Origin of the sequence: Phascolarctobacterium faecium DSM 14760, assembly GCF_003269275.1 — a bacterium.
Classification (GTDB): Bacteria; Bacillota; Negativicutes; order Acidaminococcales; family Acidaminococcaceae; genus Phascolarctobacterium; species Phascolarctobacterium faecium.
On sequence record NZ_QLTS01000008.1, the window covers coordinates 1 to 110,597 of the forward strand.

94 protein-coding genes, 3 tRNA genes, 1 pseudogene and 2 riboswitches are annotated in these 110,597 nt (G+C 44.2%); of the genes and pseudogenes, 74 read left to right on the plus strand and 24 right to left on the minus strand.

What is annotated here, in order from left to right:
* Positions 1-163: 163 nt before the first annotated feature.
* On the minus strand, positions 164-733 hold the full coding sequence (locus C8D73_RS08525) for a peptidoglycan recognition protein family protein (protein ID WP_170123196.1): 570 nt from the start codon (positions 731-733) through the stop codon (positions 164-166).
* A 457-nt stretch (positions 734-1,190) separates the two neighbouring features.
* On the opposite strand from C8D73_RS08525, the gene C8D73_RS08530 reads away from it, so the two are divergent.
* The 5 genes from C8D73_RS08530 (at position 1,191) to C8D73_RS08550 (ending at position 6,550) form a co-directional block, all read left to right on the plus strand.
* A complete protein-coding gene (locus tag C8D73_RS08530) occupies positions 1,191-1,517 on the plus strand; it encodes a hypothetical protein (protein WP_113077922.1) in 327 nt (108 codons plus the stop codon).
* A complete protein-coding gene (locus C8D73_RS08535; protein WP_113077923.1) occupies positions 1,517-1,735 on the plus strand; it encodes a hypothetical protein in 219 nt (72 codons plus the stop codon). The genes C8D73_RS08530 and C8D73_RS08535 overlap by 1 nt, the downstream gene beginning before the upstream one ends.
* Before the next feature lie 17 nt (positions 1,736-1,752).
* A complete protein-coding gene (locus C8D73_RS08540) occupies positions 1,753-2,406 on the plus strand; it encodes an RNA polymerase sigma factor (protein ID WP_113077924.1) in 654 nt (217 codons plus the stop codon).
* A gap of 174 nt (positions 2,407-2,580) precedes the next feature.
* Positions 2,581-2,991: a hypothetical protein gene (locus C8D73_RS08545; protein ID WP_113077925.1), complete on the plus strand. Its 411-nt coding sequence runs from the start codon at positions 2,581-2,583 to the stop codon at positions 2,989-2,991.
* A gap of 499 nt (positions 2,992-3,490) precedes the next feature.
* Entirely contained in the window at positions 3,491-6,550 is a 3,060-nt protein-coding gene (locus C8D73_RS08550) for a reverse transcriptase domain-containing protein (RefSeq protein ID WP_113077926.1), read from the plus strand.
* Between the two features lie 484 nt (positions 6,551-7,034).
* On the opposite strand, the gene C8D73_RS08555 is transcribed toward C8D73_RS08550, so the two are convergent.
* Together C8D73_RS08555 and C8D73_RS08560 are read right to left on the minus strand one after the other, a co-directional pair.
* Positions 7,035-8,477, minus strand: a complete 1,443-nt coding sequence (locus C8D73_RS08555) for a hypothetical protein (RefSeq protein WP_113077927.1) — start codon at positions 8,475-8,477, stop codon at positions 7,035-7,037.
* 108 nt (positions 8,478-8,585) lie between these two features.
* Positions 8,586-8,661, minus strand: a tRNA-Ala gene (locus C8D73_RS08560).
* 440 nt (positions 8,662-9,101) lie between these two features.
* Here C8D73_RS08560 and C8D73_RS08565 point away from each other — a divergent pair.
* From C8D73_RS08565 to C8D73_RS08585, 5 genes are all read left to right on the plus strand, one after another.
* Positions 9,102-9,683, plus strand: coding sequence for a tryptophan transporter (locus C8D73_RS08565; protein ID WP_046431081.1), 582 nt, complete (start codon positions 9,102-9,104; stop codon positions 9,681-9,683).
* Positions 9,680-10,543, plus strand: a complete 864-nt coding sequence (locus tag C8D73_RS08570; protein WP_231997936.1) for an energy-coupling factor ABC transporter ATP-binding protein — start codon at positions 9,680-9,682, stop codon at positions 10,541-10,543. The genes C8D73_RS08565 and C8D73_RS08570 overlap by 4 nt, the downstream gene beginning before the upstream one ends.
* Positions 10,543-11,349, plus strand: coding sequence for an energy-coupling factor ABC transporter ATP-binding protein (locus C8D73_RS08575; protein ID WP_113077928.1), 807 nt, complete (start codon positions 10,543-10,545; stop codon positions 11,347-11,349). The genes C8D73_RS08570 and C8D73_RS08575 overlap by 1 nt, the downstream gene beginning before the upstream one ends.
* On the plus strand, positions 11,349-12,008 hold the full coding sequence (locus C8D73_RS08580) for an energy-coupling factor transporter transmembrane component T (protein ID WP_021718623.1): 660 nt from the start codon (positions 11,349-11,351) through the stop codon (positions 12,006-12,008). Before C8D73_RS08575 ends, C8D73_RS08580 begins: the two co-directional genes overlap by 1 nt.
* A gap of 205 nt (positions 12,009-12,213) precedes the next feature.
* Positions 12,214-13,602 carry a GGDEF domain-containing protein gene (locus C8D73_RS08585; protein ID WP_021718622.1) on the plus strand — a complete coding sequence of 463 codons (1,389 nt, stop codon included), beginning with the start codon at positions 12,214-12,216 and terminating at the stop codon, positions 13,600-13,602.
* Between the two features lie 64 nt (positions 13,603-13,666).
* Here C8D73_RS08585 and C8D73_RS08590 read toward each other — a convergent pair whose 3' ends face one another.
* Positions 13,667-14,563, minus strand: a complete 897-nt coding sequence (locus C8D73_RS08590; protein WP_113077929.1) for a LysR family transcriptional regulator — start codon at positions 14,561-14,563, stop codon at positions 13,667-13,669.
* A gap of 118 nt (positions 14,564-14,681) precedes the next feature.
* Here C8D73_RS08590 and C8D73_RS08595 point away from each other — a divergent pair, with 118 nt between their 5' ends.
* Both C8D73_RS08595 and C8D73_RS08600 read left to right on the plus strand, forming a co-directional pair.
* A complete protein-coding gene (locus tag C8D73_RS08595) occupies positions 14,682-16,112 on the plus strand; it encodes an SLC13 family permease (RefSeq protein WP_046431090.1) in 1,431 nt (476 codons plus the stop codon).
* 236 nt (positions 16,113-16,348) lie between these two features.
* Positions 16,349-18,262 (plus strand): sensor domain-containing diguanylate cyclase, encoded by a 1,914-nt coding sequence (locus C8D73_RS08600; protein ID WP_113077930.1) that lies wholly within the window; start codon positions 16,349-16,351, stop codon positions 18,260-18,262.
* An 87-nt stretch (positions 18,263-18,349) separates the two neighbouring features.
* On the opposite strand, the gene C8D73_RS08605 is transcribed toward C8D73_RS08600, so the two are convergent.
* Complete coding sequence (locus C8D73_RS08605; RefSeq protein ID WP_113077931.1) at positions 18,350-19,000, minus strand: hypothetical protein; 651 nt, start codon at positions 18,998-19,000, stop codon at positions 18,350-18,352.
* Between the two features lie 396 nt (positions 19,001-19,396).
* Here C8D73_RS08605 and C8D73_RS08610 point away from each other — a divergent pair, with 396 nt between their 5' ends.
* The 5 genes from C8D73_RS08610 to C8D73_RS08630 all read left to right on the plus strand — a co-directional run bounded on the left by C8D73_RS08610 (position 19,397) and on the right by C8D73_RS08630 (position 23,730).
* Entirely contained in the window at positions 19,397-20,017 is a 621-nt protein-coding gene (locus C8D73_RS08610) for a superoxide dismutase (RefSeq protein WP_113077932.1), read from the plus strand.
* 56 nt (positions 20,018-20,073) lie between these two features.
* Complete coding sequence (locus C8D73_RS08615; protein WP_113077933.1) at positions 20,074-20,514, plus strand: Dps family protein; 441 nt, start codon at positions 20,074-20,076, stop codon at positions 20,512-20,514.
* A gap of 234 nt (positions 20,515-20,748) precedes the next feature.
* Positions 20,749-21,450 carry a response regulator transcription factor gene (locus C8D73_RS08620; protein ID WP_021717462.1) on the plus strand — a complete coding sequence of 234 codons (702 nt, stop codon included), beginning with the start codon at positions 20,749-20,751 and terminating at the stop codon, positions 21,448-21,450.
* On the plus strand, positions 21,440-22,975 hold the full coding sequence (locus C8D73_RS08625; protein WP_113077934.1) for a sensor histidine kinase: 1,536 nt from the start codon (positions 21,440-21,442) through the stop codon (positions 22,973-22,975). The genes C8D73_RS08620 and C8D73_RS08625 overlap by 11 nt, the downstream gene beginning before the upstream one ends.
* The gene (locus tag C8D73_RS08630; protein ID WP_046431098.1) at positions 22,975-23,730 is read left to right on the plus strand and encodes an SDR family NAD(P)-dependent oxidoreductase; all 756 of its coding nucleotides are present in this window, start codon (positions 22,975-22,977) and stop codon (positions 23,728-23,730) included. Before C8D73_RS08625 ends, C8D73_RS08630 begins: the two co-directional genes overlap by 1 nt.
* A gap of 44 nt (positions 23,731-23,774) precedes the next feature.
* Here the strand turns inward: C8D73_RS08630 and C8D73_RS08635 are convergent, their stop codons facing one another.
* Positions 23,775-24,299 (minus strand): RDD family protein, encoded by a 525-nt coding sequence (locus C8D73_RS08635; protein WP_146739225.1) that lies wholly within the window; start codon positions 24,297-24,299, stop codon positions 23,775-23,777.
* A gap of 165 nt (positions 24,300-24,464) precedes the next feature.
* Here C8D73_RS08635 and murI point away from each other — a divergent pair, with 165 nt between their 5' ends.
* The 19 genes from murI (at position 24,465) to C8D73_RS08730 (ending at position 40,543) form a co-directional block, all read left to right on the plus strand.
* The gene (murI, locus tag C8D73_RS08640; protein WP_021717466.1) at positions 24,465-25,259 is read left to right on the plus strand and encodes a glutamate racemase; all 795 of its coding nucleotides are present in this window, start codon (positions 24,465-24,467) and stop codon (positions 25,257-25,259) included.
* A gap of 384 nt (positions 25,260-25,643) precedes the next feature.
* Positions 25,644-26,216, plus strand: a complete 573-nt coding sequence (locus C8D73_RS08645) for a Na+/H+ antiporter subunit E (protein ID WP_113077936.1) — start codon at positions 25,644-25,646, stop codon at positions 26,214-26,216.
* A 3-nt stretch (positions 26,217-26,219) separates the two neighbouring features.
* Positions 26,220-26,483, plus strand: coding sequence for an MrpF/PhaF family protein (locus tag C8D73_RS08650; protein WP_021717468.1), 264 nt, complete (start codon positions 26,220-26,222; stop codon positions 26,481-26,483).
* Positions 26,480-26,836 carry a monovalent cation/H(+) antiporter subunit G gene (gene mnhG / locus C8D73_RS08655; RefSeq protein WP_021717469.1) on the plus strand — a complete coding sequence of 119 codons (357 nt, stop codon included), beginning with the start codon at positions 26,480-26,482 and terminating at the stop codon, positions 26,834-26,836. The genes C8D73_RS08650 and mnhG overlap by 4 nt, the downstream gene beginning before the upstream one ends.
* Positions 26,817-27,059 (plus strand): Na(+)/H(+) antiporter subunit B, encoded by a 243-nt coding sequence (locus C8D73_RS08660; RefSeq protein WP_021717470.1) that lies wholly within the window; start codon positions 26,817-26,819, stop codon positions 27,057-27,059. The genes mnhG and C8D73_RS08660 overlap by 20 nt, the downstream gene beginning before the upstream one ends.
* Complete coding sequence (gene mbhE, locus C8D73_RS08665; protein WP_021717471.1) at positions 27,059-27,364, plus strand: hydrogen gas-evolving membrane-bound hydrogenase subunit E; 306 nt, start codon at positions 27,059-27,061, stop codon at positions 27,362-27,364. The genes C8D73_RS08660 and mbhE overlap by 1 nt, the downstream gene beginning before the upstream one ends.
* Positions 27,361-27,810, plus strand: a complete 450-nt coding sequence (locus C8D73_RS08670) for an MnhB domain-containing protein (RefSeq protein WP_021717472.1) — start codon at positions 27,361-27,363, stop codon at positions 27,808-27,810. Before mbhE ends, C8D73_RS08670 begins: the two co-directional genes overlap by 4 nt.
* Positions 27,794-28,168 (plus strand): sodium:proton antiporter, encoded by a 375-nt coding sequence (locus C8D73_RS08675; RefSeq protein ID WP_021717473.1) that lies wholly within the window; start codon positions 27,794-27,796, stop codon positions 28,166-28,168. Before C8D73_RS08670 ends, C8D73_RS08675 begins: the two co-directional genes overlap by 17 nt.
* On the plus strand, positions 28,165-29,655 hold the full coding sequence (locus tag C8D73_RS08680; RefSeq protein WP_021717474.1) for a complex I subunit 5 family protein: 1,491 nt from the start codon (positions 28,165-28,167) through the stop codon (positions 29,653-29,655). Before C8D73_RS08675 ends, C8D73_RS08680 begins: the two co-directional genes overlap by 4 nt.
* The gene (locus C8D73_RS08685) at positions 29,652-31,157 is read left to right on the plus strand and encodes a monovalent cation/H+ antiporter subunit D family protein (protein ID WP_113077937.1); all 1,506 of its coding nucleotides are present in this window, start codon (positions 29,652-29,654) and stop codon (positions 31,155-31,157) included. The genes C8D73_RS08680 and C8D73_RS08685 overlap by 4 nt, the downstream gene beginning before the upstream one ends.
* Positions 31,157-31,402, plus strand: a complete 246-nt coding sequence (locus tag C8D73_RS08690; RefSeq protein ID WP_021717476.1) for a hypothetical protein — start codon at positions 31,157-31,159, stop codon at positions 31,400-31,402. Before C8D73_RS08685 ends, C8D73_RS08690 begins: the two co-directional genes overlap by 1 nt.
* On the plus strand, positions 31,371-33,125 hold the full coding sequence (locus tag C8D73_RS08695; protein ID WP_113077938.1) for a Na(+)/H(+) antiporter subunit D: 1,755 nt from the start codon (positions 31,371-31,373) through the stop codon (positions 33,123-33,125). The genes C8D73_RS08690 and C8D73_RS08695 overlap by 32 nt, the downstream gene beginning before the upstream one ends.
* A 109-nt stretch (positions 33,126-33,234) precedes the next feature.
* Positions 33,235-34,122 carry a DMT family transporter gene (locus tag C8D73_RS08700; RefSeq protein WP_021717478.1) on the plus strand — a complete coding sequence of 296 codons (888 nt, stop codon included), beginning with the start codon at positions 33,235-33,237 and terminating at the stop codon, positions 34,120-34,122.
* A 93-nt stretch (positions 34,123-34,215) separates the two neighbouring features.
* Complete coding sequence (locus tag C8D73_RS08705) at positions 34,216-35,493, plus strand: nickel-dependent lactate racemase family protein (protein WP_021717479.1); 1,278 nt, start codon at positions 34,216-34,218, stop codon at positions 35,491-35,493.
* A 217-nt stretch (positions 35,494-35,710) separates the two neighbouring features.
* Positions 35,711-36,085 carry a helix-turn-helix domain-containing protein gene (locus C8D73_RS08710; protein WP_021717480.1) on the plus strand — a complete coding sequence of 125 codons (375 nt, stop codon included), beginning with the start codon at positions 35,711-35,713 and terminating at the stop codon, positions 36,083-36,085.
* Positions 36,086-36,173: 88 nt separating this feature from the next.
* Positions 36,174-36,527 (plus strand): Hpt domain-containing protein, encoded by a 354-nt coding sequence (locus C8D73_RS08715; RefSeq protein WP_046431111.1) that lies wholly within the window; start codon positions 36,174-36,176, stop codon positions 36,525-36,527.
* Between the two features lie 176 nt (positions 36,528-36,703).
* Positions 36,704-37,111, plus strand: coding sequence for an RrF2 family transcriptional regulator (locus tag C8D73_RS08720; RefSeq protein WP_021717482.1), 408 nt, complete (start codon positions 36,704-36,706; stop codon positions 37,109-37,111).
* Positions 37,112-37,541: 430 nt separating this feature from the next.
* Positions 37,542-40,253: an autotransporter family protein gene (locus tag C8D73_RS08725; protein ID WP_113077939.1), complete on the plus strand. Its 2,712-nt coding sequence runs from the start codon at positions 37,542-37,544 to the stop codon at positions 40,251-40,253.
* A 214-nt stretch (positions 40,254-40,467) separates the two neighbouring features.
* Positions 40,468-40,543: transfer RNA gene (locus tag C8D73_RS08730), tRNA-Thr, on the plus strand.
* 77 nt (positions 40,544-40,620) lie between these two features.
* On the opposite strand, the gene C8D73_RS08735 is transcribed toward C8D73_RS08730, so the two are convergent.
* Entirely contained in the window at positions 40,621-41,169 is a 549-nt protein-coding gene (locus tag C8D73_RS08735) for a hypothetical protein (protein ID WP_113077940.1), read from the minus strand.
* Between the two features lie 274 nt (positions 41,170-41,443).
* On the opposite strand from C8D73_RS08735, the gene C8D73_RS08740 reads away from it, so the two are divergent.
* The 4 genes from C8D73_RS08740 (at position 41,444) to C8D73_RS08755 (ending at position 45,240) form a co-directional block, all read left to right on the plus strand.
* Positions 41,444-42,904: a DNA-3-methyladenine glycosylase 2 family protein gene (locus C8D73_RS08740; RefSeq protein ID WP_113077941.1), complete on the plus strand. Its 1,461-nt coding sequence runs from the start codon at positions 41,444-41,446 to the stop codon at positions 42,902-42,904.
* Positions 42,905-42,916: 12 nt separating this feature from the next.
* Entirely contained in the window at positions 42,917-43,462 is a 546-nt protein-coding gene (locus C8D73_RS08745; RefSeq protein WP_113077942.1) for a methylated-DNA--[protein]-cysteine S-methyltransferase, read from the plus strand.
* 26 nt (positions 43,463-43,488) lie between these two features.
* Positions 43,489-43,857, plus strand: coding sequence for an MGMT family protein (locus tag C8D73_RS08750; protein WP_113077943.1), 369 nt, complete (start codon positions 43,489-43,491; stop codon positions 43,855-43,857).
* Between the two features lie 165 nt (positions 43,858-44,022).
* Complete coding sequence (locus C8D73_RS08755; protein ID WP_113077944.1) at positions 44,023-45,240, plus strand: Bcr/CflA family efflux MFS transporter; 1,218 nt, start codon at positions 44,023-44,025, stop codon at positions 45,238-45,240.
* Between the two features lie 107 nt (positions 45,241-45,347).
* On the opposite strand, the gene C8D73_RS08760 is transcribed toward C8D73_RS08755, so the two are convergent.
* Positions 45,348-45,785, minus strand: coding sequence for a universal stress protein (locus C8D73_RS08760; protein ID WP_021717488.1), 438 nt, complete (start codon positions 45,783-45,785; stop codon positions 45,348-45,350).
* 160 nt (positions 45,786-45,945) lie between these two features.
* Between C8D73_RS08760 and C8D73_RS08765 the strand changes: the two genes are divergently transcribed.
* Positions 45,946-46,842, plus strand: coding sequence for a LysR family transcriptional regulator (locus C8D73_RS08765; RefSeq protein ID WP_170123197.1), 897 nt, complete (start codon positions 45,946-45,948; stop codon positions 46,840-46,842).
* 79 nt (positions 46,843-46,921) lie between these two features.
* On the opposite strand, the gene C8D73_RS08770 is transcribed toward C8D73_RS08765, so the two are convergent.
* Genes C8D73_RS08770 through C8D73_RS08780 form a run of 3 tightly spaced genes read right to left on the minus strand, consistent with a single transcriptional unit; the run spans position 46,922 to position 49,468 of the window.
* Complete coding sequence (locus C8D73_RS08770) at positions 46,922-47,755, minus strand: MetQ/NlpA family ABC transporter substrate-binding protein (protein WP_113077946.1); 834 nt, start codon at positions 47,753-47,755, stop codon at positions 46,922-46,924.
* Positions 47,756-47,781: 26 nt separating this feature from the next.
* Complete coding sequence (locus C8D73_RS08775) at positions 47,782-48,441, minus strand: methionine ABC transporter permease (protein WP_021717491.1); 660 nt, start codon at positions 48,439-48,441, stop codon at positions 47,782-47,784.
* Positions 48,431-49,468: a methionine ABC transporter ATP-binding protein gene (locus C8D73_RS08780; protein WP_113077982.1), complete on the minus strand. Its 1,038-nt coding sequence runs from the start codon at positions 49,466-49,468 to the stop codon at positions 48,431-48,433. Before C8D73_RS08780 ends, C8D73_RS08775 begins: the two co-directional genes overlap by 11 nt.
* A 77-nt stretch (positions 49,469-49,545) precedes the next feature.
* A riboswitch (SAM riboswitch) is annotated at positions 49,546-49,647 on the minus strand.
* A 157-nt stretch (positions 49,648-49,804) separates the two neighbouring features.
* Here C8D73_RS08780 and C8D73_RS08785 point away from each other — a divergent pair.
* From C8D73_RS08785 to C8D73_RS08835, 11 genes are all read left to right on the plus strand, one after another.
* A complete protein-coding gene (locus C8D73_RS08785; RefSeq protein ID WP_021717493.1) occupies positions 49,805-50,113 on the plus strand; it encodes a YerC/YecD family TrpR-related protein in 309 nt (102 codons plus the stop codon).
* Positions 50,103-51,281, plus strand: a complete 1,179-nt coding sequence (hisZ, locus tag C8D73_RS08790) for an ATP phosphoribosyltransferase regulatory subunit (protein WP_021717494.1) — start codon at positions 50,103-50,105, stop codon at positions 51,279-51,281. Before C8D73_RS08785 ends, hisZ begins: the two co-directional genes overlap by 11 nt.
* 16 nt (positions 51,282-51,297) lie before the next feature.
* Positions 51,298-51,954 carry an ATP phosphoribosyltransferase gene (gene hisG, locus C8D73_RS08795; RefSeq protein ID WP_113077947.1) on the plus strand — a complete coding sequence of 219 codons (657 nt, stop codon included), beginning with the start codon at positions 51,298-51,300 and terminating at the stop codon, positions 51,952-51,954.
* Entirely contained in the window at positions 51,945-53,291 is a 1,347-nt protein-coding gene (gene hisD / locus C8D73_RS08800) for a histidinol dehydrogenase (protein WP_113077948.1), read from the plus strand. The genes hisG and hisD overlap by 10 nt, the downstream gene beginning before the upstream one ends.
* A gap of 4 nt (positions 53,292-53,295) precedes the next feature.
* Positions 53,296-54,498: a pyridoxal phosphate-dependent aminotransferase gene (locus tag C8D73_RS08805; RefSeq protein WP_113077949.1), complete on the plus strand. Its 1,203-nt coding sequence runs from the start codon at positions 53,296-53,298 to the stop codon at positions 54,496-54,498.
* Positions 54,495-55,082 (plus strand): imidazoleglycerol-phosphate dehydratase HisB, encoded by a 588-nt coding sequence (gene hisB, locus C8D73_RS08810; protein ID WP_113077950.1) that lies wholly within the window; start codon positions 54,495-54,497, stop codon positions 55,080-55,082. Before C8D73_RS08805 ends, hisB begins: the two co-directional genes overlap by 4 nt.
* Positions 55,079-55,690 (plus strand): imidazole glycerol phosphate synthase subunit HisH, encoded by a 612-nt coding sequence (hisH, locus tag C8D73_RS08815; protein WP_113077951.1) that lies wholly within the window; start codon positions 55,079-55,081, stop codon positions 55,688-55,690. The genes hisB and hisH overlap by 4 nt, the downstream gene beginning before the upstream one ends.
* Entirely contained in the window at positions 55,687-56,415 is a 729-nt protein-coding gene (hisA, locus tag C8D73_RS08820) for a 1-(5-phosphoribosyl)-5-[(5-phosphoribosylamino)methylideneamino]imidazole-4-carboxamide isomerase (protein WP_113077952.1), read from the plus strand. Before hisH ends, hisA begins: the two co-directional genes overlap by 4 nt.
* 1 nt (position 56,416) lies before the next feature.
* Complete coding sequence (gene hisF, locus C8D73_RS08825; RefSeq protein ID WP_113077953.1) at positions 56,417-57,175, plus strand: imidazole glycerol phosphate synthase subunit HisF; 759 nt, start codon at positions 56,417-56,419, stop codon at positions 57,173-57,175.
* Positions 57,175-57,843, plus strand: a complete 669-nt coding sequence (gene hisIE, locus C8D73_RS08830) for a bifunctional phosphoribosyl-AMP cyclohydrolase/phosphoribosyl-ATP diphosphatase HisIE (protein WP_021717502.1) — start codon at positions 57,175-57,177, stop codon at positions 57,841-57,843. The genes hisF and hisIE overlap by 1 nt, the downstream gene beginning before the upstream one ends.
* 114 nt (positions 57,844-57,957) lie before the next feature.
* Positions 57,958-59,595 (plus strand): putative manganese-dependent inorganic diphosphatase, encoded by a 1,638-nt coding sequence (locus C8D73_RS08835; protein ID WP_113077954.1) that lies wholly within the window; start codon positions 57,958-57,960, stop codon positions 59,593-59,595.
* A 47-nt stretch (positions 59,596-59,642) separates the two neighbouring features.
* Here the strand turns inward: C8D73_RS08835 and C8D73_RS08840 are convergent, their stop codons facing one another.
* Both C8D73_RS08840 and C8D73_RS08845 read right to left on the minus strand, forming a co-directional pair.
* Positions 59,643-60,917, minus strand: a complete 1,275-nt coding sequence (locus C8D73_RS08840; RefSeq protein ID WP_046430703.1) for an SLC13 family permease — start codon at positions 60,915-60,917, stop codon at positions 59,643-59,645.
* 348 nt (positions 60,918-61,265) lie between these two features.
* Positions 61,266-62,609: an MATE family efflux transporter gene (locus C8D73_RS08845; RefSeq protein WP_113077955.1), complete on the minus strand. Its 1,344-nt coding sequence runs from the start codon at positions 62,607-62,609 to the stop codon at positions 61,266-61,268.
* 183 nt (positions 62,610-62,792) lie between these two features.
* Here C8D73_RS08845 and C8D73_RS08850 point away from each other — a divergent pair.
* Positions 62,793-62,868, plus strand: a tRNA-Ala gene (locus tag C8D73_RS08850).
* A gap of 101 nt (positions 62,869-62,969) precedes the next feature.
* Here C8D73_RS08850 and C8D73_RS08855 read toward each other — a convergent pair.
* From C8D73_RS08855 to C8D73_RS08865, 3 genes are all read right to left on the minus strand, one after another.
* Positions 62,970-63,392: a DUF2000 domain-containing protein gene (locus C8D73_RS08855; RefSeq protein WP_113077956.1), complete on the minus strand. Its 423-nt coding sequence runs from the start codon at positions 63,390-63,392 to the stop codon at positions 62,970-62,972.
* A 184-nt stretch (positions 63,393-63,576) separates the two neighbouring features.
* Positions 63,577-64,134 carry a beta-class carbonic anhydrase gene (locus C8D73_RS08860; RefSeq protein WP_113077957.1) on the minus strand — a complete coding sequence of 186 codons (558 nt, stop codon included), beginning with the start codon at positions 64,132-64,134 and terminating at the stop codon, positions 63,577-63,579.
* Positions 64,135-64,401: 267 nt separating this feature from the next.
* Complete coding sequence (locus tag C8D73_RS08865; protein ID WP_113077958.1) at positions 64,402-67,362, minus strand: EAL domain-containing protein; 2,961 nt, start codon at positions 67,360-67,362, stop codon at positions 64,402-64,404.
* 459 nt (positions 67,363-67,821) lie between these two features.
* Here C8D73_RS08865 and C8D73_RS08870 point away from each other — a divergent pair, with 459 nt between their 5' ends.
* From C8D73_RS08870 to C8D73_RS08890, 5 genes are all read left to right on the plus strand, one after another.
* Positions 67,822-68,094, plus strand: coding sequence for a hypothetical protein (locus C8D73_RS08870; RefSeq protein WP_113077959.1), 273 nt, complete (start codon positions 67,822-67,824; stop codon positions 68,092-68,094).
* Positions 68,045-69,460, plus strand: coding sequence for a ShlB/FhaC/HecB family hemolysin secretion/activation protein (locus C8D73_RS08875; RefSeq protein ID WP_113077960.1), 1,416 nt, complete (start codon positions 68,045-68,047; stop codon positions 69,458-69,460). The genes C8D73_RS08870 and C8D73_RS08875 overlap by 50 nt, the downstream gene beginning before the upstream one ends.
* 31 nt (positions 69,461-69,491) lie before the next feature.
* Positions 69,492-72,368: a filamentous hemagglutinin N-terminal domain-containing protein gene (locus C8D73_RS08880; protein WP_113077961.1), complete on the plus strand. Its 2,877-nt coding sequence runs from the start codon at positions 69,492-69,494 to the stop codon at positions 72,366-72,368.
* A 402-nt stretch (positions 72,369-72,770) separates the two neighbouring features.
* On the plus strand, positions 72,771-73,013 hold the full coding sequence (locus C8D73_RS08885; RefSeq protein WP_021717512.1) for a helix-turn-helix domain-containing protein: 243 nt from the start codon (positions 72,771-72,773) through the stop codon (positions 73,011-73,013).
* A 36-nt stretch (positions 73,014-73,049) separates the two neighbouring features.
* A complete protein-coding gene (locus C8D73_RS08890) occupies positions 73,050-73,364 on the plus strand; it encodes a helix-turn-helix domain-containing protein (RefSeq protein ID WP_021717513.1) in 315 nt (104 codons plus the stop codon).
* A gap of 55 nt (positions 73,365-73,419) precedes the next feature.
* On the opposite strand, the gene C8D73_RS08895 is transcribed toward C8D73_RS08890, so the two are convergent.
* The 3 genes from C8D73_RS08895 to C8D73_RS08905 all read right to left on the minus strand — a co-directional run bounded on the left by C8D73_RS08895 (position 73,420) and on the right by C8D73_RS08905 (position 79,110).
* On the minus strand, positions 73,420-76,953 hold the full coding sequence (locus C8D73_RS08895; protein WP_113077962.1) for a hybrid sensor histidine kinase/response regulator: 3,534 nt from the start codon (positions 76,951-76,953) through the stop codon (positions 73,420-73,422).
* 147 nt (positions 76,954-77,100) lie between these two features.
* Complete coding sequence (locus C8D73_RS08900) at positions 77,101-78,198, minus strand: Coenzyme F420 hydrogenase/dehydrogenase, beta subunit C-terminal domain (RefSeq protein ID WP_113077963.1); 1,098 nt, start codon at positions 78,196-78,198, stop codon at positions 77,101-77,103.
* A gap of 30 nt (positions 78,199-78,228) precedes the next feature.
* The gene (locus tag C8D73_RS08905) at positions 78,229-79,110 is read right to left on the minus strand and encodes a LysR family transcriptional regulator (RefSeq protein WP_021717516.1); all 882 of its coding nucleotides are present in this window, start codon (positions 79,108-79,110) and stop codon (positions 78,229-78,231) included.
* A gap of 440 nt (positions 79,111-79,550) precedes the next feature.
* On the opposite strand from C8D73_RS08905, the gene scpC reads away from it, so the two are divergent.
* From scpC to C8D73_RS08940, 7 genes are all read left to right on the plus strand, one after another.
* Positions 79,551-81,050, plus strand: coding sequence for a succinyl-CoA:acetate CoA-transferase ScpC (gene scpC, locus C8D73_RS08910; RefSeq protein ID WP_113077964.1), 1,500 nt, complete (start codon positions 79,551-79,553; stop codon positions 81,048-81,050).
* Between the two features lie 33 nt (positions 81,051-81,083).
* Positions 81,084-82,736 carry an acyl-CoA mutase large subunit family protein gene (locus C8D73_RS08915; RefSeq protein ID WP_021717518.1) on the plus strand — a complete coding sequence of 551 codons (1,653 nt, stop codon included), beginning with the start codon at positions 81,084-81,086 and terminating at the stop codon, positions 82,734-82,736.
* A 42-nt stretch (positions 82,737-82,778) separates the two neighbouring features.
* On the plus strand, positions 82,779-84,143 hold the full coding sequence (locus tag C8D73_RS08920) for an MmgE/PrpD family protein (RefSeq protein ID WP_021717519.1): 1,365 nt from the start codon (positions 82,779-82,781) through the stop codon (positions 84,141-84,143).
* Positions 84,144-84,167: 24 nt separating this feature from the next.
* Complete coding sequence (locus C8D73_RS08925) at positions 84,168-84,608, plus strand: PaaI family thioesterase (protein WP_113077965.1); 441 nt, start codon at positions 84,168-84,170, stop codon at positions 84,606-84,608.
* Between the two features lie 365 nt (positions 84,609-84,973).
* The gene (gene nrdD, locus C8D73_RS08930) at positions 84,974-87,100 is read left to right on the plus strand and encodes an anaerobic ribonucleoside-triphosphate reductase (RefSeq protein WP_021717521.1); all 2,127 of its coding nucleotides are present in this window, start codon (positions 84,974-84,976) and stop codon (positions 87,098-87,100) included.
* 16 nt (positions 87,101-87,116) lie between these two features.
* Entirely contained in the window at positions 87,117-87,644 is a 528-nt protein-coding gene (nrdG, locus tag C8D73_RS08935; RefSeq protein WP_113077966.1) for an anaerobic ribonucleoside-triphosphate reductase activating protein, read from the plus strand.
* A 163-nt stretch (positions 87,645-87,807) separates the two neighbouring features.
* Positions 87,808-89,070, plus strand: a complete 1,263-nt coding sequence (locus C8D73_RS08940) for an Nramp family divalent metal transporter (RefSeq protein WP_113077967.1) — start codon at positions 87,808-87,810, stop codon at positions 89,068-89,070.
* Positions 89,071-89,133: 63 nt separating this feature from the next.
* Here C8D73_RS08940 and C8D73_RS08945 read toward each other — a convergent pair whose 3' ends face one another.
* The 4 genes from C8D73_RS08945 to C8D73_RS08960 form a co-directional block, all read right to left on the minus strand.
* Positions 89,134-90,693 (minus strand): hypothetical protein, encoded by a 1,560-nt coding sequence (locus C8D73_RS08945; RefSeq protein ID WP_113077968.1) that lies wholly within the window; start codon positions 90,691-90,693, stop codon positions 89,134-89,136.
* A 102-nt stretch (positions 90,694-90,795) separates the two neighbouring features.
* Positions 90,796-91,965: an iron-containing alcohol dehydrogenase gene (locus tag C8D73_RS08950; RefSeq protein ID WP_113077969.1), complete on the minus strand. Its 1,170-nt coding sequence runs from the start codon at positions 91,963-91,965 to the stop codon at positions 90,796-90,798.
* A gap of 145 nt (positions 91,966-92,110) precedes the next feature.
* Positions 92,111-92,851, minus strand: coding sequence for a LytR/AlgR family response regulator transcription factor (locus C8D73_RS08955; protein ID WP_170123198.1), 741 nt, complete (start codon positions 92,849-92,851; stop codon positions 92,111-92,113).
* A gap of 1 nt (position 92,852) precedes the next feature.
* Complete coding sequence (locus C8D73_RS08960) at positions 92,853-94,481, minus strand: histidine kinase (protein WP_113077971.1); 1,629 nt, start codon at positions 94,479-94,481, stop codon at positions 92,853-92,855.
* A gap of 263 nt (positions 94,482-94,744) precedes the next feature.
* On the opposite strand from C8D73_RS08960, the gene C8D73_RS08965 reads away from it, so the two are divergent.
* The 6 genes from C8D73_RS08965 to hutW all read left to right on the plus strand — a co-directional run bounded on the left by C8D73_RS08965 (position 94,745) and on the right by hutW (position 103,185).
* A complete protein-coding gene (locus C8D73_RS08965) occupies positions 94,745-96,205 on the plus strand; it encodes a sodium:solute symporter family transporter (RefSeq protein ID WP_113077972.1) in 1,461 nt (486 codons plus the stop codon).
* A gap of 129 nt (positions 96,206-96,334) precedes the next feature.
* Positions 96,335-97,327, plus strand: a complete 993-nt coding sequence (locus C8D73_RS08970) for a type II asparaginase (protein WP_113077973.1) — start codon at positions 96,335-96,337, stop codon at positions 97,325-97,327.
* A gap of 218 nt (positions 97,328-97,545) precedes the next feature.
* Positions 97,546-97,716, plus strand: a riboswitch (cobalamin riboswitch).
* A gap of 138 nt (positions 97,717-97,854) precedes the next feature.
* Positions 97,855-99,966: a TonB-dependent receptor plug domain-containing protein gene (locus C8D73_RS08975; protein ID WP_167457020.1), complete on the plus strand. Its 2,112-nt coding sequence runs from the start codon at positions 97,855-97,857 to the stop codon at positions 99,964-99,966.
* Between the two features lie 61 nt (positions 99,967-100,027).
* Complete coding sequence (locus C8D73_RS08980) at positions 100,028-100,969, plus strand: ABC transporter substrate-binding protein (RefSeq protein WP_167457021.1); 942 nt, start codon at positions 100,028-100,030, stop codon at positions 100,967-100,969.
* Positions 100,970-101,092: 123 nt separating this feature from the next.
* Positions 101,093-101,617 (plus strand): flavodoxin family protein, encoded by a 525-nt coding sequence (locus tag C8D73_RS08985; protein ID WP_113077976.1) that lies wholly within the window; start codon positions 101,093-101,095, stop codon positions 101,615-101,617.
* A gap of 41 nt (positions 101,618-101,658) precedes the next feature.
* On the plus strand, positions 101,659-103,185 hold the full coding sequence (gene hutW, locus C8D73_RS08990; protein ID WP_113077977.1) for a heme anaerobic degradation radical SAM methyltransferase ChuW/HutW: 1,527 nt from the start codon (positions 101,659-101,661) through the stop codon (positions 103,183-103,185).
* Positions 103,186-103,242: 57 nt separating this feature from the next.
* On the opposite strand, the gene C8D73_RS08995 is transcribed toward hutW, so the two are convergent.
* Positions 103,243-106,683: a pyruvate carboxylase gene (locus C8D73_RS08995; protein ID WP_113077978.1), complete on the minus strand. Its 3,441-nt coding sequence runs from the start codon at positions 106,681-106,683 to the stop codon at positions 103,243-103,245.
* A gap of 379 nt (positions 106,684-107,062) precedes the next feature.
* Between C8D73_RS08995 and ftsH the strand changes: the two genes are divergently transcribed.
* From ftsH to C8D73_RS11495, 3 genes and pseudogenes are all read left to right on the plus strand, one after another.
* The gene (ftsH, locus tag C8D73_RS09005) at positions 107,063-108,955 is read left to right on the plus strand and encodes an ATP-dependent zinc metalloprotease FtsH (protein ID WP_021717544.1); all 1,893 of its coding nucleotides are present in this window, start codon (positions 107,063-107,065) and stop codon (positions 108,953-108,955) included.
* Positions 108,930-110,069, plus strand: a complete 1,140-nt coding sequence (locus C8D73_RS09010) for an FAD-dependent oxidoreductase (protein WP_113077980.1) — start codon at positions 108,930-108,932, stop codon at positions 110,067-110,069. The genes ftsH and C8D73_RS09010 overlap by 26 nt, the downstream gene beginning before the upstream one ends.
* 385 nt (positions 110,070-110,454) lie before the next feature.
* A pseudogene (locus C8D73_RS11495) lies at positions 110,455-110,597 on the plus strand (SLC13 family permease); the annotation flags it as partial.

Consider the following 110,597-nt stretch of genomic DNA (forward strand, 5'->3'; position numbering starts at 1 on the left):
ATACAGAGGGTTTTAAAGCGCAATCCAAATCTTAACAGCGCTGAAAGTTCTTTGCTGACTTTCTTTCAAGAAAGTCTAAAAAAGCTAAAAAAGCTAAAGAAAAATAAAAAAGATTGAAGAAAACATTAAAAGAAAACATCGTGTTCTTTAAAAAGCAGCCCTTTTAAACAAGGGGGCTGCTTTTTGCATACCACAGGGCCTTGCCCCTGATGACCTGCCCGCCGGGCTTCATTGCTCCGTCGCCGGGTGAATCGCGCAGATACCATAAATCCCAGCGGGTTTCGGCGTCGCCGCTGTACGGTCCGTAGCCGTCGATAAGCGCAGCTTCGCAGTGAGTAAGCACGTTCCCGCGGTCGATAGGGATATTGAGCCCCTGCGCCAGCTTGGCAACTAATTTACCTGCGGCATCGATCTGGCGGGGAGTGGGCGGAAACTTGCCGAACTCAGTATCTCTGCCGTTATGGGGCAGCGCGCCGCAGGCGCAGCAGAGAGCGATACCGATAGCGCCGGTATTGCGCTGCCACGTATGGCTTTTAAGCTCGGTGAGCTGCGTGCAGGTATGGTAAATACTGCCGTCGGCGTCGATGTTGAAATGGTAGTCGTCGTAAAGCTGGCCGTAATGTCCTGCGGTCCAGTGCAGATAGATCTGCGAGATGCGGTTGTGTCCCAGGGCGACAAGTTCGGCGAGTTTGGCTGCTGTCAGCAGCGGTGCTGATGATATTTGCATTTGCATAGTAGAGATGCTCCTTTCCTGTGAGTTTGGAGAGCAGGCCATTATTTTAACGTACTCCGTTCAGCATTTTGATGTGCTGTGGCACCCTCTCACTCTTATATGGCTTTTTAGGCCCTGTTTTTTAACCTGCCGGCAAGAAAAATTTAAAAAGTGTAAAATTTGCTCTTCCAAGCAGCGGATAAAAAATATTTATGTAAAGGGGGTTAAAAATGACCTTGTAAAAAGCCATATAAGAGTAGGGGATATTATTACTGACGCAGTAAGCATACCGAATCTTTTAAATCTTAAAGACCTTTAGCATCTCTTAAAGCTTTTAAATCATTAAAATCTGTAAATCCTTCATACATACTTATGATTTTGACTTGGAAGTTTTAAGTGTTAATAATGGTTTTGTATTACTGATCTGCGTTAGTATTGATACTTACACCCTAAATTCAGCGAAAGCAGGTAAAAAAACATGAATGATTCTTTAGCTTCACAACAAAAATCTAAAAAGACGGGCGGCGATGTGCTGAGTGCCCGTCTTTTGTATTTGGCGCTGAAATGCCCCTTACTGCAGGGAAAACACTGCCAGACAGAGACTGTACGGCCAGTTGAGCCGCAGTCTGCCAGAACGGTGAAACCGCCGAGAAAGGACGATGCTTTAGTAGAGCTGCGTATCGTTTTGCCTTATGGTCTGCGCAAGCAGGCACAGGACGAGCATATCAACTGCAGCGCTTTGTTCCGCAGGGCGCTTAAGCGCAGTTTAACGTCACGCCGCAGTTCAGGCGCAAGGTGTGACTAGTGGATCATTTTACAGCGATCGAAAATGCGTGGCTGGAACCTCCGCAGAGCCTGGCGGAAGCCGTGTACAGCTGTGAATTGTGTAATGAGGCTGTTGGCGCCGGTGATTTGTATATCGAGCTGGATGGGCTCATTATTTGTATAGACTGTCTGGACAGCCTGACGGCGCGGGAGCTGGCAGTAGAGGTGTTGAATAATAAGATCACCGCAGCAGGGTGAAATAAGGGGATGTATTGATGACAGTTACTTGCACAGAAACAGCGGAGTGTGATAAATGGGCCGAAATAGTGGCTTTAGCGCAGCAGGGCAATAAAAAGATGCTGGGGGTGATTTTGCAGGCTTTTGATATCAAACTGCGTAAAATAGCACATACCAGCGCATACAAAGGTTTTGCCGAGGATGGCGAACAGATCGAAAGGATTGCCGTAGTAAAGGCGCTGGAAAAGTGGGGACAGCGGCAGGATTTCGAGAAGCTGCCGGCTTTTATCGTCAGTAAGTCGTATACGGCGATCAGTAGTGAATGGAAACGCCGGCATAAGGATGAAGAAATGACCTGCCCTTATGAAATAGAAAGCGGCTGTGAATTTGCAGAGGAAGTGCTGACGGCAGATGCGGCGCAGACGACGCGTACTTATTTTGAACAGCAGCAACTGCAGCAGGATTTTGCGGAAGTGCGGGAACTGCTGGTACAGCTTTCGCCCAAACAGGAAGAATTGATCGAACTGCATTTTTTAGAAGGCTGGAGCAACGGCGAACTGGCACAGAGATTTGGCGTCAGTCCTGCGGCGATCAGCAAAACGATCAAAAAAGGGCTTACTAAGCTGCGGCAGCTGCTGCTTGCAGCGCATCAGGCCGAAAAACAGCGGGAAGCGGAAGAACTGATGATGTAGATAAGCTGGAATATGGATCATCAGGCGCAGGCCGGCAGGCTGTTATGGCACTGCCAGCCAGGGTGATCTGCCTGGGAAATGCGTTTGCTGCTGTCTGGACAGAGAAACCCGTAAGTGCGCCTGACCATATAAGCCAATCAAAGGCTGAAAATATTGCGAAGGATGTGCTGAAAAATGGAGAGACCTTATGAACAGATACGGCGGATGATAAAACTGTTTGAATATAACAGACTAAAGCTGCGGTTTAGAAACGAAGATGAACGGGCCAGATTTATTGATGGCTGGGCAGAATGCTTCTGCGAGACGGACGATGCCGAATGGAATATTGCGGTGACTATTATGACTGCCCGCCGCCGCGAACCGAACTTCTATAATATGGAAAAAGCCCTGCGCGAAGCGCAGGGCATAAGGAGGGAGAGGATATTAGATAAAGAACGAAGAGAAAACGATCAAGCGAATACCACAAATGCACAAAAAAGAGCCTTGCAAAAGCAAGGCTCTTATAATTTGAAAGCTACACCGAAAACACCCGAAGAAATAGCGCAGGAAGCACTGCTGCGGTATGAGAGGAAGGGGAGAGGTTAAAATTGGATATAGTTAATTAATTATTAAGGTACTTTTTATTAAATGTTCAATTACAAATCCTAACATGATAACTTGATTTAAAGTAGTCTATCATAGTATCGATATTTGAAGTGATAATATCTTCATATGTAAAGTTATTTCTTAATTTAATCAAAGAATTTAAATTCTCTGGTGGGGCGTTTTTGAGGTTAGTATAAAAAACATCCGTTAAAGTATTATCTAATGTTTTTAACATACAATAGCTCAGTTTTTGTTTCCCTTAAAATTCGTATATGATCATTATTTATAGTCAATTCCATAGAAGATTTTTGTGGGTGTATTTATATTTCTTTTAATATTTTATGTAATAGTGATGAATATTTAAGAGCTTTTATTTGTTTTGATACTATAAAACAAAATTAAATAATTCTATATAGAGAAAGAAATCAATCATTAAATTGTAAAATATAAAATATAAATGATATAATATAATTATATCATTATGGAAGGAAGAATGTTCATGTGTAATAAGCTAGAGAGGGATATAAAAATAGCATATAAAAAATTGAAAGCTAATATATATTTTGATAAAACGCAGCTTCCTTTGAGAAATAAAATTGTCGATTTCGAATTGAATGATTTTGAAAAAAATATAAAAGAAATGAATGATGCCTTATTGGGAAATGATAAAGTATGGAATAAGTACCAAGAAAAAATTTTAAAATCTATAGATGTATTATTATTGCCAAAGAAACTATCTAAAGAAGATTTGCCAGAAGTAATTTTTAATACTAATGAAAATGATATAGTTATTGATAAGCCGCAATTTTTTATAGATCTTGATGTTACCGGACATATATTGGGGGTATTGTGGATTTTATTCATTGGTCGCTTCTTAGATGATGATATGTATGAATATTCATATGGTAATAGATTAAGAAGAACTTTAGTAAATAATGAACTAATGAATGAAGAAAATAATATAACTTTTTCTCCCTCTTTATTTCAACCGTATTTTTCACAATATGAAGATTGGCGAGATAAAGGTCTGAAATTAGCTAAAAATTGTTTAATTGAAAAGCAAGATGCATTAATATTGACTTTGGATTTTAAAAGTTTTTTTTATAATATAGAAATTACAAGTGAAGAATTTGATGCTTTTTATGATGGTAATGAAGAATGGAAAAGAAGGGTAAATTTATTCGTATTTAAAGTTATAAAACAATATTCGAAGTTAGTGAACAAAATTACAGATATGTATGTAGTAGATGGAGCAGAGGCATCTATATTACCAATAGGATTTTTACCATCAAATATATTGTCTAACTGGAGATTAAATCAATTCGATAGGCAGATAATAGATCGGTGGAATCCTGTTTATTATGGACGATATGTTGATGATATTATTATTGTTGATAAAGTAGAAAAAAATAGCTCCTTATTGAAAGAACAACTATCTAAAACAGATATAATAAAATATTATTTTTGCGGATGTAATGCGACGAAAAGTAGAGATAAAATTTGTCCAAATGATAATGAACTTTTTATCTGTAAAGATGAAAAAAATGTGTATTCTGTCAATAGGAAGTTTTTAAACAATACAAAGTCACATATTTCTGTTCAAAATGATAAGGTAAAAGTATTTTATTTTAAGCAAGGTGCAACAGAAGCTTTATTGACATGCTTTCAAACACAAATTGCACATAATGTTAGTGAATTTAGATTTTTACCTGATATAGAGTCAGGTTTAATTGGTAATGACTATAGTGAAATTTTTGATTTAAATAATAGTGGAAGTATAAATAAATTAAGGGACGTAAATGAAATAACTTTAAACAAATTTGAACTGTCAAAATTTTTAGGTAAATATCTACGTGTTGGTGCAGTAATAGAAGACAAAAAAGAAAGCAAATTTGACAAAGATTTGTTAAATATTTTTGATAAAAGAATGTTAATAGAAAATTATGCATCTTGGGAAAAACTGTTCGAGATATTGGTTGTGAATAATAGAGTCAAAGATATTAAAAATTTAGTGAAGAAAATTTCAGAAGCCATTGGCAATGTAAAATTAAAAGATGAAAATATAAAATTAAATGAATATAGAAAGGGATTATATACAATTCTATATTCTTCTTTAAGTAGAGCCCTGGCTCTTTGTTGGGGAACTCATATTAAAGAGTTATTGACTGATCTTGAGCTTAATAAAATAATAAATTATAAAGCGAAAGAAATTACATGTTTAAGAAAATCTTATTGCTTAACTAGAATGGTAAATAAATATACTACGCCGTTACCAGTCGATTGTATCAAAGAAGAAGCATTTTGTGATTCTAGGAATGATAATTTTTATTTATATAAGCTTGATAGTATGATGAAAAATATTAAAGAGTCAAATTTTTGGGGAATTTTATCAGAAACTAATATTTTGAATAATTATATTTATTACCCATATATAGTGGCTCCACAAGAAATATCTTTTTCTTTAATTTGCAAAAAAATTGCTAAAAATAATAATATAGACAAACATGATGAATTATTGAAAAAAACAAATGATTTATATTTTTATTTAAATTATTTGCACCCAAAAGATTTAGATAGACCTATTATGACTAATGAAATTGAAGTTAAGAAAATAGAGAAGATAAAAAATGAAAGAGAAGACATTTTTGGAATTTTTGTAAATAGTACCAAAAGAAGTAAATTAAGAGCAGCTATTGGAAATGCCATTTTGAAAGAATCAGATGTAATATCGGCACTTTGTAATAAACCTAATCGTACATATGATAGATATAAAGAAGTCTCAAAATTGTTGAGTGACGCTATAAAAGAGGGGGCAGAATTACTAGTATTACCAGAGAATTATTTGCCATTTGAGTGGCTCCCGATACTTACAAGATTTTGTGCTCGAAATCAAATGTCGATAATTACTGGAATTGAGCATGTAGTTTCTTTAAATAATAACAATATTAATAGAGGTGTTGTTTATAATCTTACTGCAGTGATACTTCCTTATAGGCAAGAAGAATATAAGTATGCTCATGTTACATATCATCAAAAAGTTCATTTTTCTCCAAATGAATTAAGATTAATTAAGGGTTATAATTATAGGCCAATGGAAGGAAATGTTTATTGCTTATTTAAATGGGGGGATATATGGTTTTCATTATATTGTTGTTTTGAATTATCATCAATTAAAGCCAGGTCATTATTCCAATCTTATGCTGATTTATGTATCGTAGTTGAATGGAATCGGGATATAAATTATTATAGTAGTATAATGGAATCTTTTTGTAGAGACTTACATTGTTATTGCATTCAAGTTAATTCATCTGATTATGGTGATAGTAGAATTGTGCAACCTTCGAAAACTGAGATATTGAATATAATCAGAACAAAAGGAGGGAAAAATCGTTCAATATTAGTAGAAGATATAGATATAGATGTTATGAGAAATTTTCAAATTAAGGAATATGAATTGCAAAAAGACGATAGCATATTTAAGCCAACTCCACCTCAATTTGATAAAGAAATTTTGAAAATGAAAATGGAAAGAACTTTAAAGGATTATTTATGGAAATAATCCTTTAAAGTTCTAACACAAAAGCCGCTGAATATTGAACCGCCCCAGAGTTAATAGACACAAAATATAAAAGCCAATCATAGAATATCATTGATTTACTCCGTCTGACTCCGTTTTTACCTTTTGTTTAAAAGTATCAATGTAATGTATTGAAAGAATCTTGTTTTGACAGACATACAAAAGCTTTCAGTCGCAATTTATATTCTAAGATTGAAGACTTTTTATTTCAATGTCTATTTTTCAGACTTCTGCTCAATATTCAGAGCGGCTTTTCTAATTTTTAATATACGCTGGAGACAAAGAGGGCAGAACTATTAATATTATTTGTGTAAGTCTTATATTATAAATGAGGCCAGTCAGACAAAACGTATTGAATATATAATAGTTTAAATTATGTAATTGGAAGTGGAGTATTAATTTATAAAATAAACCTAGTATAATGGCGCTGGTATGGTATTATATGATATATATTGATGTTGACTAGTTATTTTGGAAAAACTATTTGTTGATATTTTTCGTTAAGAATATTTTCTATAGCGGATGTTCCTTTAAGTGGAAATTCAGAAAGAGCCCTATTTAAATCAATATCAGTGATAGGGATAATTAATCCTCTACCATCATTTAAAGTATCTGAGCAACGTTTCATAAAAGAATTACTTTCATCTAATGCTCTACATGTGAGAATACCAACGCGACCACGCCTTGGACTAAAACGTCCAGATAGTTGATCTAGTTCTGGGTTTTTTACTTCTCCCACATAGTTTTTACATTCAATAAAAATAAAAGGACAGTTTAAAGAAGAATCTTTTGTTGGTAAGTTAAAGAAGAATCCATTTGAAGAAGAGTTATTAAAAGTAATATCAATTCTTTTTCTGCCTTCATGAATAGGCGTTTCTTTTTTTGGTGTTGATAAATTTGGATAGAACAATAACTCTAGAATTCCTATTATTAAATTATGATAATTAGATGCTTCTGATGAGCCAGGGGAAAGAGTGGATAATTTATCTGAAAGATATTTGCAAATAGAAGTAATATCTAATGGGTTAGTTACATATCCGTCAATAGGCTGTAATTTGGTTGATGTTTGTTCTTTAAAATTTTTGAATATCTCTGGGTGCTGTTTGGTGAATTTAGCAAGATAATCTTTATCCATTGTTTCTTCGCTGTCTATGACACTTTTCTTTGTAACATATTTGGATTTATCTTTGCGTGTTCGCATTAATGCGGTTTGAAGGCGAAGATGTTCATTTTGAAGATAGTTTAAGACGAAGTGTTGTCGATATTCAGTAGGAGTATATTTATCAGAATATGAGACTATACGTTTAGGTACTAGTAATATTGGTTTATTATTTAGGATGAGTCGTTCTGTGTAATTGTTGTCCCAGCTTTTTGTCTTTTGATTCCAATACATTCCTGAAGGAATATTTGGGGTTAGTGGAATATTATGTAAAAAACATTGTTCTTTTGTATATTCAAGTAAATGAATTTTAATAATATTAGCAGTCATGTCAGACACTTTATCTTTATCAACATTCGGAACGAATATACGAAAGTCTTCAATATCTTCCATTACTCCAGTTTTTATTGCATTACTTTGCAAAAGCTGTTGGAATATCAAACTTGTATCTTTCGGCCCCATACCATGACCATTTGGTTTACCACGAGACATACCAAAACAAATATCATTATTTTCTCCTAAATATGAGAATAATTCTTCTGCTTCTTTCACGTCATTATTTCTTAAAAGTGCCAAAAGGAATTCAAAATATGATCTAATAGAGCTATCTGCTGTTATTGCAAAATCAAAATCGCATTTTGAAATATAGTATGGGTCTAAAAAGAGAGGTGTGTCTATTTCTGGATCTATATCAACAAAATCTAGCTCGTATTGAGTTTTATTCAATTTATAAATTTGGCTTATTTTCATGACCAAGACACCTCTCTAATATAATTATTTATTAAACATTATACCATGAAATATTTAAACAAACAAAAAGCCGCTGAATATTCAGCGGCTTCTTTACTTTCAATATAATGGTGGAGACGAAGAGGATCGAACTCTCGACCTTACGGATGCGAACCGTACGCTCTCCCAGCTGAGCTACGTCCCCACTACATAAAATATCTTACTCCTGCCGGCGCAAAATTACAAGTATATTTTTAGCTGCAGTGCTTGCCGCTATGTATACACGCGCGCTTATTGACAACTTTTGCCGCTGGTGCTACACTTTAAAGTAATTTCATAAGTATTTGATCGATGATGAGGATTAGTAGCTTTGCCAAGCGGACCTCAGCGAGCCGGTGACAGTGCAAGTCCGGCGTTTGGCGGCAGGGTGAATGGACCTTTAAGATACGGCTTGAGCCCGCAAGGGGGTAGACGCCGTCGGGATGCTTCGCCCGTTACCAGGGAAGGGGATATCGGCCATGGCCCGTATCTTAGCGAGCGGACCTTAATCGGTCAAGCAGGGTGGTACCGCGAAAGTTGCGTCTTTCGTCCCTACATAGGGATGAAGGGCTTTTTTTATTGCCCGATTTGAAGGAGGCTTATATTATGGATAAAGAAAAAAATACCAGGCTGCCGTTGGTGGACCTGATCGAAGTTAAACCAATGCAGGACGGCTACCGCTGGGTAGCGATCACGGCGATGCTGTTTGCTATCGGTATCATCCTGCATACGGTCAGCCCTAATGTGGGCGGCGTGACGCCGAACTGGACGATCGCCATGTATTCTATCGTTATCAATCTGACGAATCCGACGCTGTCGCAGGCTGTGGGCATTGGTTTTATTGCGGGCATCACGCTGGTGCCGTCGTCGAAGTCGGCTTTTCCGCTGGGCAATATCGCCAGCGAGCTTTCGGGGGCGATCACCTGCTGCATCCTGGTCAAGGCGATGCTGCGCTGCGGTTTGGGCAAGTGGAAGCTGCGCCCCCTGGTGACGGGATTTTTGGCAACTATGGCCAGCGGCGGTGTGTTTACTTTCATTTTAAAGATCGTTCTGGGCTTGCCGCTGCATGTCTGGCTGTATGCCATGCTGCCGGTGGTGGCGATTGTGGGCGCGCTGAACGGCATGATCACCTTTTTGCTGTTCGGGCCGGTGCGGAAGCTGTTTTTTGTGCAGGAGGACGATGAATGATGGAGAGCGTTATCAGGCTGGAAAATTTTTATTTTGCTTATAATAAATCGGAGCTGGTGCTGCAGGATATCGACCTGGAGATCAAAAAGGGTTCGTTCACTGTGGTGGCCGGCCCCAGCGGCGCGGGCAAAACTACTTTGTGCAAGGCGATGACGGGCATCGTGCCTTTTTATATGGGCGGGCGTTACAGCGGCGATGTGCAGGTGTTGGGCGAATCGACTAAAGGCCGCCGGGTGTCGGATATCGCGATGCGCGTGGGGCTGATGCTGGAGGATTACGAAAGCCAGCTGGTTTCGCTGACCGCGGGCGAGGAAGTTGCTTTCAGTTTGCTGAATCACGGTTTTGCGCCGGAGGAGGTGGCGGAGCGTACCCGTAAGGCTTTGGAGGACGTGGGGCTGCCGGGGCGCGAAAGCTATCAGCTGGACGAGTTGTCGGGCGGGCAGCGCCAGCGTTTGCTGCTGGCGGCTACTTTGGCGGTGCATCCCGAGATCATTGTGCTGGATGAGCCGGTATCGGCGATGGACCCGGACGGGGCCCATTCGCTGTATGAGCTGTTATATGCGATCCATCAGCGTTACGGCACGACGATCATCGTAGTTGAGCATCGAGTGGACTATCTGCTGCCTTATGTGACGGACATGGTAGTGCTGAAGGAGGGGCAGCTGGTAACGGCTGATACCTTTGCTGCTGCGGCGCGGACGATGTATGAGGACGAGGAGCTGCGTCCGCTGGTGCCTGCGCTATGGCAGGTGAAGCTGGGCGTCGAGCGCCGTTTCGGCATCACTTTGGGCGAGTGGCGGACTGAGGCAGAGGCGGCTGCGGAATTACAGCTGCTTGGTTTTGAAGGGGGGAACGCCTGATGCTGGAGGCTAAAGAGGTCAATTTTGCTTACCGCAGGGGTCTGCCGGTACTGAACGATATCGCCTGCACGATCGGTGACGGCGAGTTTGTGGCGCTTTTGGGCCATAACGGCAGCGGCAAGACGACGCTGAGCCGTTTGTTCATGGCGCTTCTGCATCCCCGCAGCGGGCAGGTGCTGGTAGACGGCGAGGATATCGTCAATTATGAGCCGGCCGACCTGGCTGACAAGATCGGTTATGTATTCCAGAACCCGGATCTGCAGATTTTGGAAGATACGGTTTTTGATGAGGTGGCGTATGGGCCGAGGGCTAAAAAGCTGACGGCAGAGACGATCAAAAAGCAGGTGGAGGCAGCTTTGGCGGCTACGGGGCTGGCCGAGCTGGCGGGCGCGTATCCGCGTCTGCTGTCCTTTGGGCAGAAGCGGCGTTTGGGTGTGGCGTCGGCGCTGGCGCTCAATCCGCGTACTTTGATCTTAGACGAGATCACCAACGGTCAGGATGCGATCGAGAAAGAGCGGATGATGCAGTATTTGCAGACGCTGAACGAAGAAAAGGGGATCACGATTGTATTGATCTCGCATGATATGGACGTGGTGCGCCGTTATGCGAAGCGGGCCATTGTCCTGAAGGACGGCGACCTGGTGTATGACGGTACGCCGACGGAGCTGTTCGGCGGTGCGTATGCTGTGGAGGAATGGGGCCTGCGCCGGCCGCCGGCGGCTGCTTTGGCGGGCAGTCTGGGTTTTACGGCGGCGACACCCGAGGAGTTCTGCCGCCTGTTGGTGCGGAAAGGAGCTGAGGACTGATGCGGATCAGTGCGTTTACTCAAATCATTGTCACTGTCGCTGTGACGGCGTGGGTCTTTATCCTGCCGGTCAAGGCGGTGGCGACGATCCTGGTTTTTGAGCTGGCTTTACTGCTGTCGATCAAGCGCGACCGCATGACGATGGCGGCGATCGGCGGTTTGGCGGTGTTCACCGGGCTGATGATCCTGTTCCAGCTGCTGTTCGGTTCGCCGCTGGAGGTGGCGCTGACGGGCGGTCTGCGGATGCTGGTCATGACGATGGCGTTTTTGTGTATGCTGGCGGCGACGCGTATCCAGGATATTGCCCAGACACTGGTGGACCGTTTCCACCTGCCCTGTGAATATGCTTTTATGCTGACGACGGCGTTGCGTTTCGTGCCTAATTTTCTGGCTGACAGCGAGATCACGCTGGATGCTCAGTCCTGCCGCGGTTATTCCAACCGGGGCAACTGCGTGAAACGCCTGCTTTCGTATGTCGTGGTCATCAGACCGCTGGTCATGCGGGCGGTGGCCAAGTCCGAAACGCTGGCGCTGAGTATGGAGCTGAAGGGCTTCGGCAGCAATACTTATAAAAATATGCCGCGCGAGCCGCTGGGAGCCGCCGATTTTATCGTGCTGGGGCTGGTCGTGGTTCTGAGCACCTATCCGTTCTGGAAATGATGCCCGGCTGAAAATTTAAAATCATCCTGCAAGCAGCTGCTGCCTTAGAAAGGGAGCGGCTGCTTTTTTTGAGTAATATAATAATTTTATTGCCTAAAAGAATATAAATTACAGTTGATAAAAATAATAAATATGATAGAATAAAATCAGCAAAGTATATAATAATATCGAACTATTTTAAATGTATGGATAGAAGGTGGCTGTAATGGTACAATCGGGTGATACTCTCGTTTTATCTCTAGCTGAATTACTGGGCGGCAAGCAGGTGGATACCGGAGTCATCGACAGGGCTCTGGCGGAGCTCTGTTCTGCTTTTGATTTTGACGGCGGGCTGATCTATGAATTGGACCAGTACAACCATCTGCATCTGAAAGAACGCTGTCTGCGTAAGGAACTGCCTTTGCGGGGCAGCTTTCCGATCGACGCGGTCGACGCTGCTTACCGCAGCTATCTGGCTCAGGAAACCTTTGTCTGGCTGGAGGGTGGACAAAAGAACAGTGCGGCTGAGAATGCTTTGCTGGAGCTGTTTGCGGCGCAGTCGCTGGTAGTGGCTTCAGTAGTCGATGAAACGCTGCAGATCTACGGGCTGCTGGTATTTGTACAGCAGTCGGCCCGGCCGGTGCCGCCGGCAGGCACGCAGCAGCTGCTGAAGACAGTGCTGTCGATGTTTGGCCGGTATATAGGGGTGCGGGTCTATCAGAACAAGCTGACTTTTGCCAAAAATTCGCTGGAAAGCATTTTGGATAATACGGGTATAGATATTTATGTCAACGATTTCCATACCCATGATATTTTATATGCCAATCGTTCTATGGCGGCCCCGTACGGCGGTATTTCGCAGTTTTTGGGGCGCAAGTGCTGGGAGGTGCTGTTCCCTGGTCAAAACGGGCCTTGTGCTTTCTGCCCGCAGCAAAAGCTGATCGATGAGAACGGTGAACCGACTAAGATCTATTCCTGGGATTATCAGCGGCCTTTCGACGGTTCCTGGTTCAGGGTGTTCAGCGCGGCGTTCCGCTGGGTGGACGGCAGACTGGCCCATGTGGTGAGCAGTGCCGATATCACTGACAATAAGCGCAACGAAGCTTTGGTCGAGTATCTGGCCAATTATGATTCGCTGACGAACCTGCCGAACCGCCGGATGCTGGTGAAGGAGTGCGAGCGCCGGATCGACAAAACGCAGGAGGGCGGCGAAGGTTATCTGCTGTTTTTTGACATCGACGGTTTTAAAAAGATCAACGATACCTTTGGTCACGAAGCGGGGGACGAGTTCTTAGTGCAGCTGGGACAGTTCTTTTCCGGTATCCCGCTGCTGCATGACGCTATTTACCGCAACGGCGGCGATGAGTTCATCGCGATCATCGACGGGGATAAAACGGAAGCCAATATCCGGAATCTGGCCAGCTTTATCCATCGGCGGTTTGCCCAGCCCTGGCGGCTGAAAAGGGGCGAGGTGTTCTGCAATGTCAGTATCGGCGTGGCGCGTTATCCCGAGGACGGGAGGACGGCGGAGGAGCTGCTTCTCAAAGCTGATCAGGCCATGTACAAGGTGAAAAAAGCCGGCGGTAAGGGTGTCCTGTTTGGGTACGAGCTGTAAATCGTAATAATAAAAGCCTTTATGACTTTGTCATAAAGGCTTTTTTATGCGCAGATCCTGATGATCAGTGGCGGTCAGTCTTGGCTGCCGCCAGGTAAAAGTCCAAAAACAGCTGGGCGGTGGCGCTTAACCGGTCTTTTTTGGACCAGAACAGCGTCTGCTCAAAATACAGTTCATCATCAGCCAGCAGCTGCTGCTGTAACCCTTGGGGGAAGTCGTCCCTGCCGCCGGCGGAAACGATGGCGATGCCGCTGCCGTCCTGCACGAAAGCGAGTGCGGCAGTATTGGTGGTGGCGATAAAGCGGATCTTGGGCATGAAGCCTTGCTTGAGGCAGGCTTTGCGCAGCAGGCTGTAGCAGCCGAAGTTACAGCAGACAGGGATATTCTGTAATTGTTTCGGCGTCAGCGGCTGCTGTGGATCAAGGCCGCAGTTTGCCTGCGGACTGTAAACGGCGAAAAAATATTCTTTCTGCGTTTTGTGGGCGGCAAACAGCTGCGGTGACGGCAGCGGCGCGTTGGCAAAGGCAAAATCACTGCTGTTTTCCGCAATATGTCTGGTCTGGGCGCTGACGGCTTCTTCCCGGAACTGGAAGCAGATTTCGGGATAGGCGGCCGCAAAGGGACGCAGATAGGTGTTGATGAAAAAGGTGCTTTTGGCAGGCGAAACGCTGAAGCGCAGTGTGCCGGAAGCTTTTTTATTGAAGCTCTGCATATCTAAAAGGATGGTTTCTTCGGTGCGGCAGATCTGGCGGGCCTTGCCCAGAAAGGCTTCCCCGGCTTCGGTCAGGGTCAGCTGGCGTTTGCCGCGCGCAGTCTGGATCAGCTTGGCGCCGTAATAGTGCTCCAGTGTTTTGATCTGGGCGCTGAGGGCCGGCTGGGCCAGGGCCAGTTTTTTGGAAGCTGTGGTCAGGTTGCCTGTTTCGGCGACGGTGATAAAATTACGGTAAAATTCAAAATCCATAGCTCACCTCTAAAAAATATAAGAAATTCTTATTATAATAACAAAGAAATAGTATTTTACTTTTTTATACCACCATTCTACAATAAAAATAGTTTGAGAGCAAGAAGGGGATGGGGTTATGTACGGAAGTAAACGCAAGCGCCGCCTGCACAGCGTAGCGGTATTGCTGGGGCCGCTCAGCTTCGGCTTGACGATACTGCTGCTGGAATGGTTCTTTGGCTTCAAAGCGGCTGCGGCGCTGGGGACGACGGTCTGGATGGCGCTGTGGTGGATATTGCGGCCGGTCAATATTTCGGTGACGGCGTTCGTGCCGATCGGTGTCAACGCATTGTTTGACCTGATCCCGATGCAGCACGTTATCAGTCAGTATTTTTCTGAGATCATCGTGCTGCTGTTCGGCGCTGATCTGGTCTGCCTGACCTGGGCGACGACGGGGCTCGACAAGCGGCTGGCGATCAAGACCCTGTGCTGTATCGGCACGTCGCTGCGGCAGCAGATAGCAGTCTGGCTGCTGGTAGCGACGGTACTGTCCATCTTTCTGCCGAATGTGGTCGTCTGTACGATCCTGGTACCGGTAGCGGTATCCATGCTGCAGTTTATTGGCGAGGAAAACATCAAAAACAGTAAGCTGGCAGTGCCGATCCTGCTGGCGATCGTCTGGGGCGCGGGCATCGGCGGCTTCGGCTCGCCTTTGGGCGGGGCGGCGAACCTGGTGGCGATCAGCTATCTGGAAAAGCTGACAGGACAGGAATTTATGTATATCGACTGGGTGGTGCGTTTTCTGCCGCTTTTGGTACTGGTCCTGCTGCTGAATCTGTTTTTCCTGTTCCATTTGCCGGTGCCGGTAAAGCGCTTGGCTGGTACCAGCGAATATTTTAAGGAAATGTACGCGCAGCTGGGCACGATACGGCTGGGCGAAAAAATCAGCCTGGTGCTGTTTGTCGCGGCGACACTGCTGGCTTTTATCCGGCCGCTGTACGCCGGGTGGCTGCCGGCGCTGAAGCCTGCGTATGTCTTTCTGATCATGGGGCTGCTGGCCTTCACCTTCGAGGATGAGGACGGCAAGGCCCTGCTGACCTGGGAATTTGCGGAAAAGGGCGTTATGTGGGGCATGCTGTTTTTATTTGCCGGCGGCCTGGCTTTGGGCAGTCTGGTGACGGAAACCGGCGCGGCCCTGAAAATGGCTGAGGCGATCACGCTGCTGCCGCTGACTGGCGGTCTGGAAACGGTGTTTGCTTTTACGCTGTTTTCGACGGTGCTGACCGAGATTTCCAGCAATACGGCGGCCGCCGCCATTGCCGTGCCTGTAGTGCAGAGTATTGCGCAGGCGCTGGGGCTGAACCCGATCCCGTATTTGTTCGTGGCGATCGTCGCCTTCAACAGCGCCTATGTGCTGCCGGTATCGATCAGGGCTATCCCGGTCAGCTATGGGCTGGACCCGGCCGAGCTGTTTAAAAACGGGCTGCTGCTGTCGCTGTGCAGCGTACTGCTGATCACAGTCGTTGGTTATTTGTTCATCAGGTACTGGCCGTTGTTCTCTACGGTCTGAAAAGGGTCTGTCGCTCCCACTGCTGCATGGCGGTGGGATTTTTTTGTGCGGGCGCTGGCGGCACAAGGTTTGGGAAAGTATGAGCCGTAAAAAGCGTTCACCAAAAACAAGTATTTATTTAATATTACAATTTAAAGATTGCCAGTAAAAATCTTTTAGAATATAATAAAAATAGTAACTTAATATAATGATTGTATTTATTATAGATAATAACGGAAAATAGAAGGCAGCTGGCAATGAAAAATAATATCTTATTAAAAACTAATTTACTCGTCAGTGTGATTTTGCTGGTTGGTTTCGCCCTGATCGCGACTTTGAGCTACCACGCTAATTATAATGCTTCACTGGTGAAGATCAAACAGGTCTCCTCGCTGGCCTCGGAAGGTATTTATTACCGTTTGTCGACGATGCTGACCAAGCCGGTGAATATCTCGCAGACGATGGCGCATGACAGCCTGCTGATCAAGCTGCTGGAGGAAGAGGGCAGCCGTTATCAGGAGGCCGGTTACCAGGAAACGATCAGGAAGTATCTGGATACCTATAAAAATAAGTATGCCTATGATTCGGTGTTCCTGGTTTCGGCGTCCACCAATAATTATTATAATTTCAACGGTCTGGACCGCAATCTTGCCCGGGGCGAGGATGAAAACGTCTGGTATTATAATTTTCTGCAAAGCGGCGAAGAATACAGCCTTAATATCGATAATGATGAAGTTGCTGGTGCGGCCAATAAGATCACTCTGTTTGTAAACTGCAGGATCAGGGATGCGTTCGGCCGGGTGATCGGTGTAGTGGGCGTCGGCGTGAATGTCGATTATATCAAAGGCCTGCTGCAGGAATATGAAAAGGAATACGACGTTGCGACATATCTGATCAATGAAAAAGGCGAGATCGAAGTTTCCAGCCTTTATAACGGTCATCAGACGGCGGACTGGTTCAAGGTCAATGACAGCGAAGATATCCGCAGCGAGATCCTGGAATGGAAAAACGGCAGGACCAACTGGGATATCTGGATGCCGGGCGATGTGCAGAATAACGAAAAAAGCTATCTGGTCGTCCGCTATATCCCCGATCTGTCGTGGTATCTGCTGGTAAAGCAGGATACCGGCGCCTTACTGGCCGAGCTGAATGAAAAGATGCTGGAAACGGTAGTTTTGATTTCTGTGGTGATCCTGCTGATCATTCTGACTATCACTTCGGTGATCAGAAAGTTCAACGTGCGGATGACGAAGCTGCTGGAAGAACGGCAGGAGCTGTTCAAGGAAGCGACCGAGCAGATCTACGATAATATTTATGAATTGAACATCACTAAAAACAGGGCAGCCAGCAAAAAGACCGAGCTGTATTTTGAGGCGATGGGAGCTAAAGACCTGCCCTATGAGGAATTTCTGCAGGCTGTGGCCGACAGGCAGCTGCTGGAAGAATACCGGGCCGGCTATGTGGCGACGTTCAGTATCGAAAACGTGATGCGGCACTTTAAGGCCGGCAATAATTATCTGCAGTATGAATTTATGATCACAGAAAACGGCAGCGATTATTTCTGGATGCGGATCGACGCTTATATTTTTTATTCGGAAGCTGATAAGTCAGTGCATATGTTTACTTACCGTAAAAATATCGACGAGGAGAAACGCAAGGAGCTGGAAACACAAAGAAAGGCTTCCACAGATGAGATGACCGGCGTTTATACGAAAAAGGCGACGGAAAGGATCATCGACGGGGTTTTGTGCGGCAAGCTGCAGGGCAGCTACAGCTTTTTTATCATCGATATTGATAATTTTAAGCAGGCCAATGATCTGCACGGCCATATTTTCGGCGATTATTGTATCCGGGAGTTCGTGGAACGGCTGAAAAAATTCTGCCGTGAGGACGATATCATCGGCCGTATCGGCGGTGACGAGTTCGTGGTTTTCGGGACGATATCGGATGAGGAAGGCGCCCGCCGCAAAGCGGCCCGCCTGTGCCAGAAGCTTGACACTATCTGTGAGGACAGCGGCAGCTGCTGGAAAATGTCTGTCAGCGTAGGGATAGCTTTAGCGCCGCAGCATGGCAGAAGCTTTGCCAAGCTGTATGCAAAAGCAGATAAGGCTTTGTATCAGACAAAGGACAAAGGCAAGAACGGCTATACGATCTATGAGGAAAAGGAATAAAGCGGAATATAGATAAAAAGCCTGCGTTTCATTAGAAACGCAGGCTTTTTGATGTGAGGAAAGAATTTTTACGTAAGTTTTTGATATTTACCAGGGGCAGTTGGAATTAGGGCATTCAGTGCGGCCGTCGCCATAATAGCCGCCTCTGTGCTCGCCGCGGTATTCACCTTTATGGTGGCGGTATTTGCGGTGGCCTTCATAGTAATGGCCGCCTGCATGGTAATAGCTGCGGAAATGCTCGCGGGCAGCGTCTTTTTCGGCATCACTCATGCTGTCCCATTTGGCGCGTGCTTCTTCACGGGCTTTCTGGCGTTCTTCAGGAGTCATTTTACGCCATTCTTCACGCTGTTTTTCACGTTGTTCAAAGCGTTCTTTTTCTTCGGGCGTCATATTTTTCATGCGTTCTTCACGCCATTTGGAATATTTTTCTTCGTGTGCCTTCTGACGTTCTTCCGGGGTCATTTTTTCCCATTCAGCGCGTCTGGCTTCACGTTCCTTGACCTGCTCGTCAGTCAGCTGCGGGCCGGGGTGCATGGGGCCGCCCCAGTGACGGCCGCGTTCCATATGGTAGGGACGGCCGGGATAATTGTCGCCTTCGTCGTGGTGCAGGATCGTGCCGACACGCTCGCGCATGCTGGGTTTGGTATCGGCCTGCTCGGCCGCAAAAGCAGCGGAAGCACACAGGGCGGTGAGGACACCGGCGATAACAAGGGATTTTTTCCAGGAAGTTTTTATCATAACAACATCTCCTTTAAGATTGTGATTTGAGGTTCGTTTGACCTTGTATGCTTATTGTAGAGTAAACTTATGTCAAAATTATGACGATTTACAGACTTTTTTCTGACATTTTTATTTTAGCATGTTTGGCAGGAAGAAAGCAATTTAGCTCTTTTCAAGGAATGCTTAAAGATTTTTCCATGCATTTTTCCAGAAGCAGCTGCGCCTGGCAGCAGGCTTTACGGGTCAATGGAAAATATTTTTGAATTATGTAAATAAAGTAATTGATAATTAAAATCAATTTAGACTTGTTTTTATAAAGAGAGTAGTGTATAATCAAATTAAAGGTTAGCCAGAGCTAACTAAAACGAAAATAAACTGCGATGAGCCAAAGCTTTTGGCCAAAGGAGGATCTATATGTATAAACAATATCAGCTGCCTTATGATTATGAGGCATTAGAACCGCATATCGATGCATTGACGATGGAAACACATTATTCCAAGCATCATGCGGCGTATACTAAAAACCTGAATGACGCAGCCGAAAAAGCCGGCGTGGCAGGACGGGACATCACCGAGCTGCTGGCAAACCTGGACAGTATCGCTGACAGCGGTCTGCGTAAAGCTATCAGAAACAACGGCGGCGGTTATTATAACCACAACCTGTATTTTTCGACTATCAGCCCTGACGGCGGCGGTGAACCGGAAGGCGCGCTGGCGCAGGCACTGACCAGAGAATTCGGCGGCTTTGCCGCTTTTAAGGAACAGCTCAGCGCGCTGGCGTTAGGGCAGTTCGGTTCAGGCTGGGCCTGGCTGTCTGCGGCTGCCGGCGGCAAACTGCTGCTGTCTGCCAGCCCGAACCAGGACAACCCGATCATCGAAGGCAGCAGTTTCATGCCGATCCTGGGCATCGATGTCTGGGAACACGCTTACTACCTGAAATATAAAAATCTGCGCGCCGATTATGTGCAGGCTTTCTACAATGTTATCGACTGGAAAGCGGTAGCGGCTAATTACGAGCAGGTCCAAAACGGCTGATTATCCGGCCGATACTGAAAATAACAGAATTTATAAATCTTGAGGAGGAATCTATCATGTCTAAAAAATTATATGAAAAAATGAATCTTTATCTTGCCAATCAGGAAGTCGCTTATATCAAGCTCCATAATCTGCACTGGTATGTGAAGGGGCGCAGCTTCTTCACTCTGCATGCAAAGCTGGAGGAGCTGTATGACCGGACTGCCGAGATCATCGACGCGGTAGCTGAACGGCTGCTGGCAGTTGGTCAGGCGCCGGTCGCCAATATGAAAGAGGCTTTGGCGCTGGCGACGATCAAGGAACTGGCAGATAAGCCGATTTCTTCGGAAGAAACTGTGCAGGGGCTGATCGCCGATGTGGAATACTGGATCAGGGATACCAAAGAGATCGTGGAGCTGGCAGATGCTGCCGGCGATGGTGTGACTGCGGACCAGTTCAATGATTATTTAGGGGAATATCAAAAACTGCTGTGGATGCTCAAATCCTACATTGTCTGAAACTGAACGGATAAACTGCAACCCTCGCTGCCATAAGGCGGCGAGGGTTTTTCTATGCCCGCAGATAAATTTTGCGGATAAACATTTTTTTGACACATCTTTGTGTTATATTGATTGCAGACAAGTGCGGACCTTATAATATACTTACAGGGAGCTGAGCTGTGCGGAGAATAATTTATCCCCGTACGCCAAAATAAGTATATAATGGTAATAATACATTTACGAGGTGCAGCGATGAATAAAATTTTGATTGCTGACGATAATCAGCAGATAACTTCTATTTTAGCAAATTATGCCCGCAAAGAGGGTTTCGAGCCGTTGGTGGCTCTGGATGGACAGCAGGCGCTGGAGCTGTTTGAGCAGCATGAAAAAAATATCGACGTGGTACTGCTGGACGTGATGATGCCGAAGCTGGACGGTTTCGAAGTCTGCCGTGAGCTGCGCCGCCGGTCGATGGTGCCGATCATTATGGTCACGGCCCGCGGTGAAGATTTTGAACGGATTATGGGGCTGGATATCGGCGCTGATGATTATATCCTGAAACCTTTTTCAGCAGGCGAGGTCATGGCGCGTGTCCGCGCTATCCTGCGCCGGGTCCAGCCGCGCGAAGCCGAGCAGCAGAATCTGTACAGCGTCGGCAATCTTGTGATCGATCTGGACAAATATCTGGTCACGATCGGCGGCGCGGACGTGACGCTGACGAAAAAGGAAGTAGAGCTGCTGTGGACTTTGGCTAAAAACAGCAGTAAGGTGTTTTCGCGTGAGAACCTGCTGGACAGTATCTGGGGTTACGATTATTTCGGCGACAGCCGGACTGTGGATTCACATATCAAGCGCCTGCGGGCCAAAGTGGATAAGTTTGAACACGAGGAGTGGGAGATCAAGACCATTTGGGGCGTAGGCTACCGTTTCGAGGAGAAAGAGCATGCGCAATAAAATCGCCTGGAAGCTGACGCTGTATTTTGCAGCGGTACTGCTGATTTTTGCTTTGGTCGTGGGCGGCACCTTTATGCATTTTTTCGGCAAGCATACGCTGGATCTGAAAAAGAAAGAGATGCAGGTGCGGGCAACGAAGATCGCCGAGGTACTGCAGGATAATATGTCGCGGCTGCAGAACCGTTACGGCGGCATCGGCAGCAGCCGTTTCATCCGTTATATCGACAATATCACGATGGAAAACGTGTGGGTAGTCGATGAGAATAAAAATGTCAAAATGCACCGTGAGGACGTCGGCGCGCTGCCCGAACAGCACGGTATGATGCACGGACATAAGCGGATGCTGATGCGTCAGCAGGAGGATATAGCCGAACCTGCCAGTGATTTTGACTATAACGCTCTGTCGCCGGAAATCAAAAGAGCGGTGGAACAGGGCTTTACCGGACAGAACTTTGTCATGGAGGAGATCAATCCCGTACTGGGCGAGCTGGTGGTCACGGTAGGCGTGCCTGTCAGCGATGCCGGCGGCAAAGTCAGAGCTGTGGTGCTGCTGCATTCGCCGGTACAGGGCATGCGCGAAGCTGCCTGGGAGGGGATCAGGATCCTGATTTTATCGTGCGTCGTGGCGATGGTCCTGGTGTTTGTCCTGAGTATGCTTTTTTCGTGGAAGTTTACCAAACCGCTCAATAAGATGCGGCTGGTCGCTGAAAAGATGTCGGAGCATGATTATACGGAGCGCTGCAATATCGACCAGAAGGATGAGATCGGGCAGCTGGCCCAAACGCTGGACGGACTGGGCGAAAGACTGCTGGAAGCAGATCAGGCCAGTAAAAAGCTGGAGCAGCTGCGCCGTGATTTTATCGCGAATATTTCCCATGAACTGCGGACGCCGGTGACGGTCATCCGCGGTTCGCTGGAAGCGCTGTGTGACAGGATAGTCACCGAGCCGCAGGAGGTCGAGGATTACCACCGGCAGATGCTGGCGGAAACTTTGTTCCTGCAGCGGCTGATCAACGATCTGCTGGATCTGTCACGGCTGCAGAATACGGATTTTCCGATCGAAAAAGAACCTGTGAATTTATGCGATGTGGTGCAGGACGTAGTGCGCAGCAGTCAGCGGCTGGGACAGCAGAAAAATATTACTATCCAACTGTCCTTGGACACGCCTGTATATATCATTGAAGGCGATTATGGACGGCTGCGGCAGATGCTGCTGATCTTTTTGGACAACAGCATCAAATTTTCACCGGAACAGAGTAAAATCGAAGTTACTCTGCTCGGCAGCAGGCTGACGGTAACTGACCACGGCTGCGGCGTGAAGCAGGAAGAGCTGTCCCATGTGTTCGACCGTTTTTATAAAACGCGGGGTGAAACGAATAAGAGCGGCAGCGGTCTGGGGCTGGCGATCTCGAAGCAGATCAGCGAACGTCACGGTATCGGACTGACAATGACAAGTATACCCGGCGAGGCGACCAGCGTAGTGCTGCAGCTGCCGCCGGCTCTGAAGAAAGGAAGTACAGATTAATGAACTATGGTTGTGAAGGCAAGGTCGCCTTTATCAGCGGCGGTACGTCGGGCATCGGCAAGGCTGTGGCCGAGCTGCTGCTGAAAGACGGCGCCGAGGTGTGGCTGCTGGGACGTGATGCCGAAAAGGGTACGGAAGCGGCGGTCACACTGAGCGCTTATGGCAAAGTGCATTATGTGCAGGGCGATGTTAAAGATCTGGAAGCCTGCCGCAGTGCGGCGCAGAACGTGCGCGAGCAGCGTGAAAATATTGATCTGATCGTCAATGCGGCGGGGATCTATCAGGAACGCCGTTTGGAGAAGGTGACCGAATATGATTTTTTTTCGATCATGGACACTAATGTCAAAGGAACGATTTTTTTGACGCAGACCTTGCTGCCTCTGCTGGCGTCAGAGGGGGCGAGCATCGTGAACATTGCTTCCGACGCTGGGATCAATGGCAATTATGGCTGTCCGCTGTACTGCGCGTCCAAGGGCGCTGTCGTAGCGTTTACGAAAGCACTGGCCTTGGATCTGGCGCCGCGGGTACGGGTCAACTGTATCTGCCCGGGCGATGTGGCGACGCCGATGCTGGGCAAACAGCTGCAGCAGGCGGACGGCAGTTATACGCTGGAGGATGTGGAGCAGGCCTATCCGCTGGAACGGGTCGGGGAGCCGCTGGAGATCGCGCATGTGATCTGCTCGGTGCTGTCGCCGTTCAACAGTTTTATGACGGGCAGTATCATTCCCGTGGACGGCGGCCTGACAGCGAAGTAATTAATTGCAAATGCAGATGAAAAACAGGGACAATAACCTTTTGGTTATTGTCCCTGTGCTATTTGCTGCAGGAAGACTTCATAATTGCCGATCGCGGCAAAGAGCATAAAAAAGACGATGGCGAACAGTATGTAGCGCAGCCGTCCGACCGGTGCTGCTTCGATATGGGTGCCGCAGGCCTGATCCCAGATCGTCGAGCCGCTGTCACGCAGCACCTGCCGCGCAAACCAGGCGGGGACGAACATCATGATCGGGATGCCCAGCCACAGCCCTTTGACATAGGCCCAGAAGGTACGTTTCCAGGCTAAATTGAAATCCAGCGGCGCAGACGGTGAAACTACACGCAGTCCCAGGAAGCTTTTGCCGGCGGTAGTGCCTGAGCGGGCCAGCATAAAGGCTTCAGCGCTGATGACGACGATCAGCTGCAGCGCCGAGTAAAGAAAGATATTGTTGAGTGCGAAGATAGAATTACGGCTCAGAAGCAAAAATAAAAAACCGATCAGGAAATAATCGAACATCCGCGCCCAAAAGCGGCGCCAGCTATGATAATTGACAGGAGAGACGGTCAAATGCAGCACATCCTTTTCAGTGTGATTTGATTAGCTTGTTGCCCTCTTATTGTAACACAGAATTATTTGCAGATATAGTGTGCTATTTTATGAAAAAAAGCATATAATATAAATAAAGCTCAGTGAAATTTTATGCGTGGAAACAACGGGGTTGGAGGGATAATTATGCAGAAAAATGCACCTATCGGAGTTTTGGATTCAGGCGTCGGCGGTTTGTCGGTCTTAAAATGTCTGCAGGCGGCGCTGCCGCAGGAGGATTTTATTTATGTGGGCGATACGGCGCGTACGCCGTACGGACCCCGCAGTGAAGCCGAAGTACGCCGGTTTGTAGGTGAGATCATTGATTATCTTGACGGCCGCGGGGTGAAGCTGGTAGTTATTGCCTGCAACACGCTGACTGTTCTGGGTGTGGACACACTTAAAGGCAGCCATGCTTTTGAGATCGTGGGGATGTCGAAAGGCGCGCAGCTGGTGCTTGCCGCCAGCAGCAGGAAAAAGATCGGTGTGTTTGCCACTGAATTTACGATCAACAGCGGTGCGCATAAGGCCGCGATCCTGGCAGCTGATGACGGTGCGGATGTCTATCCTCAGGCCTGCCCGAAGTTTGTGCCGCTGATCGAAGGCGAGCAGTTTGACAGCGCCGAGGTCAGGGCTGCTGTTGCCGAATATGCGGCGCCGCTGAAGGCGGCCGGCATCGATACGCTGATTTTGTCCTGTACGCATTATCCTTTTATTCAAAAAGAGATCGAAAGCGAGTTTGGCAGTGAGGTGACTGTGATCGACCCGGCGGACGCTACCGCGCAGGATACGAAGACGGTTCTGGCTGCAGAGGGGCTTCTGCGCTCTGAAGGAGCAGGTACTTTGGAGGTCTGCTTTACCGCCGATGTGGAACGCGGCGCGCGGATCGCCGGCAGAGTGCTGCCGCAGGGGAAATGCCTTTTTAAAGAAATAAAATTATAAGCGATTCGTCGCAATTAGAAAAAATTCCTGCTATTTGAGCAAATTTGCTGAAAAATAGCAGGAATTCTGCGATTTTTGTCTAATATAAAATAAAAATAAAAACATAGAATAAGGGCAAGATTTTGCTTTTGCCAGGGATGCTGTAAAACTAATTAGCAGACCAGTGTCTCAGGAGGTTCTGTTTCCGATGCTTTGCAACCTAATCAGCCGTACGAAGGGCTGAGGACGAAGCAAAAAACGACATCGGGACATTTCGACCCGTCTTGAAACTGTCGCTATCTATGCAGAATTGTATAGAGACTTTGCCTACCGGTTTCACAAAGACGTGGAAGCGGTATTTGTATTGCTTGAAATAAGTTTGCTGTGAAAAGAAGGGTGGTTGCTGTGGAGAAAGAGAGTATTTTAAAAGATCGGACGATAGTGGGGTCTCCGCTGACGCATTTATTTTCCCTGGGGATACTGATGTTTGTTTTCTGGCTGGCGCTGTCAGGAGATTTTGCAGTTAAATTTGTCGTGTACGGACTTATCACCAGCGCGGTGGTTGCCTGGATCTGTTATCCGCTGCTGCTTTTGCCCAATGCCGACGGCACCAAAAAATATTTTGCACTTGGTGTTTCGCCGATTGCATTTTTATGCTACAGTATGTGGCTTTTGAAAGAGCTGGTGCTGGCGAATATCGATGTTGTCAAAGCGACGGTACGGCCGGAGCTCAGGATCGACCCGAAGGTGATCCGTTTCGTGTTCAGGTCGGATAACCCGATGGCGAAGGTGCTGCTGGCAAATTCCATTACGCTGACGCCAGGAACAGTAACGATGAATGTCACATCTGAGGGGATCTATGAAGTACATGCTTTGACGGAAGGCGCGGCGGAAGGACTGTTGGCCGGAGCTATGCCGCGGAAAGTAGCAGAGCTTTTCGGAGAAGAATTTGATTTTACGGTACTGAAGGGAGAGTAACGCATGCATATAATTATTGTTGCAATCATGGTTGCAGTCGTTTGTGTCATTGGTATGATGCTGCAGCGTATTTATCAGGGCCCGACAGTATATGACCGTATGAATGGCCTGGGCGTTACCGGTGCCGATACAATCCTGTTGATCATTCTGTTCGGTTATCTGGACGGACGTCCGGAAATGTATGTGGATATTGCAATGTCTTACGCACTGATCGGTTTTGTCGGTTCAGTGATCATAGCGAAATATCTGGGAGGTAAGGACGTATGATAGCGGATATCACTTTGCGTGAATTTATTGCCGGACTTTTTTTAGCCGGCGGAGCATTTTTTCTGCTGGCTTCTGCTATTGGTATGCTGCGCCTGCCCGATTTTTACTGCCGGCTGCATGCTTCCGGCAACAGCGAGACGCTGGGGGTCATGCTGTCGTTCATGGGTCTGGTCATTTATGAGGGGCTCACGCTCACTTCATTGAAAATGATCATGATTTTCCTGTTGATTTTTCTGGGCAATCCGATCGGTACCCACATCCTCAGTAAAGCAGCTTATAAATCGGGGCATCATGTCTGGACCCTGGAAGAGGATGCAAAGGAGGAGAAGAATCATGCAGATCTACCTCATTGAAGCGATATTATTGGTGTTTCTTATTGTAACGACGATCAGCGTCATTTTCTGTAAAGATATTTTGTGTGCGGCAGTTATTTACAGCGCTTTCAGTTTCTGTGCCGTACTGCTGTATCTGATGATGGGCGCGCCTGACGTAGCCTTTACAGAGGCCGTTATCGGCACGATCTCAACGATCTATTTCGTAGCCTCGCTGAAGAAAATAGACAGGTGGTGTAAATAATGCGCGGTTTAGTAACGGTTTTACTGGCAGTAATTACGGGGATGTTCTGTTCCTTTGTGACATATCTGCCGTTTATCGGTGATGTCAATTCAGCGCCGAACCAGCATGTTACGCCTGTTTACATCGAGCGCAGCGTGCAGGATACCGGGTCGCCCAATATCGTTACCGGGCTTCTGGCCGACTATAGAGGCTTTGATACGATGTGGGAAACTACGGTGATGTTTCTGGCCGGCCTGACAGTAGTAATGCTGCTGAGCAGCAGCACGATGGGCCGCAGACCGGAAAAGGAGGATGAAGACGCATGAAAAAACCTTTCGGCGGCATAGTCCTTGATACGGCGTTCCGGATTATCGTACCTTTTACTTTGATCTACGGCGTCTATGTTTTAATTTTCGGCGAGGCCGGACCCGGCGGCGGCTTCCAGGCGGGAGCATTGCTGTCGATCGGCGTGGTTTTATCCAGGCTGATCATGGGCGATCACGCTTCGTTCAATATCTCGGTAAAAAATTCGCTGGTCCTGGCCGGCGTCGGGACCTTCATCTATGCGGCTACCGGCTGGCTGGCAATGCTTAACGGCGGCAATTTCCTGGATTACAGTTATCTGCCGTTTAAAGCAGAACATACCAACGAATTACATGCTTTGGGGATTTTGTTTATTGAGATCGGGGTAACGATCTGCGTTATGATGACGATCATCAATATTCTGGATGCTGTTGTGGAAAGGGGGGACGAAAATGGGAGCGCTAAATGAGTTTTTGCAGACCAAGGGGATCTATACACTGGTCATGATCTTATTCTTTCTGGGTGTATATGGTATGGTTCTGAGTAAAAATTATATGAAAAAGCTGATGGCAATGAATGTCATGCAGGTGGCTGTAATTTTCTTTTATCTGTGCCTGGCGCAGAAAGAAGGCGGTATGATTCCTATTTTTGACCCAAATGTACCGGATGCCGCTTCCTATATCAATCCGCTGCCCCACTGTCTGATGCTGACGGCGATCGTCGTCAGTCTGGGTACAACGGGTGTGGCCATTGCTTTGCTGATGCGGATCAAAGAAGTTTACGGCTCCGTTGAAGAAGTAGAGGTTATAAGGAGGGCCAGCAAATGATCCAGCATTGTCCTGTACTGATCGTGCTGCTGCCTCTGACGGCGGCTCTGCTCTGCCTCTTATTCAGCAAGTTCAATAAGAATCTCGGTTCCTGGCTGGTCATCGGCTCGATCGCCGGTTCGCTGGCCTGCTCGCTGCAGGTACTGCATCAAACTCTGACCAGCGGCGAAGCGATCCACTACTGGATGGGCAACTGGGAACCGCCTTTGGGCATTGAGTTTGTGATCGATCCGCTGAGCGCGGTGATGGCGGTTTTGATAACCTTCATTTCGCTGATGGTTGCTGTGTACAGCAAGCCCTTTATGCGCAAGGAAGACTGGCTGCATATCGGCGGTTATTATACTTTGTACGGACTTTTGACGGTGGGCCTGTGCGGTATGGTCATCACCGGTGATATGTTCAATCTGTACGTTTATTTAGAGGTCATGTCCCTGTCCGGTTACGGGCTCATCGCCATGGGCGGTAAAAAATCCATGCTGGCAGCTTTTCGTTATATGCTGATCGGTACGATCGGCGCTTCCCTGTATCTGATTTCTGTTGCTTATCTGTATGCGATGACCGGTACTTTGAATATGGCAGATCTGGGCGAAAGGATCATGCCTTATCTCAGTTCGCCGCCGTTCGCTTTAGCGGTTGCATGTCTGTTTATCGGTTTCGGTATTAAAATGGCACTGTTCCCGCTGCACGGCTGGCAGCCGGACGCTTACAACTTTGCCCATCCCGGTTCGGCGGCCTTTATTGCCGGCGTGATGAGCAAGGTTCCTGCCTACGCAATCATTCGTTTCTTCTTTTATATTTTCGGTGTCAATAATCCGATCATCAGCACTGCCTTAACAGTTTTAGGCATTCTTGGCATCGGCGGCGTGCTGATCGGTTCGATCATGGCGCTGGCCCAGTACGACTTCCGCCGGATGCTGGCTTATTCCAGTGTGGCGCAGATCGGTTACATTGCTATCGGTCTGGCGATCGGCAATATGTATGGTTTTATCGGCGCCGTACTGCATATCATCAACCACGCTTTTATGAAAAGCGCGTTGTTTCTTGTTATCGGCGGTATCCAGTACCGTTTCGGCGAAATCAATCTGTACCGTTTAGGCGGTCTGAATAAAAAAATGACTTTAAGCACGATCACCGTTACGTTAGCGGCTTTGTCGATGGTCGGTATCCCGCCGACGGCAGGCTTTTTCAGTAAATGGTATCTGATGCTGGGAGCTTATCAGGGCGGGCAGTATTTCTATATCGTTATTCTTGTTATCAGCAGCTTGCTGAACGCCGTTTATTTCTTCCGTATTCTTGAGCAGATGTTTGTTCAGCACGAGGCATCGCTGACAGAAATCAACAGGCATGAAGGCAAGCTGGGCCTGCCGCCTGAGATGGCGATCCCGATTTTGTGTGCCGGTATCGGGATTTTAGTCCTGGGCTTCTACAGCGTGGATATTGTTGACGATATTCTCAAATCTGGACTGCCGGAGGTGTTTCTGAGATGACGATAATGGATTGCAGACCCTTCCTGGCAGTAGGCGTTTCCTTCCTCGCGGCGGTGCTGATCTCTTTCAGCCGCAGATATCCTAATGTCCGCGAAAGCTGGAGCGTTATTGCTTCATTTATTAAATTCGGCTTGATCATATCTATGGTACCGGGCGTTCTGGCGGGTGTGACCTATGAATGGACCCTGTTCCAGATCACTGATACGATCGGCTTTACCCTGCGTGCCGACAGCGCCGGTATTCTCTTTGCCTGTCTGGCTGCGCTTTTATGGATACCGATCAACTTCTATTCCATTGGTTATATGCGCTGTAACAATGAACATGAGCAAACAGGCTATTTTGCCGCTTTTGCTATCTGTATGAGCTCGGTTATGGGCATTGCTATGGCTTCTAATCTGCTGACCTTCTTCTTCTTTTACGAGCTGCTGACGATCGCCAGTTATCCGCTGGTCTTGCATAAGCGCAACGAAGAAGCTCTGCTGGCCAGCCGTAAATATCTGATCTACACTTTGATTTCCGGGCAGCTGTTTTTGGCCGGACTGGTGGCAGTTTACTGCATTTCCGGTACGATGGATTTCAAGGCAGGCGGCTTTTTGACAACGGATATGGCGCCTACCTGGCAGCTGCAGCTCATCTTCCTGATCATGATCCTGGCTGGGTCGGTAAAAGCAGCTGTCATGCCGCTGCATGGCTGGCTGCCGGCAGCGATGATCGCCCCGACGCCTGTCAGCGCTCTGCTGCATGCGGTGGCAGTTGTTAAGACCGGTGTTTTCGCTGTCCTGCGTATCATCGGCTTCGTTTTCGGGCCTAAGCTTTTGGCGGATATTGGGACTGCTGATATCCTGGCCTGGTTTGCGGCCGGCAGTATCATCATTTCCTCGCTGATCGCTATTCAGCAGGATAATCTGAAACGGCGGCTGGCCTTTTCGACGATCGGGCAGCTTTCTTATATCGTTTTAGGCGCGGCGCTGCTGTCGCCGCTCAGTATCAAAGGCGCGTATCTGCATCTGGTGGCCCATGCGGTCATGAAGATCACGCTCTTTATGTGTGCCGGTGTTATTATTGTCAGGACGCACCGCAGTAATATCAGTGAGATGTACGGTATCGGCAAAAAGATGCCGATCACGATGTGCTGCTTTACGATCGCCTCGCTGGGTATTGCCGGTATGCCGTTTCTGGTCGGCTTTATCAGTAAGTGGAACCTGGCGCTGGGCGCTTTGCAGTCCGGCAAGCCCTTATATGTTGCAGTACTGATCGCAAGCGCGATGCTGGCGCTTACTTATTTGATGCCGGTCTGTCAAATGGCGTATTTTAAAAGGGACCCGCAGGAACAATTCCGTACTTATGGTGAGATCAGCTACAGAATGCTGCTGCCGATCTGTTTCACAACGATTCTGGCGCTTGTTTTAGGCGTGATGCCGGAAATATCCCCGAATTTCTACGCAATGGCTTCGCAGGCAGCAGATAGTATCTGCCAGGGCTGGACTGGAGGTGGCTGGTGATGAAGCTGACAAAAACTGCTTTGTATAAGCTGGTTCTTATAGTAGCGGTGCTTGCCGCTGTCCTGGAGTTTTTCTTCGCTCATCCTCATTATCACGAATGGTGGAACACTACCCCGGGTTTTAATCTGCTGTTTGGTTTTGCAGGCTGCTGGCTGTTGATTTTTGTAGCTAAAATAGTTATGACGCCGCTGCTGCAGCGTCCGGAAGATTATTATGATGACGGAGGTGACGATGACGATGAGTAATCTGCACCCCGGTTTTATCCTGATCGCTGTCGGATTGATAGCATTGTTTGTTCCTAAAAGTCTGCGCCGGCCGGTGCTTGCGGCAGGTCCGCTTTTGGGATTAGGCGCGGTGCTGACGCTGGCGCCGGGCACGAATGCGACGCTGCCCTTTATCAACGGGATCACGCTGCATTATCTCCATGTAGACGCGCTCAGCTGGATCTTCGCCCTGATTTTCTGTATGATGGCGGCTATCGGCGGTATCTATGCCTGCCATAACAGTAACAGGATGGAAGCCTTCTGTTCGATGACTTATGCCGGCAGCGCGCTGGGCGTAACTTTAGCCCAGGACTGGCTGACTCTGATCTTCTTTTCGGAGCTGATGGCGGCTACTTCGCTGTTTCTTATCTGGTGTAAAAAAACTCCTGCTTCGCGGCAGGCTGGTTATCGGTATTTATTAGTGCATATGTTCGGCGGCAATCTGCTGCTGGCCGGTATTTTCTTAAAGGTCAGCGCCGGAGATTATTTAGTTATGCCGCTGGCACAGGGACCATGGGATACTGCCTTCTGGCTGATCTGTCTCGGAATTTCCATCAATGCGGCCGTAGTGCCGCTGCACGCCTGGCTGGTTGACGCTTACCCCGAAGGTACGGTCACCGGCAGCGTTTTTCTGAGTTCGTTCACTACTAAAGTCGCTGTTTATTGTCTGATCCGTATTTTTGCAGGCACTGACTTCCTGATCTGGTTCGGTGTGCTGATGGCTTTATACGGAGCCTGCTATGCGATCATGGAAAATGATATGCGGCGTCTGCTTTCTTACCACATCGTCAGCCAGGTCGGCTTTATGGTCGCCGGCGTAGGATTGGGAACGGCTATGGCGCTGAACGGCGCAACAGCGCATGCTTTCAGCCATATCCTTTATAAATCACTGCTCTTTATGTGTGCCGGCGCGATCATTTATGCGACTGGTATCCGCAAAATCAACCAGCTGGGCGGTCTTGCTAAAAAGATGCCGTTTACGTTCTGGTGCTTTGTGATCGCTGCCCTTTCGATTTCCGGTGTGCCGCTGTTCAACGGCTTCATCAGTAAATCCATCACGATCAGCGCCGCCGCTGCTGCCCATTACGGTTCTGTTGAGCTGCTGCTGCAGCTGGCTGGTGTCGGTACGTTTTTATCCATCGCCCTCAAGATGATCTACTTCATCTTCCTGGCGCCTGACAACGGCGTGGTCATCAAACGTGAAGTTCCGAAGAATATGTATGTAGCCATGGGTATCGGCGCGACTCTGTGCGTGTTATACGGCGTTTATCCCGAACTTTTGTACAGGTATCTGCCCTTTACGATGGAACCATACCATCCCTTTACGGTCGACCATATTACCCAGTCTATAGAAATGCTGGGAATGGCGATGCTGCCGTTTATGATGTATCTGCCAAAAATGGCGCCGCATACAGCTTTATCACTGGATACGGACTGGTTTTACCGGAAGCCTTTTGCGGGCATCGTGACCGGGCTGTCTTATCTGTGCTGTGCAGTAAGCCGGGCGCTTGGCAATACCTGGGAGGTATTATATGAAAAATCCATGGAGCTGAGTCATAACCCAATGGAATTTTTGGATGCCAAGCCTTTGCGCAACAGTCCCAAATATAATCCGGAAAATTACCGCACTTCGATCGCCGATCCGATCATGATAACATTAACAATATTATTCTGTTCTCTGTGTTATTTTATGGCGATCATTTAATAAAAAATAACGAACCGTACCAGTATTTAAAGCCGGTACGGTTTTTTATTGACTAAATCCCGCTGCTGGCGTACAATGAAAGCTATTGATATTTAAAGGAGTGCAGTTTATGCAGCTTTCATTTCGCCTGGGCGTGATATTCATTCTGCTGGCAGCAGCAGCCTGGGGGCTGGGCGGCGTTGCCGGCCAGTTTTTATTTCAATTTTATGATGTAGGCGCTCCCTGGCTCATCGCGGTAAGACAGATCATTGCCGGCGTGGTCTTTTTAGGCTATCTGCTGTGCCGCGGCGAGAATATCTGGGCAGTGCTGCAGGATAAAGAAGATCGTAAAGATCTGCTGGCATTTTCTTTTCTGGGATTGTTAGGGGCACAGTTTGGTTTTTATTACACGATCTCACTGTGCAATGCGGCTACTGCTACAGTACTGCAATATACGGCGCCGATCTTTGTCATGCTGTGGATGTCCTGGAAAAACCGCTGCCTGCCGGAAGGGCGTGAGTTCGTCGGTATTTTTTTTGCTCTGGCCGGAGTTTTTCTGATCGCTACTCACGGCAGCCTGGATTCGGTGGTATTGTCGCCGGCGGCGCTGACCATTGGGATAATTTCTGCTATTTCCCTGGCGTTTTATACAGTTATGCCGTTTCGGCTGCTGCAAAAATATTCGACGACTTTGATCATTGGCTGGGGACAATTTTTATCAGGCGGATTTCTCTGTATCTTCATCAATCCTTTTGAGCCCAGCGGCCATTGGGATGGTGCGGCAGTCGCTGCTATGGTCTATCTGATCCTGGGGGCTACGGTACTGAGCTACAGTGTTTTTTTAGTGGGCTTAAAAGTAGTAGGCGCTACTAAAGCCAGTCTTATTTCCTGTGCCGAACCTTTAGCTTCGATCATTGCCGTAGTACTGTGGCTGAAAACGCCTCTGACGCTGGAGGATCTGGTCGGGATGACCTGCATTATTTTAACCGTGGTTTTATTGTCACTGCCTAAAAAATAAATTAAAAAAATACATGGACGGAGCTTTCCGTCCTTTTTTATTTGTCATAGTCTATGGTACAATAGAGTTAACAAAAATAAAGGAGTTGATTGTATGAGCATAAGTCATTATTCCTATAAATATGGTCATGGCAGTAAAGAGTTTTCTCTGGAGTCCGACCGTGTTATCAAAGAGGTCACAGTGGCCAAAATGCCATTGCTGGAGGATGTCAAAGCGGCGATTTTAGATGCCGTCTATCATCCTATCGGCAGTGCGCCAATCAACGAACTGGTCAAACCGGGACAGAAGATTGCCTTTATCTGCAATGATCCGACACGTGTGGCCAACAGTTTTGTCTTTATGCCCATTCTGGTCAACGAAATGAATAAGCTGGGTATCAAGGACGAGGATATGCATATCGTTTTTGCCTTAGGCACGCATCGTAATATGACTCATGAAGAAATGGTCGAAGCCGTCGGTGCAGAGGTGGCAGGGCGTTTAAAAATGTATAACAGTGATGCCAAGGTCAGTGAGGATTTTGAGTATTTCGGTGATACCTCCCGCGGTACGCCGGTCTGGCTCAATAAGCATATCTGTCATGTAGATCACGTTATTATGACTGGAACGATCGTACATCATTATTTCAGTGGTTACGGCGGCGGACGGAAAGCCATTCTGCCGGGTGTTGCAGCTATGGAAACCGTACGTGTCAACCACAGCTTTATGCTGGATCCTAATGCAGGTCTGGGTAAAACTGTCGGCAATCCTGTTTATGAAGACCAAATGGAAGGTGTGGCCATGTTTGCCAAAAACCATTCCGTATTTCTTTTTAATGCGATCCTGAATGCTCAGCATGAATTTTTAAAGATTTTTGCCGGTGATTATGTAAAAGCACATCAGGAAGCCTGCAAATTCGTCGATCAGGTCTACGGTGTCGAGATCCCGCAGGCGGCAGATCTGGTTATCGCCAGCTGCGGCGGTTATCCCAAGGATATCAATGTATATCAGCTGCAGAAAACAATGGATAATGCCTGGTGTGCTGTGCGCGAAGGCGGGGTAGTGATCATTATCGGCGAATGTGAAGAAGGCAGCGGTTCGAAGGTGCTGGAAGAAACCTGCAAACGTTTGGGAACGGCAGACGCTATCAAAGCCGACTTGGAAAAACATTTTGAGATCGGTGCCAATAAAGCTTTCGCGGTAACACGTCTTACCAAAAAAGCAAAGTTTATTTTAGTTTCGTCACTGGACAAAGAGCTGGCGCATGATATGCTGTTCGAAGCAGTGCCTACCGTGGAAGAAGCTCTGGCTGAAGCCGAAAAAGTAATTGGCAATGACTATAATATTATTCTGATGCCTGAAGGCAGCTTAACGGTACCACTTCTTCCAGCTTAAAGACAATAGTTTAAATATCAATTTAATTTGTGTTTTTATAACTTATGCCTATATTTAAAAACGATTACAAATATTTTTATGCAAGAAAGTATTGCTTTAGCCTGAGGTTTAAGTTATAATAAATTCTGCGAATGTATTCTTAGATATTAAAAAAACTATTGCCTGCTGTATCTGCAATTTCGTAAATGCAGATTAAATTAAAAGGAGTTGTGAAGAAATGAACATTGATTACAAAGCTATTGGGGTCAGAATCAAAGCTGCCCGTGCGCGTAAAGGCGTTACCCAAGGCTATATCGCAGAAGTGACCGGTCTGTCTACACCGCATATCAGTAATATTGAAACAGGAAATACTAAATTAGGCCTGCCTACGATTATTCATCTGGCTAATGTTCTGGATGTTTCCGTAGACGAGCTCCTCTGTGATAATATTCACCGCAGCGAGAAGATTTTCCAAAATGAGCTGGCAGAATTATTGCAGGGCTGCGACGCCCATGAGCTGCATCTGATTACTGAACTGGCCAAGGTTGTTAAGAAAAACAGTTTGGACGGAGTGAAAAAAACCAGAGGCCGCAAACCGAAAAATAAAATCTGAGCAAAGCTTTTTAAACCTGCATTTCCAAAACCTTTATGTTATAATATAAATATCAGTAAAAGCTGTAGTGAAAAGGTGGACGGAAGTTATGGATAAATTTGTTCAAACAGAATTAGAAGGTGCCGGCGTTAATGTCGAAGAAACTTTAAGACGTTTTATGAATAATGAAATGCTGATGATAAAGTTTCTGAGAAAATTTGTTGACGACGAAAATATGAATAAACTGCGTACACTCATCGCTGATAAACATTATAATGAGGTACTGCCTGTAGCGCATACGCTGAAAGGCGTCAGTGGAAATCTTGGTCTTATTAAACTATATGAGATTTTTTCCAGAATGTGTCAGGACTGCCGTAATGATCAGTATGAAGATTTGGACGGGCTGTTCGCTCAGGCTGAAGCAAATTATTCTAAAGTCGTAGAGGCGATTAAAAAAATTTAAATGCCAGACCCGGAATTTATTCCGGGTCTTTTTTTATGTTTTAAGGATTTTTAATTAAAGCTATTGCCAAGTAACATTTGATAAAGTATAATAAAGCAACAAGAGTATTGAAAAATAGGAAACCGCTAAAAATAATTGTTATTGATAATTTAAAGGGGCATTTGCGGAGGGAAAGTATGCAGCTGAACGTTACTACTGACTATGCCATAAGAATAGTTTTGTATTTGGCAATCAAAAAAGAGATCACTACATCAAAAGAAATCGGAGCCGCGATGGGGATTCCGAAAAATTATGTACTGAAAATAACTCATAAGCTGGTAGAGGCTGGAATCATTGAAAGACTGGTAGGAGCGCAGGGCGGCTTTTCGCTGGCACAGAAAATAGATGATATCACTTTATTGGATATCCTCAATATCATGGAACCGACAATGAGGGTTAACCGTTGTCTGGAAGAGGATAAATTCTGCAGCCGTTATGCTACTGAAAATTGTCCGGTCCGCGGGTTTTACTGCAAGCTGCAGGAAGAACTGGAAAAAAGTTTAAAGAAAATGACGATTAAAAGGTTGCTGGCAGACGCAAATTGAAATTTGTTGTTAAAGAAACTTATAACTGAATATGGATATTTAGGCGGAGTATAAAATATTCCGTTTGAATAACTCCCCGGTTACCCGTTTTGTTTTTTTAAGCAAAACGGGTAGCTTTTTTTATGCGCCGTTGAAAAACGGCGCTTTATTTTTGAGCTTGGTTAAAGTCAGATTGGTACCAGTTGCAAGACTTTCAGACAAGCGTATGCAATTACAACAAAAATGTCTTGCGGGGGGGACAAATATGATAGTATAATGTAAATTAAAGAATAAGAATAAAAATAGCAATACAATATATTAATAAAATATTAAGGAAAAATATTAACAAACAGATAAACAATATAGCGGATAAGTGAAAGGAAGCGATAAACTGGCCAAAACATAAACTTATCACTATAAGTTTATATAAAAAATCAAAGGGGAGATAAAAATGGATAACAAGAAAGCTTTAAGAATGGCGGTCACACTGGCGATAATAAATATGCCGCTTTTAGCGCAGGCCGCAGATGTAAGTCCCGTAAGGATTACAGACGGCAGTACCTACACGATGACAGCTGATTCTGTAATAAATACCGGTTCTAATACAACAGGTATTTTTGTCGGGTATAAAGATGGCGGTACGATTGTTGGCGATAATGTCACCGTTACCAGCGACGGCTATGGTATCCAAATCCAGACTTATGCTACAGGGGGCGTTGCAGGCAGCGGCGATTGTAGTATTAAGCTTGGTAAAACGATCGTTGAGGCTAAATCTTCTGCGGTACGTGTAGACTCAAGCAGCTATGGTCAAAAGGCGACAGTTATTTTAGGTGCCGGCAGTATTTTAAATTCATCAGCTAATTCTGCTGTGTACGTTACGGGTAAAGATTCTCTGCTCCAAATAGGCGATGGCAGTACAGTTACCGGCAACAGTTATGGTGCTACAGGGGCAGCGCTTGCTTCCTCCAGCGGCGGTAAGATTGAAATCGGCAACGGTGTTACGATAGGGCACGATAATATCAGAGGCTATGATGTCAACAGCATTGCGGTATTATCGATGGATGGCAATGCGAGCCAAGGCCAAAGTAATATTACAATCGGCGACGACAGTACGATTTATGCCAAAGGGAAAGGTTATGGCGCAAATGCCGTTCAGGCGGGCTATTTATCATATACTGGTTTTAACGGTGTTGGTACTAAACAGGGGAGCTCCGGACAGATAAGTGTAGGCGATAAGGCAACTATCTGGACGGAAGGGGACGAGTCCTTTGCTGTCTATGGTATCCATGCCGATTCCACGCTTTATGTTGGCAAAGATGCCGAGATCAGTACTCAGGGCGATAAGGCTTCGGCTGTCCGCGGCGGCAATATTACTAAAGTATATGATTTTACTGCTGCCGGCGGCAAAATCACTATTGATGAAGGGGCAGAAATCAAAACTCTGGGGGATCAGTCACATGGTGTAGACGCCCGTTATGACGGCACTCTGATCGAATTAAAAAAAGACGCGGTCATAACGACAGTTGGCAGTGAGTCTCATGGCGTAACGGCGCTTGCCGGCGGCACGGTAATTTTACAGGACGCTGCTGTTACTGTGGATTCAACAAAAGATGCTTATGCTTTCAGTGCGGAAGGTAAAGATAGTGATACAGCTGCCGTCAGTACTATTACCGGCAGTGGTGTTTATAATATTGTCGGCGATATCAGGGCTGCGGACGGCGGCATTCTTACATTAGATCTGGCAGAAGGTTCGCGGTTTGAGGGAAAGGCTGTGCTCGACAGCGGCAATGATTCACAGAGCACCTTAACTATGGCTAAAAACTCGCTGTGGACTTTGACTGGCAATTCACAGCTCAACAGTTTGCAGAATGAACAGTCTGTGATCGATATGACTGGCGATAATAAGGCTTTCAGTACGCTGTCTGTGGAAACGCTGACAGGTAACGGTGGGACGATCATTATGGATATTGATGGTTCCCAGGTTGATGCCAGTGATAAAATTTATGTCACAGGTGATTTCAGCGGAAGCCAGACACTGTCACTGAAGGAGATAAATGGACTCGACAGTGATCCGGGAATAGGCCAGGCGGCAGAAAATACTGTTTTAGCCAGTGTCAACGGCAGCGGTACTTTTACGGCTGATGATCAGGAAGGCACTTTGTACTGGCAGCGTTATGAGCTGGGACAAAAAGACAGTGCTGCTTCCGGTTATACGACAGACTGGTATTTGAAAGGCATTACAAATCTTAACCTGCCGACAACCAGTGTAGAGGCTATCGCTGCTTCGGGAGCACTGGCTTATCATACCTGGCGCGACCATGATCAGCTGCTGCAGCGGCTGGGAGATCTGCGCCAGCATGGTAGAGAGGAAGAGGGCGTCTGGGTAAGGGTCAAAGGCGGTAAGCTGAGCCGCAGTGACCAGTTTGAATTTGAGAATAAATACACACAGTATGAGCTTGGCTATGACCAAAAATTGAAGTCAACGCCGGCGTATACGCGTTATGCTGGTATTTCCTTCAGCTATTTGGATGGCGACAGCAGTTACAGCAGCGGTAGCGGCGAGAATAAAGTTAAAGCTTTAAATATTTACGGCACGCAGATCGGTGCTAAGGGCCATTACCTTGATTTAGTGTTGAAATACAGTCAGCTCGATAATGATTTTAAGGTTTTTGATACCTCCGGCAATAAGATCACCGGCGACTATGACCAAAATGGATTATCGATAAGCGCGGAATATGGGCGCAAAAACAATCTGAAAAATAATTGGTATATCGAACCGCAGGCCCAGCTCACTTTTGGCAGGCTGCGCGGAACTGACTACACCACAAGCAATGGCATCAGGGTAGATCAGGATGGAATCGACAGTTTTGTGGGACGTATTGGTTTCAATATTGGTAAAGATATCAATGAAAAAACTAATATATACTTGAAAGCTAATCTGATGCATGAATTTGGCAGCGGCTATAATGCCTCAATGGTTGATGCCAGCGGTACAAAAGCAAGACTGGATCGTAATTTTGATGATACCTGGTTTGAATATGGCTTAGGCGCAGCAGTGCAGACTGGTAAAAACAATTACTTCTATGTTGATGTCGAGCGCAGTGCCGGCAGTGATTATAAAAAAGACTGGCAGTGGAATGTCGGCGCCAGATGGAGTTTCTAAATAGTTGCTTTGATTTTCGGCAAGGTGTTGCAACCCTCCAGCTTGCTTGAGAATATCCCCAGCCTCCGTTCCATTTTTATGGAACGGAGGTTTGTTTATCGACGGGCAGTAATTAAAATCCTGCTGAGAAAATGAGCTGTTGCAAACAGGGTATATTGACAGCACTTGCCGGGTTGCGTTATACTATATGGCAGAGCTTATTATGCTCTGAACCGCTACTGTAGCTCAGCTGGTAGAGCATCTCATTCGTAATGAGAGGGTCGCAGGTTCAAATCCTGTCAGTAGCTCCAAAAAAAGATAGCTCAAGATTTTTCAAAACTATGAAAAATCTTGAGCTTATTTTTTTATAATATATTTTCTGGTGCAATCATAGAGGCTGCAGCGATTTGATTATTGTTGTGAGTTGCTGCAGATGTGTTTCTTCCGTATCCCAGGAATCCATCATAAATAAATATATTTTTTTCTTAAAAACAATGAAGGCATTTGATTTTACAAAAGGAAGCTGCTTATCTTTTTTGTATATTTCCATAGGCAAAGAGGCGTTCACAAGAAGTACATAATGAGGGCCTATATTTTTACAGTCGGCGAAAGTGATATTATATTTACTTGATGCCTGTTTGGTCATCCCGATAAATGCGTCAAAATATTCATTTAATAATTCTTTAGGCATATTTCTCAAAGTTGCGTTTTCCTTTTCGTCTATAACCGGAGAAACGCCTACCCTTACAGTGCTTTTTTTATCGTCTGAAGCCGTAAATATCAGCACCATACCGCCTTCCTGGGTGCTCTTGTCTGAAAGGTTCCAGTTATCGCCGATATCGATCAGAAAATCATTTTCGATATTTTTATAGATCGCGGCATTACAAATATTGTTCGTCAGTAAAAGTATCATAAGAACAAGGAACATTTTTGGCATAAATTACCTCCCTTTTGTAGTAATGTTTTAGGTTCTTTCAAGTGAATGGAGTACGTTCAGTAATCTGTTCAAAAATCAATACCGCTATTATTATATACTTACGCAATGAAATAAACAATATAAAAGAAAATGCTTGACAGGAATATTTGCTCGTGCGTGTTGCGATCGAGGTGGTTCTGATAATTATTTTAATAAAAGCATGTCCGAAAATGGCGGGAATTATAGAAATGTTATGATATAATTAAAGCGATTTCAAGTAAGGAGGCAAACGGTGATGCAGGAAAATATCAAGGGATTGTACGCGGCTTTTAAAGCCAAAGATGCCCGTTTTGACGGACGTTTTTTCGTTGGCATATCGTCTACGGGAATCTATTGCCGTCCGGTTTGCAAAGCCAGACAGCCCAAAGCGGAAAACTGCACTTTTTTCAGGACGGCCGCCGCTGCGGAACAGGCCGGCTACAGGCCCTGCCTTTTGTGCAGGCCGGAACTTGCTCCCGGGACCTCTGTTACTGATGCTACGGCTGATTTAGTTTACCGGGCTGCGCGAATGTTGGAAAGGAATTGCGGCAGCGGCCAGAGCCTGCGGGAAATAGCAGAACGGCTTGGTTGTACGGACAGACATTTGCGGCGCGTATTTACTGCGGAATACCACGTTTCCCCTGTCCAATATTTACAGACCTGCCGCTTGCTGCTTGCCAAAAATCTGCTTACCGACACCGATCTTTCAGTGCTGGAAGTTGCAATGGCGGCAGGATTTGGCAGTCTGCGCCGTTTTAACGATTTATTTAAAAAACATTATCAGCTTGTGCCCACAGCTTTGCGGAAAAGACAGGCAGAAGCAAAAAGCCATAACGGTGAGATCACCTTGGCTCTTGGTTACCGCCCTCCTTATGCCTGGGATAAAATATTAAAGTTTTTGGCAGGACGGGCAATAACAGGAATAGAAGTTGTAAATAATGATGAATATCTGCGTACGGTAAAGCTGCAAAATGCGGAAGGCCAGCAGTTCTGCGGCTGGGTGCGGGTCGGGCACAGACCGGCTGAAAATACTTTGAGCGTTACGGTCAGCGAAAGTCTTCTGCCGGTGCTTCCTGAGGTATTGGCCCGCATCAAGAATTTATTTGATTTATATTGTGAGCCTAAGGCAGTATATGAAACGCTGCAGGTGATGAATACTCTGCAGCCCGGTTTGTGTGTTTTAGGAACCAGACTGCCCGGCTGCTTCAATGTTTTTGAAATGTCGGTGCGGGCTGTACTGGGTCAGCAGATCACTGTAAAAGCTGCAAGTACTTTAGCGGCAAGGCTCGTCGCTGTGTATGGAACTCAGGTCCAGACAGGTATTGAAGGTCTTACGCACAGCTTTCCTGCGCCTGCGGCGATACTTGCACTGGGAGAAAATATTAGTGAGCATTTGGGAAAATTAGGTATTATCTCTGCGCGTGCGAATACGATTTATCAACTGGCACGGGTATTGGCAGACGAAAAAAATGATTTTGGATTTTGCGGCAATCCGGAGGAAGAAATGCAAAAGCTGCAGGCTATTCGCGGTATCGGCAGTTGGACGGCGCAGTATATAGCCATGCGGGCAATGGGCTGGCCCGATGCTTTTCTGCCAACGGATGCAGGAATAAAAAAGGCGCTGCCGGATCATACGCCTAAAGAACTGCAGGTACTGTCGGAAGCCTGGCGTCCCTGGCGCAGTTATGCTACGGTTAATTTATGGAATACATTATAGAGGAGGCCCTATATGTACTACTCTACGACTTATTTATCGCCCCTGGGAAAAATTACGCTTGCGTGTGACGCTTGCGGTAAAAATCTTGTCGGCTTATGGCTGGAAGGGCAAAAGTATTATCAGGGTACGCTGAAGGAAGCTTTGATTGAAAAGGATGCTGTGCCGCTTTTCGATATTGCAAAAAAGTGGCTGGACAGATATTTTTCCGGGCAGAAGCCTGATGTGGCAGAGCTGCCGCTGGCACCACAAGGCAATGCGTTTCGTCAGGGCGTTTGGGAAATTTTATGTACGATCCCTTATGGAGAGGTAATAACTTACGGCAGTATTGCTAAAAAAATGGCAGTGAAGCTGCAGAAGGAACGGATGTCAAGCCAGGCTGTCGGCGGTGCTGTTGGACATAATCCCATTTCTATTATTATTCCCTGCCACCGGGTCGTTGGTGCAAACGGCAGTCTTACTGGGTATGCTGGCGGTATTGAAAAAAAAATAAAACTGCTGGAGCTGGAAGGCGTAGATATGTCTGGATTTTTTATCCCCCAAAAAGGTACGGCATTGTAATATACTAATAAAATCGGAGGGAAATTATGATTACGTATAACGGCGAAAGGATAGTGGATGCGGCATTTGCTGAGCAGGTGTATGAGGCAGTCGCCCGGATACCTCGCGGTAAAGTGGCTACCTACGGACAGATAGCGGCGCAGGTCGGTGATACGCTGGCTGGGCGTGAGGTAGGGCACATCATGAGCTGCGCTCCTTCTGGACGGAATTTGCCCTGTCACAGGGTCGTGAACCGTACCGGGGCTCTGGCACCTGACTATGCTTTCGGCGGGCAGGAAAAACAACGTGCTTTGCTGGAAGCGGAGGGCGTAACCTTCCTTGCCGACGGGCGAATAGATATGACGCTGCATTTATGGGGCAAATATGAACAATTTAATATTTTTGATATGAGCTGACAGGCCGGTCGATATTTCAAAATGCTCTGCAGTGAAAATGTTGACAAATATTTAAACAGATGCTAAAATAACCTTGTTTTTACGGAAACACCTCGGAGGGCAGTACTGCCGGATAAGAGATATTCTCTTATCCGGTTTTTTTATTAGATTAAAGGAGGAAAAATAATGCTTACGGAAAACGCTTCAAAAATCCAGCAGAAATATTTAGGCGCAAAGGGTTTGATCGTACTGATCGCTGTGATGAATATGTTTGTACCGTTGTCGATAGATTTATATCTGCCGGCACTGCCGACGATAGGTACAGAATTTGCTGCGACACCTTTGATGGTCAATTTGACGCTGGTCAGTTTTTTCTTCTTTTTCGCAGTGGGGATTCTGCTGTTTGGGCCGGTAAGTGATAAATACGGACGCCGGAAGATTTTACTGCTGGGAATAGTTCTGTATACGCTGGCAAGTGGTCTGTGCGCCTTTGCCGGCAGTATTTACAGTCTGATAGCGTACAGAATCGTGCAGGCTTTGGGTGCAGGCGGCATGGTTGCTGTGTCGATGGCGGTTGTTAAAGATGCTTTTTATGGCACCACTAAAAATCGTGTTTTGGCGCTGGTGCAGGCTATGGCCGTTATTGCGCCGATGGTCGCCCCTGTTATCGGCGCATTTCTGCTGCAGTTTGTCAGCTGGCGCGGTACCTTCGGGGTCCTGATCGCCACCGGTGCTGTTAATCTGGCCGCCAGCTTCTTTTTTGAAGAAACGCTGTCGGAAAGCGAACGTTATAAGGGCAGCTTTTGGAGTACCTTCGGCAGATTGGCAGTTGTCGGTAAAAATGTTGGTTTTACTGGTGTACTGACTGTATTTTCACTGCTGGCAGCACCTTATATGGCTTACGTGGCAGTATCTTCCTATGTTTATGTACAGTATTTTGGGCTTAGTGAGCAGGTCTACAGTTATTTTTTTGCTGCTAACTCATTTTTTGCCGTTGTCGGTCCGTTTTTATATATGAAGTTGATCGGGATCGTATCGCCGCGTCAATTTACCTATGGCTGTTTTATTTTTACTGTAGTAGCAGCGGCAGCGCTGCTGACAGTAGGGAGTATTTCACCGTGGTGGTTTTTAATAGCCTTTTTACCGGTCACGATCATGGAAAGCGCTGCCAGGCCTTTCAGTACGGCCATATTATTGGATCAGCAGAAGACGGATATCGGCTCTGCCTCGTCGCTGATCAATGCGGTGAATACTGTTTTTGGCAGCTTGGGTATGATGCTGGGTGCATTGAACTGGAGCAATTTTATTGAAGGGCTGGGGATCATTACCGCTGTTTGCGTCACCTTGGCAATTGCGGGCTGGCTGGCTCTGCTGCATTTTAAAATCAGGGTAGAAGGTTTATAAAAATCAGTCAAAATAAAAAATACCTGCCGTTAATCAACGGCAGGTATTTTGCTTTGCAGCGAAAATTTCAGTCGCTGCCTATAGGGGAAAGATGCCCAAGCAATCCACTATTTAACGATCAAGACCGGTATTTCCGCATACATGGCAACTTTGGAGCTGACGCTGCCGAGGATAAATTCTGCAACAGCGTTCATGCCGCGGCTGCCGATGAGGATCATGCTAGCTTCGGATTTTTTGGCGGCGGTCAGGATTTGCTGCGCGGCGTTGCCAACTAAAGTTTCATAATGAACGGGAACTTTGGCGGCAGCTGTCTGTTTTTTTGCTGCTTCCATTAATTCCTGACCGGCCAGTTCATATAATTCATTGGTTTGTTTGACCATAGCGGGGTTTAACTGGTTCAAAATGGTCGATCGTTTGCTGTAAGGTTCGATTACGTGGACTACTTTTACTTCTGCGTCAAGCTTACCGGCCAGATTGATACCATAAGCAAGCACTTTACTGGACGAATCAGAACTGTCGATAGCGATTAAAATTTTCTCTTTCATATAAATCCCTCCCTGAATTTTGCATCCTGCTCTTTACTTGACTGTTCTTTACTTGACTGTTCTTCTTTTCTTTAATATTATTATAACAACAATAAAATCATACTTAAAATACTTATTTTTGAAATTATAATACCTAAAAAGTATGAATGGAGGAATACTTATGAATTTGCAGCAAATGCGGTATTTCGTAATGGTAGCGAGGCTGGGCAATGTTACAGAGGCTGCCAAAGCGCTGCATATCGCGCAGCCGCCTTTAAGCAGACAAATCAAACAGCTTGAGCAGGAACTGGGCGTGGTGCTGTTCGACAGATCAGGCCGGCGTCTGCATCTGACAGAAACCGGTCATATGCTGCTGCATCGGGCAGAAGAAATCTTAAATCTAACGGATCGGACTGTATGTGAATTATCCAGCAGTGAGCTGGGACAGGAGGGTATTTTATCACTGGGAGTTGTCCCTTCGATGAGCCTGATGGTATTACCGCAGATGATTGCCGCTTTTAAAGAGTTGTATCCCAAAATAACCTATCGGTTGTTGATCGGCGAAAGTTTACGGGTGATCGAACTGCTGGAAAAGGGGGTCATTGAAACTGCTATCGTTCATTTGCCTGTGGACGAGGATTATTTTGCAAGCTATAAGCTGCCAACTGAACGCTTGGCATTAGTCTATGATGCGGCGTTTTTTCCGCAGCTGGAGGGGACTTTTGAACTGCCTGTAAGCAGGCTGCAGGGGCTGCCGCTTTTATGCCACCGCCGTTATAAGGAACTGTTGGAACAGTCTGCTGCTAAAAATGGCATCCAGGCATATTTTTTCTGTCTCAGCGATGACAGTAATTATCTGATTGCCTGGGCGAAAGCCGGGTTAGGACTGGCCGTTATCCCAGAATCAGCAGAAGCAATCGCCAGGCATGAAGGGCTGGCCTGTGTCCGTATGGACGACCCGGAACTGACGACTACGGCGGCAGTGGTATGGGGGCGCAAGTATTATCACTCGCCGACAACACGTAATTTTATCAGCTTTATACCGCAGTATTTTGAACAGTGCAAAAAGTTCTGCTGAGTGCTGTTGACTGTAGATCAGAGAAAATATAAATAAAAAGCCCCCGGAATTTTTAAGATTCCGGGGGCTTAGTTTTTAATTATTTCCAGGCCGGTAAAATGGTGCCCTGGAAGTGTTCCATAATGAATTTTTCATTATCAGCTGATTGGTAAATTTCTTTCAGTTTAGCGATCCGGGGATCGTTTTCATTGGTTTTCTTGGTTACGAAGATGTTGACAAACGGATTGTCAGCAGATTCCAGAATGATGGAATCTTTGGTAGGGTTCAGGCCTGCTGGAATAGCGTAGTTGGCATTGATTACAGCAAAGGTAACGTCGGGCAGGCTGCGGGGAATGGTAGCTGCATCCAGTTCCAGGAATTTGAAGTTATGTGGATTTTCGGTGATATCGGCAACGGTGGTAGTAACGTTTTTGATATCTTTGACTTTGATCAGCCCGGCATTGGCAAGAACTAAAATCGCACGGCCGCCGTTGGATGGATCGTTAGGAATACCGATTGTGGCGCCGTCAGGAATGGCGTCGCCTTTTTTCAAAGTTTTGGAGTAAGCGGCCATCGGGAAGTTAACGGTTTTGAAAACTTCTACCAGGTCAAATTTAGGCTCTTTTTGCAGAGTGGCATCTAAATAAGGGCGGTGCTGCATGCTGTTGGCAAAAACCTCGCCTTGGAACAGTGCTACATTAGGAGTTACATAGTCGTTGAATTCAACTACTTCGATTTTCAGACCTTGTTTTTCAGCAAGTTTTTTGACATTGTCCATAATTTCAGCATGAGGGCCTGCAGTAACTGCGATTTTGATAGGCGCATCGCCGGCAGGAGCTTTTGCTGCTTCTTTTTTATCGTCGCCGCAGCCGAAGGTGGTCAGGGCAGCTACGCATAAAGCTGCCGCGGTCAGTATTTTAGCTAATTTTTTCATGATAATTTCCCCTTTATAAGATGATTTTATAGTTTGTTTTTATTAAGCTTTTTGGAAAAGTAGTCGCCGAGTGACTGGATAGATTGGACCATAACGATAAGTACGACGACAGTGATCAGCATAACGTCCATTTGGAAACGCTGATAGCCGTAACGGATCGCCAGATCGCCTAAGCCGCCGCCGCCTAATGTACCAGCCATGGCGGAATAACCGATCAAAGCGATAACAGCGAGGGTGATACCTAAAACGATGGAATGCAGTGCTTCCGGCAAAAGGACCTTGCGGATAATCTGCATGGGGCTGGCGCCCATGGCCTGAGCCGCTTCGATAACGCCGTGGTCGATTTCCAGCAGCGAAGATTCGATGATGCGGGCAATAAAGGGTGCGGCTGAAATAGTCAAAGGTACGATGGAAGCGGTAGTACCTATCGAAGAGCCTACTAAAAGGCGGGTCAGAGGAATGATCGCTACCATTAATATAATGAAGGGAGTTGAGCGGGTAGCGTTGACAATAGCGCCTAAAACGCTGTTTACAGGAGCGTTGGGCAGGATATGGTTTTTACGGGTGACGGTTAAGATCACGCCGAGCGGTACGCCGATAAGTGTGGCGAGTATTGTGGAAGCCAGCACCATATAGCAGGTTTCCCAAAAGGATTTAAGTAAAAGAGCTAACATTTCAGGAGACATAACCGATCACCTCAACTTTCAGCTGCTGTTCATGCAGATATTGCAGAGCATTTTTGATACCTGCGGCGCTTCCTGAAATCTCAATGACCAGGGTGCCGAAGGGTATATCCTTAAGCGAATCGATATTACCGTAGATGATATTGATATCGACATCGAATTTTTTGACCATACCGGAAACGATCGGATCGCCGGCTGAGTTACCGATGAAGGATAATCGCACGATCAGTTTGCTGCCTTCGGTGTAGACTGCGCTGATTGAAGAAGATTGCAGCAGTGCAGGCAGTTCGATATTGTTGATGCTTTTGACGAAATCTTTGGTAGTGGGCTTCTGCGGATCGGTGAAAACATCGATCATGGAACCTTCTTCAATGATCTCGCCGTTTTCGATAACAGCTACTCTGTCACAGACTTCTTTGACTACTTCCATCTGATGTGTGATCATGACAATAGTCAGATTCAGGCGTTTATTGATATCTTTGAGCAGGTCGAGAATAGATTTTGTTGTCTGCGGGTCCAATGCCGAGGTTGCTTCATCACACAGCAGTACTTTAGGATCGCTGGCCAGAGCACGGGCAATACCGACACGTTGTTTCTGACCGCCTGACAGCTGGCTGGGATAATAATCGCCGCGGTCCTGTAATTGTACCAGCTCCAGCAGCGGCTGCACCCGCTTTTTGATTTCAGACTGCGAAATACCCTGTATTTCCAGCGGAAAAGCGATATTATCGTAAACTGTGCGGGAGGCCAGCAGATTAAAGTGCTGGAAGATCATCCCGATATTTTGGCGTGCTTTGCGCAGTTCCTGATTGTTCATTGCAGTCAGTTCCTGTCCATCCACAAAGACCTGACCGCCGGTAGGTACTTCCAGCATATTGATGCAGCGGATCAGGGTTGATTTACCGGCACCGCTGAGGCCGATGATACCGAATATTTCTCCGGCGTTGATATGCAGATTTGTTTTCTTTAAAGCGTGGATATCACCTGCATTGCTGTAATAGGTTTTTTCCACATTGCGTAAATCGATCATACAGCGTTCCTCTTTCTTTTCTAAAATCGTAAAAAAACCCTTCACACAGGTGAAGGGTAACGAAAGCGTTTCGTACTGCTTCATCTGTCGGATTTACATCCGTTGGATTTGGCACCGTTCACGTCGTGATGGTTGCCGTAGCTTCATAGGGCCAGTCCCTCGGCTACTCTTGATGAAATACCGTTTGAAGTTGTTAAACAAAATAATACACTTACAATCGGCACTTGTCAATAAAAATTTTAAAATTTTTGTAAAAAACCTTGCCTTTCACAAGATAAAGTGATAAAGTATAAAAGAAAAAAGGTGCTAGCACCAGCTAAATTTAAGGAGGCAATCATGGCTGCAAAAACCAGAGACCATTTGACCGATCAATTATTTAAAGCGATTCTTAGCTTAAAAAGTGAAGAGCAGTGTTCCAACTTTTTTGAGGATATTTGCACGATCAGCGAACTGAAATCCATGGCGCAGCGTTTGGAGGTTGCCAGAATGCTTGATGCAGGCTGTATTTATGAAGAGATAGTAGAAAAAACAGGCGCCAGTACGGCGACGATCTCACGGGTTAAACGCTGTTTGGTTTATGGCGCTGACGGCTATAATTCGATAATGCCATTATTAAAAAAGGAAGACAAGCACAATGCTGAATAATAAAGCTTTGCAGGTGCCGTATGGAACTAGGGACGTACTTCCGGGTGAAGCCGGCGCCAGAAGGATAATTGAAAATAAGCTTGCCTCTACCTTTAAAGCCTGGGGCTATGACGAAGTGGTCACGCCGACTTTTGAATATCTGGATACTTTTGCCGCAGCAGGTCAGCTGTCAGACAGCAGTTTTAAATTTTTTGACCGTCGTAATAATATTTTATTGCTGCGGTCGGACATGACGACTCCTTTGGCGCGTTTGGTAGCTACTCGGCTCAATGAGGGACCGGCGGTAAAACGGCTTTTTTATCTGGCGAATCTATTTCGCTATGAGGAAACACAGGCCGGACGCCAGTGTGAGTTTAATCAGGCCGGTGTTGAAATGATGGGTGCGGCCGGACCTTCGGCAGATGCCGAGATGCTGGCTTTAGCAGTAGCTTCGCTGCAGGCAGCAGGGTTAAATGATTTTGTGATCAGTGTTGGCCAGATCGATTTTATAAATGGCCTGATTGAAGCGGCTGAGGTCACTGAACTGCAGGCGCAGGAGCTGAAACGCTGCCTGATCGAGCATGATGTGGTACGGTTGGAAGCGTTGGCAGATGGCAGCAGGATGTCACCGGAACAAAAAGATTTGTTTAAAGAGCTGCCGTTTCTGCATGGCGGGCTTGAACTTTTAGATAAGGTTGAAGCCTGTGGTTTGAACAATAAAAGCTCCAAGGCTGTGCAGGATCTGCGCGAAATCTATGCTTTGGCCGAGGTCTATGGTGCGGCTGGTTATCTGCGTTTTGATCTGGGGCTTTTGCGCGACCTTGATTATTATACTGGAATGTTATTTGAAGGCTACGCTGAGGATATGGGTTTCCCGATCATCGGCGGCGGCCGTTATGATACAATGATGGAAAATTTTGGCAGATCCTGCCCGGCAACAGGATTTGCTATAGGGATAGACAGGATCATGTTGATTCTGAGTCGGCGCCGGCAGCTGGACAATATCAGTAGCTGGGATGTTCTGGTGGCCTGGCAGGCAGGCTGTCTGCCACAGGCGATCGCGCAGTGTATGCGTCTGCGCAGGAGCGGCAAAACAGTGAAGCTGGCTGCCGAGCCTTTTAACCAGAGCGAAGCAGTGGACGCGCAGCGTGCTAACGCCTGCGATACGCTGCTGTATATCGAAGATTGATAAAGGAAGTGCCGTAATGGATTATATTACCGTAGCGTTGCCGAAGGGCAAGCTGTTTCAAAGATCAGTAGAGCTGCTGTATAAAGTAGGCTATAGTGCTGATAACGTAACTGAAGATTCGCGCAAACTTGTTATCAGTAACGAGGATAGCAAGGTGCGCTTTATAATTACTAAAACTGTCGATTTGCCGACCTATGTAGAATACGGTGCTGCCGATATCGGGATCATTGGTAAAGATGTGCTGCTGGAAGAACGCAAGGACGTATATGAGCTGCTGGATCTGAAATATGGACGCTGTCGTTTGATGCTGGCAGTTCCTGAGCAGATGCAGCGGCCCAGACTGACTGATTATGCGCATCTGCGGGTAGCAACTAAATATCCGAACTGTGCCCAGGAGTATTTTCGCAGTCTTGGGATTCAGACCGAGATCATCAAGCTTAACGGCTCGATTGAACTGGGGCCGATGGTTGGATTGTCGGAGCTGATCGTTGATATTGTGGAAACAGGCCGTACCCTGAAAGAGAATAAATTGGTGGAGGTAGATTCCATCTATACGGCGACAGCAAGACTGATTGCCAACAGGGTGAGCTTTAAATTGAAATTTGACCGTCTGGATAAACTGGTCCGAGATTTGCGTAAGGTACTGGATGAGGAGGAAGAGCAATGCAAGTAACAGATGCCAGAGGAATGAGTGCTGTTGAAATAGCAGCTTTGATGCAGAAAAAAGCTTTTGATGAATGTGAGCTGTCCCCCGGAGTACAGGCAGGTGTTACCGCTATGTTTGGTGCGCCGCTGACAGCAGCCCAGGTCGTCGAAAGAATTGTGACTGACGTAAGGGCCGGCGGTGATGGAAAGCTGCTTTATTATACTAATCTGATAGATAAAGCAGGCTTGAGTGTCCAAAATATCCGGGTCAGCAAGGCTGAATTTGCAGAAGCCCGACAATCAGCTGATGCCGAAGTGGTAGAAGCCATAGAACGTGCTATTGCAAATGTGCGTCGCTTTCACGAAGAACAGCTGCCAAAAACCTGGCTGACTAACCGTGAATGCGGTGCTATGCTGGGACAGAAGGTAACTCCTGTTGACTCTGTGGGTATCTACGTCCCCGGTGGAACTGCGGCTTATCCTTCTTCGGTGATTATGAATGCTGTACCGGCTACAGTAGCAGGAGTACCACGGATCGTGATGGCAGTACCGCCCGGACGTGATGGCAAAGTCAATCCTTATGTGCTGGTTACGGCTGAATTAATAGGTATCAGGGAAATTTATAAAATGGGCGGTGCACAGGCCATTGCTGCGTTAGCTTTTGGTACGGAAACTGTACCAAAGGTTGAAAAAATTACCGGCCCGGGCAATATTTTTGTGACGCTGGCTAAAAAAGCTGTTTACGGACACTGCGACATTGATATGCTGGCAGGTCCCAGCGAAATATTGATTATAGCCGATGATGGCGCTGATCCTAAATATCTGGCAGCTGACCTTTTGAGCCAGGCGGAACATGATCCTCTGGCCAGCGCTATTTTAGTTACGGACAGTGAGCTGTTGGGCAATGCTGTTGCAGCAGAGCTTGAGATGCAGCTTGCTGCTTTGCCGCGGCAGGAGATCGCTGCATTGTCTTTAGCAAATCATGGCAAGATCATTATTGCGTCTGATATGGAAACAGTAATTGAGATGGCGAATATATCAGCACCGGAGCATTTGGAGGTTATGACGAAAGAGCCTTTTGCTCTGCTGCCTTATCTGCGTAATGCCGGTGCGATCTTTTTGGGCGCTTATTCACCGGAGCCTTTGGGCGATTATTACGCAGGACCGAACCACATTCTGCCTACCGGCGGCACTGCCCGTTTCTACTCAGTTCTGAATGTGGAGACGTTTATGAAGAAAACAAGTATCATTGCTTATACGCAGGGCGCCTTGACTGCTGTGGGCAGTGACGTTATTAAAATGGCTGAAGCTGAAGGGCTTCAGGCGCATGCTAACGCTATCCGCGTGCGTATGGAAAAGAGGTGAGGAGATGGCTGGATTTAATGCCAGGACCGGCTTGGAAGAATTGGAAGAATATGCTGTAGAACATGTGGCTGCCGATATTATCGTCAATGCCAACGAAAGTAATTATAATCTGCCGCGGCCGATTGAGCAGGCTGTAGCGGCGAAGCTGGCCGGGTTTCCTTTTAACCGTTATCCGCCGATGCAGGCTGAAACGCTGCGCGGGCTGATTGCTGAAGATCTGGCGCTGGATGCAGACAATATCAGAATCGGCAACGGTTCCAGTGAACTTTTGCAAATGGCCTGTTATGCTTTTGGCGGCAATGGACGTAAAATCGCTTTTCCGTATCCGTCCTTTTCTATGTATGGCGTTTATACCAAGCTGGCCGACAGTATAGCCGCACCGTATCCGCTGACGCTGACGGGATATGTCGATCCAGATAAGGTCATCGAATTTTGCAGGGCAGAGCAGCCGGCGCTGTTGATTGTCTGCAATCCAAACAATCCGACGGGAAATTATAATCCGCTTGAAGTAATGGAGAAGATTTTAGCAAATGTCAGCTGCCCGGTAGTAATGGATGAAGCCTATATGGAGTTTGCTAAAGGCAGCGGCGTTGATCCGCAGGATCTGCGCCCGCTGAATAAATTAAAGCTGGTAGCAGGTTCGACTTTGGCTCTGACAGGTAAATACAGTAATTTTATGTGCTTACGTACTTTTTCTAAAGCTTACGGACTGGCTGGACTGCGTGTAGGTTATGCTGTCGGCAGTGCCGGTATCATGCGTGTTTTGGGAAAAACACTGCTGCCTTATCATGTTAATGCCTGGTCTTTAGCTGTAGCGGAAGAGGTTTACCGCCAAAAAGACTTATATAAAGAACAACTGGAAACTATTATCGAGCAGCGTGATCTGATGCGGGAACAACTGGAGCAAATGGGCTTGAAAATCTGGCCGTCCGCAACGAATTTTCTGACCTGTTGCCCGCAGGGCGAACTGACTGCCCGTTTAGCGGCTGCCTGCGAGCAGCAATATGGCAGCCAGGGTGAAAAAACACAGCAGATGCTGGCAGGAATGTACTTATACCGCAAACTGCTGGAGAAGAAAATTTTGGTGCGCGATTATACCAGTCATCCTGTATTGCAGGGATGCCTGCGGATCACGGTAGGCCTGCCGCTGGAAAATGCTGAAATCATCAGCCGGCTGCAGCGCTTATGCGGAGAGGAGGCAATATGATGCGGCAGGCAGTTAAAGAACGAAAAACTTTAGAAACTGCGGTCAGTGTCAGTATTGGGCTTGATGGCAGCGGGAAAGCGGATATCGCTACAGGCGTCGGTTTTTTTGATCATATGCTGACACTGCTGGCCAAGCATGGTTTTCTTGATTTGCAGGTGAAAGCACAGGGAGATCTGCAGGTTGACTGTCACCATACGGTTGAGGACTGCGGCATCGTTTTAGGAGAAGCTCTTAAAGCGGCTGTTGGCGATAAAAGCGGTATTCACCGCTATGGCAGTTGTTTTATTCCAATGGATGAGGCTTTGGCACAGGTAGTACTGGATTTTTCCGGGCGGCCGTACCTGGTTTTTGAAGCCGAAATTCCTAAAATAACTTTGGGTAACTACGATACAGAAATGACTGAGGAATTTTTCCGCGCCGTAGCCGTGGCCAGCGGCATGACTCTGCATATTCGCGTCTTGTATGGTAAAAATGTACATCATATTATTGAGGCGGTTTTTAAAGCTTTTGCCCGTGCGCTGGCAGAGGCAGTAGCTGCAGATCCGCGCGTTCAGGGCGTGATGAGCAGCAAGGGGGCTTTATGAGTTCGAAGATAGTCATTGTTGATTATGGGATGGGAAACCTGCACAGTGTTAATAAAGCGATCGCTGTTGTTGGCGGCGACCCGGTTATTTCCAGTGATGCCGCAGTTATTGCACAGGCTGATAAACTGATTTTACCGGGAGTAGGGGCTTTTGGCGATTGCATGGCTAATCTGCAGCGCAGCGGTCTGGTACCGATACTGCAGAAATATTTGCACAGCGGCAGACCGTTTTTAGGTATCTGCCTGGGAATGCAGGTTTTGTTTGAAGGCAGTGATGAAGCTCCCGGAGTGAAAGGTCTGGGCTATTTTCAAGGGCAGGTGCGCAGACTGGATACCGCTTTGAAAATACCGCATATGGGCTGGAACAAGCTGAGTTTACGCAGCAGTTCGCCGCTGCTGCAGGAAGCAGGAGATGAATATGTGTACTTTGTGCACAGCTTTCATGTTGAGCCGCAGCAGCAAGAGCTCATTACTGCCGTATGTGATTATGGTATGGAAGTAACGGCTGCCGTCGGCAGCGGCAGTGTACAGGCTTTTCAGTTCCATCCAGAAAAATCAAGCCGGGCAGGCCTTGGCCTGCTGCGCGCTTTTAAGGAGTGGCAGCCATGATAATTTTTCCTGCTATAGATATCCGCGGCGGCCGCTGCGTCAGATTGACGGAAGGTCGTTTTGACCAGGAAACTGTTTTTGCTGATGATCCTTCGGAAATGGCTGCCCGCTGGTCGGCAGTCGGAGCCGAATATTTACATGTCGTCGATTTAGACGGTGCTTTGGCCGGTGCAGGACGTAATCTGCCGGTAATCCAAAAAATCCTGGAGCACGCTTCTATGCCAGTGCAGGTAGGAGGCGGAATCAGAAATATGGCAGCTGTAGCAGAATTACTGGAACTGGGGGTCAGCCGTGTGATTCTTGGATCAGCAGCAGTGCGGGAACCGCAGCTGGTTGCTGAAGCCTGTCGGGAATTTCCTGGTCAGGTTGTTGTAGGTATCGATGCTAAAGACGGGAAAGCCGCTATCGAAGGCTGGGGTGTCAGCGGTGGTATTGATGCTGTAGAGTTGGCTCTAAAAATGGCTGCTATCGGGGTCGAGCATATTATTTTTACTGATATCAGCCGTGACGGTAAGCTGAGTGGGGTGAATGTAGAAGCCACTGCCGCTTTGGCAAAAGCCTGCGGTGTTAAAGTCATTGCCAGCGGCGGTGTGGCATCGTTGGAAGATATACGCCGGCTGCAGCAGCGGTCCTCCTCTGGGATCGAGGGCTGCATCATAGGGAAGGCCATTTATACCGGAGCTGTTGACCTGCTGGAGGCTCTGCGGGTCGCAAAGGAGGTATGAGATGCATACCAAAAGAATTATTCCCTGTCTGGATGTAAAAGAAGGGCATGTAGTCAAAGGCACTAATTTTGTGGAACTGCGTGATGCCGGTGATCCTGTTGAACTGGCGGCCTTATATGACACTGAAGCTGCCGATGAGCTGGTTTTTCTTGATATCACTGCGTCTGTCGAGCAGCGTAAGTCTATGCTGGATGTCATAAACCGTACGGCGGGACAGGTTTTTATGCCGCTGACAGTTGGCGGTGGGATCAGCACGGTGCAGGATATTCGTAATGCTCTGAATGCAGGTGCTGATAAAATTTCTGTAAATACGGCGGCAGTAAAAAATCCGCAGCTGATTGCTGATGGTGCAAAGCTGTTTGGCAGCCAGTGCATCGTTTTAGCTGTAGATGCAAAACGCTGCGGTACAGATAAATGGGAAGTTTATGTACATGGCGGACGTACCCCTACGGGAATTGATGTACTGGACTGGGTCAGAACGGCGGCAGAATTGGGCGCCGGCGAGATTTTACTGACCAGTATGGATGCTGACGGTACAAAAAACGGCTATGATATACCACTGACCCGGACGGTTGCCGAAGCGGTGAAGGTACCTGTGATAGCCAGCGGCGGCGCAGGTAAGCTGGAACACTTCTATGATGTTTTGACGGAAGGTAAAGCCGATGCCGTTTTGGCGGCATCAGTCTTTCATTATAAAGAGTTTACTATCAGGCAGGTCAAAGAATACCTGCGGTCTAAAGGTTTAGAGGTGAGATTATAATGCAAGTAGATTTTTCTAAAATAAAATTTGATGAAAAAGGCTTGATTCCGGCCATTATTCAGGATGCAGCAACCAATGCCGTGCTGATGCTGGCCTATATGAACGGCGAATCACTGGCGAAGACTGTGGAAACCGGTTATACCTGGTTTTGGAGTCGCAGCCGTCAGGAGCTGTGGAACAAAGGCGCTAGCAGCGGCCATGTGCAGAAGGTCGTCAGTATTGATTATGATTGTGATGGTGACAGTCTGCTGGTAAAGGTTGAACAAAAAGGTGCAGCCTGCCATACAGGAAATTATTCCTGTTTCAGTTATCCATTATGGAACAGCGGTGCGGGCAGAAATCTGCCGGTACCTGAACCGGATGGTATTCACGGTATTTTGGCTGAATTGTACCGCGTCATTCAGGACAAACGCGTTCATGGCGGCGAAAAATCTTATACCCGTTACCTGTTTATGTCAGGCCAGGATAAGATTTTGAAAAAGGTCGGCGAAGAAGCTGCAGAAACTATCATTGCTTCCAAGAATAATAACGGCAAAGAGGTTTTGTATGAGATGTCCGACTTGTGGTATCATTGTTTAGTGCTTCTGGCATATCATAATATCAATCCGGCAGAACTGCTGAACGAATTGGGTGGTCGCCGCAGTAAAGAAAATAACAGTAAATATTAAAAAAAGAAACCTTCTGCAGTCTGCGGGAGGTTTCTTTGCTTAAAATTTACTGCTGACAGTTTTATTTTGTGCTACAATGACAAGTAAGAAATACGGGGATAAGAAGGTGGAAGCATGGAAAAAACGGTTTTAGTTATCGGTCACCGTAATCCAGACACGGATTCGGTCTGTTCTGCCATCGCCTATGCTTATTTAAAGCAGCAGCTGGGTTTGAACGCAGTTCCGGCACGTGCAGGCAAGATCAATCCGGAAACACAGTTTGTGCTGGAACATTTTGGCGTACCGGTACCGAAATTAGTAGATGATCTGTATCCGCGGTTAAGTGATATACGCCTGGCGCAGCCGCCGACAGTGGGGCCAGATGCGTCACTGCGTGATGTGGGCAGGCTTTTTGTAGAGCACGAAGGTTTAAAATCCGTACCGGTATTGGATCAGGAAAATAATATCGTCGGCATCATTACTGTCGGCGACCTGGCGAAACGTTATTATAATGAGCTGTCAATTCAAGATCTGGACGACGGCGAAACAGATTACAGAAGTATTGTCCATACTTTAGATGGTCAGCTGATCTGCGGTGATCTGACACATACCTTTAATGGTAAGATCAAAATTGGGGCTTCGGAGCCTGAAACACTTAGCACGGCAATTAAAAATGGAGATTTGGTTATCATCGGTGACAGAGTTGAGGCGCAGCTGGCAGTACTGGAGGCCGGCGCCGCAGGTTTGATTCTGACGCGGGATACGGAAATAACGCCAATCGTACTGCAGACGGCCCTGCGTTATAAGGCTGTTGTCATCAGCACGCCTTATGACACTTATACTACGGCCCGGCTGATCAATCAGAGCATTCAGGTCAGGCTGGTGATGACGAAAAACCTTGTGACTCTGAAAACGACAGACTTACTTTCTGATGTCAGAGAAAAGATGCTGGCGGCAAAATTTGTCAGTTACCCGGTGTTGGAGCGTGGTAAATATGTAGGGATGATGGATCGTGGTATGATGCTGGTTCCCGATCGTCAGGAGGTTATTTTAGTCGACCATAATGAACGCAGTCAGGCGGTGGAAGGCATTGAAGAAGCGCATTTGCTGGAAATCATTGACCACCATCGGCTGGGCGGGCTGACGACAGGCGCGCCGATCTTTATCAGACAGGAGCCTGTAGGTTCAACTGCTACTATCGTTGCCAACCTTACCTGGCACAGAGGTATCGAACTGCCGCCGGCTTTGGCAGGTATTTTATTTGCGGCTATAGTTTCTGATACTTTGTATTTCCGTTCTCCTACTGCGACTCTTTTTGACCAGGATACTGCTAAACGTTTGGCAGAGCAGGCCGGCATCGAGGATGCGGAAGCTTTTGCGATGGAAGTACTGCGTCATGGTTCTGCTATTGGTACGATGCCGGTGCAGGATATTGTGCGTAATGATATTAAGGAATTCGATTTTGGCGAACACCGGATTACGGTCAGTCAGATCAATATTATGGATCGGCAGCAGGCTTTAGAACGGTTAGGAGAACTGCAGAAAGCTCTTAATGAATTTCGTAAGCAGGAAGGTTATGACCTGTCGCTGCTGATGGTTACTGATATTTTGGGTGAAGCGACAGATCTTTTAGCTGCAGGAAGTCCTCAGACACAGCTTGTTCACGCTTTTGGCGAAGCTGCTGCGGAAGGATGCTATCACCTGCCAGGCGTTTTGAGCCGTAAAAAACAAATCATTCCGCCCTTGACAGAAGCCTTTAGAAAACAGGACTGAATTATAGAAAAAAGACTGCTTCTTAAAGAAGCAGTCTTTTTTTACTGTTAATTAGCAGGGAAGAAAGGCCAAACAACTGGGATTACAACCAGGGATACGATAAAGGCTACGATAACGAGGCCGGTACCGCATTTTACGTAGTCCATGAATTTGTAGCCGCCGGGGCCAAGTACCAAAGTATTCGGAGGAGTGCCTACCGGAGTTGCAAAAGCACAAGAAGCAGCAACTGCGATCGCCATCAATACTGCTTTCGGATCAGCGCCAAGCTGTTTAGCAATAGCAATACCGATCGGACACAGCAAAGCTGCTGAAGCAGTGTTGGACATAAATTGGGTCAGACCGCAGGACAGAATGAACAGAATAGCGGTCACTACTAAAGGAGACGGACTTCCGCCCATCAGGCCGACGGTCCAGTCAGCTATCAAAGCGCCGGCGCCGGTAGTATCCATAGCTGCTGAAACAGGCATCATACCTGCGAACAGGAAGATGGTTACCCAGTCGATAGAAGCATAAGCTTGTTTTTCGGTCAGGCAGCCGGTCAGTACGCAAACAAGCGCGCCGGTGATAGCAGCGATTTCCAAAGATACGCCAGGGATACCAACAGCCATGGTGATGATAACCAAAGCAAGGATGACTCCGGAGATGATTTGTTTGGTAGAAGAAGTGGAAGCGGCTTCGATTTCCTGTTCAATTTCCTGGTCAGCAGAAAGATCTACTTTCGGAAGCAGGTATTTGCCTACGAACATCATGTACAGCATACCAGCAATAGAAACCGGAATACCGATCCAGGCAAATTCAAAGAAGCCAAAAGGTTCAAGACCGGCAGAGGTCATAGCGCCGACTGCAATAATATTAGGCGGCGTGCCTACCATAGTAATGATACCGCCCCAACCGCAGGCAAATGCCAGAGGCATCAGTTGACGGGAAGCTGGGATCTTAGCTGCGGCACAAATACCGAGCGCAACTGGCAGCAGGCAGGCTGCAGTACCAGTATTGGACAGGCAGGAAGATAAAACCGTACCGACCATCATTAAGCCAAACATCAAGCTGTTCTCGCCTGTACCACACATTTTTACTACTACACCGCCGATTTTTTGAGCAAGACCGGTGTAGAACATGGAAGCACCTACGACGAACATACCTGCAAACAAGACTACCGTAGAGTCGGATAAACCCGAGAATACCTGTTTTGCAGGAATAAAACCTAACAGGCCGCAGGAAATCGCGCCTGCCGTTGCAGTAATTGCCAAGGGAATAAGTTCAGTTACGAATAAGAGAGCAACTACTGCCAACAAAATTAAACATTTTACTGCTTGGGACATATTATTCCTCCTTTTAAAATTTTAAAATGCGTTAACAGAATAGCAAATTTTGAAAATCTCCTCTGTTGCGACGGCAACATTTTTAAGTAAAATTTATTATAATTATTCATTTTTACAAAAAGTTTTACCTGAATTTTACTTATTTCTTAGATGAATGATACGAAATATCAACATTGTATAACTTATTTAAAAGAAATAAATAATTGGTGATTTGAAAATAAATAAATAATTTTTAATAATTAACCGATTTATATTTTTATTATTAAAAATAATTGATAAGATTAAAACTATATAGATTAATTTAAAAGTAAAAAGAACGCAGATAAAATATCTGCGTTCTTTTTGCTTTTAAATAAGATTTTTGTGACGCCAGACTCCACTGTGCCAGCGATAAATAAATATCAGTGCCCTTAAACATTCATCCATCATCATAGCGATCCAGATACCTATCAAGCCAAAATCGAGGACGATACCAAAAAAGTAGGCACCTGATACGGAAACCAGCCACATGGAAAGCAAGCCTATTGTTACAGGACCTTTGATGTCACCGGCAGCCTGCAGTGACATGACCATAACCATGTTGACGGCACGGCCGATTTCCAGAAAAATTTCAATGAGAAAGATGTGGCGTCCCAACTCCAGCACTTCGGGGTTATCAGTAAAGATACCATAGATATGGTCGCTGTTGAAATATAAGAGCGTTGTCAGGGTACCGCTGATCAGCACCGCTAACCGCACAGTTTGCCAGACTCTTTGGCTGACTGCTTTCTGGTCGCCGCGGCCTAGAAGAAAACCAACGATGATTTGTGTCGCCATTGCCAGAGCCTGCGAATAAATGTATGAGAACATAGCAATGATATAGGCATATATTTTGGTCGTTATGACTACTAAACCCATCAGATTGACAAATTTCATAATCACCATCTGCGACAGCTGATACGAAAGCGACTCACCGCCTGAAGGCAGACCCAGATAGAGGATATTGTGCAAAGTTTTTTTGGGAAAAGGACGAAGATATTTAAAAGACAAGGGCAGATTGATAAAACGACGGAAAAAATATAGAATCAGCAGCAGACCCAGTACTTTACTGCTGTTGGTTGAAATAGTCACTCCCAATACTCCCAAGGGGGGGATGGGCCCGAAGCCATGAATAAGGAAAACATTACAGATAATATTGATAACATTCATGATGATAGAAGTCATCATCGTTACTTTTAGCAGTGAATAACCGCGGAAAAAAGAAATAAAAGAGATGTATACTGCCTGGACCACTATAAACAAGCCGATATAGCGTAGAAATAAGCCGGCTTCAGACCGGATGTCATCAGGTACGGCCAGCAGATCAAGAAAGAAGTTGTCGAAACAAAACAGAATTGAACTGATGATAAGTCCGAAAATGAAGTTTGTTAAAAGAGCTACGGTACAAACTTCCGTGACTTTTTCCTTATTACCGGCACCACGGTATTGGGCAATCAGGATTGTTGCGGCCATACTTATTACGCTGAGGGCAATAATAACGATGTTGATGATTTGATTGGCGTTACCAACGGCAGCAACGGATTTTTGAGAATAATGACTGAGCATGAATTGATCTACATTGCCGACCATCATCTGCAGCAAAATTTCAATGAAAATCGGCCAGGTCATTTTGAAAACAGAAAGCTTGGCCGCGGTAGTTTCGATAGAACGCATTGTCAAACACTCCTGAAAAAATAAATCTGCCTTCCTGAAGGCAGATTTGACCCAGGAAGGCAGGCGTCTTTGCTTGCGTCATACATTATAGCACGGTGCTTAACCTACTGCAATATTTTTGAGTTATATTTTACAATTATATTGACAAGTAAGGCTGTTTTCTATTATAATCTTAATTGTCTTGGGGGCATAGCTCAGCTGGGAGAGCGCTTGAATGGCATTCAAGAGGTCAGCGGTTCGATCCCGCTTGTCTCCACCAATTGAAAATGTAGAATCCATGCAGACTTTACGGTTTGCATGGATTTTTTGTTTTGAAAATAAATGGGTTGGCATTGAAAGTTGAATGGCAAAAATATAAAATTATCGTAATAAAGGCAGGCTTCCAGTAAGTTTAGCAACCTTCTTTTTTGAGCCGCAGATTGCAAGACCAAAATATTTTAAAGCGCTTTCCGGTACTTGAGTCATTTTTTGAGTAAAATCATCATAAGTTTTACAGCTCTGCGCTAAATCAGAAAAATCAACAACGAGCAGGTCATGAAAATCGTCTTGATAGAGTTGTTCCCTGATATATTTAAGTTTTTCTGCAGAGCTTTTCAAGACAGGAACAGGGAATTTGATAATGCCGAGATGACTCTTTTCTGTCTGATCGATTACATCAGGACCGACTGCTTCAGGCATGGTTTTGCCTAGGGTTATCCCTAAGATCACAGCAGTATTGGCAATAATTCCTAACGGCAGCTCTTCGTCAACGACGATGACACATTTTTCATTTTGCAGATTCATAATAAGCCTCTTTTCTATACAATGTTTTATAAGCTCCAAGCATTACAAAACTATTGTAACGATAAAGTAAAGAGGTGTCTTGTAGAATATTGGCAATGACCAAAATATTACGTTGATATATTAGAATAGTGATTATAAAAACTAAAAATTTGACGACGCTAAAAAACAGGGAGCACGATTTGTCTTAAATCTCTTTATAGCCATCTGCCAAAAGATCAAGTTTACCCGTATGGGGGTCAATGATAAGTCCGTGGATAGGTATATCATTGGGAATAAAAGGATTTGCCTTAAGTTTTTTAATGACTGTAAGTACATTTTTGGTGGGGTCGGTGTAAGGATCAAGCCAAACTTGAAAATCTTTTTCAATCAGTTTTAATTGCTGTTCTGAGACGCCTCTGCTTCTCATATTATGTAATATGTCTTTTGATGATGTCAGAGCGACACCGCAATCATAATGTCCGACTATGAAAATTTCTTTGATATCAAAAACATAGATGGTTAGCAAAAGACTTTTTACGGTTTCTCCCATTTCTCCGATTAAAGAGGTTCCGGCATTTTGAATTATTTTTGCATCGCCTCGGTGGATGCCCAGTGCTTTGTTGATCAGTTCAACAAGTCTGGTGTCCATACAAGTGAGCAGGGCAAACTTTTTCTGCGGATATTTGGATATTTCTTTTGTATACTTGTTATTTGCCAAAAATTCATGGTTGTTTGTCAATATCTCTTGTAGCAGCGTTGCCATTTTATCGCATCCCCTCGGTTTTTGCACTTTTTTAAATGAAGTGTATTTTATTTAAGATTATCAGTGAAATTGTCATATGTTTATTTTATCATTTATCAACTGTTTTTGAAATGAAAGATATTTAGTAAGGTTTTGTTTACATTTGTCTATACAGAAGTGGAATTATTAAAATACGTGCATTATTGTACTTAGCATAGAAATATAAAACACCGCAGATTTCTGCGGTGTTTTATATTTTAATTATCAATAGATTATTTTGCAGTATTTTTAGTTATCTGCAACAAGTAATTTTTCATAGTTTTCCAGCTGCATAGGACGGTAAAAATAAAATCCCTGCGAATATTTACAGCCAATTTCCTGTAGTGTTATGGATTGTGCCTGTGTTTCAACACCTTCACAGATTACCTGCATACCAAGCTCTCCGGCCATATGGATTACGTTGCCGACAACTATTTTTTCACGCATACCTGCAACTCCGTGGCTTACAAAGCTGCGGTCTAGTTTTAAAACATCTGCAGTCAGTTGCTGTAATTGACCTAAAGATGAATAACCGGAGCCGAAATCGTCAATGGCTATTTTGAATTGCATTTCTTTAAGTATCTGAAAAACCTCTGCAATAGTCGTTGATTCTTCCAATAGGACACTTTCGGTTATTTCCAATTCTAAAAGATGGTGCGGAACATTCCAACGGTCAGCGATTTCACAGATTCGTGCAGGGAAATCACTTTGTTGAAAATGTAGTCTTGAAAAATTGCAGGAAACAGGGAAAAGCGGATAGCCTTTTTCTGACCAAGTGCGCATTGTTTTACAAACTTCTTCAAACAGCCACAAGTCAACTTTTTTAACCATACCGTTTTTCTCAAAGATAGGGATAAATACGCCTGGCATCAGAAAACCTTTGTCAGGATGGTTCCAGCGAATTAAAGCTTCGCTTCCTATAATGGAGCCATCTTTCATAGAAACCTTGGGCTGATAATAGACTACAAATTCATTTTCCTGCAGAGCCTGATCTAAGCGGCTTTCCAACTGTTGTGCTAAAAGTGCCTGAGCACGCATTTTTTCATCATATAAAACAATAAAACTGCCTGGAGTATCTTTTGCGTAGCGTCTTGAATAATTGGCTAAATCAAGTTTTTGATGAAGGTCAATAGTAGCATTTTTTTCAATCAGACAAACACCAAATACGAAATCAATTTTATAAGGAATATCGGTTTTCGCTTTACGCCAGCAATTCAGCTTTTTAACAAAGTTTTGCATGCGTTTGTCTAAGTGTTCCCAGCAATTATACTTTAGCAGGAGAGCAAAATGGTCGGAGGATATCCTTCCGCAGAATTCATCATCTTCCAGGATTTCCTGTAATATTTTACCGCTGGCTTGCAGTACCTGATCACCCGTAGCAAAACCAAAGTTATCGTTGATAAATTTAAACTGACAAATATCACTGTAGAGTAAAACAAATGACTGCTGTTTTTTGGGGGGATTATTTTCTTCCTTCTTTTTCCAGAAACCATTATAAAGTACAACAAAAGACTGTTGTTTGGAGGGAGTGTTATTTTCTTCCCATTTCTGATAGAATCCGTTCATATTATAAAGACCGGTCAGTTCATCCTTATACAGCAGATCCTGAATACGGCGGTTACTGCGTAAAGCGTTTCTTAAATTACTGCCTATCAGCAGAATTATTATGCTCAGGACCAGTATCACAATACAGCCTACCTGCCAAAGATGCTGCTCAATAAATTCCAGCATACTGACTTCTTTGGTATTGGCAGAATGCGTTACAAGATAGGCGTCTACCTGCTCTGTAGGAAGATATTGGATACACTTATTAATGATCGAAAACAACTTCGGATCGCCCGACGCAGATAATCCTACACACATTTCATTGATTGGCTGAGCTAAGGTTATAGTGCGCATACCCTGGTAAGCTGATCTGCTTAGATAAGCGCCGGCAACATGAGTGTTTGTACAGGCAGCATCAGCTTTATTGTGCAAAACTGCGTTAAGACAGTCTTCGATAGAAGGATAGTATTTGAAGGTATAATATGGATTTGCTGCCTTGATAGCTTCAGAAAGCTGATACCCTTGAGGCAAAGCAATTACTTCCAATTTATCTGAATCGTATCTGGTGATCATTGAGGTAGGTGCACGTAGATAATAAAGTGTGGAATTGATATTGTTTCTACCGTCCCAAAGGTAATCACCGTCAGATAAAGCCAAAGCAGATATTTTCCCCTGCTGTAAAAGTTGCAGAGCTTCAGTTTGATTATGTGCTTCAAATTCAAAACGCAGACCGCTGTTTTTGGCAATAAATTCAAAAATATCTGCAGTTACGCCAGTAATTTGCCCGCTTTTTTTACTCTGGTATGTTAAAGGCGCAAAAGAAGGGTCATAAGATACTAATATCGGTGCAGCCTGTTTTATATATTGGAGTTCTTCTTTAGTAAAAACAGGCTTTTGGTTAACGCTTGGGGCAAGATACTTATCATACAAATCCCGGCTGTAACCAGGATTAGCCAATAGAATATTATTCATGGCCTTGTTGATTTCAGACAGTAACTCGGGATTTGTCTTGGTTACGGCAAAATATAAAGGACTGGGAGAAAACTGGGCTACACTGCGGAAAGTACTGTTTTTTCCAAGGTGGGTAATGGCAACACCGTCCAGTGTACCATTATCAAGTGCCTCTAAAAGTACACTTGTTTCGTCATAATCAATAATATTTAAAACAAGATTATGCTCACGGCAAAAACTTTTAAACCTTTCGCCGTCTACTCCGCCGCGGATAATGCCGACATTCATGCCCTGGAAAGCTTTAAAATCTTCATAATCATAGCGTGGATCATTCATACGAACGTTTAGGGTAGTATAAATACTGCACATTGGTTGGCCGGAAAAGAAAATTTCCTCTGCCCGCTGTTCTGAATGATAAACTGCCGGCAGCAGATCGATTTCACCTTTAACCAGCATATCATATGCAGCATTCCAGCTTGCAATATCAACCATTTCGAAAGGAAGTCCTGATTGTTTGGAAATTTTTTGTAGATATTCAATATTATATCCGCTATATTCTCCGCTTTGACTTTTGGACATATAGTCGCCGTCCTCATAATAGCCTACTTTAATAGGACTTGCATCTGCGGCTGCGGATAGTGGTGGCAGCACCAGAACAAACAATAACATGACTGTAAAAAATAAAGCTATTGTTTGTTTGATCTTGGTATTCATATATATACCTCGTCCATAATTACCTAATTTTTACTGCAATAAGATTAAAATAATTTGTTATAATATAAATATTGTATCATTAATAATAGAAATTTTCTATATTTTGTTATGGTTTTATAGTATAAAAATATATTAGTTTTTTTATAGTGGTTTGTTAGCTTTTAGTAAGTTATTATAGAAATTGACAAACGATTTGGAACGGGTAATAGAAGCTTGCAGCATAAATCAGAAAAGTCTGCAGTTAAAATAAATAGAATCAGCACATAATCTCTGATAGTCTTTTGATTAAAATATAAATTCTAATAAATGTATAATAAAATACATATAATTTAATTATTTTTAATATTATTATTCGAAATAATTGCTTTTTTGAATCATTAGTAGGATAATAGATTAAAATAGAAACTAAAATTTATAATAGGTATTATTATGACTGGAAGAGTGGGGAGATGGACAGGGGTGAAAAAAGAAGTTGTAATTATGCTTTATGTCTTGTCTCAGACTATCGGATGTTATGCTGCTAACCAGCTTCCAAGCAGTGACGTCCAGCAGAATGGGATGTCTGATAATATGCTTAATAATCAGCGTGTCGTTGTACATAAAGATGATATTTCGGAACATGCGGAAAAATCGCAGTCGATGGTGTATGTTAAAAGATTCCAACTTGATGTTAGTGGAATAGATGAGTGTTTGCCCCCCCAAGGCACTTTTGGGAAAATACAGTGGACGTAATTTGGCTGTTAACGATTTGCAGCAGTTGACGAAAGCTTTATCTGTCTATTACAGAAAACAGGGATATCCTGTGGCAACTGCATTTTTACCTCGGCAGGATATTGTGGCTGGTATTGTAACAATTAAGGTTTTTTCTGGGGTATTGGATAAGTTAAGAGTGAAAAATTCTACAAGTCTTGAAGATCGTTTTGTGGAAGGGTTTTTAAAAAATTTATATGCTGGTATGCAGTTACGCAGTGATATTTTAGAAATGACGCTGAATAATCTGAATGCATTGCCCGGTGTGCAGGCCAAAGGTATTTTAGAGCCTGGTGATAAGATTGGCAGCAGCAGTTTAACAATTGTTTTAGGGGCATCGCCAATTGTGGAAGGCGCTGTTTATACTGACAATTATGGCGGTAAATATTCGGGACGTTACCGTTACGGAATGCAGGTCATTGTTAATGAGCCGCTGCGCAGCGGGGACAGGCTTGTTATTGGCGGGATGCTTAGTAATGAGAAGATGAAAAATTATAATTTAGGCTATGAAACAGCGGTTAATAGAACGGGAGGTCGTTTAGGTATCAGCTGCGCGGAGTCGGATTATACTTTAGGGGATTATTTTACGCAGGCAGGTGCTGTAGGAACGGCTAAAACGGTGAGCCTATATGGTTCGCAGCCTTTAAGCGGCAGGAAATCCGGAAATTTACGGTTGATTTACGGCTATGAGCATAACCGTTTGAATGATGAACTGCGTGTTTTTGATTATACGGCACGTAAAAGCAGTGATGTGTTTCATCTTGGACTGACTGGAAGTCTGCAAAGTGCTGTTAGTTATAGTGGTTACAGTGCTGTCTTACGTGCCGGTAATTTAAAGCTGCGCAGCGGGGAAGCTCAGGCTGCTGATGAATTCAGCAGGACGGAAGGCGGCTTTAGCCGCTTTAATTTTGATGTTAATCATGTCAGTAAATTAAGCAAAGTGACACAGTTCTATATTTTTGCACATGGACAGCTAGCAAACCGCAATCTAGACAGCAGTGAACAGTTTTATCTGGGGGGTGCTGATGCGGTGCGAGCCTATCCGCAGGGTGAAGCAGGCGGTGACAGCGGTTATCAGGCAACGGCAGAATTAAGGTATCAAACTCCGGTCAAAGGTATGAGTATGACGTTGTTTGCTGATGTAGGTGAGGTTTTGGCACGAAAGGACGGAGATACCTCCGATCCGCATCGCAGGCTGGCAGGTTGGGGTATTGGCGCAGTTTATAGCTTGGATCGCAGCTTGTACGCAAGACTGGATTATGCACGCAAGATAAAGGGTGAATCTTATCGCAGTGAGGCGGAAGATAAAAACGGCAGGTTATGGTTCAGGTTATACAAATTGTTTTAAGAATATCGTGAGCGGAAAAGAGCGGATTAAGATGAAAAACAGGCAGAGACTAGGGAAAACAACGGTCGCTATAGTAGTTAGCACTTTGGCTTTTTCTAATTGCGCATGGGGATTGCCACAGGGTGGGACGGTAGTTACTGGTAACGGCAGTTATACGTCCAGCGGTAATCAGATGGATATTACCGGTACAGGCAACGTGTCGGTAAAGTGGGATAGTTTTAATGTTGCTGCTGGAGAAACGGTAAATTTTAAGAATATGAACGCTATTTTGAATTATGTTACCGGCAGACAGGGCAGTGAGATTTTTGGCGCTTTGAATGGACAAGGGGTACATGTTTTTTTGATCAATCCCAATGGGATTTTGTTTGGTAAAACGGCACAGGTAAATGTTGGTTCGCTGACGGCTTCTACTAAGAGCTTATCTGATGTCGATACAGCTTTACAAAATTTTAAAAACAGCGCTGGTATCAGTGATTTTGGGATAGCGGGAACTGCTGAGCTTGTCAATATGGGTAAACTGGAAGCAGACACACTGCGTTTTGAGGGCAGCCGTATCGTTTTAGATACTGATAATATAAAATTGGGCGGAGATGATTTTGACGGCAGCAATGCTGTTATTAACGGAGATTTTGCCAATGGTAACGTTGTGTTGGGGTATACCGCTCATGATGCTAACGGTTATGCAGGTAAGGATAAAAATTTTGATATCAATGGCGGAGCTCAGAGTGTAAAAGGTTATATGTGGGTGACAAATGCTGAGCAGCTGCAGGACATTAATACTAATCTAAGCGGCAATTATGCTTTAAAAAATGATATTGATGCTAGCAGCATTAATAGTTTTATACCCATCAGCGCTGACAGTACGTTTAAAGGAACCTTTGACGGTCTGGAGAATGAGATAAAAAATGTAATTGTAAATGGTGGAAATGGAAGCTACAAAGGGTTGTTCGGACAAACTGCAAGTGGCAGTGTAATCAGAAATCTTACTTTATCCAATTGTAATATTAGTGGATACCAGGCTGTTGGAGCAGTTGTAGGTCAGAATAACGGGTTAATTGAAAATGTTGCAGTAAGTGGTATTGTTTCAGGAACAAGTAAATATACCGGAGGTATTGTTGGCATTAATGCAGGAATAATAAAGAATGCTGAAGTTGATATAACAGTAAATAATACTAGCGGCGGTTATTCCGGCGGCATTACAGGGTATAATTATAAGGGTCTTGGGGAGATTGATGGTATAGTTGGCAAGATAAAAGTTATTAATAGTACGGGTGGTTATACAGGGGGCATAGTTGGCTATAATGCTGGAAGTGTTAAAAATGTAGATGCAGAAATTGATTTGACTGGCGGCGGTGTTGGGATAGGTGGTATTGCTGGACAAAATACTTCTACAGGTACTATTGATGGAATTTTACTAAAAGGAAAAATTGATGCTGGAAATAATAGTGCTGTAGGTGGTATTGCCGGAGCTAATACAGGTATTATAAATAGTGTCCATAACTATGCTTCTGTTAGTGGCAATAGTACTGTTGGAGGAATTGTTGGACAGAATAATGGGAATATCTCTGACGGTATCAATGATGGAAGTATTAAGGGAAATGAACTTGTCGGCGGGATTTGTGGACAAAATAAAGTAAATGGTTATGTATATAATATTGAAAATAGAGGTTTTGTAGGCGGAGCTCGTGAAGTAGGCGGAGCTATTGGTGAAAATAACGGAACTGTGAGCAAAGCGCTTAATAAAGGAAGTGTTTTTGTAACCGATGGTGTGAGTGTTGGTTCAAGCTATTATATTGGTGGTGTACTAGGTTATAATGATGCTGAAGGTTCCAACTATGTCAGTGAATTAAAAAATGAAGGTACAGTAAAAGGTTATAGTTATGTCGGCGGTGTTATTGGCTGTAATGCTTCTGGACAAATAATTGTCGATGCCATCAACAATGGTAACATTAGCGGATTAGATAGTGTTGGGGGAATTTTAGGATATTATTATTGTGATGATGATATGCTTTTAGAGAATACCAATAATTCAGGGACAATAACAGGAAGAACAGCAGTAGGCGGTATTGTTGGTATGGGGGGCGGCGTGTCTATGTCAGGACCTCCCAGTGCCGGTATTGGATGTGTATCTGTCAGTAGGGCTGAAAACAGTGGTGCTGTTAGCGGTAGCGGTAATAGTGTTGGTGGGATTATAGGAGTAGGTACATCTTCTAAAAGCATTGATAATGTGTTAAATACAGGTACAGTCCAAGGCAGGGACCAGGTAGGCGGAATTATTGGTAATTCTGTTGAAGGGATAGTAGAGAATGCACTGAATTTAGGGCAGGTCATTGCTACAGACGGTAATGCACAGTATTGTGGTGGGATAGTAGGATGGGGACCAGGTGCAATTGTTTCTGATAAGGCTGTTTATGCGACGACCGATAAAGATGGCAATACTTACGATATTTCTAAGTATAACGACAAAGGTGTTGGCAAGGCTTATGCAGATATCTTTCCGGCACCGCCACTACCGCCTGATCCACCAGAACTGTCTGAAGATGAGCATGATATTACTAAACTGCCTGAATTTGAGGATAATTATCATAGTAGCAGCTCTGCTGTAACTTCTGAGCTGCATACCCCTGTAATAATAAATCCAAGTGGTGAAAACACGAATATTGGTGTCGGAACAATTGAAATACATAACAGTGATGACAGCCTGAATGCAAGTGGTTCTGGCAGCAGTTTTAGTGCTGGTTTCGAGAATATTTTAGATGGTGCCGGTCAGGAAGAACAAGCTGACAGCAATTCTCGCAGTTCCGATACAGGCGATGTGCAAGGTAGTCAGATGGATAATCTGGCTGGTGGTAACGATACTGATTTGAGTATGTCTTCTGATAGTGATACCGAAGATCAGGACGAATAGAATAACGAAGAAAAGTAATTAAAAACTCACATCTTCCGGGGTGTGAGTTTTTAATTACTCGTAATTCGCATATTGCTTTTCTGAAAACCACTTATTTGTACGGTGAGTACTAATAAGTAGAACTATAGCTATAACAAGCCGTAATTTTATATAAAATATATAATTATTTCATATAAATAGCAAAATATTTGAAATATAAAAAATAATAAAATTCATTAATTTTAAGTGCATTTACATATTTAAAGACATATAATTTCTTTGCATGTATAATTTTATTTTGTATAAATGAGTAATATAGTGCACGTATGTGCTGTATTTTATACAGCAAATGCATTTTTTTTGTAAGATAATAAGTATAAAACCAATATCTATAAAAGTTTAATTGTTAAGGTGAAAAAAGTCATGTTTGCTGAGAAATATAGAAGTATAGGCTTAAATATTTTATATTACAGAAGACTGAAAGGTTTAAGTCAGGAAGCATTGTCTATTAAAGCCGGTTTGACCCGTTCCTATATATCAAAAATAGAACGTGGTGCTGCCAGATGCGGTTTGGAAGTATTTTTTCTTATTGCACAGGCACTTGAGGTAGATCCGGCTGAACTTATCAGCGATCTGCCGCCAGGAACAGAATCGGCGCAAAAATAAATTTATTTAGTAACAGGTGATGAAGGAGGTATCTTTATGAATCCCGATTATAAGGAAATTGGTAAGAATATCAGGTTAATGCGTATCAGACACGGTATCAGTCAAAGTGAACTTGCTCAGCGTTTAGATGTTTCGCAGACGCATATGAGCAACCTTGAGCACGGCCGCGTCAGTGTCAGTCTGAGGGTATTGCTACGTTTGGCGCATTTCTTTAAGTGCAGTGTAGATACGCTGCTTGGCAGTGTTTTACAGGGACATGTTGTACCGGAAGTAAATAATGACGGTTACGATATTGAGGATCTGGCTTTGTTGTTGAAGGTTTTGAAACAAAAAAGAGTAGAAGTGATGTAAACAAAATACGAAAGGCTGCCGCAGTTTTTAATTGCGGCAGCCTTTTTTATGATAATTATTTGCATTGCAGCCATTCGCTGATGACGGCAAATAATTCTTCTAGATGAAACGGTTTGGTAATATGAGCATTCATTCCTGCTTCACGTTCTTTTTTGATGTCATCCAGGAAGGCATTGGCAGTCATAGCAACGATCGGTAGGCTCTTTACATCCTTGCGTGATAGTTTGCGGATTGCTTTGGTTGCATCGTACCCATTGAGTTTAGGCATTTGTACATCCATGAAAACAAGATCGTAATGGTTTTCAGGTGCCTGAGCAATTTTTGTCAGTGCTGCAGCACCGTCAGTGGCCTCTTCTATCATGGCACCGGTCATACCAATCAACTCACAGGCGATTTCCATATTGAGCGGATTGTCTTCAACAAGAAGTATCCGCTTGCCGCTGCAGTTAGGTTCATTAGCAGCAGATGGCAGCAGATGCTGTGTTCTGGTTGTGTTTGTCTGATGCATTTTGTTGAGTACCTGTGCAAGGTTAGTAGCAAACAGAGGCAGAATCAGGAGTGCGTCAAAAGAATAGTCTTTAATGGTCTGGCTGAGATCGGAAAAGGTGATTGCCAAAGCTATCTTTAATGTTGATGACAGTTGGCGTAATCCGTTTAACATTGTTTCCAGATCCAGCTGTGGGTTATAGACTATGATTGCTGTCGTATAGTCACTGCTTGTTTTTATGGCAGCTGCTAGTTTGTTATTTGCTTCTTTAAGACTGTGTACTGCTTGACCGGTAATTTGCAGTTGCTGTAGCTGCTGCAGGATATTAGAGGCATAAGTTTGATCATGGTCGATGACCAGGGCCTGCAGTTCGGAATGAATGGCAGAAACCGGGACGGGCTGCTTGTCAGCCAGCTTCAGTGGCAGGGTGACTGTAAAGGTGGTTCCAGAGCCTGCAGCACTGGTGACTTCAATAGTACCACCCATCAAATCAACAATATTTTTAGTGATAGCCATACCCAGGCCTGTGCCTTCAATACTATCAGTATTTGAGGTTTGGGAACGTTCGAAGGGAGTGAACAGGTGCGGCAGAAATTCCTGGTCCATGCCAATGCCGTTATCGCTGAAAACAAAACGAAAGTGTCCATACCCTGTTGGCGCCAGCGTTAATTGCTTGATCTCGAGTTTGAGCTTTCCTCCTCGAGGCGTAAATTTGATAGAATTGCTGAGGATATTAGTGAAGATTTGATTAAGGCGTACAGTGTCACCCAGCAGATATTCGTCACTGATATTATATGTCTCTACATGCAGTTCGTGCTGGTGTTCTTTTAACTGTGGATTGATGAGTGAGATCAGATTGTGAATAAGCTCAGCCAGATTGAGCGGCGATTCCTTAAGTGATAATTTGCCGCTTTCGATCTTAGACATATCGAGAATATCATTTATGAGCTCTAAAAGATGATTGGAAGCCAGCTCGATTTTGCTGAGGCAGCTGTTAATACGAACAGGATCGTGCAGGTATTGCTGCGCGATTGTAGTCATACCGATGATGGCGTTCATTGGAGTACGGATATCGTGGCTCATATTTGACAAAAAAGCGCTTTTGGCGGTATTGGCCTTTTCGGCAGAAAGCAGGGCAGCTTTTAATGCCTGCTGTTGTCTTTCGTAGGCCAGTTTTTGTGTATGGATATTCCGGAAAGCGATAACGCAGCCTGTGATAGTTCCTTCGGTATTTTTAATGGCCTGAGCTTCCAGACGTACCCATTCGTATTTGTCGTTGGCAAAACGCCGCAGCAACTCTATTTCGACAGAGTTTTTATTGTTTTGAGTCAATGTTGTATAAATATTTTCTAAAGCAAAAGCCTCTGATAACTGTTTGCGGAATTTCACATGAACAAAATTATTGACGAAGGTAGTCCAGGCTTCGGTATGATCTTCTAATCCTTTCAGCATATTGGCAGTGATGATTTCGGTAAGCCGCAGAATATAAAATCTATGTTCCTGCAGGTCGACATAATAGACTGCATAGTACATTTCAGCCAGCGCATTGGCGATATTATGATGGCGCATTCTGTCGGCGCTGAGTAATGCAAGTTCATGTTCCTGCTGTTTTTTATCGTCGATGTTACGCAGCAGCAGCATGATTTTTTCGCCTTCGATTGTAGATATCCTGGTACTGTAATAGGTATAATAGTGAAGTTTTTTGTTTTTATCCCAAATACGCAGTTCACCTTCGGCATAGGTTTGTCTGCTGTAAAGTTTGGCATCAAAGATGCCTGACAGAAGCGCTTTATCACTGTCCAGCAGCTGTTGGTGGAATTGGGCATAGAAATCACGGTAACGGCCACGTTTTTGCAGCGAGAGTATCTCTTCCGAATAATGGATACAGTTATAACCCTGATGCTCCATATCGACGCTGATTGCCAGTGCATACATATGCGCAACTGCCATTTTGGCAGTTTTTTCACTGAGTGAATGTTCGACTTTCTGGGTCAGGTCTTCAAAGGCCAGTACCGCATAAGGATAAGCGTCAGAGTAGCCTGGTGCCGGAATGATCTTGACACTGAGCCAAAACCCCTGCTTATTTTTAAAAATATGCTCAATCCGGTTATTATCGTTGGCAAACTGGTCAATGATGTAGGTGCTGTTGGTAATTTTTAAGAGTGTCTGCTGCCATTTAGGGTCTACAAATTCGTTTACATACATAGAAAACTGTTTATCATAGCATTCTTCCATATGTACGATTTTTTTGAACTGTTCTGGCACACGCAGGCCGCGTAAAGTGTTATTACTTAGATTAACAAGGTAAACTGCATAATATTCTTCACTTAACTGAGCGATCCAGGCGGTCTGTTCGCGTTGGCTCAACTCAAATTGTTTTTGTTTTTCAATATTGCGGTAGCACCATAATACTTTCAGGTGCCCGGTTTGAGCATCAATAGTAGATACGAGATGAGTTTCAATCCATTCAAAGCTATCTGGCGCAACAAGACGGCGCAGTTCGCCAACGATATGCATATTTTCCTGCGGCATATTCTGACGCAGGCTCTTTGTTGAAGTCAGTTCCCAGAATTTCTGCCGGTCTTCAGGATGGATAAGCATTTTACCGTAAAGATCATTGGCCTGAGTAAAGTCGCCGGCATGAGGAAATGCCGAAGCACAAGGGCCGAGCTTCGGAGAAATATAACGGTCGTCGACAAGATCAATAACTACATATTCGTCAAAGAGAACATCGATGCCCTGCAGGAGATCTTTGGAATGGTCGTGCCTGATCTTGACTTCGCCGGCAAAAATATGAGGTGTGACAGAGATTGCTAAGGCAGGAATCTGTCTGCCCTCATCGTCCCAAAGAGTTCTTTTCACTCGGACATCTACGTTGCTTCCTAAAATAGATTTTTCAGCAAAATACTGATAATCACCCTGATGAAAATTGACGGCATCAAAGCTGAGAGTGTCAGGATGATAGAATACACCTCTCCTGAAACCTGCTTTTGCAGCAGTCTGATTGCAGTAAAGTATCTGCAGAGTTGACTGATCTACGACGAATAATGTTAGATTACTGATATCGTTGATAAGTTTGAGGACGTTTCTTTCGGAATTCATTATAAATACCTTCCGTATCCTTTATAATTGAAGGAAAACTTTTATAAACTAATTATAATATAAAAATATAATAAAGTGAAACAAATATTGTGGTGATTATTACAATTAAAACAAACTCCCTGGACATATTTGCCCAGGGAGTTTGTTTTAATTTTCAGCAGTACCTAATATTTCGTTGGCTAAGGCAGAAAGGCTTTTGTGATCCAACTCAGCAAAGAACAATTGTCGGGAAGGATGGGGTGTCATTTTTTTGGACAAAGCGGCGTTGTATTCGGCGCCGCGCTTAAAGTCTGTTTGCTGGCATTCCAGCTCGCTTTGGCAATCTGCAAAAAGTCCGGCGCCTTTTTCTGTATTGACGAGGACCAGCGTAACACCCTTATCGTCATCAAAAAGCGGGAAATGCTTATTGACGCCCCAATAGTCGGCTATCGTCAGATCAGCCAGGCTGTGTTTATTGTTAAAAGCGCAGTCGGAACAGGAAGGGCGAGTACTGACATTATTCAGGAATAAACGCATATATGGACCGCGGCGTTTATGTGTTGCAAAGATATGGTTTTCAGTTTGAAAAACGATATTAAAGCGTTTCCAACCGGGAGTTTTATCGCGGAAATTGACTTTTATTACCGGTGATGACGAAAGCTCGGTGACTTCGTCCAGTCGTTTCTGGTAGACTTTGGGACTGGGAACCCCATGGCAGACTACGTCAATGGTATAAAGCCTTTCATAGTCTTTACGCAGATATCCTTTCAAGCCTCCGATCTGGCACGGCGTACCGCTGAATAAAACAGTATGGCCTGCCTGAAGCAGTTTTTCGGCGTCCTGGTAGGTAGTGCTGATATCGCTTTGTACATATTTGGAACCGCGTAATTTATTCATTGCATTGACGCTTGTGACAGCGATATGTCTAACGTGCCAGTTGTCGTCAAAGGCCGCCCCGAAGACTGTCCCCTGACGTCCCAGGATTTTTTCGGCAGCGAGGGAGAAAAAACCGCCGCTGGAGCTGACAAAGCGAACGGCTTCGTTTTTATTTTTACAGCCGATAACAGCTAAAATCTCATGAGGTTGAGGTTTGTGCAGCAGAGGACAAACGCGTTCACACAAACCGCAGTGGATACATTTGTCAGTATCGACCAGCGGATAATTGAAGCCTTCTTCGTCTGGTGCCATAGTGATGCAGGAGGTCACGCAGCGACTGGCACAGGCTCCGCAGCCGCCGCAGTCGGTTTTGTTGGTAATGGTAATCATAATTTCACCTTCTTAAACAATTTTTGAAGCTTAGGAATGCTGTGAAAAATAGTTTAAAAACAGTTGGGCGACATTGGAAAGTGGACGTCCTTTAACAATAGATAGCGTTTTATTAAGGAATAGTCTGTCATCGCGGATGATCTTGCAAATCAGATCGTTGTCAAAAATTTCACCCGGTGAAGCCGGTACGACGGCGATGCCGGCATTTTCTTTTGCCCAGGCTATTGTAGACAGTTTAGTAGAATTAATGCTCAGGATCTGCGGGAAGATCATGGAATCGGAACAAACGTTTAAAAATAAAGTCGAACAGCCGCGTGACAGGCAGATGGGCATATCTTCCATATGTGCCAAAAGCAGAGCTTTGTCGTCTGCCGGCAGCCAGGGATTGTCTTTGTGCATTACTGCAACAAGGCGCTCCTGCTTGGTATAGATAGTATCAAACCGGCTTTCCTGTGTCAGCGGAGCATTGGCAACGCCAATCTCCGTTTTCCCGGTCAGCATCTGATTGATTTGCTCCAAGATGGAAACTTCGTACAGCTCATAGTTGATCTGCGGATATTCTTTGGAAAATTTGCTGAGGTAAGTTTGAATAAAGGAAATCGACATCGAAGGCGACAGGCTGACTCGCAGAGTACCTGTATAGCCGTTGACGCAGTCCGATATTTCCCGTTGGGTATCATCTTCCAGCGAACAGAGATATTTAGCTTTGTTATAAAGAATGCAGCCGGCATTGGTCAATTCTATATTATGTACGCCGCGACGGATATTGACTAGCTGAGTGCCGAATTTTTTCTGCAGCAGCTTCAGTTGATTACTGAGGGCCGGCTGGGCAACGTGTACGCGCTTGGATGCCGCTGAAAGACTTCCTGCTTCGACGATGGCAATAAAATTGCGGTAATATTCCATGTCCATAGTCTGCTCTCCTCCTGTTACTGGCAATATAAATTTAAGTTTAAGCTAACTGTAGTTTGTTTATCGTTTAACTACATTATAGATGATAAAGCAGCTTAAACCTATCTTTTTCTGAAAAAATTTTTATAACTTTAGATAAGCATATAAATAAAACTTATAAATTATATCAATTATTTTGATGTTTAAAGATAGATATTGTCAATGAAAATGGCAAATGTTGTTAGAATGAATTTTTTATAAAAGTAATATTACATCAATTGAATTTTATGAATAGAAATAAAGAAAAGTGTAATTTTAAACTCGAAAACCAAATTTAAACATATCAAATAAATTAATATTTTCTATTGCTTTTTGGTATTTTACGTTATAAGTTTCCGGAATTATACTGAAAGTGAAGAAAGGTGTATGAGAAATTTAAATCTGGGAAAGAAGGGATGAAAATGTTAGACAGCACGAGATTAAGAAATCCGCAGTTGTTTGACAAAATCGTTACTCCGGAAGAAGCTGCGGCGCTGATTACTGATGGAATGAATGTGGGCGTCAGTGGTTTTACCCCATCCGGCTATCCTAAAAAAACAACGATAGCTTTAGCCAAAGCTATCAAAGAAGGTAAACGCTGCCGTATCAATATCTGGAGTGGCGCTTCTGTTGGTCCGGAAATTGAAGAGGAGTTGGCGGCAGTTGGCGCTATAAAAGGCAGGATGCCGTATTATGCCGCGTCCAACAAAAGCATGAAAAAGGGCATCAATGAAGGCAAGATTGAATATGTGGACCAACATTTGAGCCATTTCGGACAGCAGGTAGATTATGGGTTTTTTGGTAATGTAGATGTAGCTATCATTGAAGCTACGGCAATTACTGCAGAAGGTAATATTATTTTAGGTCCTGGTGTTGGTAATGCGCCGATTTTTGTGAAGCATGCGAAGAAAATCATTATCGAAGTCAATACTTCGATTCCTTTGAATCTGGAAGGTATGCATGATATCTATATTCCGGCGATCCCGCCAAATAGAACTGAGATTCCAATTTATCATGCGGGGGACAGGATAGGTAAACCTTATGTAGAATGCGGTATCGATCGTATCGATTGTATCGTGGAGTCTGATATTCTGGATCATGTGCGTGACTTGACTGCTCCTGATGCAGCAAGCATCAAAATTGCTGAGAATTTGGTGGAATTTTTAGAGTATGAACAAAAGATGGGACGTTTGCCGGAGAAAATGCTGCCCTTGCAGTCCGGTGTCGGCAGTATTGCCAATGCGGTTCTTTTAGGACTGGCCAAATCCAGATTTGAAAATCTGGAAATGTATTCCGAGATTTTACAGGATTCTGTATTCCGTCTGATCAAGCTGGGCAAGATCGCTAAAGCCTCCGGCTGCGCGTTCACTCCTTCGCCTTCGGTTTGGGAGATGTACAAGGAAGATCCTGATTTGTATCATAAGAGTATTGTTTTAAGACCGCTTGATATCAGTAATCACCCCGAGGTTATCAGGCGTTTGGGAGTTATTGCCATGAATACGCCGTTGGAATTTGATATCTACGGGCAGGCTAATTCAACGCATGTTATGGGCTGCACGATGATGAATGGTATTGGCGGCAGCGGTGATTATATGCGTAACGGTTTCCTTACGATTTTTTCAACGCCGTCTACAGCGAAATGCGGCTCGATTTCCAGTGTAGTACCTATGGTCACTCATGCAGACCATACTGAACATGACACGATGGTTTTTATTACTGAACAGGGTGTGGCCGACATCCGTGGTTTGAGTCCCGTCAAACGTGCTAAAGCTATCATAAATAACTGCGCACATCCTGATTTTCGGCCGCAGCTTTTGGAATATCTGAGGTTTGCACAACAAAAAAACGCCCATATGCCAATTGATTTGGCACATTGTTTCGATATGCAGAAAAAATTTTATGAAACCGGCACTATGCTGTAAACAGCGGAGCGGAATGAGAAAGGGGTCAATGACATGACTAATTATGAAGAAATCAAACAGGGGCTGGCGGATTATGAAGCAAAGGTTGCTAAAGCTAATGCCAAATTTCCTGAAAGAAAAGAGTTTAAAGAAAAACACGTGTATACTCCTTTGGATGTAGAAGGTTTTGATTACTGCTCTAAAAGCGGGTTCCCTGGACAATACCCTTTTACACGCGGCGTACAGCCGACTATGTATCGTGGGCGGTTGTGGACGATGCGCGCTTATGCAGGCTTTGCTACAGCCGAGGAAACCAATGCCCGTTATAAATATTTGCTGGAAGCAGGTCAAACCGGCCTGTCGGTAGCTATGGACCTGCCGACACAGATCGGACTTGATTCCGATGCGGAGCTTTCGCATGGTGAAGTCGGTAAAGTTGGCGTGGCTATTGATTCGCTGGCTGATATGGAAAAGCTTTTTGAAGGTATTCCTTTGGATAAAGTCAGTACTTCTATGACTATTAACGGCCCGGCTGCAGTGCTTTTGGCGATGTACGTTGCTGTTGCCGAACAGCAGGGTGTTAAGCCGGAACAATTAAAAGGCACCATTCAAAATGATATTTTAAAAGAATATATTGCCCGTGGCACATATATTTTCCCACCACGGCCTTCGATGCGGCTGATTACAGATACTTTTGAATATTGCTCTAAGAGTATTCCAAAATGGAATACGATCAGCGTAGGTGCTTACCATATTCGTGAAGCCGGTGCTTCCTGTGTACAGGAAATCGCTTTTGCATTTGCTAATGCGATGGCTTATATTGATGCGGCAATCAAGGCCGGACAGAAGGTAGATGATTTTGCTCCTGGTATTTCCTGGATCTTTACTGCCGGACTTAATATGTTTGAGGAAGTTGCTAAATTCCGTGCGGCACGCCGTTTGTGGGCGCGCATTATGAAAGAACGTTATGGTGCTACAGTACCGAAAGCACAGATGCTGCGTGTGCATGTGCATACTGCCGGCAGTGTTCTGACTGCTCAGCAGCCGCTTAATAACGTAGCCCGTATTACCTGGCAGGCGTTGTCTGCCGTTTTAGGCGGTATTCAGTCTATGGCCTGCTGTGCTTATGATGAAGCGATTGCTTTGCCAACTGAAGAGTCGGCTACTCTGGCACTGCGTACTCAACAGATGCTGGCTTATGAAAGTGGTATTACCGATACTATTGATCCGCTGGCAGGTTCCTATTATGTAGAAGCCCTGACGGATAGGATGGAAGCAGAAGCTTATGAATATATCAAGAAAATTGATGCTATGGGCGGTGCTGTAGCTGCTATCGAGCAAGGCTATATGCAGGGGGAAATGTCGGCTCATGCTTATGAAGATCAACGCGATATCGAAACTAAACGGTCTATAGTTGTCGGTGTTAATAAGTTTGTTGATAATAAACAACTGGCGGAACAGGATGTTCTGACTGCTGACCTTAGTGTTGCTGAACGCCAGATTGCCAAAGTCGAAAAGATGAAAGACGGACGTGATCAGAAAGCCGTCGATGCTGCTTTAACGGCGCTGAAGCAAGCTTGCGCCGGCGAAGAAAATTTGATGCCTTATCTGATTGACGCTGTTAAAACTTATGCCACTTTGGGAGAAATATGCGGCGTGATGAAAGAAATATTCGGAGAATATAGACAGGACGGTTCCATGTTCTGATCTGACTGACAGGTTGTGAGTGAAAGAACGGAGTTGATTGTTATGACAACGAAAGCATTGGCTGATTTTGTGGCAAGCGTACAATATGATAAATTGAGTCCGGAAACAGTTCGGATTACAAAGCAGTGTATTTTAGATTGGCTGGGAGTCTGTATTCGCGGTTCGCAGGAAAAACCTATCCAAATCATTCGTAAGTTGCTGCTGGATGGCGGGGGTAAGGCACAGTCTACAGTTTTGGCTGGACAGACGGAACAAACTACTGCTTTAAATGCTGCATTTTGTAATGGAAGCGCTTCCCATTCACTTGATTTTGATGACCTTCATAATCCATCTATTATACATCTGGCTACAGTAGTTGTACCGCCGGTATTTGCCATTGCTGAGGCGGAGCATAAAAGCGGTAAAGATATGTTGGCAGCTGTAGTAGCAGGATATGAGGTTGGCGGCCGCGTAGGCGAATCCGTTATCCCTGAGTCCTATTTCTTCTGGCATACTACCGGTACAGCAGGTACCTTAGGCGCTGCCGCTTCGGCAGCGAAGGTTTTAGGTCTTGATGCGGCTGCGACGCTGCAATGTCTTGGCAGTGCTGGTACACAGGCGGCAGGGTTGTGGGAATTTTTGAAAGAGGGCGCAATGAGCAAAACTCTGCATGCCGGTAAAAGTTCATATGCCGGCGTACTTTCAGCATATCTGGCCCGTGCTGGTTTTACTGGTGCGACAAAGATATTGGAAGGAGAAAAAGGCTTTTGCCGGGCTATGGTCACAGAGCCGCATTTGGAAAAATTGACGGATGGGCTGAATGATGGTATATATAAGATTGATAATAATTCGTTCAAACCTTATGCCTGCTGTAAACATTCTCATGCCGCGCTGTATGCGATGCAGGTGCTGCGTACTGAGCATGGATTGAAGCCTGATGATGTTGAAGCGATAGAGATTTTAGTCAATGAGATCACTGATTTTCTGATCAATAATCCTCAGCCTGAAAATCCGTATGGCTGCAAGTTCAGTATCCAATATTGTGTTGCCGGGATGCTCAAATACGGCGATATGGGTGTTGATCGCTTCCTGACGGAAGTTATTGGTGATGCTGAAGTCCGTAGCTTGATGGCGAAGACCAAGGTCATGCGTGATGCTGCGATCGAGGCGGTACATGCTGCTGATGCTGCAAAACTGGCATCAAAGCTTATCGTTCGCTGTAAAGATGGGCGAGTATTGGAGTTACAGGTAGATTTTCCGAAAGGAGATCCGCCTAATCCGATGAGCTGGGATGAAAGTGTTGCAAAATTTATGTCTTTGGCTGCTCCTGTTTACGGCGAAGAAAAAACAGCCAAGCTGTGCGGGCTTATCGATAATCTGGAAGCAAGCGCAGATTTTGCAGCAGACCTGGCTGAATGTCTGGCATAAGACGGCGTTAAGGAGGAACTCCCTGTGGTTGAAGCGGAAAAGATCAAAGCAAAGGTCAGCGAAATTTATTCGCATAATAATTTCATGCAGGAGTGCGGTATTTACATCGTAGATATGTCTTGCGGCAGCGCTACAGTTGCAGTAAAAGTAGATCCTGAGCGGCATGCTAATCTTAATGGTATGGCGCATGGAGGACTGGTTGCAACGCTGGCTGATAATGCTACAGGCATTGCAGGTGCAACGATAGGTAAAAGGGTAGTGACATCAACTATTGCTACAGATTTTATCAAAGGCGCACCGGTTGGTACGACGATCAGCGCTACTTCACGGATAACACACGCTGACGACAGATTGGTAACCATCAATATCGAAGTGCGCGATCTGGACAATGATATCCTGGTGGCTAAGGCTACAGCGGCGATGATTGTAGTGGATACATTCGCTGGGATTCCTGAAAAATGGTAATAAGAGCAGGGAGTATTATTCGGTTGTTGTGTCGTTGCAGTTAAATATTGCTGTTTGGGCATTAGCAGAAGGCAATTTTGTAAGAGTGTACAGTTTGCTGTGATTTTCTAAAAAAGGCGGCTTAAGCCGTCTTTTTTGTGTTTATTTCGATACCGAAAGTAGTATTTTTGAGACCTTGTTTAAATATTGCAAAAGAAAGTTTTCTACCAAATATGGTTGCATGTGCAAAATAAAACACAACATCTAGTAATTTTTGGCTTTACATTAACAATGCGCTGTGCTATGATGATAATGTAAATTTTACGCATAAATAATAATTTTTGTTTGGCGTTAACGATAAGAAATTATGAAAGAAGGCGTCAGTTATGAAAGTAATCAAACGTGATGGCAGTACTGCCGATTTTGACAGCAGCAAGATTATAGTTGCTATCCAGAAAGCAAATCAGGTAGTCGAACCGGAAGACCGTATCGATCAGGAACGTATCGAAGCTATCGCTCATTATGTGGAAAGTAAAAACCGCATGCGTCTTTTGGTTGAAGATATACAGGATATGGTAGAGCATCAGCTTATGGACGAGGGGAAATTCAACCTGGCCAAGTCTTATATTATTTACCGCTATACTCGCGCTTTGGTGCGTAAGGCTAACACGACTGATGAATCCATTTTATCTCTGATCCGTAACAGTAATAAAGATGTTATGGAGGAAAACTCTAATAAAAATGCTGTTATGGCTTCTACTCAGCGCGATCTGATTGCCGGCGAGGTTTCCAAGGACCTGACCCGCCGTCTGATCCTGCCGGAGAAGATTTCTAAAGCCCATGATGAGGGCGCTATCCATTTTCACGATGCTGATTACTTCGTACAGCCTATTTTCAACTGTTGCCTGATCAATGTTGGCGATATGCTGGATAACGGCACTGTAATGAACGGTAAACTGATCGAAAGCCCGAAAAGTTTTCAGGTGGCTTGTACAGTAATGACTCAGATCATCGCTTCAGTAGCCAGCAGCCAGTATGGTGGGCAGTCTGTCGATATTCGTCATTTAGGCAAATATCTGCGCCGCAGCTATGAAAAATTCAAACTGACGATCAAAGCTGAGGTCGGTGACAGTGTTGCTGATGAAGTTGTAGAGCGCCTTACAAAAAGACGTTTGCAGGATGAGCTGCGCAGCGGTGTGCAGACAATTCAATACCAGATTAATACTTTGATGACAACAAACGGACAATCTCCGTTTGTCACTATCTTCCTTAATCTGCAGGCGGACGATGAATATCTGGAAGAAAATGCAATGATAGTAGAAGAGATTCTGCGGCAACGGTTGGAAGGCATTAAAAATGATAAAGGCGTTTTTGTAACGCCTGCTTTCCCGAAGCTGGTTTATGTGCTTGATGAACATAACTGCCTGAAGGGCGGCAAGTATGATTATATTACTAAGCTGGCTGTAAAATGCAGCGCTAAACGTTTATATCCTGACTATATCTCTGCTAAAAAAATGCGTGAGAATTATGAAGGAAATGTTTTCGCACCGATGGGCTGCCGTAGTTTTTTGGCTGCCTGGAAGGATGACGAAGGCAATTACAAATTCGAAGGCCGTTTCAATCAGGGTGTCGTATCTTTGAATTTGCCTCAGGTGGCTATTTTGGCACATGGCGACGAAGAAAAATTCTGGCCATTGCTGGATGAACGCTTACAGCTTTGTTATGAAGCTTTGATGTGCCGTCATAACTCATTAAAGGGTATTCGCAGTGACGTCAGTCCTGTACATTGGCAGTATGGAGCGATTGCACGCTTGGAAAAAGGCGAAGTTATTGATAAATATCTGGAAAAAGGCTATTCTACTATTTCACTCGGTTATATTGGTTTGTACGAAATGACTAAGTTAATGAAAGATGTCAGCCACACAACACCTGAAGGGGAAGAATTTGCTTTGCGCGTGATGAAATATCTGCGTGCTGCCTGTGATAAATGGAAAAAAGAAACAGGGTTAGGTTTTGCCTTATATGGTACGCCTGCTGAATCATTGTGCTATCGTTTTGCCCGTATTGACAAAGAACGGTTTGGTACTATTGCCGATGTAACGGATAAAGGCTATTATACTAATTCTTACCACGTAGATGTTCGTGAGGATATCGACGCCTTTAGTAAATTCAATTTTGAAAGCCAGTTCCAGCGTATTTCTTCGGGCGGCGCTATTTCCTATGTTGAAATTCCTAATATGCGCCATAACCTGGAAGCAATGGAAGATGTTGTTCGCTTTATTTATGACAATATTCAATATGCTGAATTTAATACTAAATCAGATTACTGCCATGTGTGCGGGTTTGATGGTGAGATTATCATAAACGATGATTTGGAATGGGAGTGCCCTAACTGCGGTAATAAAAATCAGACTTTAATGAATGTTACTCGCCGTACTTGTGGCTATTTAGGTGAAAATTTCTGGAACGTGGGTAAGACTAAAGAAATCAAATCCCGCGTCCTGCATCTGTAAGCGGGAGGCGTTATAAATGAATTACGCTACGATAAAGACCCATGATACCGCCAATGGGCCGGGAGTGCGTGTGTCGCTGTTCGTCAGCGGCTGCACTCACCAGTGCAAAGGGTGTTTTAACCCGGAAGCATGGGACTTTAATTATGGTGCTCCTTTTACAGAAACAGAGGAAGATACAATCGTCAGAGGATTGGAGCCCTGGTTTATCCGCGGGCTTTCGCTTTTGGGCGGCGAGCCTTTTGAGCCGTCTAATCAACAGGCACTTTTGCCGTTGCTGCGTAAGGTACGTAAGGCTTATCCTGAAAAAACGATCTGGTGTTATACCGGGTATGATTTTGAACAGGATCTTCTTACGGGTCGTTTATGTGATTGGCCGGTTACTGAGGAGTTGCTTTCTTATATAGACGTTTTAGTAGACGGCGAATTTAAGCTCGATTTAAAAAATCCCAATCTGCGTTTTCGAGGCAGTTCTAACCAGCGCGTTATTGATTTAAAAAAATCGCTGTATGGTGATGAACTGGTTTTATGGTCAGAAGCTTATTAAAATTAAAACCCCTTCCACATATAATAATATGGGAGGGGTTTTTTGTATGATATCGTAACTAAATAATTAAAATATATAATTTGCGTAGCTTGTCTCTTCAATTAAATAGCTTTATAATATTATCAATAGATAATAATTTTAATTTTGATGTGGAGTGAAGTGCATGTTAAATGTGTTTAAAAATAAACTTTCACAGATTCACAAGCAAAGTAAAGAAGCGAAAGAACTTTTGCGTTTTATCGGACCTGGTATTTTGGTAACGGTGGGATTTATCGATCCAGGAAACTGGGCTGCTAATTTGGCGGCCGGCGCCGATTACGGGTATTCTTTGCTGTGGGTCGTAACGTTATCAACTCTGATGTTGATTTTGCTGCAGCATAATGTAGCTCATCTGGGCATCGTCACAGGTGAATGTTTATCGGAAGCAGCGACAAGATTTTTACCTAAGCGTATTTCACGTCCAATTCTGGTTACTGCTATTATGGCGGCGCAGGCAACTGCTTTAGCTGAAATTTTGGGTGCGGCGATTGCACTTAATATGTTGTTTGGCATTCCAATTATGGCTGGTGCTGTGATTACCGCTGTCGTTTGCACACTGATGTTGTGGACAAATTCCTACAGTCGTTTGGAAACATGGATAGCGGGTTTTGTTTCTGTTATTGCCATGTCTTATTTATTTGAAATTTCAATGGTACATGTTGATTGGCCGCAGGCCGTTGTCAGCTGGACTGTGCCTAATATTCCAGCAGGCTCGATGCTGGTGGTAATGAGTATTTTAGGTGCTGTAATTATGCCGCATAATTTATTTCTGCATTCTGAAATTATTCAAAGCAGGCATTGGAACCTGGAAGATAAGGCATTGATGGAAAAACAGCTGCGTTTTGAATTTGTCGATACTTTATTTTCTATGAGTATCGGCTGGGCAATCAACAGTGCCATGATTTTGCTGGCCGCTGCAACATTTTTTGTTCATGGAGTTAGTGTCAGTGAATTACAGCAGGCTCAGGAGCTGCTGGTGCCGCTTTTAGGTGAGAATGCAGCACATATTTTTGCAATAGCACTGCTTTTTGCAGGGATTGCTTCTACAACAACGGCGGGTATGGCAGGTGTTACTATTTTTTCAGGTATGTTCGGTGAATCTTACGATATGAAGGATATTCATTCACGTGTTGGTTTGCTGCTGACATTTGTTCCTGCTGTTATCGTTTTATATTTCATCAATGATCCCTTCTGGGGATTGATCGTCAGCCAGATGCTGCTTAGTGTGCAGCTTCCGTTGACTGTATTTATGCAGATTTGGCTCACTTCTTCACCAAAAGTAATGGGGACTTATGCTAATAAGCCTTTTACTAAAGGTCTGCTTTATGCGGTAGGATTTATTGTTACAGCACTCAATTTGTATCTTTTATATGTTAGTTTGCAATAAAATAATGATGCGGTATGAATTAAAACGGTTCAGCTTAGCTGAACCGTTTTAATTATTAATCTGTCAGTTTTTATTGCCCAGCTGCTCCAGCATGGTAGCAACGCTGAACGGTTTATTTTCCAGTAAGGCATCTATGCGCATAGTAATCAACGGATGCTGGCTAAGTCTGCGTGCTGTGATAAGTGCCGCCCGCAATGCTGGTGTAAGCTGTTCGTGTCCCCATTCTTCAAGAATGATAGAAGCAGCGCCGCGCGGCCAATCGTAAATAGAGGTCAAAGCGGCTGTGACTATAGGAACTCCGGTACCAGGGTGCGTTTCCAGGTATTTCAGCGGGATCAAAAGCGCTGTTTCTGATTGTGTATAGGTATTGATGTTTTTTTCGATAAAAGTCAATACTTTCTGGGGACGTTCATCGTTTTCAAAGCCTAGAAGATAAGGAAACAAAGCACTTTCCAGAGGGTGCTGCTTAAGATAATCGAAAAGACGTTCCCATATATCAATATCCAGTTCAAAGGCAAATTCAGCAGTAGTGTAATTTACGCTGCCATCTTCTTTGAATAATTGTGCTTGCACTTCCTCATACCAGTCGCGGCTGTAAATCAGTTTTTCACAGCGGCTTACCAGTTCGTGGCTGGCGTTAGAAGGTAATGCTGCCCAGTTGCTGTCGGTGATAAGCTTTTGCAGTCCAATGGAAATGTTTATTATTCCAATCAGGTCAGCAGGAGTTTTATCATATCGTTCAGCATGGCGCAGAAGCTCGCTGATCAGAGTCTTAGAATCGATACCGCTGATATCAATATAAGTTGGATCACTGTTTCCAATATAGTAACGGTCAAGCATCATAATAAAATTATTAATGATCAAAAGACAGCCACGGTAAGTTTTATAGTCCAGCTGCTCTTTATGCAAATGGTGTAATAACTGTCCCTTACGCATTACTACCAGACAAATCGGAGCATAATCGATTTCGATTTCACAACCGTGCCGAAGCAGCCAAATTTCTTCTTCTTCTGTAGTGCATTCAAGATCATAGAGGGTGAATATACGTCCCCAGCCTCTGGTAGAGCGAACAAGTTCCCATAGCTCGTCCTGTGGTGCAATATTATTGATACGGTAGGCAAAGGTAAGGAAAAAAGTGAATTCTTCACAGCGGCAAAGATCGACTAAATCATCCCAAAGGTTTTCGGAATGTTCTTTGCGCAGCTTCTCCAGTCCAAAGACTGCTAAGATGACGATTGCATATTTAACAAGCTCACGTTTATGCGCTGTATACAGCCAGTCTTCGGCTAAAGCAAGCAGTGGTTCGGGAACTTCGTCTTCTGACAGCAGTTCTACAAGCGGATCACAAACACTGACACATAAAATTTTTATCAATGCTTCTTCAAGAACCGCTTTTGCAGTAGCAGAAGGTTCATCAGCATAAGCCAGCAGCATACTGCAGACGGCTTCAGCACCTGGCAAGTCAGGCGGCATTTCGGCAGTATATATATAGGCATCATCGCTTCCTAATGGCCGTGGTAATGACGGAGTCGGATCATCTATCAAGGCACCTCCTTGATAGATGCCATTTTCATCTAGCTGATCCATTACATAAGCAAAAATACTGTGTTCATTTTTATCCATAAAGTTCATCCCTTAATTTTAAAATTATGCCTATTATACCATATAAGGCTATTCTTGACAGAAAAAAATACCCTGCCTGAGCAGGGTATTTTGCTGTTTATTTTAGAATGTTACGGGTTCACCGTAATAAGCACAGGTCAGAACCTTCTTCATACCTTCAGCATCAATTTTTCTCGGATTAGAACCAGTGCAGGGATCCAATACTGCATTGGCGGCGATTTCATCTATATGTTGTTTGAATAATTCTTCGCTGACGCCGTTTTCTTTATAGGTTTGGGCGATACCAAGTTTTTTGTTCAATTCTTTGATTGAATCGATAAGTGCATCAGTCAGCTGTTTATCTGTATTACCGGTAAGTCCCAGCATACGCGCTATAGTTGCATATCTGTCAGCACAAACTTTGGCATTATATTGGATAACAGACGGTAGCAGGATCGCATTACAGCAGCCGTGCGGGATATCGAACATCGCACCGGTTTTATGGGCCAGGCTGTGGGCTATACCTAAAAGTGCATTCGAGAAAGCCATCCCAGCCAGGCATTGAGCAATATGCATTTTGCCTCGTGCATTTTTATCACCATAATAGCTGTCAATCAAACTGTCATAAATATCACTAATAGCTTTAAGTGCCAGCGGGTCAGAGAAATCGCTGCGTGCAGACGCGACATAAGCTTCGATTGCATGGGTCAAAGCATCCATACCTGTATGAGCAGTCAAAGTTTTCGGCATGGTCAGAGGGATATCGGTATCCAAAATAGCAATATCCGGCGTGATTTCAAAATCTGCCAGCGGATATTTTATATTAGTAGAGTAATCAGTAATGACCGAGAATGCAGTTACTTCTGTTGCCGTACCGCTTGTAGAAGGAATTGCTACGAAAATAGCCTTATTCCTGAGTTTGGGTATATTGAAAGGTTTCTTGATTTCTTCAAAGGTTGCTTCGGGGTGCTCGTAAAAGACCCACATGGCTTTCGCCGCATCTATAGGTGAACCGCCGCCGATAGCGACGATAACGTCAGGAAGGAATTTGCGCATGGCTGCGGCACCTTTAAAGACGGTCTCGATAGACGGATCTGGTTCGATGCCTTCGAAAAGCTGGGTTTCCACACCGATTTCATGCAGGATATCTTCGACCTTCTGCAAAAAACCGCCCCGTTTCATAGAACTGCCACCGGTGAGGATCATTGCCTTTTTGTAGCCTTTCAGATTTTTTAATTCGTCGATTGCACCCGAGCCATAATAAATGTCACGTGGTAAAGTAAATCGTGCCATAGCTTGACACCTCCTAAAATAATTTGCCTTGATACTTTCATTATAACATTTTAACTAAATTCTACAAGGTTAGTAGGAATATAAAAAGTTAAATAATTGTAAATTTAAGGAAACATTTAGTAAATGGAGTTGGGAACCCAAATGGCTATAAATTGAGGAAAGTTTTAAAACTTTGAATAAAGTGCCGTGATACGGGAATTTCCTTTTCCAGGCAGTTTTCAACGGTCAGTATATAAGTGTCATTGAACCAGGGAATGATTTCGCGCACTTTATTCATATTGACAATATAGCTTTTGTGAGTTCTCAAAAAACCGCAGGGACATAGTTTTTCTTCCAAAGTTTTTAAAGGCAGGTTTGATTCCAGAATACCTTTATTGGTATAGATCAGTATTTTTTTACTGGTATCTGTTTTGATAAGATAAATTTCTTCTTTGGGATTAAAGACTAAAAGTTTATTGTTGTTCCAAATAGAGAGCTTGATAGGAAAATTACAGCGGGATGGCAACTGCTGCTGAGATTGATTCTGCAAAACTTTTTGCAATTTTATAACAGTTGCCTGCAGGCGTGTCTTAGTATAGGGCTTAAGAATGTAATCGAAAGCTTCAAGTTCGAAGGCTCGTACTGCGAATTGATCGAAGCCTGTGGAAAAAATTATTTTCGGAGGGTTGGGCAAAGTTTTAAGTTTCTCGCCAACGGCCAGTCCGTCTAATACTGGCATTTCAATATCTAAAAAAACAGCGTCAGCAGTATTGTTTGAAAAATAATCAAGTACTGCCTCTCCATGTTCACATTCAGCAATGATCTCCAAATTGCTGTTAGTTTCCAGTAAGGCTCGCAGTTCTTGGCGGGACGGAAATTCATCATCTGCGATAACTATTTTTAGCATTTCAATCCTCCTCTTGCTTTGGTATTTTAAAACTGACGGTAGTACCTGTACCATATGTACTGTCTATATGAAGACCGTTGTCCGGGCCGTAAATTGCCATTAGACGTTTATGTATATTAGTCAGGCCAATGGATTTACGGCCAGGGATATCAAGAAGCAGCGAAGCCAGTTTTGCTTCAGGAATGCCAATGCCATCGTCATGCACGGATATAAAAAAATATTCTGTATCTTGGCTGACTGTTATAGTGATAGTGCCGCCATCTAATTTTGACCGTAGACCATGTTTGACAGAATTTTCAATTATTGGCTGTAAAATCAGGGCTGGAACCTTAAAAAAGGCTGTGTCATCAATTTCATAATTTATTTTTAGTTTGTCGCCGAAACGTGCTATTTCAATATTAATATAGGCATTGATGTGCTGCAGTTCCTGCCGCAGGGAAATTAATGTATTTGGATCAGCAAGGTTTTGGCGGTAATAATCAGCCAGATAATTGATAAGTTTTTTTGCTGTCTGAGGCTGTACGCTGCAATAATAGCTGATCGTATTTAGGGCATTGAATAAAAAATGCGGATTGATCTGTGCCTGTAGAGCTTTTATTTCAGCATTGGCCAGCAGTTTAGTACGTTCTTTGATCTGATTGATTTCGATATGCGTAGAAAGCATTGTTGCGATACCTTCAGCCAGCTTTGTTTCAAAGGCAGTCATTTTTTCTGCAACTATATGTCCCACACAAAGATAACCAATCGTGGCAGTATCGTTTGCCAGCGGCAAAGCCTGATAAGAAGTAAGTACAGTAAGCTTTTTATTGTTCAGGCAAAATTTTTCTGATAGCAGTGTTTCCAGGTCTCTCTGCAGGTAGTCAAGAAATGGCTGTTCTTGTTCACAGGCTGCGCAGCCAAGCAGCTGATAGTTAGAGGTAATACAGACAACGTCAAAGGATTTGACGTTTTGCAGGATGCTTTCCGTAATTTTTTGGGCGGCATTTTGATCGAAACCATTCTGCAAAATAGAAATTGAACTATTAGTAACATTCAGTGCAATTTTTGCCGCCAGCCCTTCAAGAATATCCTTCTGTTTATAACTGTCCATGATAAGACCGATAAAACAACCGGTACCTAAAGCTGTCGTGATCATTACCTGGAGAGCACAATCTTCAATTGATGGTGTAAATGTGTGGGGATAACAAAATAAGGCGAGTAAAATGATATGGCTGGAAGCGAAAATAAAACTTACGCCGATAGCGTGAGGCAGCAGTTCTTTTTTTTGTTTGAACCAGTGTGATAAAAGTCCTGCCAGTAGCCCTTCTACTAGGAAAAAGCAGCCGCTCACGAGAGCAGCTTTGGTATGGATAAACAAAACATAGTGAACAGAGATGAGCAGACTTGTACAGAAACCGATTAAAGGACCGCTGACTAGACCAGCTACGATAATAAAGATGGAACTGGTGTTGATAAGCCAGCTTTCGCCATATAAAGACCAGTAAGTATTGAGGATGCCTAGCAACGAAAAAACGCAATAATATGTAGCTTGTTTTTTAACGAATAATTTTGTTGAAATAAGGTTGTTTGAAAAAACGCGGTTCGGCTGCAGATAAAGAAAATAATTAAAAATACTGCTAGTCCAAACCATAAATGACTCATTGTTTGGTAAAGAAAGTTCAGCATGAATTGCTCCTTATAAAGGCAAAATCATGCATCTTATTGCAGATTTTGTCATCTTGAGTTCATTTTTATCCTAAAAGTTGCATTTTATGTTATTTTAAATTTAGGAAATTGGTTGAATTTATCAGATTAAGTTCATTATATAAAAATTTAGTTATACATACAAGAAATGCATCCATTCTATTATGGAAGGGGGATAGTAGCTAATAAGCGCGAAAGGAGAAATTTATTATGGATTTGAAAACGTGTCTTTATGTTGGGTTTGCTCTTTATACGATATTTGTTATTTATGTGGGTTTTATTGGCTCTAAAAAAATAAAAGGGTTAAGTGATTTTGCGGTTGCCAGCGAAAGTATGGGACCGATATCATTAGGATTGGCTTTTGCCGCCTCTTTCTTTAGTGCTGCTACTTTTCTGGGGTATGTCGGATACGCTTACGCCTGGGGGGCTTCCGCTTTATGGATATTTTTAGCTATTTTTGGCGGGTCTACATTAGGGTTTATCGTTATTGCAAAAGGTGTGCGTGACAGTAACACTAAAATTAAAGCTTTATCATTGCCGGACTGGCTGGGAGAAATGTATAAAAGTGACTTTTTGAGGGCGTTGGTTTCTATTATCGTTATGATTCAGATGTTTTATGTGGCTGGTCAATTATCGGCAGGCGGTACGCTTTTATCAGGCCTTTTGGATATTGATTACAGTACTGCCGTTATTGCGGTAACTGTAGTTACTATTGTTTATGTCACTTTAGGTGGTTTGTTTGCGGATGTTTATACAAGTATTGGTCAGACTTGTTTGATGATGTTTGCTGGTGTGATTGTTTTCTTGTCAGGATTCTTTTTCTTCAAGGGCGGCATTACAGAAGTCAGTACGATCATTGCTGCGCGTGATCCACTGTTGACTGCGGTCATTAATCCTAAATCATTACATATGTACAGCTACGCTACTGTTTTCGGTGTTATTTTGATTGAATTTGCTTTTTCTGGACAACCGCAGCTGCTGACAAAAATTTTAGCATTAAAAGATCCTAAAGATATGAAAAAAATGATCTGGACTTGGATTGTTGCCTCATTCTGCTGTATGTTGGTAATTTTTGGCGGTTTGTATATGCTGGCACTGAATCCTGATCTGCAGCAGCCTGACTATGCGGTAGTAGAATATGTCAGAGCTTATTTTCATCCCATTATCAGCACGCTGCTTGCGGTTTCGATTGTAGCGGCATTGATGTCGACAGCCTGTGGTCTGCTTTTGGTTATGACAACCTGTATTGCTAATGATCTTTTTATTAAAACGTTGGTTAAACGTAAAATCATAAATATTCCGCAGGAAAAAGCTCAGAGGATCGCATTTATGATGACGAAGATATTGCCGGCAGTTTTTGGGATTATTTGTGTTTTGATGACACTGCATCCACCGCAATTTATGGGAGTCATGGTCTGGATTGGCATTTCTGGTGTCGCTTCAGCTACATTAGCACCGATGCTGATTGCTATTATCTGGCCTGAACGTATTAATGCTACTGCCGCTATCTGGGGAGCGATTGCAGGAGAAGCAACTTACATGGTTGTTTATCTGTTTACTAATATTGAAAAAAGCGTTATGGCAGCCGGTGCCTGGGGGTTGATCGTCAGTTTTGCGGTAATGTGGCTACTGTCTTCTAATAAAAAGAAACAGCGAATAACAGAAATGTGATCAAAAGTAAAGGATGTGATGAAAAATGTTGTGGGCAAGTCCGATGCTAACAGTTTGGGCCGTAGGTTGTGTATTGACACTTATAGTTTCATATATCCTTTTAGAAAAATGGTATTGAGGCAGGTGTAAATGATGAGGAAACCAAAAGTCGTAATTCTGGGAACTGGTGGAACTATTGCCGGTAAAGCAGGCTCTAATACAGAAATGACAGGCTATCAGGCTGGTGAAATAGGTATTCAGACCTTGATAAATGCTGTTCCGGAAATGCTTGAAGTTGCGGATGTAACTGGTGAACAGTTCTGCAATATCGGCAGTTTTGATATGATTGATGATATCTGGCTGAGATTAAGCCGTAGGGTCAGTGAACTTCTGCAACAGCCGGAAGTCGATGGTATTGTTATTACACATGGTACAGATACGCTGGAAGAAACAGCATATTTTCTAAATTTAACTGTTAAAAGTGAGAAACCGGTGGTTTTAGTTGGCGCTATGCGTCCGGCAACAGCGATGAGTGCCGATGGTCCTGTCAATCTGCTGAATGCAGTTGCTTTAGCCGGTTCGCAAGAGGCGGTTGGTAAGGGCGTATTGATTGCAATGAATGATCAAATTAATGGGGCTCGTGATGCAACTAAAACCAATACTACACATGTGGAAACATTTAAATCGTGGGAACTGGGATATTTAGGCTATTTTCAAAATGGGAAACCTATTTTCTATAAAGCAAGTCTGCGTCGGCATACGGCAGCAGCTGAGTTTGATATCAGTAAAGTAACTGCTCTGCCGCGAGTTGATATCGTCTATCTGCACGTAAACTGTGATGATATTTTAGTAAGAGCGGCAGTTTCGGCTGGGGCGCTGGGAATAGTTATTGCAGCCTTTGGTCACGGGAATCTGCATATCAATATAAAGCCTGCCCTGATCAAGATTGCTCGAAGTGGTATTCCTGTAGTACGCAGTACGAGGGTCGGTAATGGTATCGTAAGCCGGAGTGCAAACGATACTGATAACAAATTTATAGCTGCGGACAGTCTTAATCCGCAGAAAGCCAGAATACTTCTGCAATTGGCGCTGCTTAGAACGAAAAGTCCAGAGGAAATTCAAAGAATGTTTGATGAATATTAAGGAATAATAGTAAAACACCGCTTGTTTAAACAAGCGGTGTTTTCTTTGTATCAGAAGAAATAAATCTTTTGAATAAGCGCAGCGTCAGTTGCCGTCCGCTCGATGCGGACGAGCGCTTGACAGGGGGGACTACTTGATGATAAAATAAAAATAATAGGAATATTTATCAAAACAATTATATAAACAAATAAGTAAAATTCTAAATAGTTGTATAAAACAATAAATATATAAGATCAGGTGCAGTAATGCTTAATAGAGAAACAGGTGTAAAACCTGTGCTGTCCCGCAGCTGTAATGCAGAGTTAGTCTTAAAATGTCACTGGGAAACTGGGAAGGCAAGACGAGCGATGAAGCAGAGCCAGAAGAACTGCCTGATTTTGACGCTATAAAATTCCTGCGATTGATGGGATTGCGCAATTATTTGACGCCTTTCTGTATTTATATGCAGAAGAGCGTTTTATTTTGTTTCAAGGGCAAAAGCTTTTGAATAAATGTAGAAATAATATGGGAAATGGATGTGGTTAAAGGTGAGAAGATTTGTAAAGAAAAGGTCATTGATATTTACACTGATTGGTTCAAGTTTTTTGTTTAGTGGTGTTACTGCTCATGCTGAAGAAGTTACAGAAAGTTTTACACTTGACCCTATGGTCATTACTGCTACAAGGACGGAGATGAGCGTGAAGGAAAGCCCCTCGGCTGTAGAAATTGTCAGCAGCAAAAAATTGGAAGAAACACAGGCGAAAACGTTGCGTGACGCTTTAAAATCTGCGTTGGGAGTAAACGTCTTTAATGATTTTCAGGGACGCAGTAATGTCAGTATTCGCGGCAGTGAGTCAAGGCATGTTTTAATTATGGTAGACGGTAAGCGTTTGGGTGGGGAACTTTCCTATAATTCCGCTAATGCCTGGGACGTTGATCGTATTCGCATGGAGGATGTGGAACGTGTAGAAATTATCAGAGGTCCAGCCGGAGCTTTGTATGGCAGTGATGCTATGGCGGGGGTTATCAATGTAATTACAAAAACTCCGGAAAAAAATGCCGGTAGTATCAATTATGAATATGGCTGGTATGAAAATGGTAAAGGTGCTGGCTACAAGTCTAATGTTTATCTGCAGGGGGTTGAAAAAAATGTATCCTATAAGTTAAATGCTGGCTTGAATAATAATAGGCCTTATATGGATCCAGCAGGCAGCGGAGATGAAATGAATTTTTATGGAAAGGAACAACCGATATCTTTAAGTGTAGGTTATAAGTTTGATAATGGAAATCAATTATCTGCCGATTTCAGCAGGATTAAAGAGGATAATCAGAAGGGTAGTTCATCTGTAACAGTTATGAGGCCGGGTGAAGTCTGGCAAAATAAAAAATCTACTATTTATAATGATAACAAACGTACAGATTATTCACTGACCTATAAAGGTGATGATGAAAAGCAAAGCTGGATTATCAGAGCTTATCAATCGGTTTATGATAAACGTTATACAAGTCAGGATGTTACGCAAATGTTTACGGGCGGCAAACCTGGAACAATAACTGTTAAAGATCCTAAGATTGATACTGTAAAAAGGACCTTGAGTGTTATTGAAGGTCACGATTCATGGCATATGGGAGATAAACATTATTTAACGGCAGGGCTGGAGTACCGCCGGGATAACAGTGAAGGGACCAGATTAAAGAAGAAAGGTACTCCTGTAGCTGGAGGCAGTGCATATAATGCTTATGATGAAGCGGCTATTAATTATACTGCCGTATATGTTCAGGATGAATTTAAACCTGATGAAAAATGGTTGATTATTCCTTCTGTACGTTATGATTACAGTGATAAATTTGGCAGTGAAATAACAAGCCGTTTGGCAACTACTTATAATGCGGCTAAAGACATACGTGTGAAGGCTGTTATCGGTCAAGGGTATAAAACTCCTACAGTTAATGAGTTGTACCATTTTTGGGAGATGTACGCTGCTAATCCGGGTGGCTCAGGACAGTTTTTTGAGGGTAATCCAGATTTGCAACCGGAAAAATCTTTAAGTTATGAATTAGCTGTGGAGAAGGACTGGGGAGATAAAACTACAGCTCATTTAGGAATTTTCCGCAATGACGTTAAGGATTTGATAAGTTCATACTGGACAGGCAGATTTACTGATGATGATCCCAATAGCTATCCGGGACTTGGTAGAGATCAGGTTATGACTTATCGGAATGTACCAAAGGCAACATTACAGGGTGTAGAATTTTATGGTTCGCATGAATTAGGGAAAAATATTTTTATGAATTTTGGTTATACTTATTTAGAGGCTAAAGATAAGACAGGCGGAACGCGTTTAACTGATCGTGCTAAGCATCAGTTAACTTTTGGTGTATCTTATCAACCGCAAAATATTTATGCCTGGGATTGCAGTTTTGATATTGTTTCTAATCTAAATTATTATTATCACAACGCAGATAAGAGTACAATGGGGAATTCTGTATATTCTACTAAGAATTTTACTATTGCTAATATTATGGCATCAAAACACCTTACTAAAGATGCCAAGATTTATTTGGGGATCGATAACATAAGTAATCATAGGAATTTTGGCGCTTATGCTGATGGAAATTTAGGACGTTTGTATAGAGTTGGTATGGAATATAAATTTTAATACATAGTAGAAATATCTAGCGGGCTTAATGCCTGCTAGATATTTTAAATGGAGTTATGATATGAAAAAAATAATTTTAATGCTGTGCTTGTTGGCAGTTTCAGTAACTATGTATGGCTGCACTTCAAAAGAAATTCATAAAGATAGCGGGTTGATGAAAATAACGGACGATAATGGCAGGCAGGTTGCTTTTTCCAAAAAGCCTGAAAGGATCGTAGTTCTGTCACCTTCTTTTTTAGAACTTTTGGAAGTTTTAGATGGAAATGTTGTAGGACGGGCGGAATCCACAATTGTCAGGACTCCTGATTTTGCCAAAAATGCTGCTGTTGTTGGCTTTATTTTTAATATCAATACTGAAAAAGTAGTAGAATTGAAGCCTGATTTGATTGTCGCTTATAAGGGGATGCATGAAAAATACATCCAACTTTTTGAAGCAAATGGTATTCCTGTAGTAGTTTTAAATTTAAAAACTTATGAAGATGTCAAACATAGTATAAAAATTTTAGGTGAACTGACTGGCCAGAAAGAGAAAGGGCTAAAAATTGCATCAGAGCTTGACAAAAAAGTACAGAATACAGTTAAGCAGCTTCCTAAAAATACTAAAAGGGTTGCTATTTTACACAGCAGCGCACAAAATGTGACATTAGAGAAGGAAAATAGTATTGCTGGCTGTGTTGCCAAGTTATTGCAACTACATAATATTGTCCAGGACATTCAGAGTGTAACTGCTCCAACTGGTGAACAGATGTCTGATAAAGCTCCTTATAATCTGGAATTCTTAATAGAAAAAGACCCGGAAATAATTTTTATTACCTCAATGGGAGATAAAAACGATATTGAAGTGCGTTTGCAAAATGACGTTATGAGCAGTCCTGCCTGGGAATCAATAACGGCAGTAAAAAATAATGCAGTATATTATTTGCCGGATGAATTATTTCTTTTGAATCCAGGACTTAGATACTCTCAGGCTGTAGAATATATGGCATCGAAGCTGCAGGAATAAGGCTAAAAAATTATTTTGGCAAGATTTTGAATTATGGTTTATAATGACAACATAAGTAAGCGAAGGCTAACTTCATGGAACAATGTTATTTCAGCAAACGTAATATGAAAGGAATGAAAATTTATGAAAGATTTTTTGATTGTTTATTCCAGTAAAACCGGCAATACAGAGAAAGTTGCAAAGAAATTTTATGAAGTGGCAGGAGAACGCTGTGACCTTGCTGCTGTGAAGCAGGTGCCGGCAGTAGATGATTATAAGGTTATTTTTGCTGGTTATTGGGTCGATAAAGGTGAACCCGATAAGGATATGCAGGAGTTTTTGCAGACTTTGGATAATAAAAAAGTCGTACTTTTTCAAACGTTGGGAGCAGAAGCTTACTCTGAGCACGGGATCAGCTCATTAGCCAATGCCGGCAGATATTTAAGCACCGGCTGTAAAGTAGTAGGCACTTTATCTATTCGCGGTGCGATTGATCCGAAGCTGATCGAAACAATGATGAATATGCCTGAAGGACATCCGCATGCACCTACGGAAGAAAGTAAAAAACGGTGGAAGGACGCAAGTACTCATCCTGATGAAGCAGATTTGCAAGCTGCAGGAGAGTATATACAAAAATTTATCACTTTTTATGACAGGTTTTATAAATAAAATTTGTATGGATTTTTAGAAAATACTGGGTAATTTTAAAAATGAAAAAAATAGACAAAATCACCACGCTGGGCAAAATGATGCTTAAAGACAAAATAACTAGTTCCTGGGATAAATTACTGACAGAGAAACCGCAAGGTGACTTAATGGTTTTTTATAAAAAGAGGCTGGAGCACTTTTGGCGTCTGCCGGATTTAGAAAAAATTATCGGCAAAGAGAAGGCTGCACGCTCATATGCGGCAATGGAAGAAGTTGATGTTTTATTTGAAGATAAAGGCATCAAACCGCTGCCGCCGCCTCTGGGACAGAATGCTTTCAAGAAGCTTTTGCGTGAAGCTTCCAGCAGCAGGCCTATAGCAGCTTATATCCATATTCCTTTTTGCAAGATCAGATGCACTTATTGTAGCTTTTTTAAACAGGGTTCTTCAATAAAAGCAGAAGCAGAATATGTAACCAAGCTTTTGACAGAGCTGGAACAGATGCGTAATATGCATTATTTGAAAACTGCGGAAATCCAAGCGGTCTTTCTTGGCGGCGGGACTCCTGGAACCTTGACGAAAGAACAGCTCAGCAGTATTTTGCAGAAGGTACGCCAAGTGCTTCCTTTAAGTTCTGATTGTGAAATTACGGTTGAGAGCAGTATTTATGATATGGACGAAGAGAAACTTGCTGCTTGCATCGAAAATGGTGCAAACAGATTTAGCTTTGGGGTGCAAACTTTTGCTACGGATCTGCGCCGACAACTGGGGCGTCCTGATACCTGCGAAGAAGTTGTGCGTAAATTGAAGCTTTTTGCTGCGACGGGTACAAAGGTTATCATTGACCTGATTTATGGTTTACCGGGGCAGACAAAAGAATTGCTGCAGCGAGATTTACAGTTTTATCTGGATTGCGGTCTTAGTGGTGTCGATTTGTATAAACTGCAGATTTTTCCTGGGACGCCGCTGGGCAATCAATTTAAAGTTGATCAGAGTAATTTCCCTACTGGGCGGGAGTTGGCAGAGCTCTTTGTCAGCGGCGCAGAATTTTTAAGCAGGAATGGCTGCCGTCAGCTGAGCTGTTGCCATTGGGCAACTGATGACAGGGAAATAAGCCGTTATAATACTATGGTGAAAGAAGGCGCTCAGGTTCTGGCTTTCGGAGCCGGCTGCGGCGGATCATTAGGCAATTATGCTTATATGCAGCCGTTTGATCTGGAAAAATATGGAAGCCTGGTTGATAAGGGTATAAAGCCTTTTGTTATGTTATTTGAAAGAGATGAGTTTGCGCCTGTTTTTGCCGCGATCAAAGGTCAGTTTGACAGTGGCGTCTTTGAACCTCAAAAATTGAGAAGCTTATCAGAAATACCTTTTTCTGAATTGTTGTTTCCTTTATTGGAACGTTGGCGTAACAACGGTTTAATGGAAGATGCTGATGGTGTTTATAAGCTGACGCCAATGGGTTTGTTCTGGCAGAATCAATTGAATCGTGCAGTGATGATAGCTGTGCAGTATTTAGTATACGGGCCGCGTGTTGCGGGAAGAAAGTCAGCTTTGACAATGATGAGTGCAATGGAAAATCGTACTTAAAAGTTATATGATTAAAGCCCCTGTTCAATAAGAACAGGGGCTTTAATCGGTTATTATTTAAGCTTTTAATTCGATTTCCAGCAGGCAGTCGCCGCTTTCGATACGGTTACCTGCTGTTACGTGGATCTGGGCTACTATACCGCTGATTGGGGCGGCGATAGTTGTTTCCATTTTCATAGCTTCGGTAACTACAAGCGGGGTGCCTTTAGTTACTGCTTGTCCTTTTTCCACCAGTACTTTAACAACGGAACCTGATAAAGTAGCGCCGATCTCACCCTGATTGGCTTTATCAGCTTTTTTGCGGCTGATATTGGTAGCTTTGACATTTCTGTCTTTGATATCGATTTCCCTGGGCAGACCGTTGAATTCGAAGGATACTGTACGAATACCATCGGCATTGGCTTCGCCGATATGTACAAGCTTAATGACCAGCATCTTGCCTTGTTCGATTTCTACTTTGATTTCTTCGCCTATTTTCATGCCGAAGAAGAAGGTTGGTGTATCAAGTACAGAAACATCTCCGAAATCATGTACGCGTTTGACCCAGTCAGTAAAGACTTTTGGATAGAGACAGTAAGAGCTGACGGCTTCTTCTGTAATAGGTGCTTCCAGTTCTGCAAGTTTAGCTTTTATTTCCTCAAAATTAACAGGCGGCAAAGTATCGCCGGGACGGCCTTCTAAAGGTTTACGTCCTTTGAGAACTATTTGCTGCAGTTTTTGAGGGAAGCCTTGATAAGGAACGCCGATACGGCCTTCAAAAAATTCCACTACAGAAGCAGGGAAATCGAGTACGTCACCTTTAGCATAGATATCTTCTTCGCTGAGATCGTTTTGTACCATGAAGAGAGCCATATCACCGACTATTTTAGAAGAAGGAGTTACCTTGATTAAATCACCGAACATCATTGAGACGCGGTGATACATATCTTTGACTTCTTCCCAACGTTCGATAAGACCGAGAGCGGTTGCCTGCTGTTTAAGGTTGGTGTATTGGCCGCCCGGCATCTCGTGTACATATACTTCCGGGTTTGGAAACAGTTCGGTCTGGTCAGCGGCTTTATAATATGGACGTACGGTTTCCCAATAACGGGATAGTTCGTTCATAGCATCGACGTCTACACGCGGCTGGCGCGGATGACCGCTGAGCGCATAATAGAGGCTGCTGCCGCTGGGCTGAGAAGTGCCGCAACTCATAGCGGACATCGCTGTATCAACAATATCAACACCGGCATCGACGGCACGGGCGTAAGTGTAGATAGCATTGCCGCTGCCTTCATGTGTGTGCAGATGTATCGGCAGGTCAACAGCGTCTTTGAGAGCACTGACAAGGCGGTAAGACGCCTCAGGTTTTAACAGTCCAGCCATATCTTTGATTGCAATAATATTGGCACCGGCGGCTGCCAGCTCTTTAGCCATATCCACATAATATTTCAGATCATATTTATCCCGGCGGGGGTCCAGAATATCGCCGGTATAGCACAGTGCCGCTTCGGCAACTTTATTGCATTCTCGCACAGTATCTATGGAAAGACGCATATTATCAAGTCCGTTGAGGCTGTCAAAGATGCGGAAAACATCGACACCGTTTTTGGCGGCCAGATGAATAAATTCCTTGACGACATTATCAGGATAGCTGGTATAGCCAACTGCATTGGCTCCGCGCAGCAGCATTTGCAGTAAAATATTAGGTGCTTTTATACGGAATTGCTGCAGCCGATCCCAGGGACTTTCGTCGAGAAAACGGTAAGCAACGTCAAAGGTAGCGCCGCCCCAGCATTCGAATGAGAAAAGGTTTGGAAGTTTTCCTGCTGTAGCAGCTGCTACTTTCATCATATCGTTTGTACGCAGACGAGTCGCAAACAATGACTGATGTGCGTCGCGGAAAGTGGTATCAGTGATTAGTACTTCACTTTGGGCCTGTACCCATTTTGCCAATCCTGCAGGGCCATGGGTATCAAGAACCTGTTTGCTGCCATCAGGAATCTTACCGATAAAGGGCTTGGGCATATTCAGTGGGGCAAATTCCGGTTTTGGCTGTACACCTACGTTAGAATAGCCATTGATAGAGATATCGGCAATATAATTGAGCAGTTTGGTACCGCGGTCATGTGTTTTAGGGAAAATAAACAAGTCGGTATTATCATCAACAAATTTAGTGCTGTAGCTGCCGTCAGTGAATTGCGGATGCTGCAGTACATTTTCCAAAAAGAGAATATTGGTTTTAACGCCGCGTATACGGAACTCCTTCAGACAGCGCAGCATCTTACTGATAGCTATTTGATGTGTCAGTCCCCAGGTGGTTGCTTTAACGAGCAGAGAATCGTAGTACGGGGTGATGACGGAACCAGTAAACGCATTACCTCCGTCCAGGCGTACGCCAAAGCCGCCGCCGCTGCGATAAGCGATCAGTTTACCGGTATCTGGCATAAAATTGTTGGCCGGATCCTCCGTAGTGATACGGCATTGGATAGCATGGCCATGGGTAATGATGTCCTTTTGTTCGGGGATCGCTATTTCAGGGTCATGGATGGAATAGCCTTCAGCAATTTTAATTTGTGTTTGTACAATATCGATACCGGTGATTTCTTCGGTAACTGTATGTTCAACCTGAATTCTTGGATTAACTTCAATAAAGTAGAAATTATTGTCCGGTGTTGCTAAAAATTCAACTGTGCCAGCACTGATATAATCAACATTTTTCATCAATTTAACGGCTGCTTCGCAAATACGGCTGCGCAGCTGCTGAGGCAGAGAGAAAGCAGGAGCAACTTCGACCAGTTTTTGATGCCGGCGCTGTACGGAACAGTCACGTTCGTGCAGATGTACAATGTTACCGTGGGTATCGCCGATGATCTGTACTTCGATATGTTTAGGGTTTTGCAGATATTTTTCAAGGTAGATCTCGTCACTGCCGAAGGCTTTGAGTGCTTCTGATTTGGCAAGGCTGTAAGCCTGATCCAGCTCGTCCATTGAAGCTACCATACGCATGCCGCGTCCGCCACCGCCGTTAACAGCCTTGATAATGATCGGGAAACCGTGTTTCCCCGCAAAAGCACGTACTTCTTCTACGCTGCTGACTGTGCCGGTAGAACCGGGAATCATTGGAATACCAGCCAGTTCAGCCTGCGTGCGGGCATTGATCTTATCGCCGAACATTATCAGGTGTTCAAGACTCGGACCGATAAAGATGAATCCTTCTTCAGCGCAGCGTTTAGCCAGTTGGCTGTTTTCTGATAAAAAGCCATAGCCGGGATGAATGGCGTCGACATCGTGTTCTCGGGCAATACGCATGATGTCTTCAATATCAAGATAAGCGTCTATGGGGCCTTTGCCTTCACCGACCAGATAAGCCTCATCGGCTCGGTTACGATGCAGAGATAAAGTGTCTTCCTTAGAGTATATTGCTACAGTACGGATGCCTAATTCATTACAAGCACGAAAAACGCGGATCGCGATCTCGCCGCGGTTAGCAACTAGAACTGTTTTAATTTTTTTCATGGTAAACCCTCCTTTGGTTGAGACCGTATCCATTGTATAAGAAAAAAGTACTTCTGGCAACATCAAAAGTTCATGTATACATAATTCTTGCACTGCACTTTGTATACATTTTTTGAAACACCGGCTAAGTTGTGGTTTTTTAGTGTAAAATTTTTCGGTATATACATAAAATTTGCAGGACTGTTTCCTGACAGGAAAATCAGGGCAGAACAGTGGTTAGGATTTTTAGAAATTATTTCGATACTTTATTTAATGAAAAAGAAAGTATTATTGCCGACTTTCACAGATTTTTTGCTTGTTTAATTATCGAAGAACGGTTATCATTTAATATAGAATAATAATGTAAGTACAATATATGTACATATTTGGAGGTTCGGATATGCCAGAGAAAAAAGCTCCCCCTAAAAAGCCGCTTTATTACTATTATATTTTGGCTTTGGCAATAATTTTACTGATCAATACGGTTATCGTACCAACGTTTTTCAGCCCGCAGGTCAAAGAGATTTCCTATGGTAACTTTTTACAGATGGTAGACGATGGTAAGGTTGCAAAAGTAGAGATCACTAATAATAAGATAGCTGTTCTTGCGAAAGACAGTGATAACAAAGTAATTTATGTAACAGGCAGGGTAGAAGACCCTGATTTGGTTAACCGCTTAATGAAGAGCAAAGTAGAATTTTCGCAGGTTATTCCAAAGGAAAATTCACCGCTTGTTAATTTCTTTATGAACTGGGTCTTACCGATCATGATATTCTTCGCATTGGGCCAGCTTTTTATGCGTTATATGGGCAGCAAACTGGGTGGTGGCAATGCCATGAGTTTTGGCAAGAGTAATGCCAAGGTGTATGTAGAAGCACAGACTGGTAAAAGTTTTGCCGATGTAGCCGGGCAGGATGAGGCTAAAGAAGCATTGATGGAATTAGTGGATTTTTTACATAATCCTGCGAAATATCAGGCTATCGGAGCCAATATGCCAAAAGGTGCCTTGCTGGTTGGTCCTCCTGGTACAGGTAAAACTCTGCTGGCTAAAGCTGTAGCAGGTGAGGCGAAAGTGCCGTTTTTCAGTATTTCCGGCAGTGAATTTATTGAGATGTTTGTTGGTATGGGTGCGGCGCGTGTCCGTGATCTGTTCAAGCAGGCTCAGGAAAAAGCTCCTTGTATCGTATTTATTGATGAGATAGATGCTATTGGCAAGCGTCGTGACAGCGGACAATTTGGCGGCAATGATGAACGTGAGCAGACTTTGAATCAGCTGCTTTCAGAGATGGATGGCTTTGATGGCAGTAAAGGTGTTGTGATCCTAGCTGCAACTAACCGTCCGGAATCATTGGATAAAGCGCTTTTGCGTCCAGGTCGTTTTGACCGCCGTATACCTGTTGAGCTGCCTGATTTACAGGGACGTGAAGCAATTCTGAAAGTGCATGCGAAGGCAATTAAAACCTGCGATGATATTGATTATTTGACGGTAGCAAGAGCTACTGCGGGTGCTTCTGGTGCTGAATTAGCGAATATTGTCAATGAGGCTGCCCTGCGTGCTGTCAAAATGAACCGTACCTGTGTAAGCCAAAGCGATCTAGAGGAATCTGTTGAAGTAGTTATTGCTGGTTATCAGCGTAAAGGCGCTGTAATTCCGCCGGAAGAAAAGAAAATAGTTGCTTATCACGAAATTGGACATGCACTGGTAGCTGCTTTGCAGAAAAAATCAGCTCCTGTCCATAAAATTACGATTATCCCTCGTACATCTGGAGCCCTGGGTTATACTATGCAGGTTTCTGAAACTGATAATGTATTGATGAGTAAAGAAGAACTTTTCAATAAGATCGTTACTATTACTGGTGGACGTTCTGCAGAAGAAGTTATTTTCAGTTCTATTACGTCCGGTGCTTCCAATGATATTGAGCAGGCTACCAAGCTGGCGCGTGCGATGGTTACCCGCCTGGGTATGACGGAAGAATTCGATATGATGGCTACCGAAACAATGACTAATATTTATCTTGGCGGAGATCCTTCGTTGAACTGTTCTGACGAAACAGCCAGTAAAATTGATGCCAAAGTTTTGGAAATTATCAAAGAAGCTCATCAGAAAGCGCGTGAGATTCTGGAAGAAAATAAAGAAAAATTACACGAGCTGGCAGCCTTTCTGCTGGAACGTGAAACGATTACCGGCGAGGAGTTTATGCGTTTGCTGAATAGTGAAGCTGATGTTATTGAAACTTCTGCGACGGTTGTAAAAGAAGGTGAAGCTGATGCTGAGGAAGCAAGCAGTATTTGACAGAGAGACTTTTTTGACACTGCCAGATTTACCGCCTCGTTTAAAGCTATGGGGTGAAGATAGAGAGCTTGAAGATTTTCTTGTAAAGAAAGCGTTTATGATTAATCCTATTCCCAGTTCTGTGGCGCGTGCAGATGGCGAGGTGAAAATTGCCGTCGTTGGTTCAGGTCCTGCTGGTTTAGGCAGTGCTGACGAATTGACTCGGTTAGGTTTTAAAGTGACGGTTTTTGAGCGTGACGATCGTCCGGGTGGGCTTTTGATGTATGGCGTACCTAATATTAAGCTTCCTAAAAATATCGTCATGCAGAAAATAGAAGCGCTGCAGGATGCAGGAGTGGAATTTCGTCTGCAGACAGAAATAGGCAAGCAGGTAACTTTTGCCGATCTGCAAAAGGAATTTGCTGCGATTATTGTTTGTGTTGGCAGTACTTCACCGCGACGTTTGAAAATGATCCGCGATGATGCTAAAGGTGTTTACTATGCTAAAGATTTTCTGACTTATGTAACGAAGGAAATGTTGGAGCAAAACACATCTGTTCCCGCTGATACGGCAGGTAAGGATGTAGTGATTATAGGCGGAGGAGATACTGGTATCGACTGCGCTGCAGTGGCTTTTGCCCAAGGGGCCCGTAGTATCCTTCAGCTGGAGCTGAGGGAATGTGAGATGACCGGAAAAACGCAGGACGGTTTCTGTGAGTTGGTCAGCAGTGATCCTACATTATCATACGGCACTATGCTTCAGGATGTTTTATATGATGATAATGGCTTTGTAAAAGGGGTTCGCATCGCTAAGGTAGAATGGATAAGCTCCGCTTCGGGCAGCTTGCCTAAACCACAGTTGATCGAAGGCTCGGAGTCAGAAATCCCGGCGCAGCTTTTGCTGCTTGCTACTGGTTTTACAGGACCGGAGCCTGCTGTGTTCAGTACTTTTGCTTTTAATAAAACTCCTGTTGGCACGATCGCTAAAGGAAGCGGCTATTTTGATACTTCACGTGCCGGTGTATTTGCAGCAGGCGATGCTCGGCGTGGGCAAGGTGTTGTGGAATGGGCTTTTGCAGAAGGTCGTAATGCGGCTGTTGAATGTGCTGAATATTTGCATGCTTTAAAAAAATAATTATAAAAAAACGCCAATATCCTTTTACGGATATTGGCGTTTTTATTTTATTAATAAATGCAAGCGAATTTTTAAATAAAAATAGCAGGGTGATTAAAATACAACGTAAAAATGTTTTTATATACTTTAAAATAAAGTGGAATATATGAGGCTGGAGAATGGCTTCAGTAGCTAATCTACGAACATATGTTGCCTCAGCAACAAAAAAGTTGAACATTTGTTTAATTTAATTCAAATATTATCAGCAATATTGTAACAGATTTGTTAACAATTAACTTCGGCATAAGTTGAAAAAAATCTTTACAATAAAGGTTAAGAAAGCAATAGCTTTCAAAAGCGAAGGAGAAATTTTATGTAGTCTATTTTGAGAATTGAGGTGAGTCTTATGACACCGGCAGTAAAATGTCTAATCGTTCTGGCAATAGTGGCTTTATTATTTATTACTGAACTTATTCCTTTGGCCATCACTGCTATGAGTGGCGCTATCGCCTGCGGCCTTTTGGGTTTTATCCCGGCCAAACAGGTTTT

Bases quoted from the DNA above. Each gene is read 5' to 3' on its own strand.
- C8D73_RS08525 (WP_170123196.1), bottom strand. From the start codon at position 733: ATGCAAATGCAAATATCATCAGCACCGCTGCTGACAGCAGCCAAACTC.
- C8D73_RS08530 (WP_113077922.1), top strand. From the start codon at position 1,191: ATGAATGATTCTTTAGCTTCACAACAAAAATCTAAAAAGACGGGCGGC.
- C8D73_RS08540 (WP_113077924.1), top strand. From the start codon at position 1,753: ATGACAGTTACTTGCACAGAAACAGCGGAGTGTGATAAATGGGCCGAA.
- C8D73_RS08545 (WP_113077925.1), top strand. From the start codon at position 2,581: ATGGAGAGACCTTATGAACAGATACGGCGGATGATAAAACTGTTTGAA.
- C8D73_RS08550 (WP_113077926.1), top strand. From the start codon at position 3,491: ATGTGTAATAAGCTAGAGAGGGATATAAAAATAGCATATAAAAAATTG.
- C8D73_RS08555 (WP_113077927.1), bottom strand. From the start codon at position 8,477: ATGAAAATAAGCCAAATTTATAAATTGAATAAAACTCAATACGAGCTA.
- C8D73_RS08565 (WP_046431081.1), top strand. From the start codon at position 9,102: ATGGATAAAGAAAAAAATACCAGGCTGCCGTTGGTGGACCTGATCGAA.
- C8D73_RS08570 (WP_231997936.1), top strand. From the start codon at position 9,680: ATGATGGAGAGCGTTATCAGGCTGGAAAATTTTTATTTTGCTTATAAT.
- C8D73_RS08575 (WP_113077928.1), top strand. From the start codon at position 10,543: ATGCTGGAGGCTAAAGAGGTCAATTTTGCTTACCGCAGGGGTCTGCCG.
- C8D73_RS08580 (WP_021718623.1), top strand. From the start codon at position 11,349: ATGCGGATCAGTGCGTTTACTCAAATCATTGTCACTGTCGCTGTGACG.
- C8D73_RS08585 (WP_021718622.1), top strand. From the start codon at position 12,214: ATGGTACAATCGGGTGATACTCTCGTTTTATCTCTAGCTGAATTACTG.
- C8D73_RS08590 (WP_113077929.1), bottom strand. From the start codon at position 14,563: ATGGATTTTGAATTTTACCGTAATTTTATCACCGTCGCCGAAACAGGC.
- C8D73_RS08595 (WP_046431090.1), top strand. From the start codon at position 14,682: ATGTACGGAAGTAAACGCAAGCGCCGCCTGCACAGCGTAGCGGTATTG.
- C8D73_RS08600 (WP_113077930.1), top strand. From the start codon at position 16,349: ATGAAAAATAATATCTTATTAAAAACTAATTTACTCGTCAGTGTGATT.
- C8D73_RS08605 (WP_113077931.1), bottom strand. From the start codon at position 19,000: ATGATAAAAACTTCCTGGAAAAAATCCCTTGTTATCGCCGGTGTCCTC.
- C8D73_RS08610 (WP_113077932.1), top strand. From the start codon at position 19,397: ATGTATAAACAATATCAGCTGCCTTATGATTATGAGGCATTAGAACCG.
- C8D73_RS08615 (WP_113077933.1), top strand. From the start codon at position 20,074: ATGTCTAAAAAATTATATGAAAAAATGAATCTTTATCTTGCCAATCAG.
- C8D73_RS08620 (WP_021717462.1), top strand. From the start codon at position 20,749: ATGAATAAAATTTTGATTGCTGACGATAATCAGCAGATAACTTCTATT.
- C8D73_RS08625 (WP_113077934.1), top strand. From the start codon at position 21,440: ATGCGCAATAAAATCGCCTGGAAGCTGACGCTGTATTTTGCAGCGGTA.
- C8D73_RS08630 (WP_046431098.1), top strand. From the start codon at position 22,975: ATGAACTATGGTTGTGAAGGCAAGGTCGCCTTTATCAGCGGCGGTACG.
- murI (WP_021717466.1), top strand. From the start codon at position 24,465: ATGCAGAAAAATGCACCTATCGGAGTTTTGGATTCAGGCGTCGGCGGT.
- C8D73_RS08650 (WP_021717468.1), top strand. From the start codon at position 26,220: ATGCATATAATTATTGTTGCAATCATGGTTGCAGTCGTTTGTGTCATT.
- mnhG (WP_021717469.1), top strand. From the start codon at position 26,480: ATGATAGCGGATATCACTTTGCGTGAATTTATTGCCGGACTTTTTTTA.
- C8D73_RS08660 (WP_021717470.1), top strand. From the start codon at position 26,817: ATGCAGATCTACCTCATTGAAGCGATATTATTGGTGTTTCTTATTGTA.
- mbhE (WP_021717471.1), top strand. From the start codon at position 27,059: ATGCGCGGTTTAGTAACGGTTTTACTGGCAGTAATTACGGGGATGTTC.
- C8D73_RS08670 (WP_021717472.1), top strand. From the start codon at position 27,361: ATGAAAAAACCTTTCGGCGGCATAGTCCTTGATACGGCGTTCCGGATT.
- C8D73_RS08675 (WP_021717473.1), top strand. From the start codon at position 27,794: ATGGGAGCGCTAAATGAGTTTTTGCAGACCAAGGGGATCTATACACTG.
- C8D73_RS08680 (WP_021717474.1), top strand. From the start codon at position 28,165: ATGATCCAGCATTGTCCTGTACTGATCGTGCTGCTGCCTCTGACGGCG.
- C8D73_RS08685 (WP_113077937.1), top strand. From the start codon at position 29,652: ATGACGATAATGGATTGCAGACCCTTCCTGGCAGTAGGCGTTTCCTTC.
- C8D73_RS08690 (WP_021717476.1), top strand. From the start codon at position 31,157: ATGAAGCTGACAAAAACTGCTTTGTATAAGCTGGTTCTTATAGTAGCG.
- C8D73_RS08695 (WP_113077938.1), top strand. From the start codon at position 31,371: ATGATGACGGAGGTGACGATGACGATGAGTAATCTGCACCCCGGTTTT.
- C8D73_RS08700 (WP_021717478.1), top strand. From the start codon at position 33,235: ATGCAGCTTTCATTTCGCCTGGGCGTGATATTCATTCTGCTGGCAGCA.
- C8D73_RS08705 (WP_021717479.1), top strand. From the start codon at position 34,216: ATGAGCATAAGTCATTATTCCTATAAATATGGTCATGGCAGTAAAGAG.
- C8D73_RS08710 (WP_021717480.1), top strand. From the start codon at position 35,711: ATGAACATTGATTACAAAGCTATTGGGGTCAGAATCAAAGCTGCCCGT.
- C8D73_RS08715 (WP_046431111.1), top strand. From the start codon at position 36,174: ATGGATAAATTTGTTCAAACAGAATTAGAAGGTGCCGGCGTTAATGTC.
- C8D73_RS08720 (WP_021717482.1), top strand. From the start codon at position 36,704: ATGCAGCTGAACGTTACTACTGACTATGCCATAAGAATAGTTTTGTAT.
- C8D73_RS08725 (WP_113077939.1), top strand. From the start codon at position 37,542: ATGGATAACAAGAAAGCTTTAAGAATGGCGGTCACACTGGCGATAATA.
- C8D73_RS08735 (WP_113077940.1), bottom strand. From the start codon at position 41,169: ATGCCAAAAATGTTCCTTGTTCTTATGATACTTTTACTGACGAACAAT.
- C8D73_RS08740 (WP_113077941.1), top strand. From the start codon at position 41,444: ATGCAGGAAAATATCAAGGGATTGTACGCGGCTTTTAAAGCCAAAGAT.
- C8D73_RS08745 (WP_113077942.1), top strand. From the start codon at position 42,917: ATGTACTACTCTACGACTTATTTATCGCCCCTGGGAAAAATTACGCTT.
- C8D73_RS08750 (WP_113077943.1), top strand. From the start codon at position 43,489: ATGATTACGTATAACGGCGAAAGGATAGTGGATGCGGCATTTGCTGAG.
- C8D73_RS08755 (WP_113077944.1), top strand. From the start codon at position 44,023: ATGCTTACGGAAAACGCTTCAAAAATCCAGCAGAAATATTTAGGCGCA.
- C8D73_RS08760 (WP_021717488.1), bottom strand. From the start codon at position 45,785: ATGAAAGAGAAAATTTTAATCGCTATCGACAGTTCTGATTCGTCCAGT.
- C8D73_RS08765 (WP_170123197.1), top strand. From the start codon at position 45,946: ATGAATTTGCAGCAAATGCGGTATTTCGTAATGGTAGCGAGGCTGGGC.
- C8D73_RS08770 (WP_113077946.1), bottom strand. From the start codon at position 47,755: ATGAAAAAATTAGCTAAAATACTGACCGCGGCAGCTTTATGCGTAGCT.
- C8D73_RS08775 (WP_021717491.1), bottom strand. From the start codon at position 48,441: ATGTCTCCTGAAATGTTAGCTCTTTTACTTAAATCCTTTTGGGAAACC.
- C8D73_RS08780 (WP_113077982.1), bottom strand. From the start codon at position 49,468: ATGATCGATTTACGCAATGTGGAAAAAACCTATTACAGCAATGCAGGT.
- C8D73_RS08785 (WP_021717493.1), top strand. From the start codon at position 49,805: ATGGCTGCAAAAACCAGAGACCATTTGACCGATCAATTATTTAAAGCG.
- hisZ (WP_021717494.1), top strand. From the start codon at position 50,103: ATGCTGAATAATAAAGCTTTGCAGGTGCCGTATGGAACTAGGGACGTA.
- hisG (WP_113077947.1), top strand. From the start codon at position 51,298: ATGGATTATATTACCGTAGCGTTGCCGAAGGGCAAGCTGTTTCAAAGA.
- hisD (WP_113077948.1), top strand. From the start codon at position 51,945: ATGCAAGTAACAGATGCCAGAGGAATGAGTGCTGTTGAAATAGCAGCT.
- C8D73_RS08805 (WP_113077949.1), top strand. From the start codon at position 53,296: ATGGCTGGATTTAATGCCAGGACCGGCTTGGAAGAATTGGAAGAATAT.
- hisB (WP_113077950.1), top strand. From the start codon at position 54,495: ATGATGCGGCAGGCAGTTAAAGAACGAAAAACTTTAGAAACTGCGGTC.
- hisH (WP_113077951.1), top strand. From the start codon at position 55,079: ATGAGTTCGAAGATAGTCATTGTTGATTATGGGATGGGAAACCTGCAC.
- hisA (WP_113077952.1), top strand. From the start codon at position 55,687: ATGATAATTTTTCCTGCTATAGATATCCGCGGCGGCCGCTGCGTCAGA.
- hisF (WP_113077953.1), top strand. From the start codon at position 56,417: ATGCATACCAAAAGAATTATTCCCTGTCTGGATGTAAAAGAAGGGCAT.
- hisIE (WP_021717502.1), top strand. From the start codon at position 57,175: ATGCAAGTAGATTTTTCTAAAATAAAATTTGATGAAAAAGGCTTGATT.
- C8D73_RS08835 (WP_113077954.1), top strand. From the start codon at position 57,958: ATGGAAAAAACGGTTTTAGTTATCGGTCACCGTAATCCAGACACGGAT.
- C8D73_RS08840 (WP_046430703.1), bottom strand. From the start codon at position 60,917: ATGTCCCAAGCAGTAAAATGTTTAATTTTGTTGGCAGTAGTTGCTCTC.
- C8D73_RS08845 (WP_113077955.1), bottom strand. From the start codon at position 62,609: ATGCGTTCTATCGAAACTACCGCGGCCAAGCTTTCTGTTTTCAAAATG.
- C8D73_RS08855 (WP_113077956.1), bottom strand. From the start codon at position 63,392: ATGAATCTGCAAAATGAAAAATGTGTCATCGTCGTTGACGAAGAGCTG.
- C8D73_RS08860 (WP_113077957.1), bottom strand. From the start codon at position 64,134: ATGGCAACGCTGCTACAAGAGATATTGACAAACAACCATGAATTTTTG.
- C8D73_RS08865 (WP_113077958.1), bottom strand. From the start codon at position 67,362: ATGAATACCAAGATCAAACAAACAATAGCTTTATTTTTTACAGTCATG.
- C8D73_RS08875 (WP_113077960.1), top strand. From the start codon at position 68,045: ATGAGTGTTTGCCCCCCCAAGGCACTTTTGGGAAAATACAGTGGACGT.
- C8D73_RS08880 (WP_113077961.1), top strand. From the start codon at position 69,492: ATGAAAAACAGGCAGAGACTAGGGAAAACAACGGTCGCTATAGTAGTT.
- C8D73_RS08885 (WP_021717512.1), top strand. From the start codon at position 72,771: ATGTTTGCTGAGAAATATAGAAGTATAGGCTTAAATATTTTATATTAC.
- C8D73_RS08890 (WP_021717513.1), top strand. From the start codon at position 73,050: ATGAATCCCGATTATAAGGAAATTGGTAAGAATATCAGGTTAATGCGT.
- C8D73_RS08895 (WP_113077962.1), bottom strand. From the start codon at position 76,953: ATGAATTCCGAAAGAAACGTCCTCAAACTTATCAACGATATCAGTAAT.
- C8D73_RS08900 (WP_113077963.1), bottom strand. From the start codon at position 78,198: ATGATTACCATTACCAACAAAACCGACTGCGGCGGCTGCGGAGCCTGT.
- C8D73_RS08905 (WP_021717516.1), bottom strand. From the start codon at position 79,110: ATGGACATGGAATATTACCGCAATTTTATTGCCATCGTCGAAGCAGGA.
- scpC (WP_113077964.1), top strand. From the start codon at position 79,551: ATGTTAGACAGCACGAGATTAAGAAATCCGCAGTTGTTTGACAAAATC.
- C8D73_RS08915 (WP_021717518.1), top strand. From the start codon at position 81,084: ATGACTAATTATGAAGAAATCAAACAGGGGCTGGCGGATTATGAAGCA.
- C8D73_RS08920 (WP_021717519.1), top strand. From the start codon at position 82,779: ATGACAACGAAAGCATTGGCTGATTTTGTGGCAAGCGTACAATATGAT.
- nrdD (WP_021717521.1), top strand. From the start codon at position 84,974: ATGAAAGTAATCAAACGTGATGGCAGTACTGCCGATTTTGACAGCAGC.
- nrdG (WP_113077966.1), top strand. From the start codon at position 87,117: ATGAATTACGCTACGATAAAGACCCATGATACCGCCAATGGGCCGGGA.
- C8D73_RS08940 (WP_113077967.1), top strand. From the start codon at position 87,808: ATGTTAAATGTGTTTAAAAATAAACTTTCACAGATTCACAAGCAAAGT.
- C8D73_RS08945 (WP_113077968.1), bottom strand. From the start codon at position 90,693: ATGGATAAAAATGAACACAGTATTTTTGCTTATGTAATGGATCAGCTA.
- C8D73_RS08950 (WP_113077969.1), bottom strand. From the start codon at position 91,965: ATGGCACGATTTACTTTACCACGTGACATTTATTATGGCTCGGGTGCA.
- C8D73_RS08955 (WP_170123198.1), bottom strand. From the start codon at position 92,851: ATGCTAAAAATAGTTATCGCAGATGATGAATTTCCGTCCCGCCAAGAA.
- C8D73_RS08960 (WP_113077971.1), bottom strand. From the start codon at position 94,481: ATGGTTTGGACTAGCAGTATTTTTAATTATTTTCTTTATCTGCAGCCG.
- C8D73_RS08965 (WP_113077972.1), top strand. From the start codon at position 94,745: ATGGATTTGAAAACGTGTCTTTATGTTGGGTTTGCTCTTTATACGATA.
- C8D73_RS08970 (WP_113077973.1), top strand. From the start codon at position 96,335: ATGATGAGGAAACCAAAAGTCGTAATTCTGGGAACTGGTGGAACTATT.
- C8D73_RS08980 (WP_167457021.1), top strand. From the start codon at position 100,028: ATGAAAAAAATAATTTTAATGCTGTGCTTGTTGGCAGTTTCAGTAACT.
- C8D73_RS08985 (WP_113077976.1), top strand. From the start codon at position 101,093: ATGAAAGATTTTTTGATTGTTTATTCCAGTAAAACCGGCAATACAGAG.
- hutW (WP_113077977.1), top strand. From the start codon at position 101,659: ATGAAAAAAATAGACAAAATCACCACGCTGGGCAAAATGATGCTTAAA.
- C8D73_RS08995 (WP_113077978.1), bottom strand. From the start codon at position 106,683: ATGAAAAAAATTAAAACAGTTCTAGTTGCTAACCGCGGCGAGATCGCG.
- ftsH (WP_021717544.1), top strand. From the start codon at position 107,063: ATGCCAGAGAAAAAAGCTCCCCCTAAAAAGCCGCTTTATTACTATTAT.
- C8D73_RS09010 (WP_113077980.1), top strand. From the start codon at position 108,930: ATGCTGAGGAAGCAAGCAGTATTTGACAGAGAGACTTTTTTGACACTG.